We start from the raw sequence: 111,566 nt of genomic DNA, 5'->3' as shown, positions 1-111,566 counted from the left end.
GGCCATCGCCCTGCTGCTGGCGTTGCGTGTGCTCGGCCAGTCCCTGCCGCGGGAAAGGCGCGTCTGGGCGGCCTTCCTCGGCATGGGGCTGCTCAACAACGCGCTGCCTTTCGTGCTGATCGTCTGGGGGCAGCACCGGATCGCCAGCGGCCTCGCCGCGATCCTCAACGCCACGACGCCCCTATTCGGCGTGCTGGTCGCGCATGCGTTGACGCGGGACGAACGCCTGACGGTGCTGAAGGCAGGCGGCGTGGCCCTGGGATTTGCCGGCGCGGCGGTGATGATCGGACCTGGCGTGCTGGGCGGCCTCGGCGACGACATCCCGGCGCAGATCGCCTGCCTCGCCGCCGCCCTCTCCTACGCCTTCGCCGGAATCTACGGCCGCCGCTTCCGGCGCCTGGGCGTGGCGCCCCTGCCGGCCGCGGCGGGCCAGGTTTGCGCCTCGACGCTCCTGCTGCTGCCCATGATGCTGCTCATCGACCAGCCCTGGACCCTGGCACCGCCGAATGCCGCGACCTGGGGCGCCGTGCTCGGCGTAGGGCTGCTTTCCACCGCCCTCGCCTATTGGCTGTATTTCCGCATCCTGGCCACAAGCGGCGCCACGAATCTGCTGCTGGTGACCTTCCTGATCCCGGTCAGCGCCGTCCTGCTCGGCGTCTCGGTGTTGGGCGAGACCCTGCAGCCGCGACACCTGCTCGGCATGGCGCTGATCGGCGGTGGTCTCGCCTTCATTAATGGACGCCTGCCCCGCCGCCTCCTCCCCGCCAAGCCTGCCGAAGCGGGAAGGCGCTGACGCCTACGCGGCGCCAGCCCCTGGGCCCTATGCCGCGCGCCGCACCGCCGGCACGCCGCGCAGCCGCCCGCCCGGCGTTCCGCCCGGCACCGCCGCGGCAAGATCGGCCGCCTCCAGCAACTTGCTCCAATCCACGCCCGTCTCCACCCCCATGCGGTGGAACAGCCAGACCACATCCTCGGTGGCGACATTTCCGGTGGCGCCCGGCGCGAAGGGGCAGCCGCCCAGCCCGCCGGCGGCGGAATCGAAGATCCGCACCCCTGCCTCCCAGGCGGCCGACACATTGGCGAGGCCCATGCCGTAGGTGTCATGCCCGTGGAAGGCGAAGCGCTTGCCCCATGCGGCATGCGACTTCTCGAACAGGCGGCGCACCTGGTCCGGCGCGGCGTTGCCGGTCGTGTCGGCCAGCGCGATCTCCATGTCGGGGTCCAACGCGACGATCCGCTCGACCCAGCGCAACGCCGTCTCGTCCGGCACCACGCCCTCGAAGGGGCAATGGAAGACGGTGGAGAGATTGAAGCGCACCAACAGCCCGGCCGCAGTCGCTTCCTGAACGATGGCGGCGAGGTCGGCGAAGGATTCCTCCCGCGTGCGGTTGAGGTTCGCCTTGTTGTGGCTCTCGGTCGCCGACATGAAGAGGCCGAGCCGCTGCGCGCCGGAAGCCGCCGCCAGTTCGAAGCCCTTGCGGTTCGGCACCAGCACCGTGGATTCCAGCCCGGGCAACTCCAGCGCCGCCTTCAGCACCTCCCCCGTATCCGCCATCTGCGGCACGGCCCGGGGCGAGACGAAGGAGCCGATCTCCATCCGCCGGATGCCAGCGGCGTAGATGGCGCGGAGGATGGCGATCTTGGTTTCCGTCGGCACGAAGGGGCCGATGGATTGCAGCCCGTCGCGCGGAGCGACATCGCTGATCGTGGCCTGCTCGGTCATGGCATGTCCTCCTTCAGCAGCTTGCCGAAGACGTAGTCGTTATGCGCCCCCAGCGCAGGCCCCGGCCAGCGCACCATGTCGCGCGGCGGCACCCCCTCGAAGCGAAAAGGGGCGGCAGGATGCGGCACGGTGGTGCCGACCAGCGGGTCCGCGATATCCAGCATCAGGTCGCGCGCCTGGAAATGCGGATCTTCCACGCAATCCTTCATGTCGTAGAGGCGTGAGCAGGGCACCTGCACGGCCTCCAGCGCCTCCTGCGCCTCCTTGGCGGTCCGGGTGCGGGTCCATTCGGCGATGGCGGCGTCCAGCTCGGCGGCATTGGCGCAGCGGCCGGAATTGCTGGCCATGCGCGGGTCCTCGGCCAGGTCCGGGCGGCCAATCTCCAGCATCAGGCGGCGGAAGATGAGGTCGGAATTGCCCGCCACCGCCAGCCATTTCCCATCCGCGCAGGGATAGGTGTTGGTGGGGGCGGCGCTGGGCAGGGCGGCACCCATGGGCTGCCGCACGCGGCCGAGCAGCCCGTATTCCGGCAGCATCCCCTCCATGAGCGAGAAGACGGAGGAGACGAGGTCGAGATCGATCGTCGTGCCCTTGCCATCCGGCTTCCGGTCCCGCCCCCAGCAGGCGGAGACGAGGGAGAGCGCGGCATACATCCCCGCCAGGTCATCACTGATCGAGACGCCGCAGCGCGGCGGCGGCAGGTCCGTCTGGCCGGGATTGGCGGTCAGGTGGCGCAGCCCCCCCATCGCCTCGCCGATCGCCCCGAAGGCCGGCTTGTCGCGATAGGGCCCATCCTGGCCATAGCCGGAGACGCGGGCGATCACGAGGCGCGGGTTCTCGGCGCGCAGCACGTCCGGCCCCAGGCCGATGCGCTCCAGGTAGCCGGGGCGGAAGTTCTCCACCAGGGCATCCGCACGGGCGCAGAGGGCACGCACGCGGCTGCGCCCTTCCTCTGTCTTCAGGTCCAGGGTGACGGAGAGCTTGTTGCGGCCATGGATGCTGAACCACACCGCATGTCCGTTCACCCGCGCGCCCCAGTCGCGATGCGGGTCGCCCTCCGGTGGCTCCACCTTGATCACCTCGGCACCCAGGTCGGCCAGCAGCCGGGTGGCGAAGGGCGCGGCGATGTAGTGGCCCAGCTCCACCACACGAAGGCCGGAGAGCGGCAGGCGCGGGTCCTCGGGCGGCGGCTTGGGGCCATGATCGTCCGGCATGGGATCTCCTCCTGCGTCGTCGGAGGATGTTCCCCGCCGAGGCGTCCGTGGCAAGGGGGCGCCGGCCGCAACGGGTGGTTGCAGGCCGCACCGGGAGCAAGGCGCTGCGCCAGGTTCTCCCAGTAAACCTAGGTAAAAAGGTCTCCAGCATGAAGGCGCTCCCCCTCCAGCCGCGTTAGGCACATGGAGGAGCGGGAGCGATGACGGGCCTTGAGTAAGAGGGAAGAGAAAGAGCACGACGAGCTGCTGCGGCAACAGAGGACACTGGCCCGTTTTGGCGAATTGGCCCTGCAGTCGGAAGACCTGGACGAGATTCTGAACGAGGCGTGCCGCCTGGTGGGCGACACCCTCGGAACCGATCTCGCCAAGGTCGTGGAGCTGCAGGAGGACGGCGAAACCCTGCTGGTGCGGGCCGGGGTCGGCTGGAATCCCGGCATCGTCGGCCAGCTCCGGTTGAAGGCGAGCAGAGGCACCTCGGAAGGCCATGCGCTCAGTACCGGAGAGCCGGTCGTCTCCAGCGACATCAGCCAGGAGAAGCGCTTCGACTATGCGCCCTTCCTGACCGACCACGGCGTGAAGGCCATCGTCAACGTCATCATCATCGGCGCCCGGGGCCGGCCGCCCTTCGGCATCCTGCAGGTGGACAGCCGCGAACCCCGCGAGTTCACCGACGACGACATCGTCTTCCTCCGCAGCTATGCCAACCTCATCGCCGCCGCGGTGGAACGGCTGCGCGTCTTCGGCGAGATGCGGAACAGCAACCAGGAGCTGGAGCGCCGCGTGGCCGAGCGCACCCACGCGCTGACCGAGGCGAACCGCAGGCTGCGGGCCGAGGCGGCGGAGCGCGAGCGCGTCCAGGAGGCGCTCCGCTCGGCCAGCAAGATGGAAACGGTGGTCGAGCACCTGCCGGTGGGGGCCGCGCTGGTGAGCCCCACGGGGCAGATCATCCTCGCCAATCCGGAGTTCCGCCGCTTCCTGCCCGGATGCATCATCCCATCCGCCGATGCCAGGCTGGGCAGCGAGTGGCGTGCCTTCCATGCGGACGGGCAACCTATTCTGCCGCAGGAATTTCCCGCCGCCCGGGCGCTGCGCGGCGAGCTGGCCCTCAACATGGACTTCGTGCAGCGTGGCGCGGAAGGCGACCGCTGGCGCCGCGTGAGCGGCGTTCCCGTGCAAGGCGAGGACGGGCAGGTGGTGGCAGCGCTGGTGGTGATCGTCGATGTCGACGAGGAGCGGCGCTCGACGGAGCTGCAGGCCTTCCTCGCGCGGGAGGTGAACCACCGCGCCAAGAACGCGCTCGCGGTGGTGCAGGCGGCGCTGCGGCTGACGCGGGCCGATGATGTCCCGAGCTTCATTCGCGCCATCGAGGGCCGGGTGGCCGCCCTGGCGCGGGCCCAGACGCTGCTGGCCGCCGATCGCTGGTCCGGCGCCGACCTGCACACGCTGCTGCGTGGCGAGTTGTCCTCCTTCCTCGATGACCATGGCTCCGGCCTCAAGGTCGTGCTGCGTGGCAAGCGCCTCGTGCTGCCCGCGGGCGCGGCGCAGCCCTTCTCGATGGCAATCCACGAGTTGGCGACGAATGCTGTGAAATACGGTGCCCTGTCGAAGCCGACCGGGCGGCTCACCATTGAATGGCATGTCGAGCGCGCCCCCGGCGCCGTCCTGCGCTTCCGCTGGGCCGAAACCGGGGGCCCGCCGCAGGAAGGCCCCCCGACCCGGCTCGGCTTCGGCTCCCGCGTCCTGAGTGGAACCCTGCGGGATCAGCTCGGCGGCAAGGTCTCCACGGCCTGGGAGTCGACGGGGCTCGTCTGCGACATCGAGTTGCCGCTGGACCGCATCATGCGGGCGGATGCGTCGGAATTCGAAGGCGAGAGTATGGAAGGCCGGGAGGTGAAAACCGAATCAGGAACGACAGAGATGAATGAATAGCAGACTTACGCAGGCATGATCGGCTTCAGCTGCCTGGAGAGGCATCGCTGACACGTTTCGTCAGGCATGCCCCCCAGAACAAGCTCGAGAAGAACCAGGTAGGCTGCTCAAATCCCGCATCGGCGAGGAGTTCGGCCACGGCGTCCTCTGAGGCGGGAGGATCAGCTCCCTCCAGGATCTTGCCGAGCTTGGCCTGCACCTCCTCGGCTGTTGCTCCCTGCATACGCCAGCGCTCGCCCCAGGCGGCCAGGAGCAGCGGCTGGCTGGCATAGGCGTAGCGGTTCCCTGCCAGGATCAGCGGAGCGCCCGGCGCCAGGCGGCTCGCGATGGAATGCAAAAGCCGGTGCTTGGCCCCGTTCCCAGGTTGATGATGGAGCACCCCGATCAGGGTCGCGGCGTCGAATCGCACATGGGAGGGGAGGTCATCGACGTAGCCGAGATGGATGTCGGTTCGCGATGCCAGGCCCTTCTGCTCCAGCTGCGCAACCGCGATGTCCATCATTGGTCGCGACGGATCAACCGCGGTGAAGCGCCAGTTCGGCTCCAGCATGCCCGCGGAGACAATCTCCTGTGCGCCTCCTCCTGCTCCCACGACCAGGACATGCGCCGTGGTCCCGGGACCAACGGCCGCTGCGAGCATGCAGGCGGCCAGTTCATGGCATGCGTTGTATCCTGCCAGAGCAATGCGGCTCTGAGCCTGGTACTCATTGGCCCGTGTCGGGTCGAATTTCCGGGCGGCAGCGGACAACGCAGACATAGAAGCAGGTTCCTTCCCGGATCCTTTCTTTCATCTCCTGTCCAGCGGGGAAAGCCGCTGGCTGTTCACAGCCGCTTCTCGAACCAGTGATGGGCGTAAGGCTCGGCGTTGAACCGCTCCACTTCCTGGTAGTCCTCCGACCGGTAGAGCGCCTGGGCCTCTGTCAGACTGCGGTTGGTCTCCAGGCGTAGCCGTGCCAGGCCGGACTCGCGCGCCAACGCCTCCAGCCTCCGCAGCATCCGGCGCGCGATTCCGAGCCCTCTCGTATCCGAGGCCGTCCACATCCGCTTGATTTCGCCTGTGCCTTCCATTCCCAGCTTCAGCGCTCCGCAGCCGACGGGAGCGCCGTAGAGCCAAGCGACCACAAACCACCCTTTTGGCGGCGTCATCTCCTGAATGCTGGCTGAATTGCTCTGGGCCGGGTCGAAGCCCTTGTCGAAGCGTGCGGCAAGTTCCGTGAAGTATTGCGCCAGACACCATTGCGCCGCGGTGCTGCCGGGGCCTTCAACGCGCATGTCCACTGCGCCGGCGCGAAGCAGGCGCTCGACCTCGGCCATGGCGCTCACAAGTCTACCGCGCTGCGCTGAATCGAGGGGCTCCAGAAAGGACCATGCTAACTCGTTCGAAAGCACATCATAGGTCGCGCGCTCGGCAATGCCATTGGGGGTCAGGACCACGCGCCGCACCCGACCGTCACTCTTCGGCGGAGCCTCGGCCTGGACGAGGCCCTGAGCTTCAAGCGACCGCAACAGGCGGCTGAGATATCCCGAGTCGAGTTTGAGCCGCTCGCGCAGCGCACGCACGTCAGTGCCGCTGGATCCAATCTCGTGCAGCAGTCGGGCCTCGCCAAGTGGGCGGCCTCGTTGGAGGTAGCTGTTTTCAAGCGCGCCCACATGCTGCGTGACAAGGCGGTTGAAACGGCGCACGCGATCGATCTGTTGTTCATCCATCCCCTGACTTTAGTCAGAGGATTATGGTGCGCAACAATTCGCTCCCCGCGAACCCGAACCACACGTCGCTGGCAAGTTGGCAGCCACCGGATCGCTGCCCGCCATCACCAACGCCGAAGCAGCACGCCGGAGGAGGCGGCCCTCACGTCGGCCCTTATCCCCGCCGCAGCGCGACCCCCAGCCCCGCCACGCTGAGCGCAAGCCCTGCCAGGAAGACCGGCATGTGCTGATCCCCCGTCACGGCGAAGAGCCAGGCGAAGGCATAGCCGGTGACTGCCTGGGCTGCGGCATAGACTGCCGTGGACTGCGACCAGAGGCGGCCCGTGGCGGCCCCGGCGGTGGCGCGCAGGCGCCCCAGGGTCACGGCGGTGATCCCGATGCCGGAGAAGCCACAGAGAAGCGCAGCGGCAGGCACCGCCGCCGGATGTGGCAGTAGCGCGAGGCCCAGCCCCGCCACCTGCGCCACCATCCACAGCGCCATGGCCCAGCGTCCCATCCGGTCGACCACCCGCCCGCCGCTGATCGTGCCGGCCACCGCGCCCAGCCCGAACAGGGCCCAGATCAGCCCGGCCGACGCCATCCCCATGCCATGCCCGCGCACCGCGAGATCGGCGAGATAGACCATGGGCGCCGTCATGCCCGCGGCGGAGAGGCCATAGGCGAGGATCACCGCCCCCACGATGCCGGGCGGCGGCGGTACGGCCGGTCCGGCGGCCGCCGGAAGGGAGGGCGGATCGGGCCAGCGGGGATGCGCGAAGGCCCAGAGCATTGCCGCGCAGAGGCCGAACCCCAGCCAGGCGACGGCGATCCCGCCGGAGAGAAATGCCGGCAACAGGGCCGAGGCGATCACCACCCCCGCGCCGACCCCGGCGATCACGATGCCGCCCGCCCGGCCGCGCCGGCCCTCGGGCGTCACCGCCTGCACTGCGGGGCCGGCGAGGGAGATGGCAATGCCGCCGGCCACGCCGGCCAGGCCGCGCCACAAGGCCAGCCAGCCGAAGCCGAGATGCAGCGCGCAGGCGAAGAAGGAGAGCGTGGCCAGGGCCATGGCCAGGTCGAGCGACCGCCGCACTCCCAGCCGCGCCCCGGCCACGGGTGCGGCGAGAGCCCCAACCAGATGCCCCGCGAAGGTCGTGGCGCCCAGCGCCCCCGCCTCGCCGCCACCCACCCATCCGGCCGCGACCAGGGCGGGAAAGAGTGGCACATAGCCGAAGCGGGCGATCCCGATGGTCGTGCAGAGCGCTGCCGCCCCCGCCAGCGCCGGACGAAGCGTGGGAGGCATGGTGCTCATCCTAACGTTCCAGCCTCGGAGGCGGGCGGAGCCGCGAGTTCCGGATCAAGGGTGATGGTGGCGGCAAGCCCCGGCGGCTCACGCCCGGGATGAGCGTCCGCCAGCGCCAGCTCCCCCCCGTGCAGCCCCGCCACCGCCCGCACCAGCGACAGGCCGAGCCCATAGCCCGGCGTCGTGCGGGCGTTGTCGGCGCGGAAGAAGCGTTCGCCCGCGCGGGCCCGGTCGACGTCCGGAAGCCCCGGCCCCTCGTCCGCGACGGTGATCCGGAGCGCCGTCTCCGACGCCTCGGTCGAGAGCCGGATTCGCCCGCCCGGCGGCGAGAACTTCACCGCATTATCGAGCAGGTTCGCCACCGCCTGGAGCAGCAGGTCGCGGTCCCCGGTCATGGGAAGGCTCTCCGGCAGGGTGGCCTCCAGCGTGACGTCATGCGCCTCGGCAATCGCCTCGTAGAGCTCCGCCGCATCCGCCAGCACGGGAACGAGGTCAAGCCGCGTGAAGGCGGCCCGGCGGGCGCCGGCCTCGGCCTCGGTGATGCGCAGCACCGCGTGGAAGATGCGGATCATGCCGTCCAGGTCGGCGATGCCCTGCTCGATGGCGCGGCGCATCGCCTCGGCATCGCCTTCCAGCGCCTCCTCCAGCCGGCCGCGGGCGCGGGCGACCGGGGTGCGGAGGTCATGGGCGATGGCGTCCGACACGCCACGGATGCCGGCCATGAGCGTGCCGATCCGGTCGAGCATGGCATTCAGTGTGCGGCCCAGGCGATCGAACTCATCCTCCCGGTCCGAGAGCGGGACGCGCTGGGACAGGTCGCCCTGGGCGATGGCGGTGACGGTCTCGGCCGCCGGGCGCAGCCTGGCCTGGAGTGCCCGGCGGATCAGCAGGGCACCGATCAGCGCGATCAGGCAGGAGGCGCTGGTCGCCCAGCCGAGGCCGCGCGCCAGCAACTGCCGCAGCCGCAGCCGCTCCTCCACGTCGCGCCCGACCAGCAGCCGGTCGCCATTGGGCAGGTCGGCGCGATAGAGGCGGGCCTCGGTCAGCAGGCCTTCGCGCAGCAGAGGCGCGCGGAGCCAGCGCAGTGGCTCCGCCTCCGGCGCCGGGCCATCCAGCTCGTCGGGCGTGTCGTCGAGATTGCCGGCCAGCAGGCGCCCGGCGGGATCGGTCAGGCGATACAGGTCCTGGTCGTCGCCGTCCCGCGCGAGGCGGAATTCGATGGCCTCCACTACGCCGGCGCGCCCGGCCTCATTGAAGCGCTCGGTCAGGGCGAAGACGTCGGAGCGGATGGCGGAATCGGTCTGCCGGTCCAGCCCACCCGCCGTATTCCACCAGACGATGCCGGCGAAGGCGACGCCGCCCAGCAGGAACATGCCGGCGAAGAAGACGGCGAAGCGGAAGCCCGCGCTGTCCACCAGCCGGGTGACAGGCGCGCGGCGGACCTCCTCGGCGACCACGGGCTTCTAGGCCGCGTCCTCGGTCCGGATCATGTAGCCGGCGTTGCGCACCGTATGGATCAGCGGCTTGTCGAAGCCCCGGTCCAGCTTCTGCCGCAGGCGGGAGACATGGACGTCGATCACGTTGGTCTGCGGGTCGAAATGGTAGTCCCACACCTTCTCCAGCAGCATGGTGCGGGTGACCACCTGGCCGGCATGGCGCATCAGGTGCTCCAGCAGCCGGAACTCGCGCGGCTGCACGTCGATCCGCTTGCCTCCGCGGGTGACGGAGCGGGAGAGCAGGTCCAGCTCCAGGTCCGCGACGCGCAGCTTGGTCGCGGGCACCTCCGCGGCGGGGCGGCGGCCCAGCGCCTCCACCCGGGCCAGCAGTTCCGCGAAGGCGAAGGGCTTGGTGAGATAGTCGTCACCGCCCGCCTTCAGGCCGCGCACCCGCTCATCAACCGCTGACAGGGCGGTGAGGAAGAGCACGGGCGTGCGGTTGTCCTGGCCGCGCAGGGTCTCGACCAGCCGCAGCCCGTCCACGCCGCCGGGCAGCATGCGGTCCAGCACCAGCAGGTCGAAGGGCTCCCCGGCGGCGGCGAAGAGGCCGTCCCGGCCATTGTCGCGGTGCTCGACGCTGTGGCCGGCCTCGGTCAGGCCCTTGCGGACGAAGCGGGCGACCTCGGGATCGTCCTCGACCAACAGGATTCGCACGGCGCGTCCCTAACTACTGTGTTTCTGGCGGGGCCGGCCGCGGCCCTTTCCGTTCAGGGCCATAGCGTCATGGCCCAGTGCCTTGCGCAAGGTGGTGGAGCGCAAGATGGCGGGCCCTACTGTTGCACCCCGGTTCCCGCCGGGCGACGCCCGACCTGCACGTTGATGTCCTGGCTCCGCCCGTCCCGCAACAGCGTAAGCCGGATGCTCTGCCCCGGCGTCACCCCCGCCACGGTGCGGATCAGCGCGCGGGAGGTCTCGATCCGCTCGCCGTTCAGCGCCGTCACGAGATCCCCCTGGCGCAGCCCGGCGCGGGCGGCCGGGGAATTGCGCTCGACGCCCTGGATCTGCACGCCCCGCCGCCCGCGCGGGGCATCGCTGCCCACATCCTGCACCGCCACGCCCAGCCAACCGCGCTCGACCCGCCCATCCCGGCGAAGCTGCTCGATCACGCCCCGGGCCAGGTCCGAGGGGGTCGCGAAGCCGATGCCCGCGCTTGCGCCCGAGGGGGAGTAGATAGCGGTGTTGATGCCGATCACCTCGCCCGCCGTGTTGAAGAGCGGGCCGCCGGAATTGCCGGGGTTGATGGCGGCGTCGGTCTGGATGAAGTCGTCGAAGGGCCCGGCCCCGATCTCGCGCCCGCGGGCCGAGACGATGCCGGTGGTCACCGTGCCGCCCAGGCCGAAGGGATTGCCGCAGGCCAGAACCCACTGCCCCACCCGCACCGGGGTACTGCCCCAGGGCACGGCCGTCAGCGGCACGCGGGATTCGATCCGCAGCAGGGCGAGGTCGGTCAGCTCATCCGTGCCCACCACCCGCGCCGGATGCTCGCTGCCATCCTGCAGGGAGACGACGACGCGGGCCGCCGAGCCGACGACATGGTTGTTCGTCACCACATAGCCCGCCGGGTCGATGATGAAGCCGGAGCCCGCGCCCTGCACCTGCTGGCGCCCGCCCCGGCGCTCGCGGAAATAGCGCTCGAAGGGGGTGCCGCGCAGCTCCGGCGGGATCTGGGTGGATTGCTCTCCGGTGACGGCGATGTTGACCACCGCCGGCAGGACGGCCTGGGCGATATCCGCAAAATCCGGGAGCACGGTCATGCGTGGCGTCTGGGCCACCGCATCCACAGGGGTGCAGCCGGGCGCGACGGCGATGGCCGCGAGGCCGAGGAGGGCAGCGCGGCGATGCATGGGTTCGAGCATGGGGGACTTTGGCTCTCCGGCGACTCGGCGGGGGAATTTCCCCTCATAGAGAGGGAACGATGCTTGCCCGTTCAAGGCGTCATCCTTGTTGCGAGGGGTCTTCGGGCCAGGCGTGCTTCGGGTAGCGCCCGCGCATCTCCCGCCGCACCTCCCCCCAGCCGCCTTTCCAGAAGCCCGCCAGGTCCGAGGTGACGGCGATCGGCCGCCCGGCCGGGGAGAGCAGCGAAACCTGCAGCGGAATGTGCCCACCCATCAGCGGCGGCGGGGCGGCGAGGCCGAAAAGATGCTGGACGCGGGCCTCGAGCGCCGGCACCTCACGGTCGTAATCTATCCCGGCGGAGCGGCCCTCGGGCAGGTCCACCCGCGGCGGCAGATCGGCATCAAGGCGGCGGCGCAGCCCCCACGGTACCAGGGAGTGCAGGATGGCGGCGGCATCCAGCCCGCGCAGATCCGAGAGGCGCGACCGGCCGTGCAGATGGGGGGCGAGCCATTCGGCGGCGGTGGCGGCCAGGGCGGAATCCGAGACATCCGGCCAGGGCGCCCCCTCCGTCGCATGCGCCCAGCGCAGCCGCGCGCGGAGCTGGATAGCCCCCTTGGTCCAGTCCAGGTCGCGGAAGGCGCGGGCGGCGGCGGCGCGGGCCAGGGCCTCGGCCACCAGCGCCGGATCGCCATGAGGAAGGTTGGACTCCTCCAGCACCAGCGGGCCGAAGCGCAGGCGCTTGCGGGCCACCACGCTGTTGGAGCGGGCGTCGAATTCCGTCACCTCCTCCCGCACGAAACGATCGGGGAAGCGGGCTTCGAGCGTGGCCCGCTCCAGGGGGGCCGCCATGCGGATGCGAGCCTCTGTGCCCGCCAGTTCCAGCGCCGCGACGGCCAGCAGCGGAGCCTTGCGCAGCGGATCGGTGGCGGTCAGCCGCGCCCCCTGGCCGGAGGATAGGCGGAAGGCGCCTTCCATCGTGCCGCGCCTTGCCGCGATCCTGTCTGGAAAGCCGGCGGCCAGCAGGGCGGCGGGGTCGCCTTCCGGCGTGGTGCGCTCGGGGATGGAGAGGCGGCGGCGGTGAATCTGCGCGGTGCGGCGGATGCGCTGCACCGTGGCGCGGTCGGCCTCAGGATGGTCGCCGCCGCGCAGCAGGTCCAGGCGCATGTTGAGGTCGCTTGGCGCCTCGCGATTGCGGATGGGGTCACGTTCCTCCAGCAGCGCGGCGAGGTCGGCGGCCAGGGCGCCTTCCTCCGGCGTTCGCGTCTCCACCATCACCCGCGCCAACCGCGGATGGGCACCGAGGCGCGCCATGCGGCGACCGGTGGCGGTGATGCGGCCTTCCCCATCGAGTGCGTCCAGCTCCCGCAGCAGGGTGCGGGCGGCGGCGAGCGCCCCCTCCGGCGGCGGGTCGAGGAAGGGCAGGGCGCGGGGATCGGCACCCCAGGCGGCGCAGTCGAGCGCCAGGCCGGAGAGTTCGGCCTCCAGCATTTCTGGCCGGTCGGCGATCGGCAGGCCGCGATGCAGCGCCTCGCTCCAGAGGCGGATGGCGACGCCGGGCTCGGTGCGGCCGGCGCGGCCGGCCCGCTGCTCGGCGGCGGCGCGGGAGATGCGGATGGTCGCCAGGCGCGTCAACCCCGTGGCGGCATCCAGCCGCGGGGCACGGCGAAAGCCGCCATCCACGACGATGCGCACCCCCGGCACGGTCAACGAGGTTTCGGCGATGGAGGTCGCCAGCACCACCTTGCGGCGGCTGGAGGGGTTCAGCGCCTTGTCCTGCTCGGCCGGCTGCATTTCGCCGTGCAGGGGCAGGACATCGGCCTCCACCCCGCCCAACCGCTCCGCAGTGCGGCGGATCTCGCCCCAGCCGGGAAGGAAGGCCAGCACGTCGCCAGGATGCTCGCGCAGCGCGGCACGGATGGCACCGGCCATGGCTTCGGGGAGCTCACGCGGTTCCTTCAGGTCACGCGGGCGGTAATGGACAGCCACGGGATAGGCGCGCCCCGCGCTCTCGATGACCGGCGCATCCAGCAGCGTGCCGAAGCCAGCCGCATCCAGCGTCGCGGACATCGCCAGGAGCCGCAGTTCCGGCCGCAGCGCCCGCTGCAGATCCAGGCACAGGGCGAGGCCGAGATCGGTATCGAGATGCCGCTCATGCGCCTCGTCGAACAGCACCGCCGAAACGCCATCGAGGCCCGGATCGGATTGCAGGCGGCGCACCAGCAGCCCTTCTGTCACCACCTCCACCCGCGTGCGGTCGGAGACGGCGCGGTCCAGCCGGGTGGAAAGGCCCACCAGCCCTCCCGGTGCCCCCTCCCCCGCCAAATCGGCCATGCGGCGCGCGGCGGCGCGAGCGGCGACGCGGCGGGGCTCCAGAACCAGGATCTTTCCGGTGGCCCAGGGCTCGTCCAGCAGGGTCAGCGGCACGATCGTCGTCTTGCCCGCTCCGGGCGGGGCGACGAGCACGGCGTTGGAGCCCTCGCGCAGGCTGGCCAGAAGGGCGGGCAGCGCCTCGGCGACGGGAAGTTCGGGCAGTTGCATGGCGGGGCCGGTCTCGGGGCCGGGGCGCGGCTTGTCAAACGCGCGCGCCGCGCCCCAACTCCCGCCCGCACAGCGCATGAAGGACCACCCCATGCAGAAGCGCCCCCTCGGCCGCAGCGGCCTGGAGATTGCCCCCCTCGTCTTCGGCGGCAATGTCTTCGGCTGGACCGTCGACGAACCCACCAGCTTTCGCCTGCTGGACGCCTTCGTGGATGCCGGGCTGAACGCCATCGACACGGCGGATGTCTATTCCCGCTGGGTCCCGGACAACCAGGGCGGCGAATCCGAGACGATCATCGGCAACTGGCTGCGCGCCAATCCGGGCAAGCGCGGGAAGGTCCTGATCCTGACCAAGGTCGGGGGCGACATGGGCCAGGGCCACAAGGATCTTTCGGCGAAGTGGATCGAGAAGGAGGTGGAAAACTCGCTCCGCCGGCTGAACACCGATGTGATCGACCTCTACCAGTCCCACTGGCCCGATCCGAACACGCCGCATGAGGAGACGCTGCGCGCCTATGAAGCGCTGATGAAGGCTGGGAAGGTGCGGGCCATCGGCACCTCCAACTACGATGCCACGCTGCTGGCGGAATCCCTGAAGGTGGCGAAGGAGAAGGGCCTGCCGCGCTACGAGACGCTGCAGCCGCAATACAATCTCTATGACCGCGCGGATTTCGACGGACCTCTGCGAGACCTCGTCATGCGCGAGGGCATCGGCGTCATCACCTATTTCTCGCTCGCCTCCGGCTTCCTCTCTGGCAAGTACCGCTCGAAGGAGGATCTCTCAAAGAGCCAGCGCGGCAGCCGGGTGGAGAAGTATCTCGACGCCCGGGGGATGAAGATCCTGGCGGCGCTGGACGAGGTGGCGGCGCGCAACGGCGCCACCCCGGCCGAAGTGGCCCTGGCCTGGGTGATCGCGCGCGAGGGGATCACGGCCCCGATCGCCAGCGCGACGAGCCTGGAACAGCTCGCCAGCCTGGTGAAGTCCGTTCGGCTGACGCTTTCGGCCGAAGATATCGCGGCGCTGGATGCCGCCAGCGCCTGAGGCATGAGTTGCGGGGCATGGCGCTTCGGTCCTATGCCCCGCCCATGCGCGCCCTGGCCTTCCTGCTGGCGATCCTGCTCGCGCCCTTCGCCGCCAATGCGGTGGAGAGCGAGGCCGTGGAGTCGCCGCGTGCCCGGGTGACGCTGGTCGCACAGGTCGGGGCGGTGGCTCCGGGCCAGCCTTTCCGCCTCGCGCTGCGGCAGGTTCTGGCACCGGGCTGGCACACCTACTGGACCAATCCGGGCGATGCGGGGGAGGCTCCCTCGCTCGATCTCACCCTGCCAGATGGCGGGCAGGCCGAGCCGATGGCCTTCCCGGCGCCGCTGCGCATTCCCTACGGCCCGCTGGTGAATTTCGGCTATCTCGGCGAGGCGGTCTTCCCGCTGACCTTGACGCCGCCGGCCGGGCTGGAACCCGGCCGCCTCTATACCATCGAGGGCACGGCCCGCTGGCTGGTCTGCGAGCAGGTCTGCATCCCCGAGGAAGGCGCCTTCCGCCTGGACCTGCCGGTGGAGGCCGCGCCACGCCCCGATCCGGCCGTCGCCGACATTTTCCGCCAGGCCGAGGCCGCCCTTCCCCGCCCCTCCCTGTTCGCCGCAACGCTGGGCTTCGAGGGCCCGCGCGGCGCCATCGAGATCGCCGGCGCCGATCTGAAGCCGGGTGCGGTGAAGGAGGCCTTCTTCTTCCCCGAGGCGCCCGGGGTGCTGGACAACACGGCCCCACAGGCCTTCGCGCTGCGGGACGGGGCACTGGTGCTGTCGCTGACGCGTGGCACCGCGCCCCTGCCGCCGGCCATCTCCGGCGTGGTGGCGATTACCGACGCGGCTGGTGTGCGCAGCGCCTACGTCCTCTCGGCCGAGCCTGGCGCCATGCCGGCCGCCCGCGCCGGGCTGCCGCTTTGGCAGGTGGTGCTCTGGGCGGTGCTGGGTGGGCTGATCCTGAACCTGATGCCCTGCGTCTTCCCCGTGCTGGCCATGAAGGCCATGGCGCTGGCGCGGCTTTCCGGCGCCTCGCGTGCCGCCGTGCGGGGGGAGGCGCTGGCCTATGTCGGCGGGGTGGTGCTGGCCTTCCTCGCGATCGGTGGGGCGCTGGTGGCACTGCGCGCACTGGGCATGGCGGCGGGATGGGGGTTCCAGTTCACCTCGCCGGTCTTCGTGGCGGCCATGGCCTGGCTGATGCTGGCGGTGGGGCTGAACCTCTCCGGCGTCTATGCGGTGGGTGGCCCCACTATGGGTGCGGGGCGCTGGGGAAGCCTGGGCATCGGTGTCCTGGCGGTGGCCGTGGCGACGCCCTGCACCGCCCCTTTCATGGCGGCGGCGCTGGGCGCGGCCCTGGCGATGCCGCCCCTCGCCGCGCTTGCCGTGTTCGGCGCCATGGGCCTGGGCATGGCTCTGCCTCATGCCACGCTGGGCGCCTTTCCCGCACTTGCGCGCCTGTTGCCCAGGCCCGGCGCCTGGATGGAGCGGCTGCGGCAGGCCCTGGCCTTCCCCATGTATGGCGCGGCCGCCTGGCTCGCCTGGGTGGTGACGGTGCAGTCTGGGCCGGACGGGCTGGTCTGGCTGCTGGCGGGCGCGTTGTTGGTGGGCTTCGCCGGCTGGGCGCTGGGCGTCGCGCAATCCGCCGGGCGGGGGCTCCGGCTGGGGGGTGGCGTCGCCCTGGTCGCGCTGCTGGCGGCGCTGGCGTTGCTGCCGCGCGTCGATGTGGCCGCGCCCCCAGCAGCCCGGGCCGAGGTGGCCGGCGAGGCTTGGTCGGAGGCCCGGCTCGCCGCCCTCCGCGCCGAGGGCCGCCCGGTCTTCGTCAATCTCACCGCCGCCTGGTGCATCACCTGCCGCGTCAATGAGCGCGTGGCGCTGGAGGCCGAGGCCGTGCGCGCCGCATTCGCGCGCGAGGGGGTGGCGTTGCTGACAGGTGACTGGACGCGAGGCGACCCCGCCATCACCGCCCTTTTGCGCGCCCAGGGGCGGGAAGGCGTGCCGCTCTACCTCTTCTATCCCGCCCGTGGTGGCGCACCCGTGGTGCTGCCGCAGATCCTGACGGAGCGGATGGTGATCGAGGCCATTACCGATGCCCAGGAGGCCGTGCAGTCCGCGGCGTGACGCGGCGCGGCAGCGCGCTATGCTGCGCCCGCGTCCCCCCTTGGCGGAACGGTAGACGCAGGCGACTTAAAATCGCTCACCCGTTGGGGTGTGCCGGTTCGAATCCGGCAGGGGGGACCACCTCAGAATTCGCCAGAATTTTCCGCAGCTTATGCGGAATGTGCCGCAAGGCAGCGCCACGCTGCGGTACACTGCGTGCGGTACAGACTGTGGAACGCTACGGCATCTTCAGGCATTCTCGACTCCATGAAGAAGCCCCTTCGGCGCGGCAACGCGTACTTCGCTCGGTTGATCATCCCCAAGGCCCGGTGGGTTGACGTTGGGCGAGCCTACGGGACGCCTAGCGGGCAGTGCCGAGAGAGGGTCCGCACACTTAACACGAGTGATCGCGGTCAAGCCCTACAGAGGCTACCTGCCGCCATTGCAGCGCTGCGCGCCGAGGTTGACCAGAAGCTTGAAGCCGCCCGTCTACCTCGTCTCACGACGGCCTGGATGCCGCCGTGGGCCAAGCGCGCCGAGGAACAGCGCGAACGCCTGCGGCTGGCCAGCGACAAGCCCTACCTTGTGATCGATGAGGGAGACGGCGAGGTCGAGACGCTCTCAGCACGTGACGACATCCATCAGGAGGTGGTCGAAGAGTTCCGCGAGCTTGAGCGCACTGAAGGCAGCAGCGCAGCCCTCCGCTACCTCGCTATGGTGGGAGACGCGGGTCTGTCTCTGGCCGACGCCCGTGACCGATGGCTCACGGAAGTGGAGCGCGCTGGGAAGATCAAACGCCAAACTATCGAAGGCCACCGGGCAGCCATACGTCTCCTGGCTGACTTCCTACGATTGCAGGACCCCAGCCGCTTCCCAGTCTCAGAGGCCGTCATGCCGTCGGACGTCACGCGCCGTCTCGCGGGTGACTACGTCGCTTGGCGCCGCGCCACGGTCAGCGCCAAGACTGGCCGCCACGTTTCGGACGCCACGATCCACCGCGAGGTGTCGTCGTTCATGGGTCTGTGGCGCTGGGTCCGCCGCCGAGGCTTCGGTGAAGGCAACCCCTGGGACGACCAGATGGCTGGGTCCAATCGGGGCCATCGTCCAACGTCCGACGACGAGAACGACCGCAGCAAGCGCCCCTACACGACAGAGGAACTGTTGAAGCTCATTCGCGCACGCGGCGAGGACTGGGCCCCTCGGGGAGGTGGCTACGCTCCAGCCTTGTGGGATGCAGTGCGCTTGGCCCTCCTCACGGGCTGCCGCGCGAACGAGTTAGCGGGCCTCCGGGTGGGAGACTTGGTGGACGATGGCATGTCTCTTCGCGTGGGAAGCGGGAAGACCAAGAACGCCGTGCGTGTCGTGCCCCTCTGCGACTACGCTCAGAAGGTCATGGCGCGGCGTCTAGCATCCCTGGAGGACCGCTCCCCAGGCGCACCACTCTGGCCAGATCTCCCGGCCCTAGGACCTGACCCACGACGCGGGAAGACCCTCTCCCACCGCTTCGGGCAGGCCCGGGGTCGGATCATCGGCGATGATGTAATCGGGGTGGACTTCCACTCCTTCCGACGCTCCTTCGCGGCAGCCCTGCGTGACGCAATGCAGTCAGGTCAGAGTGGCATCGATCCAACGTTGATGGGCGCCCTGATGGGGCACGCCGAGCGGTCTCTGGCCCTCAAGGTGTATGCGCCCGGCGCCTTGGAGCAGAACCTGAGACGAGCCGTGTCAATCATGTGGGAACATGGATTGGTGCCCGAAGTGCGGGCTGCGCTGCTGGGGACGCAAGACCAGCGTCCTCCAGTTGTGCGGCTCGCCCCCGCTGCGCGTCCCGTCAAGCGCATGAGGCGAGCCGCCTGAGACGCGCTGCCCTGACGTCAGCCGCTAAGTAGCAACTGTGGTTCCAGGCAGGACTGGTCGCGAGCCACCGGTCGCAGCCATCTGACCAACACGCCTTGCCTGGGTTGCCGTCCGTGGGGGAGTTCTCACACGCCCCTACTCCTACCGCCGCCGCTGCGCTACCGTTCGGGACTGCATGACATTGGTGCCTGAGGAGCCCAGTATGGAGATCGCAATTGATGTGGCCGGCGCGGGAGCAGTAGCCGAGACGGCGGAACTGCGAGACTGGCTTCACGAGGCCCGTATTCGGGGCGTCGAAGATCTGCGCCAGGGGGAGAAGCTGCCCGGTCCCGGCGACCAGGGCCCCGAGTTGCTGGCGCTGCTGACAGTGATCCTGGCCGGACCGGCTGTGGTTGAACTCGTGCGCAGCATTCATCGCTATATCGAAGCAAGAACCCCAGCCGTGACGATCACAGTCAAAGCGGGAGACCGTACAGTTACTATCGACAGCCGCAATCCAGCCTCGATCGACGAACTCGTTTCCCAGGCGGAGCGTTTGGCGAAGTCCTGACATGACCTACCCAGCTGACCTGTCCTATGGCCCGGTCACGCGGGTAGTCTTATTCGGCACGAGCCGCTGCCCACGCGATGAGGTGGGACTTCCCGCTCTGCCGCAGGTCGAGCAGAACATCCTGTACCTTGCGCGCCTGTTCGCGGACCCGGATATCGTGGGCCTGCCGCGAGATAGCATCGTCGTGCTGCTGGACCGAGCGGAGGCCAGCGATGCTCTGAACGGCATCGCGGAGGCGGCTCGACAGGCCAGCGACACGCTGATTGTCTACTATGCCGGACACGGACTCTACGGCGACGCCAACTCACCACTCTACTTGGCCGTGGGCCACACAACGCGCGACAACAAGAGCTTCAACGGCGTATCAATCACCCAGGTGAAGCAGGCCATGCGCGCCTCCCGCGCGCGCAAACGGGTGCTGATCCTGGACTGCTGCTATAGCGGCCGCGCCTTCGAGGGCGGAATGTCGGAGGCTGAGGCGGAAGGGGCTCTGCGCCCGGCCATCGATGTGGAAGGCACCTATGGGATCGCGGCCGCACCTGGCGACATGAAGGCGCTAGCGCCGCCGGACGAGACCCTCACCCGCTTTACTGGCGCCTTAGTGGATGTGCTGGAGCGCGGGGTCGAGCGGGACGATCCCGTGCTGACGCTAGACCAGATTTTTCACGAGATGGAGATACGGATCGGACGCAAAGCGGACGCGCCGCTGCCCAAGCAGATCAACTGGGATCGGGCGGACCGCTTCTGCATGGCCCGAAACCGTTCATTGCACCGGCGTGGCCTGGACCGCATCTTCAAAGCGGTGGAGGGCTTACGGGAAACTGTGACGGCAGCCGGCGCGCGCCTGCAGGCTGTGGAGGCGAAGGCCAGCACGGTAGAGGAACTAGCCGCGCGTCTTGCCGCTCTAGAAGGTAGTATGGCAGAGGCGCCGGCGGGATTAACCTCGGGCGAGGATACGCGCGCCTCATCAGCGACGATGTGGGAATGGGTGAAGGTGCCCCGGGCGACCTGGGAGGAAATGCCTGCATATCCATACAAAAACAAGGTGCGGCGCTACTTTGCGGGGCGCAGAAACGCCAAGGTCGCGCTCGCGGTGAGCGCCCTTCTCACCGGGCTCGGTTCGCTCACAGCACTGCTGCCCGTCAATAGTCACATAGACGTATACACTCTCCGGACGTTGAGCTTATTGACCCTTATTGGGTCTTTGACTCTGGGCTCTACAGTATTGCTTGGCTTGCTCCAGCCCCATTACGCGCCCGATTACTCTGAACCAAGCGCTTCCTCGCCGGTCAGCGTACACGTCCGCAGAGAACTGGAGCATAATGAGGTCCTAGGCGAGGTGCTCAATCACCGCACGGCGACTGTTCTGGGCTTCGCCTTAGACGGGCCTCTAGGGTGGTTCGTCGTCTTCCTATGCGTGGTCGGAGCGATCATGGCGGGGATAGTTTTATACGATATACGTGGGAACCTGATGCCTCCAACCCCGTGATGCCGCCTCGCAGACAAGAGACCTTCTCACTTTAGTTGGATGCAAGAATCCGGTTTTTCACCCTAACTGATCGCATCGGGACAGAACGGCGAGAACTCGATCTCAGCTCAAGACACCGCCCGAGAGCTGCAGGGAAGGCAGCGCAGGACCGCCTTACAAAATCGATAACCCTTTCAGGGTTGAGATCCTGCAGAGACCTCTAACGGGTTCTCGGTGCCTCTGAGAGGCTTCTTGCTCTCAACCTGGGGAGCGATCCCGCAGACGTCGCGGAATGCCTCCACCATGGCCTCCAGAGCTTCTCCATGAGCACGAGCGGGAACGATGAGACTATCGTGAACCGGCAGACCCAGGATACCAAGCTGCCTCAGGGCTCGCACGGCCTCAGTCATGGCCTCGGCCTCCTTAGCGGCGAGATAGTGCCAAAGGAGGTCTGCCGGAGCCGCATCGAGCCGCGCCGGCAGCTCGACCGGCACAACAGACGCCGGGTCCGCAAGGCACGGATGCAAGGCCAACAGCGCCGTCTTCACGGCCTTCGGGTCATGTGCCTTCACCGTCTCTGGTGCGCCGGCAGCCCACCGCTCGACGGAACGCCCCTTGCCCAAGGTCTCCAACACCCATCGCTTCGCCACATCGCGCGGTAGCCCCTCAACATAGTAGGGATCGCCCGCCGTTTCCCCGAGCCCTGAGAGACCGCGCAAGGCCGTCAGATGCGATGCCTTCACGTCCAACTCAACGACCGGCTCGCCCTGGATTGTGAGGTCTGCCCGCTGGTGCGGCTTGAGTGTCTGGTAGGCGCCGTCCGACCCGGCTGCATACCACCGACCATGCAGATCCCACGTCCCATGAAACACCCGGCGCCATCTCGGTGGCGTGCAGCCTTCCACGATGAACGTCGCGGCGAACGCGTTCTGCTTGTCCACATCGGTGACGAGCTGCGGGAACTGTGGGTCGTCCTCTGAGGCCGCCGTCCGAGGTAGAGGGCGGTCCCGGCCCCAGCCCCAGGGTTCAAAGGGTCGCAACTCAACAGGCTTCGTCACCTTGGGCGGCGCGGAGGGCGGGACGAAGCGGAAGTCGTCTCGCACCGTCTCAGGCACGACCCCGTGTTTCACGGCGAGGTGCACCAGTTCGGCGGTGGGCCAGAACCGCGCCGCCCAGCCCTTGGAAACCATCTCGCCCACTTCCCAGCCCTCTTGAGCGAACCTCTTGCCCGAGACGCGATGGATTAGACCCAAGCTCACCAGAGCATCCATCGTGGCGGTGAAGGGCCGCGATCCGACCGGGGCCCCTGTGAAGCCCTCCTTGGCGTAGCTACGATAGACGGCCTGGGGGGCTTCGGCCTTCGCCCAGGCCTCCAGCATTGCCCCGATGATAGCTCCTACGGCGCCATGAAGCCGACGGCGTCCGGCCTCTCGACGCGCGTTCTGGCGGGCTCCTGAGCGGGCCTCATGCCCCTCTATGCGCCCCGCCAAGTCATCGATCAGCGCCAGCGCGGCGGAACTGTGTGGGGTTTGGCAAAGGCGCAGCAGCTTGGCGTCACGAAGGGCTTGGGTGGTCAGCTCATCGGGCGACTGAGGATAGAACATCCCGGGATAGGACATCCCGGCGTCCTAGCAGCAAATCGGCCGGATCACCAGAAGTGTTCCCTGATACCTCTCTCGGTGCCTGTCCCCTTGATAGACGCTTAGATGCCCTCTTAGGAGCTCTCCAGCAGTACAGCCTCTCGGCCCCTTGGTCCTTCTGCTGGGCCAACCCTGAGCCCAAGGAAGGGGATGGATAGATCCCCGAACTCTCTGCGGCCTCTGCCGGTCCAACCCTAAGCCCTGTGAGATCGCCCGGCAGCTTACCCTCTCAGGTCGCCCCATCAACGACCTGGCGAAGCCGAATGGCGGAGAGACACACTTCTCCCTCTCAAGATCGTTTCGATCTATGCCAACAGCAACGTAGTTGCGAGCGTTCTCAACTAACTCGCTCCAGCGCGCGCTTCACGGCGGTAGCGGTCCAGCGACCTCCACGCGGAGACGGCTCCCCGCCCTCGTTCAGCGCCCTCGCGATCCCGGCGAGGCTGGTCCCCTGCGCTGTCCACTCCGCGATCCGCCTGACTAAGCGGCTGGCCGTCCTATCAGCCTTCGCCTGATGCGCCTCGCTGGCGGCCTCGCGACCCCGTGCAGCGGCCTCTGGGGGTGGCAGCTGCTGCCCCTCACGCACCCCGCCTAACCTGACTCCACGAGCCTTGGCGGCGGCGAGAGCGGCCTTCGTGCGGGCGCTGATGGCACGGGCCTCCTCCTCTGCGACCAAGGCCATGATGCCGATGGTCAGCCGGTTGGCGTGGGGCATGTCGGCCGCGATGAACTCGACGCCCGCCTTCTGGAGCCCGAGGAGGAAGTAAGCGTCGCGGGCCAGCCGGTCGAGCTTCGCGATGAGCAGCGTGGCGCCGGTCTTGCGGCACCGCTCCATGGCCTCTGCCAGCTTGGGCCGATCCGCACGCTTGCCGCTCTCAACCTCGACGTAAGGTGGATCCAGGAGATGAGCGCCAGGGGTCTGAGAGATGAATGTGGAGATGGCTGCCTGCTGCGCCTCCAGACCCAGCCCAGAGCGGCCCTGGCGATCCGTCGAGACGCGGAGGTAGGGGACGAAGTCACGGGTCTGGGCACTCACGGTGCGGGGTCTCCAGGCTGAAGGCGGCCGACCCTGAGTCCACGGCCCTTCCTTGTCAACTGGCGCCATCCGTCGATGACGCGAGATGACACGACCGGCGCCGTTGCGGCAGACACCGAGATGATCCCGAGGCGCAACGCGCGCCGGGCAGAACGGCGGGACAAAGCAAGGCACCCCCAGGGGTGTTCGCGAAAGGTCGTTCCAAAAGCCGGTTAATGTGGTTGTTCTGTTGTTAGTCAGCGGCCGCCCTCTTGCACCCCGCCCCTTCCACGGACCACCGACACCGGCTCTGGGCCCCGCTAGGTCCCTCCCGGAAGCCGCCGTGGTAGCGTGGGCGCATGATCGCTCCCGACCCACGATGGCTTGAGATCCTCAAGGCTAGCGGCTGGCAGACCGCGTTCCTGTCCGTCGCTTGTTGGGTCTTCCTGGCACTGCCGAAACTAGGGCTCATGGAGCCTCTGCCCGTGCTGATGGCGTAGCTCGTCATCCTCGCGGGGCTGGTCTGCGCGTGCCTCGCTCTGGCGAGCATGGGGACTGAAGCATGGCGGGTACTCGCGTCGAGACTTGCGGCCTACAGGCAGAAGCGGAGGCACAAGAAGGAAGTCCGCGAGTACATCCCCCACATGACCTCGGAGGAGCGGAAGATCATCGGTCACTTGCTAGCCTACAACCAGAAGACCTTCCCTGCGGATGATGGCGGGGGTTACGCGGCGCCACTCCTTGCGCGTCGAATCGTGGTTACCGCTTTGCAGCCAGGGCAACGCTACGACCCGGCCCGCATCCCTATGACGGTACCGGATGACGTCTGGGACGTGCTTCAGGAAAACAGGGACGCCTTCCCCTACAGCACGCAGAAAAGCGGGGAGCCTGACCCGTGGCGTATCCCTTGGAAGGTCAAATAGGGGTCGACCAAGCTTTGCGCCTCCGCGTGTAACGCTGCGGTACACGACCATGCGGTACGTTAAGCAAGCCAAGTTTTCTTTTTCTTTCAATGAATTAATCGAGAGTCCGGCCTTGCGAGTTAGTCTCCGGCAGGGGGACCATCGCCTTGCCGACGAGGCTCGGCCTTATTGCGCCGAAGCCAAGGTTCCTGACGTCACCGAGGTGAGGCTGCCATGCACCCATCCCTCGGGCGTCACGTCGCCCACCCGGTACCAGCCGCCCGGCGCCGTGCCAAAGATGTTCAGCGCCGTCCCGCTGCGCGCCACGCGCAGCACCTCCCCGCCACCATTCGGCGAGGCCCGGACATTGCCGTTCTGGCGCATCACCAGCGTCCGTCCGGAGGGTTCACCTTCGGCGGGACTTGAGGCGGAGGCGGCGGCAGCGACCATTTCCGGCTGCCTAGGCGGCTCAGGCGCCACCTGATCGAGGATCGGCAGGCCCGTGGGAAGAGGCGGCGGCAACTGGGCTATCGGCGTGCCGCCCGCGCGCATCACCGGCCCGCCTCCGTCGAAGCAGCGCCCGACCATTTCCACATAAACGCGCGTCGCCTCGATATTCGTGCGGCCGACATGCTGCTCAATCTTCATCTCGCCCTCGGCGTCATTCACCACTGAAACGAAGGGGATGAAGACGGTGCCGCCCATCACCGTCGCCTGGCCGCAGACGGCATAGGTGTCAGCCATCGCCTGACGATAGGTCTCCACGGCACGGAAGCGCAGGGCCTCGGGATCGCGCGCGATGCCGCGCAGCCGCTCCTCCGCCGCCGTCTTGACGCGCGTCGATGCCTCGCGCTTCACCGCTTCAGCCTTGGTGGGAGCATCCTCAAAGCAACCGCCGAGTGCCAGCAGCCCGGCGAGGAGGAATTCCTTGCGCATCATCTCGTTCTACCGGGTTGTTCCGTTGGAACTGAAACGCGCAAGACCCGCGAGCCTCTGTGTCACGAAAGCGTGGCGATAACATAAGGCATTTTCCCCTCCGGCTCCGGAACGTCGCGCATCGCTTGGCGCCGCCGGGACGGGCGTGGTTCCATGGGCGCGATAGAAGGAGGAATGGACATGGCCCAGGATGGCGCACCGACGGTGCTGCTCGTCGTCGTGGACACGGTCTGCCCCTGGTGCTGGGTCGGCAAGCGGCGGCTGGATGCGGCCATGCAGATGCTGGCGGGCGAAGGCCTGCGGCTCACGCGGCAATGGCATCCGTTCCAGCTCAACCCCGACATGCCGCCGGGCGGCATGCCGCGCGCCGAATATCGCGCACGAAAGTTCGGCAGCGTTGAGCGCGGCCGCGAACTCGATGCGCGGCTCGCCGCCGAGGGTGCGAAGGATGGCCTGCGCTTCGACTTCGAGCGGATCGCGCGCAGCCCGAATTCGCTCGACAGCCATCGCCTGATCCGCCTCGCGGCCCAGCAGGGCGGAGCCGCCATGGCGGACCGCATGGTGGAGGCGATCTTCGCCGCCTATTTCGCTGAGGGACGGGACATCGGGGATGCTGCGGTGCTGGCGGAAATCGGTGATGCCGCCGGCCTGCCGCCTGGCCTCGCCGCCGCCATGCTGTCCAGTGAGGAGGGTGTCGCGGAGGTGCGGAGCGATGCCGCCCGCGCCGGCGGTCTGGGCGGCGTGCCGGCGGTAATCCTCGACCGGCAGCTGATCATCTCCGGCGCGCAGCCGGCCTCCGCCATGGCGGAGGCCATCCGCGCCAGCCTGCGAGCCACGGCCTGACAAGGGGGCTGCCCTCAGCCCACGGCCGTCACCATCCCAGCGCCATAGCCGCGAGCCGTGCCCGCTCGCCCGTGCTAAGCCGCGGCCTTGCACGGGGCGGCTCGAAGCCACGGGCCGTAAGGCGGTCCAGCAAGCGGCGATAGGCCCACATCATTATTCGGGCCGGGCGGAGCGGCCGGGAATCCGCCGCCGCCAGCGCCGCCTCGGCCTCGGCGAATCCCGCCTCGGCGCGGGCGAGCAGCCGGTGGCAGGCGTCGTGCAGATCGGGACGGGCCAGGAGCTCGGCGGCGGGTGCATCGGCACCGAGCCAGGAGAGGGGGATGTAGACGCGCTCGCGCGCCGCATCCTCGTCGATGTCGCGCAGGATGTTCACGAGCTGCAGCGTGCGCCCCAGGGCAAGGCCGAAACCCTCGGCCTCCGGCGCGCCGAAGATGCGGACCGAAAGGGCACCGACGCTGCCGGCGACGCGGCGGCAGTAAAGGTCCAGCGCCGCTTCGTCCGCCAGGCGCAGGCGGCGGGCGGAATCGGCCTCCATCCCGTCGATCATGGCGAGGCATTCGGCTTTCGGCAGGTCGAAGCGGGCGCGAGCGCGGGCCAGCTCGCGCGAGAGGGCGCAATCGGGCGCATCCAGCTTGGCCCGCCATTCGGCGAGGAAGCGGCGCTTCTCCGCCTCGGGCGCGGCGCCGTCGGCGATGTCATCCACGGCACGGCAGAAGGCATAGACCGCGTAAAGCGCACGGCGGCGCTCGCCGCGCAGGCTGGCCATGCCGCGCGCGAAGGATGAACCGGCGCGGGACACGCGGGTGCGAACCAAGGCGGTGTCCGAGGGCCCGCCCAGCGGCGCTGCGATCAGGGCGGCCAGGGCATCGGGCTTGGTCAGCGCGACGCGGGAGGCCATCGGATCCCCGGTGCGGAGCCGGGTGAGGAGGCGCCGGGCGCAGCCGATGGTGGTGGCGGATTCCAGTGCCAGGCGGCGGCTCCGCAGCAGCCGCGGCAGGGCGGCGGCGGCGTCGAGCAGGGCTTCGGTGCGGTCCAGCAGCGCGTCGAGCAGGGCGCGGCGGGGCGCGGGATCGGTGAAGACGGCCTGCTTCCCGCCTACCGCTTCCATCCAGGAGCGCGGCAGGTAGATGCGGCCGAGGGCGGCGCGGTCCTCACCCATGTCCTGCAGGTGGTTCAGAACCTGCAGGGCGATGCAGAGCGCATCGGCGGCGCGGGCGGCCTCCGGCCCCTCCCCATGGATGCGCAGCAGGAAGCGGCCGACGGGCACGGCGGAATGGGCGCAGTAATCCGCCAGCGCATCCCAATCCTCACAGCCCTCGTTGCGGGCATCACGGCGAAAGGCGGTGAGCATGCGGCGCGCCTCCTCGACACCGGCTCCGCTCTCGCGCAGGCCGGTCGCCTCGGGCACGTCCGGAAGGTCATGGGTTGCACCGTCCAGCGCGGCCTCTATGGCATCCAGGCGGCGCAGCTTTTCCGCGGGCTCCAGGTCGGCGGCATCCGCGATGTCGTCGGCCAGCCGGACAACGCGGTAGAAGGCGAGCACATGGCCGCGCACCGCCGGCGCCAACAGGCGGGAGGCGACGGGGAAGTTCTCGCTGTCCGGGCCGCGCGTCGGGGGGCCTGCGGCGATGCTCGCGCTCATGCGCCATCCGCCGCGCGATAGGCCCGGCCCTTCCACCCCGCGGGGCGGCCGAGGGCGGAGCGTGCCAGCGCCGTCCATTGGATCGCCAGTGCCACCGCGACGGTCGCGGGATGCAGCGGGATGGTCCAGGAGGGCTCCTTGGCCCGCCAGGTGATGGCGGCGCGGGTGAGATAGCCGAGGATCAGCGCGGCGCCCGCCAGCGGCGATGGCAGGAGCAGCCAGGGCAGGATATGCCCGCCGGCCAGGAGGAGGGTCCAGACCGGCAGGCCGACCGGGGTCGCCATGCCCTCGCGCGCATTCTTCAGGAAGCCGTTCCAGGCCTCGCCGAAGCCGGAATACATGCGGCATTCGGCAAGGCTGGCGCCATCCACCACCTCCGTGCGGTGGCCGGCGGCGCGGAGGATGCGGGACAGGGCCAGCCCGTCATGCAGGCGGTGCTTGAAGGCGGCATGGCCCCCGACCGCCTCATAGGCGCCGCGCTCCACCAGGATGAGCTGCCCGCAGGCGGCCGCCATGGCGGGATGCGCGGTGAAGGCGCGGCCGCCGCCGGGCAGGTAGCCCATCATCAGCAGGTTGATGGCGGGAACGGTCAGCCCTTCCCCCAGCGTTCCCATGCGCTGGCGCGGCACGCCGGTAACGAGGGCGATCCCATGGACCTCCGCATGGCCGGCCATGCGCGCCGCCGTATCCGGCGCGAGGCGCACATCGGCATCGATGAAGAGCAGATGCGTGCCTTGCGCGGCCTCGGCCAGGCGGGCGCAAGCATGCACCTTGCCGGTCCAGCCCGGTGGCAGGGGCGGTGCGTGCAGCAGGCGCAGGCGCGAATCCCCGGTGGCGCGCGCCGCGACGATTTCGGCCGTTGCGTCGCATGAGCCGTCATCCATCACCAGCACCTCCACCGCCACGCCCGTGCTGGCGAGGACGGCGTCCAGGCAAGCAGCGATGTTCGCCGCCTCGTCGCGCGCGGGGATGAGGATGGAGACGAGGGCGCCCGGCGCCGCCGTGCCGGATGCCGCCCGCAGCAGGACGAGGTTCACCGCCGCCATGCTGGCGGGGAAGGCGGCGAGCGCCAGGGCCAGCGCATCCATCATCGCGCGGCCATCCCGTTGCGTGTCCCGGTCGTCACGGGCGCATCCTAGCCGGATTTGGCGCGGCGCGCATGGCGCGGGTCGAAGCGGCGGCCGCGCAGCAAGGCGGTGATGCGGCGCCAGAGGTCGTAGATGCCGCCCATCCCCTCCGCGCCCTCGGCCAGCATTTCGAAGCGGGCGGGGTCGCGGGTGATGGCATCGAGCGTCAGGCGGTCCATCGTCTCGGTCAGGGCTGCGCGGATGCGGGCCTCGCGCGCTTCGCGGTCCAGCGCCAGCAGGTCGCGCGCCTCTAAAGGGGTACCGAAGGCCGCCAGCATCTCGGGGCGGCGTTCGGTCCAGAGCACGTAATCGAGGGCAAGCGGCAGAACCACCGCCTCGGGCGCGATCTCCGGCAGGCGCGTGACACCCGGGGCGATGGCGACGGGGCGCTCCCGCACATCCTGGAAGCGGCCCGGCGCGTTCATCCAGAGCATGGCGCGCGGCGCCGCCAGCACCTCGGCGGCGGTGCGGAGGAAAGCCACGGCCCCGCGCGGCCCCGGTTCGATTCCGAAGACGCCGAGGCGCCGCATGAAGCGGTATTTCGCCAGTGCCGCCGCTTCCATCGGGATGAAGATGTGCCGGTTGGGGAAGAGGCGCACGGGAAGCAGCATGAAGGCCACCCCATCCCACCAGGAGGGATGGTTGGCGAGGACGATCAGCGGGCGCCCGGCGGGATCCTCCGGGATGCCCCAGGGCGGCACGCGCAGCGCGCCCATGTGGCGCCGGAAGAAGCGCGAGAAGATGAGATGGAAGAAGCCGAAGAGCCGCTCATCCCGCAGGGCGAGGGGGGACGGCTCCGCCATCCCGCTACCCGGCCGCCGGGGCCAGCAGCGCATCCCGCGTGCCGGCGCGCTCCGCCGCCTCGGACATGCCGCGCCCGCCCATGTCGCGGTCCAGCGCATCGGCCGCGATCCAGCCGGACATCATCACCATTGGCATGCCGGGGCCAGGATGCGCCGCGCCACCCGCGAGATACAGTCCCTTCACGGCACGCGATCGGTTGCCCGGCTTGAAGGCGCCCATCCAGGCACCGTGGGAGGCGAGGCCGTAGATCGCGCCGTCCAGCACCCTGTAGCGGTCATGGATGTCCTGCGGCGTGAGTGCCTGCTCCACCACGATCCGCTCCTCGATATCCTCCATCCCGGCGGTGCGCTTCAGCTTGTCCAGGATCACCTGCCGGTACTGCGGCAGCATCTTCGACCAATCCTGCCCGGGGCGCAGATGCGGCGTGTGCACGAGCACATACAGCGCCTCTCCGCCATCCGGCGCGACGGAGGGGTCGGTTCCCGAGGGTGCGGCGAGATAGGCGGTGGGATCGAGCGCCGGGACGCCCTTCTTGTAGATTGCGTCGAACTCCTCCTCCGCGTCGCGGGAGAAGACGAAGTCATGATGCGCGAGATGATCGTAGCGCTTGTTCAGGCCAAGATAGAGCACGACGCCGGAGCAGGCGGGCTCGAAGCGCTTCCTCTCGTATTTCCGGCCGGTCTTGCCGCCCACCAGCTCCTTGTAGGTGCGGATGGCGTCCATGTTGGAGATCACGGCATCGAAGGGAATGGTCTCGCCCCTCGCCACCACGCCCGCGACGCGGGTGCCGTTGTCGCGCAGGTCGAGGCCCGTCACCTCCGTGCCCGGGCGCAGCTCGGCGCCGAGGCGCTCCGCCAGCTTCGCCAGCCCCTCCGCCACCGCGCGCGTGCCGCCCACGGGGTACCAGATGCCCTCGCTCGCCTGCATGTCGCCGATGCCGCAGAGCACGGCGGGGGCCAGATAGGGCGAGGAGCCGACATACTGGCAGTAATGGTCCAGCATCTGCGCCAGCCGCGAATCCGGCACATGGCCGCGGATGACCTTGGCGACGGTCTTCCCCATGCGCAGCGCCATCACATCCTTCAGCGTGTTGGACTGCATGTTCGAGCGGAAGTCGATCGTGTCTGTCAGGTCCTCGACGGACTTCCAGAAAAAAAATCCTTCGGAGATGCGGTGCAGGTTCTCGGATTCACGCTGGAAGGCGCGGTAGCCGGCGCCGTTGCCGGGCGCGAAGGCATCCATCCTCCGCGCCATCGCCTCGACATCCTCTCCGAGGTCGATGCGCGCGCCGTCCTCGAAGAAGCAGCGCCATTGCGGGTCCAGCCGGATCAGCGGCAGGTCGCGCGCCTGCTCGCGCCCAGCTTCGGCGAAGATGCGGCGCAGCACGCGGGGCACGGTGAGAATGGTCGGGCCCATGTCGAAGCGGAAGCGGCCGCCATTGCGCCCGCCTGGCGTTTGCGGCGCATCGAGATGCAGCACCGCCGCTTTGCCGCCCAGCCACTCATTCTTGTCGAACAGCGTCACCTGGTGCCCGCGCGCCTGTGCCACGCAGGCCGCCGCGAGCCCGCCCAGCCCGCCGCCGATCACCGCGACCCTGGACTTTCCTGCCGCCATGCTCAGATCCTCGTTGAGATGGGCGCACGGCCCATGTCGCGCAGCAGCAGATTGGCGCTGATCCGCGCGCCTTCGTAGATGACCGGCAGGCCGGAGCCGGGATGCGTGCCCCCGCCCACCAGATACAGGCCCTGCGTGTCGCCGAAGCGGTTGCCGGGGCGGAACATCAGCATCTGCCGCAGGTCATGCGCCAGGTTGAAGGTGGCGCCGTAGCCCACGGCGAATTCGTCCCGCCAGTCGCGCGGCGTCACCACCTTCTCATAGCGGATGCGGGACTCGATATCGGGCACGCCCAGGGTGCGCAGGCGGTTCAGCGCCAGGCAGCGGTAATGCACGGTGTCCGCCTCCGTCCATTCATGCCCATGGGTGAGGTTCGGCACCGGAACCAGCAAATAGAGGCTGGAATGACCGGGCGGCGCCATGGAAGGGTCCGTCACCACGGGGTTGTGCAGGTAGAGGGAGGGCGTGTCCGGCACCGTACCCTGCTCGATCTCGCGGATGTTGCGCTGGTAGTCCTCGGACAGCAGGACGGTGTGGTGCGCCAGATCCGGGAACTCACCCTCGACGCCAAGATAGAGCATGAAGGTGGAGCAGGAGTAGCGCGCATTCCCGATCCGCCGGTCCGACCATCTCCGGCGGATCTCGTCCGGGACCAGCCGCGGCATGGCATGGGCGAAATCGGCGTTCATCACCACCGCATCAGCCGGAAGATGGAATCCGCCGGCCTCCACCCCGGTCGCGCGGTTGCCCTTGAAGGTGATGCGCTCGACCGGCGTGTTGAGCCGGAACTCCACGCCCAGATCGGCCGCCACCCGCGCCATCGCCGTTGCCACGCTGCCGCAGCCGCCGCGTGGGTGGAACACGCCATGTTCGTATTCGAGGAAGGAAAGGATGGTGAAAAGGCTGGGGCAACGGAACGGGCTCATCCCCAGGTATTTCGACTGGAAGGAGAAGGCGAGCCGCGTGCGCGGATCATGGAAATGGCGGCGCAGATCGGCATCCACCGAGCGCCCGGGACGTAGCAGCGGCAGGGCGCGCAGCATGTCCGGCGCCATCAGGTCCGCTGCACGGCTGAAGGCGCGTTCCAGGACGGGGCGGAAGGCGGCCAGCTTGCGCCGGTTCTCCTCCATGAAGGGGCGCACCCCGGCGGCGTCGCGCGGGTCCAGCCGGGCCACCTCCGCCTCCATCCGGCCGAGGTCGGAGGTCGCCTCCAGCGTGGTGTGGCCGGCCGCGGCTTCAAAGACGAGCCGGTATTGCGGGTCGAGGCGGATCAGCTCCACCTCATCCTCCAGCCGGGCGCCGCATTCCGCGAAAACCTCCGCCAGGATGCGCGGATAGAGGAAGAAGGTCGGCCCCAGGTCGAAGCGGTAGCCGCCCGGCGCCTCCCCCGAGGTCGAGATCGTCCGGCTACGTCCGCCGACGACCCGGTCCTTCTCCAACAAAGTTACGCGCAGGCCGCGCGCGGCGAGAAGCATGGCAGATGCCAGCCCACCCGGGCCGGCCCCGATGACGACGGCATGCGGCCGTTCGGGGCGCAGTGCAGGGTGGCTGAGGGCGTTCATCGGACTCCTGCGTGGCAGCAACCAAGAGGATGTTTGGCCGGATGACGAACGCGCAAGGGTCCTTCCCGACTGCAACCGCATGCTTGCGAATGCGTGAACGGCTCAGGGAGACGCTTCAGCCTCGGCCAGCCGGGCCTCGGCACGGGGCATGAGGCGCCGCAGGAAGAAGGCGGCCTCCGCCCCGAAACCCGTGTCGGCCGCGGCGGCACGGGCCAGCCAAGCGCCCCCCAGAACCCAGCCGGCGGCATCGAGGAAGGGTACGGCGGCGGCGCCCGCCTGCTCCGCGGGCGCGGTGGTAAGTGCCTCGGCGGTCCGGGCCAGGGCGCGGGCCGGCGCCTCCAGTGCCGGATGCGCCCCCTCGGCCTCGCGGGCCAGGGCGAGGAAGGCGGGCAGCTCGCGCGGCAGCTTGCGGGCGACGAGGTCCAGCGCCTGGATACCGTTGGTGCCCTCGTAGATCGGCGTGATGCGGGCATCGCGCCAGATCTGCGCCGCCCCGCTTTCCTCGACATAGCCGGCGCCGCCATGCACCTGGATGCCGAGGCTCGCCACCTCCACCGCGCGGTCGGTGCACCAAGCCTTCACGATCGGGGTCAGCAGGGCGAGGCGCGTCTCCGCCCCCGGCTCCCCTGCCCTCGCCCGGTCGAGCGACACGGCGCAGTCCAGCGCCAGCAGCCGCGCGGCCTGGGTGACGGCGCGCATCTCGCCCAGCATGCGCGCCACGTCCGGGTAAGTGGCGATCGGCTGGCCGCCCTGCACGCGCCCCGCCGCATAGGCCTCGGCCACCATGGTGGCGCGGGCGCATTGGCCGACGCCCTCCACCCCCACCGCCAGCCGCGCAGCATTCATCATGGCGAACATGGCTGGCAGCCCGCGATGCAGCTCGCCGACCAGCTCGGCCTCGGCTTCCTCGAAGATCATGGTGCAGGTGGGGGAGGCGTGGATGCCCGGCTTGTGTTCGATCCCTCCGCAGCGAACGCCGTTGCGGCGGCCATCCGGCAGGAATTTCGGGCAGGCGAAAAGACTGATTCCGCGCGATCCGGCCGGCGCATCCGGCAGGCGCGCGAGGACGAGGTGGAGCGTGTTCTCCGCGATGTCGTTCTCGCCCCAGGTGATGAAGATCTTCTGGCCGCTGATGCGATAGCCCTCACCGTCCGGCACGGCCCGGGTGCGGACGGTGGAAAGGTCGCTTCCCGCCTGCGGCTCGGTCAGGCACATGGTGCCGTTCCAGGCAGCGGAAATCAGCGGCGGCAGGAAGCGCGCGGCCTGGTCGGGCGTCGCGTGATGCGCCAGCAGCTCAACGGCGCCGGCAGTCAGAAGCGGCATCAGCGTGAAGGCCATGTCGGCGGAGGAAGCCAACTCGAGCACCGCGGCCCACATGGCATGGGGCAGGCCCTGACCTCCATGCGCGGCGGGAGCGGCAACACCCTGCCAACCCGCCTCCCGCCATTCGGCCAGCAGGCCGGCGTAATGCGGCGGGGTGCGGACGCGGCCATTCTCCAGCACGCAGCCGGCGCGGTCCGCCTCCATGCGGCCGGGCGCGATCCGCTCCTCGGCGAAGCGCGCCGCCTCCTCCAGAACCGCCGCCACATCCCCGGCCGCCAGCGGTGCGCCGAGGCGCTCCGACAGGCCTGGCAGGTCGTGCAGCCTGGTCAGCGCGAAGGAGAGGGTGCCGGCCGCGTCCATCATGCCGCGACATCCCTCGCCTGCGCGCCATCGCCCGCGGCCCAGCCGGGCAGGGCCGCCATCCGCGCGGGATCGTCCAGCGCCGCCGCAACGGCGCGGCCCAGCACCGGGCCGAACTTGAAGCCATGGCCGGAGAATCCGCTCATCACCACGCAACGGTCGGACAGCGGCTCGACGACGAAGCGCTCCTGCGCCTCCACGTCGTAGTAGCAGGCGCGGGCCTCCACCACGCGATAGGCTTCCGCATTCCGCAGCCGCGGCAGCGCGAGGGCGAGGATTCCATCCCGCTCCTCGGCGGAGGCCTCGCGCCGGTCATCCGCATCGCCTGTGCAGGAGAAACGGTGGTCGCCGATCTTCAGCCCGGTGCCGGCGACCGGCGGCACGGCGTAGAAGCCGCCCTCCTCCGACAGGTCCAGCACCATGGGCGCGTGCGCCCAGGCCTTACGGTGCTCCGGCGGCGGCTCGAGATAGACGAGGATCTGGCGCGATGGCACGACGCGCGCGGCCAGCTCCGGCAGCAGCCGCGGCGCCCAGGGCCCGGCGGCGACCACCAGGTGCTCGCCGCCGATCCGTGTGCCGTCGGAAAGCTGCAGCGCCGCGCGGGCCGGGTCGATGCCGGTGGCCCGGGCGCGGAGGAAGCGCACCCCGCGCGCTTCCAGATGGCGTGACAGGGCGGCGACGATCCGCCGCGCCATCAGCACGCCGCCCCGCGGCGCCAGGAAGGCATCGGACAGGCCTTCGGCGCGCAGCCAGGGGAATCGCGTGGCCAGACGGTCCGGCGACAGGTCCTCGATCTGGTGCTGGTCGTCCCGCAGGGCTCGGCGGCTGGTGGCGAACCAGTCCGCCTCGGGCACGGTGCCTCCGGCCAGGGCCAGCACGCCCGTCTCAGCATAGGGCCGTTCCCCGATAGCCTCGAAAACGGCATCCCAGGCTTCATAGGCCTCGTCGACCATCCGCATGTAGCCGGTGGCGACGCCATAGGCGTGGCGGATGAGGCGGTGGTCGTCCACCGAGGCACCGCGCGGATTGGGGCGCTCGTCCTGCTCCACCACCGTCACGCCATGGCCGGCCGATGCCAGGGCCCAGGCGGTGGAAAGGCCCATGATCCCGGCCCCGAGGACAAGTGCATTTCCCATGCGCCCATCCTGCCCGCGGACGGAGCCGGGCGAAACCCGGCTCCGATGCGGTTCAGCGGCGGGCGTTGGGCTTGCGGGCGGTGCCACCCCGGGCCGGAGCCTTGCGTGGCGCGCTACGTGGCGTCGGGTTCTTGGCAGGTGCCTTGGCGGCCGTCGCGCGGCTGCGGGCCGGCGCCTTTGTGGCGCGCGGCTTGGTCGCTGCCTTGCGAAGGGGGGCCTTCGCCGTGGTGCCGCGCGCGGGTGCAGGCTTCGTCGCCGCCCGACGGGCGGCCGCCTGACGGGTGGTTGGATTTGCAGCGGTGCGGCGCGCCGCCGGCTTGGTCGCAGCCTTCCGTGGGGTGGCAGTCCGCGTGGGCTTCGCCCGCGTGGCTGGCTTCGCCGCTGTCCGCGATGCCGCACTGCGCGTGCTGGCGGCACTGCGCGTGCTGGCGGCCTTGCGCGCGGTGGTGCCCGTTGCGGCGCGCCGGGTCGTCGCCTTCGTCGCAGCGGTCCTGGTAGAGGGCTTCGCGCTGGCCGTCTTGCGGGACGAGGCGCGCTTCGCGGTGGCGGGCGCGGCCTTGCGTGTCACGGCCGTCCTGCTGGCAGCGGCACGCTTCGCGGGCGCCTTCCGGCTGGCCGAGGTCACGCGCGTCCTGGCCGCAGCCGAATTGCGCGTGGTGGAGGCCGTCGTCTTCTTCGCCGCCGTCGCGGGTTGAGCCGCAGGCTTGCGCGCCCCTGTCGTGCTGCGCCTGGTGGTGGACGCCGGCGTCGTGGCGCTCCGCGTCGCCGCACTGCGCTTCGTGGCCGGCCGCGCTGCGTCGCGCGCCTTCGCCGTCTTGCGTGCGACATCAGCCGGCTGGCGGGAGAACTGCTTGCCCTCGGCAGTGTCGCGCCGCTTGCGCGCCGTGCTGCGCGCGTATTCGGAATCGCTCAGCACATCACGCGCCTTGCGCGGCAGGTAGCGCTCGCCGGTCTTGCCGCTTGCGCGGCCAGACTTCGTGCCCCACTCCTCCTTCGTCCATTGCGAAAGATGGTTGTCCTCACTCTTCCCGTCGACATAGCCGCCGCCGGCCTTCTTGTACTCCGCGACCGCGAGCTGCGCCTTGCGCGCCGACCATTCACCCGCATCGCCGCCCTTCGTGCCGCGCCTGATGCGTGCCTTCAACCTGTTCCAGAGCTTCGTATCCGTCTTGCGTGCCGTGCCGGATGCCATGTCGCAATCCTCCGTCCTTCGCGAGCCAACGCCCCGCGAATCCCGAAGGTTGCCGGTTGCATCACGTTACAGGCAGCAGCGACACGCGCCCTGTCATTAATTCGCCGGGTGCGAGATGCCGCATGTCGCCCAGCCGGGCGAAGCCCGGCCGGTTCACCACATCCGGCACATGGCTCACTGGTTCCACGCAGATCACCGGCGCACCATGCGGCGCGAAGACCTGCAGATTGCGCGACCACGCCTCCTCCGCGCGCAAGGTGAAGGCGGCTTCACCCAGGCTCAGCCGCGCCTGGCCATCCCAGCCGGTGTAATGCGTGTCCAGCCCGGAATAGGCATCCTCTCCGCCATCCACGCCGCGCGAGGGAACGGTTGCCACAGGCAGGTTGCGGTCGTCCCGCGCCAGCGTCCCCGTCGCGTGAAAGGACAGCGTCGTGCCGGCGGGGCGCGCGAAGAAGGGATGCCAGCCGGTGCCAAAGGGCATGTTCTCCGTACCCCGGTTCCTCACCGTGAGCGCGAGCGAAAAGGCCTCGTCCAGCACCACCTCCAGCCGCGCTGCGTAGCGATAAGGTGCCTCGTCGATCTCCTGCACCAGCACTGCGCGATCGGGCGCAGCGCCTTCCACGCGCCACGAATGCTCGCGCGAGATCCCGTGCAGTGCCGTACGCTCCACCGCGCGGTTGCAGGGGAAGTGATGCACGCCGCCAGGATAGGGCAGACGGCCCTCGTCCAGGCGGTTGCTCCAGGGCAGCATCAGGAAGGCGCCGGCCCAGTAGTCGTTGGGATCGGCGCCCGTCGGCAGCGGCAGCAGCACGTCCTGCCCCGCATGGGCGAGCATGGCCAGCGCCCCGCCCCGCTCCGGCAGCAGCGCGGCGCGCCATGCCCCTCCTGCGATTTCCAGCACGGCGCTCAGTCCAGCGAGAACTGATCCTTCGGTGAGGGCGCTTCGCGCGTGTAGTCCATGGCGGTGTAGCTGCCCCCCTGGTAGCGCTCCGTCACCGGATTGCCGGAAACCTTTTCGCCCACCTTCTCACGGTACGGCTCGGCGGAATCCTGCGGCTCCCAGCCGATGCGGTCGCGATGATCCTTGCCCCAGTAGGTGTCGGGATTGTTCGAGGCGCCCCAGACCACCGCATGGCCGATCCGCGGCGCGGTGAGGAACTTCTCCGCCGCGCGCGCCAGGTCATCATAGGACAGCCAGGTGGAGAGCATCCGCCGCTCCGCCGGCTCGGGGAAGGCGGAGCCGATACGGAGGTTCAGGTTCTCCACCCCGTGCTTGTCCCAGTACATCCGCCCCATCAGCTCCCCATAGGCCTTGGAGAGGCCGTAGAAAGTGTCGGGACGGAAGGCGCAATCGGCGTCGAGCAACTCCCCGTTGCCGGCCGGCCGCTCATGGAAGCCGATGGCATGGTTGCTGCTGGCGAAGAGCACCCGCGCCTTCTCGCGCCGTGCCGCCTCATACACGTGGTACAGGCCGCGGATATTGGGGCCCAGCACCACCTCGAACGGGTGCTCCGTGCTGATGCCGCCGAAATGCAGGATGGCCTGGCAGCCTTCGGCGAGGCGCAGGATGGTGGGGCCATCGTTCAGGTCGGCCTTGGTGAAGGCCGCCCCCTTGGGCAAGTCGTCCGGGAAGGGCGCGATGTCGGTCAGTCGCAGGGTCCATCCTGCGGCCCCCAGGGCACGCGACAGCACGCGTCCGAGCGCGCCGGATGCCCCGGTCAGCAGGACGGGGCGGTCCTTGGCAGCGTTCATGGCATCCTTCTCCGTGTCGTCACGGGTGCATGGTGGCGTGGGCCGGCCTCGGCGTGAAGCCACTCCCGGCCCTTGGCGGCTCGCCTAGCCGCCGTAGCCGAGCGCGAGCCGGGGGATGGTGAGGGAGACCGCGGGCCAATAGGTGGTCAATGCCAGCGCCACCAGGATAGCCGCATAGAAGGGAACGATGGTCTTCATGACATGCTCGATCGGGATGCGCCCGATGGCGCATCCGACAAAGAGAACGGCGCCTACCGGTGGCGTCGTCAGCCCCAGGCCGAGATTCATCATCATCACCATGCCGAACTGCACCGGGTCCATGCCAATGGAAGTGACAACGGGCAGGAAGATCGGGGTGGTGATCAGGATCAGGGGCGCCATGTCCATCACGCAGCCCAGCAGCAGCAGGGCCACGTTGATCATCAGCAGAATGACGATGGGATTGTCGCTGATGGACAGCATTGCCTGGGTCAGCAGGTCGGCGAACTGGTACAGCGCGAGGAGATAGGCGAAGGCGCTGGCGGTGCCAACCAGCAGCATGACGATGGCCGTGGTGCGGACCGAGGCCGCGACCGAGACCTTGAAGCTCTCCCAGCTCAGCCCGCGATAGACGATCAATGTCACCAGCAGCGCCCAGATTGCGCCGAAGGCCGCGCTCTCCGTCACGGTGAACACGCCGGACAGCACGCCGCCCAGGATGATCACCGCCGTCACCATGCCAGGCAGCGCATCCAGGAAGCTCCAGGCCAGGGCCCGGAACCCCGCCCAGGGCTCGGCGGGATAGCCGCGCTTCACCGCGATGATATAGGCCGTGACGCCGAGGCAGAGGCACATCAGCACGCCCGGCACGATGCCCGCGAGGAACAGAGCGGAAACCGAAATACCGCCTCCCGCCGCGAGCGAGTAGATGATCATGTTGTGGCTGGGCGGGATCATGATCCCCGCGATGGAGGAGGTGGCGGTGACTGCCACCGCATAATCCGTGTCGTAGCCCTTCTGCTTCATCGCCGGGATCAGCAGCGTGCCGACCGCGGAGGCATCCGCCACGGCCGAGCCCGAGATCCCGCCGAACAGCATGGAGGAGGCGACGTCGACAACACCCAGGCCACCGCGCATCCAACCAACGAAGCCGGATGCGACGTTGATCAGGCGCCGTGCGATGCCACCATGCATCATGATCTCGCCGGCGAAGATGAAGAAGGGGATGGCAAGCAGCGAGAAGATGCTCATCCCCGCCGTCATCTGCTGGAAGGCGACGGCAGGATTGATGTCTTCCCACAGGAAGCCGGCGACTGCGGCAACGCCGAGGGTGAAGGCCACCGGCAGCCCGGTGACGATCCCCGCAATAAAAATCGCGAAGATCAGGATCAAACCGGTTTCCAAGGAGTCTACTCCAGGGTGACGATGGTGGCGTCGGGCTGCCGTGCGCCGGTCAGGTCGCGTACCACCTGCTCGGCGGCGAAAAGGGCGATCAAGATGCCGCCGACGATCAGCGGCACATAGGTCCAGCCCTGGCGGATCCCCAGCAGCGGGATGCGGATGGCCCAGGCCGTCTCGACCAGCTCCCAGGAGTAGAAGGCCATAGCTAGGCCGAAGAGGCCCACCACGGCATCGGAGAGGATCGTCGCCACGCGCTTCGCCCGCGGCGGCAGTGCATCCCGAAAGCCAATCACCGAGAGATGGAAGCGCTCTCGCACCCCGACCGCCGCGACCGGCAGCGAGATGGAAAGGACGATCAGCACCGCCGTCCGCTCCACCCAGGTGGGCGTGTCGTTCAGCACGTAACGGCCGAACACCATCCACCCCGTGATGGCCACCAGGAAGACGAGCGCCGCCCCGGCCACGACGATGACAAACCGGGACAGCGTGTCGAACACGCGGGAGACGGCGTCCATCTGCGCGGCCTGCCTCAGCGTGCTTCGCGGATTCGTCTTACGAGCTCCGCCATCCGCGGCTCGCTGGCATACTTGGTGTAGAGCGGCTCCATCAGCCGGGACCAGGGCGCACGATCCGTGATCTCGATAACCTGCGCGCCACCTGCGACGACCTTATCCCGGCTGGTCCGCTCACGCTCCGCCCACAGCTCTCGCTGATAGGTCGCGCTCTCGCGGGCAGCCGTCCGCAGCAGCTCGCGGTCCGCCGCGTTCAGGCGCTGCCAGCGCTGGCGGGAGACCGCCAGGATTTCTGGCACGTTGGAATGCTCCGTGGTGGTGAAGTAGCGCGCCACCTCGAAGTGCCGTGTGCTCTCATAGGACGGCCAGTTGTTCTCGGCCGCATCGATCACACCGGACTGGAGGGAGGTGTAGACTTCCCCGAAGGGCAGCGGCGTCGCATTGGCGCCGAGGGCCCGCATGATGTCGATCCACAGATCCGAGGTCTGCACGCGCACCTTCAGGCCGCGCATGTCCTCGGGTGTGCGGATGGGGCGGCGCGCGTACATGCTGCGCGCACCCGCGTCATACCAGGCCAGCACCACGAAGCCGGCTTTCGCCAGGTCCTCGCCCACCGCGTCGCCGATCGGACCATCCACCACGGCATGCTGATGCGCCACGTCGCGGAAGATGAAGGGCAGCGTGAAAACCTGGGTCGAGGGGACGATGTTGTTCAGCCCGCTCATGTTGAATTCGGCGAAGTCGATGCTGCCGATCCGCATCTGCTGAATCGCCTCGTCCTGCTGGCCGAGCTGCGCGGAGTGAAAGGTGCGCATGCGGATGCGGTTGTTGGTCCGCTGCGCCACGAGTTCCGTGAAGCGATCCATTCCGCGTGAAACGGGATAGTCCGGCGGATGGATGTTCCAGCCCCGCCACTCCTGCGCCTGACTGGGGGTGGACACCCATGGCAACGCGGCGAGCACGGCCGCCGTCGCGATGCGGGCGATGCGTCGGAACATCAAACGTCCTCCGGATGGGGCATATAACCTCTTGGTTACCTGACAGCCTGGAATGTGCCGCTCGCTCCTGTCAATCTCCGCACCTCAGGCCCCGTGACCGAAATCGGTGCCGCCACAGCCATTGCCGCTCACATTGCGGACGGGTTCCTGGCGGAGCATCCTGTCGGAATGCAGACCATCGACGACGCCGCCCGCGCACTGGCGGCTGGCACCACCACATCCACACAACTCGTTGAGGAGGCGCTCTCCCGCGTCCTCGACCCCTCCGGGGAAGGCGGACGCGCCTTCGTGGCGGTCCAGGCCGAGGCCGCTCGCGCCGCCGCCGGCGCCATGGATTCCCTTCGCCGCGCCAATCGCGCGCCCAGCCCCTATGCGGGCATCCCGATCAGCATCAAGGACCTGTTCGACCAGGCGGGCGTCACCACCACCGCCGGCTCCATCGCCCGCAAGGATGCCACTCCCGCCAACACCACGGCCACGGCCATCGCGCGGCTCGAGCGCGCCGGCTTCGTCGTGCTCGGCCGCACCAACATGGTGGAATTCGCCTTCTCCGGCACGGGGCTGAACCCGCATTACGACACGCCGCGTTCACCCTATGACCGCGCCACGGGCCGCGTGCCCGGCGGCTCCTCCTCCGGCGCCGCCGTGGCGGTCGCGGATGGGATGGGCTTCGGCGCCATCGGCTCCGACACCGGCGGCTCCTGCCGGGTGCCGGCCGCGCTCTGCGGCATCACCGGCTATAAGCCCACAGCCTCCCGCGTGCCGCTGACCGGCGCCTTCCCGCTCTCCACCACGCTGGACAGCATCGGGCCGCTCGCCCCGAGCGTCGCCTGCTGCGCCACGTTGGATGCGGTGATGGCCGGCGCCGAGGACGCCACCCCGCCCGTCGCCGCCCCGCTCGAAGGGCTGCGCCTCGGCCTGCCGAGCGCCACCTATCTGTTCGACGGCCTAGCCCAGCCCGTCATCGCGGCCTTCGACATTGCGCTGCGCCGCCTGGAAGCAGCCGGCGCGAAGCTCATCGACGTCGCCCTGCCCGAGATCGCGGAAATCCCTGCCGCCAACGCCACCGGTGGCTTCGCGGCGGCGGAATCCTGGGCGCTGCACCGGGAGCTGATCGGCCGCGCACGCGACCGCTACGACCCGCTGATCCTCGCCCGCATCGAGCGCGGCGCGAGCATGACGGCAGCCGATTTCATCACCCTGATGGCCGAGCGCGCGCGGATCATCGCGGCCATCGCCCCGCGCACCGCCCATTTCGATGCCATCATCGCGCCGACCTGCCCGCTGACGCCCCCCGCCATCGCCGAGCTGGCGGCGGCGGATGACTTCAACCGCATCAACATGCTGCTGCTGCGGAACACGGCGGTGGGGAACTTCCTGGACCGCTGCTCGATCAGCCTGCCGTGCCAGGCAGAAGACGAGGCGCCTGTCGGGCTGATGCTGACGGGGGAGCATGGCGGCGACACGCGGCTGCTGGCGGTGGCGCGTGCGGTCGAAGGCGTGCTTCGAGCGAAGTGAAGGAAGGACGGGGGAGTGAACTCCCCCGGTCCCCCTCCTCCCGACGATAAAAGGAAGAGGGGGGGCTAGGAGAGTTCCTTCCCCAACCTTCAGGTTCCGGGCGCGGCCAGATAGGCGACGATATCCCGGCGGTCTGCCTCGTTCGTCACGCGAATGGGCTGGCGCGTGCCGCGCACCTTGCCCTGCGGGTTCGCGAGGAACTCGTTCAGCTCCTCCACGCTCCAGGTGATGCCGGAGGCCTTAAGCGCGGGGGAGTAGTTGAACCCCTCCACGCTGGCAGCCGGCCGACCCACCACGCCCTGCAGATGCGGGCCGCCGCCATTCCGGGTGGAAGCCACCTGATGGCAGCTCGCGCATTGCCGCTGAAACAATGTCCGGCCCTTGGCGGGGTCGGCCGCATCCTGCGCGAAGGCTGGCATCGCAAGAGCCGCCAGGGCGGCGGCGAGTACAAGGCGCATCACATCAACCCTTATCACGACCCCAGGCGGGTCTTGGACATCGGCAGGCTGCGGATGCGCTCACCCGTCAGCGCCGCCACGGCATTCGCAACCGCAGGCGGCACGCCGGGCACGCCCGGCTCGCCGATGCCGCCCAGCGCAGCGCCGCTTTCCACCACGCGAACGTGGATTCGTGGCATGCGAACCAAAGAAAGGATCGGATAGGTGTCGAAGTTGCGCTGCTGCGGCTCCCCGCCCTCATAAGTGACCTCCTCCAGCAGGGAGGAGGAAAGGCCGATGGCTGCGGCGGACTGCACCTGCGCCTCGATGATCGCCGGGTTCACCGCCCGGCCCGGGTCGATCGCCACCCAGATGTCATGCACACGGATCTCGCCATCGGCGATCGAGACCTCGGCTATGGTCGCGACCTCCGAGCCGAAGGGCGAGGCCATGGCAACGCCCCTCGCGCGACGCACGCCATCCACCTCGAAAGGCCCGCGCTTCCAGCCGCCCGACATCTCCGCCACCGCGCGCAGCAGCGTCGCCTGGCGCGGCTTGTCGCCCAGCATGGCCAACCGCATCTCATACGGGTCCCGCCCGCCCGCGATTGCCATCTCGTCGAGGAAGGACTCGTAGAAGAAGTCGTTCATCGAGTGGCCGACGGAGCGCCAGAAGGAGATGATCGGCGCCTGCGGAATCTTCACGCAATCCACGCGCTTCGCGGCGATGGAATAGGGCTTGCCGGCGATGCCCTCGACCATTGAGGAATCCACCGGCCGGTCCGGCGTGAAGTAACGGCCGATGGGGCCCTCGCCCATGGCGGCGGCATGAAGCGCGACCGGCATGCCATTCGCGTCCAGCCCGCCTTTGAAGCGTGCGAAGCCGATGGGGCGGAGCCCGTCCCGCAGGAACTCCTCCTCCCGCGTCCAGAGCACCTTCACCGGGCGGTTCACGGCCTTGGACAGCAGGATCGCCTGCGGGAAGGGCGCCGAAGCCTCATAGAGGAAGTGCCGGCCGAAGAAGCCGCCCAGGATGGGCGAATGGATCTTCACCTTGTCCTGTGCGAGTCCGGCGACCTTCGCGGCGACGGCCTGGAACATCTCGGGCGCCTGGTTCGGCACCCACAGGTCCAGCGTGCCGTCCTCGTTGAAGCGCGCGATGGCGGAGGGCGGCTCGATCTGGGCATGCGCCAGATAGGGCGCGTCATACTCCGCCTCGATCGTCTTGGCGGCGCCCGCGAAGGCGGCGGCCAGATCGCCACTCTCCTCCGCCGGCGCACCGGCTCCCTTCTCCGCGCGCAGCTTCGCCAGCATACCGGCCGAGGAGAAGTCGGCCGGCAGGGCGCGGGCGTGCTGCCCCTCCGTCCAGGTCACCTGCAGCGCCTCCACGGCCTTGCGGGCGCGCCACCAGCTATCGGCCAGCACGGCCACGGCACCGGGCAGCTTCTGGATGGAATGCACGCCGGGCATGCCGCGCACCTCGGCCTCATTGGCCAGGGTGCCGGGTTCCTGGCCGAGCCGCGGCGCATGGGTCACGGCCGCCTGCAGCATGTTCTCGACCTTCAGGTCGATCGCGTATTGCGCGCGGCCCGTGGACTTGTCCCGCGCATCCAGCCGCGGGACGGGCTTGCCGATCCAGCGGAAACTCGCGGGATCGCGCTGCGCCGCCACCTCGCTCGGCTGCAGCTTCATCGCGTCCGCCACCAGCTCCGCATAGGTCAGGGAGCGGTTGGAGGCGCGGTGCAGGACCTTGCCGGGCTCGGTGGTCAGCTCCGCTTCGGGCGCGTTCAGCCGCGCGGCGGCGGCGCGGACGAGCATGTTGCGGGTGGTGGCGCCCAGCTGGCGCATCGTGCCGTAGCTGGACCGCACGGAAAGACTGCCGCCCGTCAGCCGCCGGCCATTGACCACCATGTAGTCCGCACCGGGCGGTGCGCAGTCCACGATGAAATTCGCCGGATCGACGTCCAGTTCCTCGCCGACGATCTGTGCCATGGCGGTGGCGACGCCCTGCCCGCCCTCCACGAAGGGAGAGAGCAGCCGCACCTTTCCGTCCTGCCGGATCTCGAGGAAGGCGGCCACCTGCGTGCCGGGGCGCGGCGCAGCGGCGGCCAGCCCCTCGCCCTGCGCCTGCGCGGCGCGGCCCTTCACCATGACGCCCAGCAGCAGCGCGCCGGCGCCCACGCCGAACAAGCCGCGGCGGGAAAGGTTAGCGACGCCCGTCTCGGGGATCGTCACTTCGGCGGCCGGGCTGCCCAGGAGGGCATCGGTGCCGGGATTGATCATGCCGTCCATGCTCCGCGTCTCCCGTTCAGGCTGTCGCGGCCTGCCGCACAGCGGCGGCAATGGCGTTGTAGGTGCCGCAGCGGCAGAGATTGGTCATCGCGGCGGTGATGTCCTCCTCGCTCGGCTTGGGCGTCTGCTTCAGCAGCGCCGTCGCGGCCATCACCTGGCCGGACTGGCAGTAGCCGCATTGTGCCACCTGGTTCGAAACCCAGGCCTCGACCACCTTGGCGCCCACGGGATCCCGCTCCACCGCCTCGATGGTCGTCACCTGCGCGCCGACCACGCTTTCGGCAGGGGTGACGCAGGCCCGGGTGGCGGTGCCATCGACCAGCACCGTGCAGGCCCCGCACTGGGCAATGCCGCAGCCATACTTGGTGCCCGTCATGCCCAGCGTGTCGCGCAGCACCCAGAGGAGCGGGGTGTCGCCTTCCGTCTCTACTTGCCGGGTCTCGCCATTGATCGTGAGTTCCAGCATCCTCGCCTCCGCTCGCGCCCGGACCGGGCGTCGGCGGAAACTACCCTGCGACCCGTCGCTCCGCGCATACACGTCTGCGTGGACACATCTTTGTTTCCAAATGCAAATATATGCAAACGGCCCGCCCCTTGCGGGAGGCGGGCCGTTCAGAACTGTGCAGAACGCAGAAAGGCGGGCGAGTGCCGGATCAGCGGCCGGTCATGATCCGCCCGACAAGCTCCTTCACCGTCGGGATGAACCCGTTCGAGTAGAAGGGATCCTGCGCAAAGCGGGGCGCGTTGTGCCCGGCGAACATCAGATTGTGCTCCGGATCGCCGCCATGGCCGATGTCCTGCAGCGTCTTCTGGATGCAGAAGCTGCGCGGATCGGCCTTCTTGCCGTTGGAGTGATCGTCCGTGTGCTGCGCCCAGTTGGAGAAGCGGCACTGGGAGAGGCAGCCCATGCAAGCCACCTGGTCCGCCAGGATCTGCCGACTGGTCTCGGGCGTCACGAAGATCAGCGTGTCGTCGGGGGTGCGGAGCGCCTCGGTATGGCCCTCGTTCTCCCACTGCTTCACATGCTGCAGGTCACCCGGCACTAGATAGACGGACCGCTTGCGCGGACCGACGCCGTATTGCGCCGAATGCTCGCCGATCGGCTCGGCCGTGTAGGCCACTTGTCGATGGCTCCGCCCCTCCAGCTCACGCAGGAAGTCGTTGCGCACCGCGCTGCTGTAGAAGCCGGTGGGGGAGAAGTTCTGCAGGCTTACATCGCCAGGCTTCAGCGTCAGCAGGCGCTGCTTCCAGGCATCCGGGATCGGGCTCTCGCGCGTCAGCAGCGGGCGCGTGCCGAACTGGAAGGCGATCGGACCCAGCTCGGGATTGTCGATCCAATCCTCCCACTCCTCGAGCCACCACACGCCGCCGGCCATGATGATGGGCACCTCGCCCAGGCCGAACTCGCGCATCTGCTGGCGCAGCTTCAGCACGCGGGCATAGGGCGCCTCCGGCTTGCGGGGGTCCTCGGAGTTGGACAGGCCGTTATGGCCGCCAGCCAGCCAGGGATCCTCGTAGACCACGCCGCCCAGCCACTCGCTGGCCTTGGAATAGGCGCGCTTCCACAGCGCGCTGAAGGCGCGGGCGGAGGAAACGATGGGATAGATGTGGACGCGGTATTCCCGCGCGATGTCGGCCAGGCGGTAGGGCATGCCGGCACCGCAGGTGATGCCATGGATCAGGCCCTTGGCCCCTTCCAGCATCCCACGCGCCACGCGCTCCGCCCCGCCCATCTCCCACAGGATGTTGGCATGGACCCGGCCACGGCCATTGGACCGCTCATGCGCCTCGCGCGCCTGCGCGATGCCGCCGGCGATGCCATAGGCCACCAGCTCCTCGTGGCGCTCGCGCCGCGTCTTGCCGTGGTACTCCTGCGGAATGATCCGCCCCTGGGCGTCGTAGCTGTCGGCATTCACGGCGGAGAAGGTGCCAACGCCACCCTCTGCGGCCCAATTGCCGCTGGACGCACCATTGGTGGCGGAGACGCCCTTGCCGCCCTCGACGAGGGGGAGGACCTCGGCACCGCCCATGCGAATGGTGTTGATCGCCTTCAAGGCCAGTCTCTTCCCTGGAACAGGACGGTCACCGGACCGTCTCTCGGGGCCGCATATGGTCCGGGCCAGGGAAATGGAACAGTCCCCGGCCCGGCCTTTACTTCGAATTCACGCTGCCGCGGAACGCGGCACCGCGTCTTCAGTCGTCGCGGCGCGGACGGCGCGGGCGATCGTTCCGGTCACCACGGTCGCTCCGTTCGCGGCGCTCGCCGTTGTCCTCACCCTCGGCGCGCGGGCGCTTGGCGCCCACCTCCTCGGTCATGTCGGCGCCGGTCTGCTGGTTCACCACCCGCATGGACAGCTTCACCTTGCCGCGATCATCGAAGCCGATGACCTTCACCTTCACCTTGTCGCCCACCGAGACGACGTCGGCGGTGCGGTTCACGCGGTCCTGCCCGAGCTCGCTGATGTGGACGAGCCCGTCCTTGGCACCAAGGAAGTTCACGAAGGCGCCGAAGTCGGCGACCTTCACGACGGTGCCGTTGTAGATCGCGCCCACCTCGGCCTCTGCCGTGATGCCACGGATGCGGTCGATCGCGGCCTGGGTCGCCTCGGTGCTGCTCGACGCGATCTTGATCGTGCCGTCATCCTCGATGTCGATCTTCGTGCCGGTCTGCTCGACGATCTCGCGGATCACCTTGCCGCCCGTCCCGATGACTTCGCGGATCTTGTCCTTCGGCACCTGGATCACGGTGATGCGCGGGGCGGTCGCGGCCACCTCGCCGCGAGAGCCGGAAAGGCCCTTCGCCATCTCGCCCAGGATGTGGATGCGGCCATCCTTCGCCTGCTCGAGCGCGATCTTCATGATCTCGAAGGTGATGGACGTGATCTTGATGTCCATCTGCAGGGCGGTGATGCCCTGCTCCGACCCGGCCACCTTGAAGTCCATGTCGCCGAGGTGATCCTCGTCGCCCAGGATGTCGGACAGGACCGCGAAGCCCTTGTCTTCCTTGATCAGGCCCATGGCGATGCCGGCGCAGGGGCGCACCAGCGGCACGCCGGCGTCCATCAGCGACAGCGAGGTGCCGCAGACGGTCGCCATGGAGGAGGAGCCATTGGACTCCGTGATCTCCGACACGACGCGGATCGTGTAGGGGAACTTGTCCTTCTCCGGCAGCAGCGGGTGGATGGCGCGCCAGGCAAGCTTGCCATGGCCGATCTCACGACGGCCCGGGGAGCCCATGCGGCCCGTCTCACCCACCGAGTAGGGCGGGAAGTTGTAGTGCAGCATAAAGTCCTCCCGGTACTCGCCGGGGAGGGCGTCGATGATCTGCTCGTCCTGGCCGGTGCCCAGGGTCGCGACGCAGAAGGCCTGCGTCTCGCCACGGGTGAACAGGGAAGAGCCATGGGCGCGCGGCAGGATGCCGACCTCGGACACGATCGGGCGCACGGTCTTGGTGTCGCGGCCGTCGATGCGGATGCCGGTGTCGAGGATGGTGTTGCGGACGACATCCGCCTCCAGCCCCTTCATGAAGCCCTTGGCAGTGGCGGGGTCGATGCCCTCGGCCTCCAGCTTCTCGGCGATCGCCTTCTTCACCGCGCCAACCTTGGCGTAGCGGGACTGCTTGACCGTCTCCTTATAGGCCTCGGTCATATCGGCGGTGCCGAGCTCGGCGATGCGGGCCTTCAGCGCCTTGTCGGCCTCGGAGACCTCGGCCAGCGGCCAGGGCTCCTTGGCGGCGCGCTCGGCCAGCTCGATGATGCCCTGGATGACCGGCTGGAAAGCCTTGTGGCCGAACTCCACGGCGCCGAGCATCACGGCCTCGGACAGCTCCTTGGCCTCGGACTCCACCATCAGCACGCCCTCGGCCGTGCCGGCGACGAAGAGGTCGAGCTCGCTCGTCTTCACCTGGTCCAGCGTCGGGTTGAGGATGTACTCACCCGCCGCATAGCCGACGCGCGCGCCAGCAATCGGGCCGAAGAAGGGGATGCCCGAGATGGTCAGGGCGGCGGAGCAGCCGACCATGGCGACCACATCGGGATTGTTCTCGAGGTCATGCGACAGCACGGTCGCGACGACCTGAACCTCGTTCCGGAAGCCCTCTGGGAAGAGGGGGCGGATCGGGCGGTCGATCAGGCGGGAGACGAGGGTCTCGTTCTCGGAGGGACGGCCCTCGCGCTTGAAGAAGCCGCCCGGGATCTTGCCGGCCGCGAAGGCCTTCTCCTGGTAGTTCACCGTGAGGGGGAAGAAGTCCTGCCCCGGCTTCACGTTGCGGGCACCGACCACGGTGCAGAGCACGATGGTGTCGCCCAGCCGCGCCATCACGGCCCCATCGGCCTGACGGGCGATCTTGCCCGTCTCGAGGGTCAGCGTCTTGCCGCCCCACTCGATGTCCTTGCGGTAGTAGTTGTCGAACATGCGTGCGTCCTGTCGGCCCCACGAGGCCGGATTGCCTGCGGGGCGGTGTTGCGACACGGATGGGATGAAGGGTCTCTGCGCCCCCCAAGCCCCACTGTCTCCGGGCTTGGATGCCCGGCGTCTCGGGCGGCATGGTATCCGCACGCGTTACCGCGAGGCGGCCTCGGTGCGCGTTCCCGCGCAACGGGGATCCATGTGGCCGGAAACGCCGCGGCGCGGCCGTTCCTGTCAGCCCACCGCATACGCGGAGGGCGGGCGGAACCCTTCGGTCCCGCCCGGCGGGCCGCTGTATGGCCGGTTCCCACCACAAAGGCCAGGGAAATCACGCCTCTGGCGTCCCGGGGCCAAGCCATGCGGGACAAGCCGGGGCCCGGGTTGCAAATCCGTCATCTTACCCCCACCTCTCGGTGGCCAACGCTGGTTCGGACCGCTTTCATCGCCCGGAAGGGCGACCGGGCCCGTCTCTACGCCGGTACCTGGCTCCTCGTGGCGCCGGCCCGCGGGGGCAACCCCCTTCGAAAGATGCGCGATCGATGCCGACTGGAACCGTGAAGTGGTTTAATGCGACCAAGGGCTACGGCTTCATCCAGCCGGATGACGGGTCCAACGACGTGTTCGTCCACATCTCGGACGTTACCCGCGCGGGGCTGCGCGGCCTGAATGAGGGCGACAAGCTTTCCTTTGAGGTCCAGAAGGACCCGCGCGGCAAGATGTCCGCTTCCAACCTCCAAATGGGGTGAGACCCGGAAGGGTTTCGGCAGGGGGCGGATCGCTGCCCCAAGCCTGATGACTGGGGCGTCGCGGGCCACAGGCCTGCCGGCGCCCTTGTCACATCGGGGTCACATCGGGGCCTTCACCGGCCCTTCATCCAAGGTGGACCATATCCCAGGTCCGCCCATCGCGATCGTGAAGCGACAGCCTGACGCGTCGGCACGATCATCACCGCGGCCAATCCGTTCTCCCGCCTGGAACCAGGCTGGACCGCCGGCCAAAAACCGCCCTGGCGGCGCTGCATGCGCCGCCAGGGCCAATGTAAAGAAGAAATCATGCAGACTATCACCACGCCCGATAAGGGCATTCAGCGCCTGCCGACTCCCAGCCCCGTTCCCGTGGGCACACTGAGCGAGGCCGAGATCCGGCAGATCATCCGCGACACGCTCGGCTAAGGCCGAACAGCGGTTCACCGTGAAGGGCGGCGGCAGGGGATCCCTGCTACCGCCCATAGGTGCCGATGAGGCACCCCTTCGCCAGCACCCCATGACGCAGCGCCGCTCGGACGGTGTTCCGCCCGGGGACCCCCGACAGCCCTCCCGGCCATGCCCCAAGGGCGAAAAGCTGGAAGGCATAGCGGTGGGGCCCATGACCGGGTGGCGGATCCGGCGGCAGCCAGCCAGTCTGGAAATACGAATTCCGCCCCATGCCCAGCCCGGGCAGCCCCGGCCTTCCCGGCCCGGGCAGGTCCCCCGCCGCCAGCATGCCGTTCCCAGGCGGCAGGCGCGTCACGACGGCATGGACCAGCGGCCGGGGCGTCGGGCTGTCGGCATCCTCCACCACCAGCACCAGGCTCGCGGTCCCGGCGGGCACGCCCTGCCAGGACAAAGGCGGGGAAAGCCCTGGCCCGTCCGCCGTGTGCAGGGCGGGAATGGGACCGCCCTGCTCGAAGGCAGGGCTGGAGATTTCGATCAGCGCCGGTACGTTGACGCCCGCGAAGAGCAGGGCATTGATCCCCGGCCGCATCCCCGCCAGGGCGCGGCCGAGGCCGGAAGGCAGGTGCTGCAGCATGGGGCCTCCATCGGGTCTTCCCCGAAGGGACGCGGTTGGAGCCGCCGGGTTGCGGCGCCGGCCGCGATATCCGATCCATGTCCCATGCCCGACACCCACCGCTTCGGCGACGATACCCTCACCGCCACGGTCTCGGCCGATGGCGCGGAGCTGCATTCGATCCGCGATGCGGCGGGCAGGGAGTGGCTCTGGCAGGCCGGGCCGGAATGGCCGCGCCGGGCGCCCATCCTGTTCCCCATCGTCGGCCGCCTGCCGGGCGACACGCTCCACCATGCTGGCCAAGCCCACCGCCTGACTCAGCACGGCTTCGCCCGCGACGGCCGCTTTGGCTGGACCAGCCGCGATGCCGCCTCCTGCGCCCTTCACCTGTCGGATGATGCGGCCACGCGCGAAGCCTTCCCCTTCGCCTTCTCCCTTGCCGTGAACTGGACGGTGCGGGACGGCACGCTCGCCTGCACCGTCACCGTTTCCAATCCGGGTGACAGCCCCCTGCCCTTCAGCCTGGGGGCTCATCCGGCCTTCGCCTGGCCGCTCCCCGGTTCGGCATCCCCGCTGGGCCACCGCCTGTCCTTCCCCGGGCTCGAGGCGACCAGCCTGTCCGCCCGGCGCCTGACCGGCGGGCTGCTGGATGCGGCTGAGAGCATCCCCCTTATGGACGGCACCCTCCCCCTGCACCCGGATCTCTTTGCGGCGGATGCGATCGTCCTGCCGGGCTTTCCCGGGCGCCGTCTCCACTACGCGGCGCCCGACGGTGCGGCACTGGAGATGGAATGGGAGGGCTATGGCGATCTTGGCCTCTGGTCGAAGCCGGGCGCTCCCTTTCTTTGCCTGGAGCCCTGGTGCGGCACGGCGGCGCCGCTGGGTTGGAACGGCGATTTCCTGGAGAAGCCGGGAGTCAGCATCCTGGCGCCGGGAGCGGTGCGGGAATTTCGCTGGATGGTGAAGATTTCGGCGCCATAGGCCCCCGGGGCGCTGCCCCTGGACCCCGCCGGGGGGCGGGCGCGCCCCCCGGACCCTGCGAGGGTTTAGATGGGGGGCATGGGGGCCGCGGTTTCGCTGCGCATCGGCAGGTTGCCCCAGCCGCGCTCGTATTGGGGCGGGATCGCAAGGCGGTCTGTGCGCCCCAGCGCCTCGGCGGCATGGGTCGGCCAATACGGGTCGCGCAGCATGGCTCGGGCCAGCAACACCATGTCAGCGCGGCCTTCAGCCACGATGGACTGCGCCAGCTCAGGCGTTTCGATCAGCCCCACGGCCGCCACCGGAATGCCGGCGCCGCGCACCGCTTCCGCCCCCGGCACCTGGTAGCCCGGGCCGAGCGGGATCTGCTGCCGGTTCGTGATCCCGCCCGAGGAAACATCGACGAGGTCCACGCCCAGCGGCGCCACCTGACGGGCAAGCTCCACGCTTTCAGCGGTGGTCCAGCCGCCCTCGGCCCAATCCGTGTGGCTGATGCGCAGGAGCAGCGGAACATCCGCCGGCACGGCATCGCGAACGGCCGCCACCGTCTCGCGCACCAGCCGCGTCCGGCCCTCGAACCCGCCGCCCCAGGAATCGGCCCGCGTGTTCGACAGCGGCGAGAGGAACTGGTGCAGCAGGTAGCCATGGGCAGCATGCACCTCCACCACGCGGTAACCCACGCGTACGGCCCGCCGCGCGGCGGCGACGAAGGCGGTGATGGTGTCGGCGATCTCCGATTCGGCCATGGCGCGCGGAGCCAGCATCCCGTCCATCGCCAGGTCCGAGGGGCCGATCGTCTCCCAGCCCGGTTCGGCAGCGCCATGGACCCAGGGGGGATTGCGGCTGGCCTTGCGCCCAGCATGGGCGAGTTGGATTCCCGGCACCGCTCCGGCCGCTGCGATGGCGCTGGCCAGCCGCGCATGGCCGGGCACCTGCGCTTCCTCCCAAAGACCAAGGTCGCCGGGTGTGATGCGCCCTTCGGCGGTTACGGCCGTGGCTTCGGTGAGGACCAGGGCAGCGCCGCCGAGCGCCCGTTGGAGGAGATGGGCGAGATGCCAATCGGTCGGGCGCCCATCAGGCCCGCAGCAATATTGGCACATGGGCGCAAGCCCAATGCGGTTGCGCAGCGTAACGCCGCGCAGTGTCAACGGATCGAAAAGGTCGGGCAAAGGGGCCGCTCCGGCATCTGGGTCGATGCCAGTTAAGCCCGCCCGCCCGCCGCTTGAAGCCCCGCCCTGCCGAAGCAGGGCGGGGGGGGGGCGCATCAAATGCGGAATTCCTCGCGCTTGCGGCCCGAGGCTTCCATCGCCGAAAGCCATTTCGGCATCCGGCCGCGCCCACTCCAGGTTTCGCCATTCGGCCCCCTGAAACGGGCGGCGACGGAACCGCCGGCATCGCGCCGGGTGCGGCGGGTGGAGGATTGGGCCTGCGAACCGCCCGAAATCAGCTTCTCGAATTCCAGCCCGAGTTCGGCGGCCTTGCCCCGGAACTCCTCGATCAGTGCGGCACGCGCCTCATCCTGCTTTTCCGCACGCTTCGCCTCGGCGGCCTGGATCAGGGCGGTCAGTTCCTGCGCACTCATGGAATCGAGGTCGAAAGTCGCTTTGCGCGATGTGTCGGCCATGGTTGCAATCTCCCAAAAAGGGGCTTCCGATCAGGGGGTCGAAATGCCGCATTCACGGTGCGAATCGCCGGATGCGGAAACGCTGTAATCCATATCGGGGCTGCGGACATAATGTCGATGGCTTACCGCCGCATTTGCACAGAATGACAGACCGCAATTTCCCACGCAAAACATTTCGGCACAGAACCTAACGCAGCGGCCGCGGTTATCTCGCGGCGGCGCCCAATGCGGAAATGAGCGGTCCCGGTGCAAATGGTGGCAGCCGCCCCAGCCGGTTTTCAATCACCGTGACAATCACCGGATCGCCCGGTGCGCGGGGCAGCAGCCGTCCAGCAGGATCAGCCGAATAGGCTGTCAGCGTCACGGCATCCGCGACATTCCCGCCCACTGCCTCCACCGCCCCTGCGTTGATGCGGAGCACGATGTCGCAATGCATCGGCCGGAACTTCCCCATCTCAGCCAGGCGGTTCCGCCAGGAGGCGAGCGGATGGCGCGAGCGGTCAGCGCAGACCAGGTCACCCGGCGCCGGCGCATAGGTCGTCGGATCATGCGGCAGGAAGGGCGCCCGGTCCGGAAATTCGAGCGCATCCCGCAGGATCGCGTCGAGATAGAAGGAATGGGAGGCGGAGGCGTGGAATTCCCGCTCATCCACCCCCGCCCCCCGCATGACATAGGAGACGAAGGCGGCCGACCAGGCCGGTTCCGACCAGACGCCCGCTCCCGCATCCCCCGCCAGCCGCGCCGACCAGCGTCCACGATTGCGGGCGATGGCAGCCCCGGCCTCCGCCTCGGGCACGGCGCGCCAATAGGCCAGGACCCGCGGGAAGGCCTCCGTGCCGCCTTCGGTGCCGGCCGGGAGCGCCGGCAACCCTGGGCCGGCCAGCAGCCGTCCCCATTCTACCCATTCAGCCTCGGCGATCCGCAAGATCCGCTTCCGCACGGAAGACGGATAGGCGATCGGCGCCTCCCGCACGGGCGGGGGCGCCGCGCAGCCCGCCGCCGCCAGCAGAAGGAGAAGCGCCGCAAGGCGATGCCTCAAGCCGTGACCCCGCCCACCGACAGCGCCACCTCATCCGGTGACAGCACGGCCAGGAGAAGAGCGGCCTGGCCAAGCGCATCGGCCTGATCGCCCTGCGCCGGCAGCACCTCCAACCGATCGGCATGGTTGCGCAGGCGCGAGGAAAGAAGGTCCAGGCAGGCGGCCATCACCGCCCTGGCATGGGAAAGCATCGAGGCATCGACGGCCATCCGGCCCGTCTCGGCCACCATCTCTACCGCCCGCAGCCCCCGCAGCACAGCGGCAAGGGCAGGCGTGGACGGATTCGGCTCGGCGGCCACGCCAGGAAGGGCCGGCCCTTCCGGCCGAAGAGTAAGCACAGCGCGCTGCAGCGCCTCCTGCACCCAGGGCTCCGGCACCAGAGTCGCGGCGCGGGCCAGGGCGACGATCGCCGCCCCATGGTCGCGCAGCCCAGCCCCGAACACGCCTTCCGGCGAAGCGGCGGCCACGAGCTGGCCGAGGAGCTGCCGCAGCCGCCGCCGGTCGCGCGGCAGGCCGCCGGCGCGCCATACGGCGTCCAGCGCGACAACCAACGGCGCCAGCTCCGCGACGGGCAGCGGGGCCGCATCCTCTTCGGGCAGCGCGGCCAGTTGCCGGTCCAGCCAGTCCCGCAGCCGCGCCAGCCGCTCGCGCGGAATGGGATGGGCAAAGGCTGGCGCGTTCAGCAGTACCGAGGCCACGGCGGCCATCGGCGCGCCCGGCCCGGCCTGCCCCAGGTCCCGGCCGCCCAGCACGTCGGGCGTCCGCAACAGGCGCAGTGCGGCCTCGGGTGTGCCGGGCGCGACGCCGCGCGCCAGCAGCCGGTCCTCCCGCAGCACGGCCGTGCCGCCGCGCGCGAGGTTCGGCACCGTGTGCCGCAGCACCACCCAATGCGGCGCTCCTGCCCGGGTCTGGGCGTGGATGTTGAACACCCCCTCCCCCGCCCGGGGGCGGATGTGCAGGGCGATCGCATCCTCCTCCGGCCCGGCCTGCCAGAGATGGAAGGAATCCGTCGCGCCCTCGGCCAGGAGCTCATCCTCGGCGAAGGGCCCGGCAGGGCGGCGGTGCTGGCCGCCGGTCCGGCCGACCGACACCTCGGTGAAGGGCCTGGCATGATCGGAAAGCGCATCCACCGCCGTGGTCAGGCGCAAGGCGGAAAGGCCGGACTTCGGCCCGGCGCGGAGCCTGACGGTCAGGCGGAGGAGCGGATCGGTCGCGGAGACGCGGTACTCGTAGCGGATGGTGCCGGCGACCAGCTTCAGCCCGGGCACCGGGCTCAGCCGCAGCGTGCTCTCGTGCCACATCAGCGCGCCCGCACCCTCGGGCTGCACGCCCTGGGCGGTCACCGCCTCCTCGACATCCAGCGTGCGGGCACGCAGCGAGAGGCGCCCCAGCAGCCCGGGCATCCCGCCCTCCAGCCGAAGCCGCACCATGTTGCCGCTGTGCAGCACGTCGCTATCGCGCGTGTCGCCGCGCAGCCGCTGCCGCAGCACGCCATCGGCCAGATCGCCGGTGAACTCGTGCCAGGGGGTGAGGACGCGGATGTCGCGCGGATCGGCGCGCAGAATCTGCACGCGGCCCTCGGCGGCGGCCAGGGCGCCGCGCGCCGGCGGGCCGGCCTCCTCTCCCATGGCAGTTACGAAACCCAGCACGGCATCGGCCAGGCCAGGATCGGCCGCGCGTAGGGCGGGGATCGCCATCGCCTCGGCCGCAAGCACGTTGTCCGCCGTCAGCAGCGGGGCGCCGTGGGCCTCGCTCCGCGCCAACCCGGCGAGCCTCTGCCCATCGACCCGTACCTCGCGCAGCATCCGGCGCAGCGTGGCCAGGAGACGGTCGCGCTCGGTCGTGTGCAGCAGGTCAGGCATGGAATCGCAGATCCGGCGTCCTTCGGAGAAGGCCGAATGATAGAACGGTTCACCCCGGCGCGATATCGCCGGAGGGCGACATTCCGCCCGTCCGGCCCCCGCTGCTCCCTGCGGCTCCGCTCACGGCGAGCGGCGGCCGATATGCGGCCTCAATCCGTCAGCCGCACCCCGGTCGCCCGCGCGATCTCTCCCCAGCGCGCGCTCTCCTGCTTGATGAAGCGCGCCATGGCGGCCGGATCGCGGTCCTCGAGGGTGAAGCCCGCTGCCGTGACACCGCGGCGCACTGCCTCATCCTTCTGGGCGTTGACCAGGGCCCTGGCGATCCGGTCCACCGCCGCATCCGGCGTGGCGCGCGGCGCGAACAGGGCGTTCCATACCGGCAGCACGAAGCCGGGCACGCCGGCCTGATCGAAGCTCGGCACCTCCGGCAGAAGCGGGTCGCGGCCGGGGCCGGTGACGGCCAGCGCGACCACCTTGCCCTCCTGGATCAGCGGCAGGGCGGAGCCGGTGGCGGCCACCATCACATCCACCCGGCCTGCCGCGATTTCCAGCAGCGCCTGGGGCGCGCCGCGATAAGGGATGTGCTGCGCCTTGAGCCCCGCCTGCGCGGTGAGCCCGGCCATGAACAGGTGGCTGGCCGAGCCGGCGCCGACGCTGCCGTAATTGACCTCCTGCGCCTTCGCATGGGCGATGAAGCCAGGAAGATCCTTCGCCAACCCCGGCCGCGCCACCAGCACCTGCATCGAGACGCCGAGGAAGCCAACCGGGCGAAAATCCTTGTCCGGATCGAAAGGCAGCCTGTCGGTCAGGTGCTTGGTGATCGAGATCGGGCCGTTATTGCCGACGAAGAGCGTGTTCCCGTCCGGCGCGGCGCGTGCCACGGCCTCGGCCGCCACGATCCCGCCGGCGCCAACGCGGTTGTCCACCACCACGGCCTGGCCCAGCGGCCCGGCAATGGCCTGGCCATAAAGCCGCGCGAGCGTGTCGGGCGTGGTGCCGGCAGGGAAGCCGACGACGATGCGGAGCGGCGCCGATTGCGCCCGTGCGCCGCGCGCCGCCAGGGCCAGCGCCGCCGGCAGGCCCAGGACCAGCCTCCGGCCAGGTCCCGTCCGGCCAGGCCCATTCGATCCGCTCATGTCGTCTCCACCCCCAGAGGTCCACGGTAAACGGGACCTTGCTGGCGAATTATCCGCGAGCGGGTTCCTGGGCAAGCGGGCCCAGGAAGGGCCGGGACAGGATCGCTACTTGACCTCCTCGTCCGGCATGACGCCGAAGAATTCGGTGCGGCGCAGCCAGCCGCGATGCTCGCCCACCTGCACCTCGCACCAGGACTCGCTCGCCGCGCAGAGCCGGATGCGGCCGAGCACGCCGGGCTTCAGCCGGGCGACGACATTCGCCGATTCCTCCGGACGACGCCGCAGCACGCGCTCCTGCCCCGTCACCACGAAGGTGCGGCGGCCGGTGAGGTTGGACTGGTGCACCCAGCCTTCCGTGCCATCCATGTCGCGGATCCGACGCCACAGCTCGAACTCCCGCACGATCTCCACGGGCAGCTCGCGGCGCTGATAGGTCCATTCGATCGGGTAACGGGTGCCGGGACCGGCCCGCATGTTCACCTCATCCGCCCGCAGCGCGGCAAAGCGCGGCAGGGGAAGGCTGGTAACCGGCCCGATCTTCTGCTCCTCCTCGCGCGGCGGCGGAGGGGCCGGCTGTGGAGCAGGCGCCGCGCCGGCGGCAGCTCCTGCTGCGGCACCCGCCGCCCCGGCCGCGGCACCAGCGGCGCGGCGGCGGTTGGGCTGGGTCTGCTGCGGGGTGACGGTGCGCGGCGGTGTCGCCTGGCCCTCGCGCCGCGCTGTCGGGCGCGGGCGGGACGAAGCTGGCTGGCTCTCCCGGGGCCGCGCGGCAGGGGCCGGCTGAGGGCTAGCCGCCTGGGGCCCGGCCGGTGCCGTGGTGGCACGCGGGGCGGGTGCCGGACGCGGGGCCACGGGCCTTGCTGGCGCCGTGTCCCGGCGCGGCGCGGCCGGGGCAGCAGCAGAGGGCGCGGCTGCCGGGGCAGGGCTGGCCGGCGCGCCATTGCGCTGGACAGGGACGGGTGGCGGCAGGCTGCCGGCCGTTTGGGTTCGGCCGGCCTGGGGAAGCAGCACCAGCAGTGTCAGGATAGGAAGAAGTCGTCTCATCTGCGGCCGATCACGCGCGAAAGCCCCCGGTCCGGTCAAGGCCGCCCAGCCATCAAAGCGACAGGACCTGGCCGTTGCCGACGGCTTCGAGGAAAGTGACCACGCCCGCCACCTCCACCCCATCGGCCAGTTCGGGGGGCGCGATGCCTTCGGCACGCATCCCCGCCTCGCAGGCGATGCGGCGCAGGCCCAGTTCTTCCGCCGCCTCCCACAAGGTCGCGATGCCCGCGACGCCGCATGAGGCCAGATGCGCCTCCCGTGGATCGGCGGGCAGCGGAGCGTCCCGGCGGAACAGGGCCAGCCCCGCATTGGTGGCGAAAAGCGCGACCGGCCGGCCGATCGCAGCGGCGGCGGTGGCGAGCACCAGCGCGTAATGCGCCGGTTCATGCCCCGCGCCGCGCAGGAGGATGCCGAGCGGGTTCATCCCCCGATGCCGCAGAGCGCGCAGGCCGGGTCGCGCTTCAGCCGGATGGTGCGGAAGCGCGTGTCCAGCGCATCCCAGAGCAGCAGGCGCCCCGAGAGGGATTCGCCGATACCCAGGATCTCCTTCAGCACCTCCGTCGCCTGCAGCGTGCCCATCACCCCGGTGACGGCGCCGAGCACCCCCGCCTCCCCGCAGGAGGGCACGAGGCCTGGCGGCGGCGGCTCCGGATGCAGGCAGCGATGGCAGGGATGCGGCGCGCCGAGATGCGACTTATAGGTGGAAAGCTGCCCCTCGAAGCGTAGCACCGCCGCTGAGACCAGCGGCCGGCCCAAGCGATGGCAGCAATCGCCTACCAGGAAGCGGGTGGGGAAGTTGTCGGTGCCGTCGCAGACGATGTCGTAGCGGGGGATGAGGTCCCGCGCGGCGGCTTCATCCAGGCGCCGGAAATGCGGTTCCACCTTCGTCAGCGGGTTCAGGGCGCGCAGGGTCGTCGCGATGCTTTCCACCTTGGGCTGGCCGATGCGATCGGTGGTGTGCGCGACCTGCCGCTGGAGGTTGGAGAGTTCGAGCGTGTCATGGTCGATCAGCCCGATCGTCCCGACCCCCGCGCCCGCGAGATAGAGCGCCAGCGGCGAACCCAGGCCACCCGCGCCCACCACCAGCACCCGCGCCTGGCGCAGCCGCGCCTGGCCGATGGCGCCCACCTCTCCGAGGAGGATGTGGCGGGAATAGCGATGGAGCTCGTCCTCGGTGAAGTCGAGCTCGGGCAGGGTGTCAGGGATGGGGGGCGGACCGTCCATGGAGGGGATGTCGTCGGTCCCGGGCCGCGGCACAAGCCGCCGGGGCGTCAGCCCGTTCCGGTGCTGCCGAAGCCCCCTGCCCCGCGCCGGGTATCGCCCAGCTCCGCCACCTCCTCGAACACCGCCCGCGTGACCGGGGCCAGCACCGCCTGGGCGATGCGCATCCCGCGTTCCACCGTGAAGGGCTCCGTCCCGGCGTTCAGCACGATGACCTGCACCTCGCCCCGGTAATCCTCGTCGATCGTGCCGGGGGCGTTCGGCAGGACGATCCCGTGCTTCAGCGCAAGGCCGGAGCGCGGGCGGATCTGCCACTCATGCCCGGCGGGCAGTGCCACGCGCAGACCGGTGGGCACCAGGGCGCGGCCGTTGGGCAGAATGGTGAGAGGCTCCGTCACCGCCGCCAGGAGGTCCATCGCGGCGGCGCCCGCCGTCGCATAGCCCGGCAGGGGCAGGTCCGCCGCATGGGGCAGGCGGACGACCTGGATCGTCCCGATCATGCCTCAGCTTCCGTCGCGGGCAAGGCCAGCGTTTCCGCCACCCGGTCGGCCAGCCGCGCGGCCACCTCGGCCTTGGGCAGGCGCGGCCAGTCCTCCACCCCGCCCTTCGTCACGAGATGCACTGTGTTCTCCGCGCCGCCCATGGCATCGCCCGAGACGTCATTCGCCACGATCCAGTCGCAGCCCTTGCGGGCCAGCTTCGCCTGGGCGTGCTCGATCACCCGCTCCGTCTCGGCCGCGAAGCCCACCACCAGCCGCGGGCGGCGCGGGTGGCGGGAAAGGGTGGCCAGGATGTCCGGGTTCGGCACCAGCGCCAAAGGCGGGGCGGCTTGGTCGGCGCCCTTCTTCATCTTCTGGCGCGCGACATCGGCCGGGCGCCAATCGGCGACGGCGGCGGCGAAGATGGCGGCATCGGCGGGCAGCGCCGCTTCGCAGGCCGCGAGCATCTCCCGCGCCGTCTCCACATGCGCGACCTCCACGCCGGGCGGATCCGGCAGGGCTACGGGGCCGGAGACCAGCGTCACCCGCGCGCCCAGCGCCGCCAGCGCCGCCGCGATGGCATGGCCCTGCTTCCCGGAGGAGCGGTTGGCGATGTAGCGCACCGGATCCAGCGGCTCATGCGTCGGGCCGGAGGAGACGAGGACATGGCGCCCGCCCAGCGGCAGGGCGCCCGGGACTGTGCCCCGCAGGGCATGCGGCGCCGGCCCGGAAACCGGCGCGGTGGAGGCGGAGAAGGTCGAGGGCGCGGTCTCGCCGGGCCCCGCATGGTGGTCCACGGGCTGCGGCGCGCCGTCGCTGAAGCTGGAGGGGCTGGCCATCCGCCGTGCGGGCGGCGGCTGGCCCTCCTGCTCGGCAATCGCCGCATCCAGCGCATCCTCCAGCGCCGCATTGGGAGCGCCATGCTCAGGGTCGGACAGGATGGCGACGATGGCGGCGAAGATGGCAGGCGGTTCGGACAGGCGGCCGGTGCCGCTCTCCGCCTCGGCCATCAGCCCATCATCAGGTCCGATGAAATTCACCCCGCGCGCCATGAGGGTCGCGACATTCGCCCCGGTGGCGGGATGGGACCACATGGTCGGGTTCATCGCGGGGGCGACCAGCACCGGCCCGTCCCAGGCCAGCAGCACGGCACCCGCCAGGTCATCCGCGAGCCCTGCCGCCATGCGGGCCAGCCGGTCGGCCGAGGCGGGGGCGACGACCACCAGGTCCGTCTCCCGCGCCAGCCGGATATGGCCGCGCTCCGCCTCCTCCGGCAGGGACCAGAGCGCCTGCGCCAGGGGCCGGCCGGTGATGGCCTGCAGCGCATGGGGCGTGACGAATTTCGCCCCGCCCTCGGTCAGCAGCCCGGTGACGGCCACGCCCGCCTTGCCGAGCAGCCGCGCCAGCTCCAGCGCCTTGTAGGCGGCGACGGAGCCGGAAACGATGAGGAGGACGCGCTTGCCGGTCATGGATTAAGCCCGCGGATATTGGGGTCGAAGGCGACGGCGGTGTTTGCGTCGAACCAGGCGGAGGCATTGCTCTGGCCCGCGCTGCCCAGCGCCGGATGGCGGCCGAGGCCCGGGATGTAGATCTGGTCGATCAGCAGGTGCGGCGTCTCGGGCGCGATGATACGCCGCTCGCCCCCGCCCTCGGCCGTGAGGCCTGGGCCGGCATGGGCCGCGAGCAGGATGCCGGGCCTGATGTGCACCCGTACGATCACGTCGGCATCCGTCCACTCCTCTGGCAGGGCAAGTTGCCTCCGCGCCATCTCCACCAGCCCGACCCCGGCCTGCCGCGCGCGGGAGAGGAGGAGGAACATACGGTTCTCCTCCATCCACCAGGGGGAGTTGAGCAGGGGCAGCAGGTGCTCCGCGCCCCGCGCGCCCTTCTTCCCGAAGCGCGCCGCGGCGAAGCGGTACATCACGTTGTCCTCGGCCAGGGTCAGCCGCCGCTTCACCATCAGCCCGCCATTGCGCGCGAAGACGCCGCGGGGATTGCGCTTCAGCGGATCCGGATTGGGGTCCGGGATCTTCGACCAGCCGCTTATCCGGCGATCGTACTGGTAGCCCTCGGCCTCCATGTGGAGATAGCTGTTCGCCCACCACCGCTCATTCGCCGCCGCCATGGACATGCGGCTTCTACAGCCGCCAGCCCGAATGGATGGCGACGATGCCGCCGGAGAGGTTGCGGTAGGACACCTGCTCGAGCCCTGCCTTGCGGAACATGCCCGCCAATTCCTCCTGGTCGGGCATCATGCGGATGCTTTCGGCGAGGTAGCGGTAGGATTCGGAATCCTTCGCCACCCTCGCGCCGATGGCCGGCAGCGCCTTGAAGCTCCAGGCGTCATAGAGTGGATCGAGCGCCGCGACCTGCAGGCGGGAGAATTCCAGCACCAGCATCTTCCCGCCCGGCCGCAGCACCCGCCGCGCCTCCCGCAGCACCGCCAGCTTGTCGGTGCAGTTGCGCAGGCCGAAGGCCATGGAGACGCGCTCCACCGAGCGATCCGGAAAGGGGAGGCGCTCCGCGTCGCAGCAGACGAAATCGAGGCCGGCAGCCAGCCCGCGCCCGAGCGCCCGCCCCTGCCCCACGCTGAGCATGGAATGGTTGATGTCGGCCAGGATCACCCGGCTTGCCCCGCGCTCCTTCGCCTGGAAGCCGATGTCGCCAGTGCCGGCCGCCAGATCCAGCAGCGTGTCGCGCGGGCCGGCGCCGATGGCGTTGACGAAGATGCGCTTCCAGACCCGGTGCAGGCCCAGCGACATCAGGTCGTTCATCACGTCGTATTTCGGCGCCACACTGTCGAAGACCTGCCGCACCAGCCCCGCCTTCTGGTCGCGGGCGACGGGGGTGAAGCCGAAATCGATCGTGTCGTTCATCTTATCGGTCTGGGACATGGGCGGCAGGATAGGCGCCGGGGCGGGGCGCGTCACGACCATCGGCTCAGTCGCCGAGCGCCGCCCCGTCGCGCCGCGGATCGGCCGCACCCTCCCAGCCGCCCGGCACGCGGCGGATCAGCTGCAGCCCCGTGTTCATCTCGCCCACCCGCGGCTTGTGGCCCATGGCCGTGAGCGCATCGGCGAGCCCGGCGGCCGGCGTCCCGGCCTCCAGCTCCTCCGCACCATTCTGCGCGCCGATCCGGGGGCGGGCCGTAGCGCGGTGGGCATTCGCCCTCCAGGCCAGCACCTCGACCACGGCGACAGTGACCGAATCGACGATCCGCGCGCCGCCGCCCGCGCCCACCACCAACTCCGGCGTGCCGTCGGCGCCCAGCACGATGGTGGGGGCCATGGTGGTCACCGGGCGCTTGCCGCCCTGCAGCCGGTTGAAGGCGGGCGCCTCCGGCGGGCCGGGATCGGCGGCGAAGTTGGTCAGGCCGTTGTTCAACACAATGCCGCCGGCCAGCCGCTCGGCGCCGAAGTTCAGGTTGTTCGTGGTGGTGAAGGCGATGGCGTTCCCCGCCGCATCCACGATCGAGACATGGGAAGTGCCCGCCAGCGCCAGCGGGTCCGAGGGTGTCGGCAGCGCGCCGTGCCGTTCCAGCGGATTTCCGGCCCGCACCTCCTCCATTGCCCGGCCCGGCCGCACCGCCCCGGCGCGCTCCGCCAGACAGGCCGGCGCCACCAGCTGCCGGGTGGGCACGGGCACCATGTCCGGATCGCCCAGCCAGCGGCGGCGGTCGGCCAGGGCAAGGCGGCTTGCCTCCAGGATCAGATGCGCGGCCTCGACCGAACCCGGTGCCATGCCGGCTATGCCCAGCCGCTCCAGCATCCCGAGTTGCTGCTGCACAGCCACGCCGCCGGATGAGGGCGGGGCGGCGGAGCAGACCTGGCGCCCGAAGGCCGCGCTGCACACGGGATCGCGCCGCTTCGCCTCATAGGAGGCGAGGTCCTCGGCGGTCATCCAGCCTGGAACGGGCTCGCGCGCCACGGCATCCAGAACCGCGCGGCCGAGCCGCCCCCGGTGAAGCGCATCCGGTCCGGCCTTGGCGATCTGGCGCAGGGCTGCCGCCTGGGCGGGGTTGCGGACCACCGTGCCCTCCGGCAGGGGCTTTCCGTCGGCGCCGAAGAAAACGGCGTGAATCTCCGCGTCCCGCGCCAGCTCGACGGGACGGGTGGAGAGCACCCGGTGCAGCACGGGCGAAATCGGCGCTCCCAATTCCGCCGCGCGGATCGCCGGGGCGAACAGGTCCCGCCAGGGCAGCTTGCCGTGATCCGCATGGACCAGGGCCAGCATCCGCAACGTGCCCGGGACGCCCGCGGACCGGCCCGAGCGCGCCACCGTGGCCGCGCCCACCCGCGTGCCATCCGCCCCCTCGACCAACCGGGACGTCGCGGCAGCCGGGGCGGAGGCGATGCCCTCATAGCCGCCGATCCGGCGCGTCGCGGCATCCCAATGGACCAGCAGCGCGCCGCCGAGCAGGCCCGTCGCATGCGGCTCCACCACCGAGAGCACAGCCTGCGCCGCCACCGCCGCATCGGCCGCCGAGCCGCCCGCGCGCAGCATGTCCAGCCCGGCCTGCGCGGCCAGGGGATGCGCGGCGGCCACCATATGGCGCGTGGCGCGGGCCGGCCCATCGGCCGCCTGAGACAGATTCGGCGCGGCCGCCAGCAGCACGGCGAGGGCGAAAACAGGTCTCAGGCGCATGAAGCGTCTCCGGTGGGGCGTGGACGAAAGCCACTTCCCGGCATCATATCCGCACCATGCCCGAATTGCCCGAGGTGGAAACCGTGATGCGCGGCCTGTCCGCCGTGCTCACCGGCCGCACCATCGCCCGCGCAGAAACCCGCCGCGCCGGGTTGCGCTGGCCCTTCCCGGAAAACCTGGCGGAGCGCCTCGCCGGCCGCCGCGTGGAAGGATTCCGCCGGCGCGGCAAATACATGCTGATGCGGCTCTCCGAGGGAGAATCCGCCCTCATCCATCTCGGCATGTCGGGCCGCATGGTGGCCCACCCGCCGGGCGAGCCGCCGCAGCCGCGCCTTGGCCCCCAGGGCAAGTACTCGGATGCACGGGGCGCCGGCGACGGCACGCAGCATGAGCATCTGGTGATGGAAACCGAGGATGGTTGGCGCGTGGGATTCCAGGACCCGCGCCGCTTCGGCGCCGTGGACCTGGTGCCGACCGCGGCGGAGGATTCCCACAAGCTCCTGGTCGGGCTCGGCCCGGAACCGCTGGAGGATGGCTTCACCCCGGCCGTGCTCTCCGCCGCGCTGCGCGGCAAGAACACGCCCATCAAGGCCGCGCTTCTGGACCAGGGCGTGGTGGCGGGCCTGGGCAACATCTATGTCGCCGAGGCGCTTTTCCGTGCCGGCATCTCGCCCCGCCGCCTGGCCGGCACCGTGCCCGGCGCGCGCGCCGCGCGGCTCGTGCCCGCGATCAAGGCCGTGCTCTCCGCCGCCATCCAGGCCGGCGGCTCCACTCTGCGCGATTATGTGCGCAGCGACGGAGAGCTGGGCGGCTTTCAGGACCAGTTCGAGGTCTATGACCGCTTTGGCCAGCCCTGCCCCAAATGCCCCGGCCCGCCCGCCTGCACCGGGGTGGCACGGATCGTCCAGGCGGGGCGCAGCAGCTTCTTCTGCCCCCGCACGCAGCGTTAGCTAGAGCATTTTCCGTTCACATGCGTTCACTTCAAATGCTCCGGCACTTTGTCTGAAGAGCAGATTCACGCTTACGGGCGATCCCGCCCTGCAGCGATCTGCTCTAGGCGCCCAGCTCCGCCGCGGTGAAGTGCCAGCCGCGCCCGCCGGAAGGCGGCTCCACCCAGAGCGGAAGCGCGTTGGGGGTGCGGACATTCGCCTCCAAACCTGCCGCCTGGCGAAAGGCACGCCACAGCGCCCCATGGGCCACCACCAGCACCGGGCCGGGATTGGCGGTCGCGCGGTTGATCGCGGCCACGGCACGCTCGCGTAGATGAGCGAAGGGCTCCGCGCCCTCGGGCGTCATGGTCCCGGCGATCCAATCGTCGAACCAGCCCGACATCTGCTGCCCCTCCTGCACGCCGAAGGCCACCTCCTGCAGCTCAGGGTCGAGATTCACCGGCAGTTGCAGCCGAGCCGCCACGATCTCGGCGGTGACGCGCGCCCGGCTCAGCGTGCTGGAATGGATAGAGCGGATCCCCTTCCCCACCAGCGCCGCGGCAGCGCGCTCGGCCTGGGCGATGCCCACGGGGTTGAGCGGAATGTCGACCTGGCCCTGCGAAAGCATGCGGGCGTTCCAGTCGGTCTCGCCGTGGCGGAGGAACCAGAAGGGGACGGGGTTAGGGTCGTTCATTCAGAGAAAAAGCCCGGGGGGAGGTATCCCCCCGGACCCCCTTCTATTTTTGGGGTTTAGCGTTGGTGCGCCAATGAGGCTGGCGCGCCCACAAACTCGAAGAAAAGATGAGGGGTTCGGGGAGAATTCCTTCTCCCCGGCCTTTTCCTCAGGCCGCCAGCCCCTCCTGCTCCAGCGCCCGCTTCACCGCCGGCCGCGCCAGCATCGCCTTGAGATGCGCATCCAGCTTCGGCGGCAGCGTCTGGCCGACCCGGCGCACATGCCAGTACTCGACGAAGAACAGCGCGGCATCGGCCACGGAATAGCCCTGCGGCAGGATCCAGGTGTCGCCAGCCCAGATCTTCTCCACCAAGCCGAAGAACTTCGCGGCATTGGCCTGGGCCTGCTCCACCACCTTCGGATAGTCCTCCTCGCGCAGGGAGTAGACGTTCGGGCGGAACTGGCGGGTAAAGGCGTGCGGGTGGACGGTGCCGGTGATGTAGTCCAGCGCCTCGAGCGCGCGGGCCTGGCCCAGCGGGTCCTTCGGCAGCAGCCCCGCCTCGGGATTGGCGGCGCCGAGATACATCGCGATGGCCGGGAACTCGGTCAGCGCGCGGCTGCCATCGCCGAGATCCAGCGCCGGCACCTTCGACTTGGGGTTCACCGCCATATACTCCGGCTTCGTCTGCGCCTGCTCCTTCAGCGCGACGAGGGACAGCTCATAGGGCTTCCCGATCTCCTCGAGGATGATGTGAATGCCAACCGAGCAGGCACCGGGGGCGTAGTAGAGCTTCATGCGGGTTTCCTCAGCGTCACGTCAGGCGCGGCGCGAGGGTGGCCGGAATCGGCGCCCGTTTAAAGGGGGCGGGCCGGGGTTTCCACCCGGTCAGAGCATCTCCGGCCGGAAGCGCCGCCGGAGGTTCAGCGAGTCCCCCGCCACCATGAATTGGCCTTCGCCGCGGTAATGGATCGTCCGCGGGTATTTCGGCGATTTCGGCGCATGCGCCTTCACCACCTCCAGCACGAAGAGGCTGTATTTCCGCACCAGCGCCGTATCGACCACGCGGCATTCAAGATTGGCGAAGCATTCGGCGATCAGCGGCGCCTTCACCTGCTCGCCTTCCCGTGCCGTCAAGCCAAAGCGTCCGAACTTGTCGACCTCGGCGCCCGAGCAGTTGCCGATGCCCACCGCCACCTCCGCCAGATCGACGGTCGGGATGTTGATCACGCATTCCCGGCTGCGCCGGATCATCTCGCGGCTGTGGTTATGCTCCCAGATATAGCAGCCGATGAGCGAGGGGGTGAATTCCATCACCATGTGCCAGCCCATGGTCATGATGTTCGCCTGCCCCTTCCAGGCGGAGCTGACCAGCACGATGGGCCCGGGCTCCATGAAGCGCCGGACCTGGCCGACGGGAAAATCCTGCTTGCGGATGGGCTTCACGCCGCGCTCCTTCGGATCAGGGGACGCGGCGTGAACGGATGGGCAGCGCGGGCGATGCGCGGAACGGTCAGGCGGCGAGCGGCTGCGTTCCGCGCAGCGCAGCAGCCTGCAGCCCGGCAAAGGCGGCCACCACCAGGGCCTGGGCCAGCACGAAAGCCGCGCCCAACGCATTCGGCGCCACCCATCCGAGGGCCAGGATCGCCACGCTATCCACGGCCCAGAGTGCGTTAATTGCGATCACCGCCAGCACCATGGCGCGGGAGGGTGCCGCGCGCAGGCCGAGCCAGCCGACGAAGGCGGCATAGGGCAGCAGCACCGCACCCGCCCCGCGCAGCAACCCGGGCGGCAGATGGGTGAGGCCGGAGAGCGAGCCGGCGGCCAGCAGCATCAGCGCGCCGGTGGCGCCGCTCGCCACCGCGTCCAGCAGCAGGGCGCGGCGAAGGAAGGGGGTGGCGTTCATGGAATGGGTTCCTGCGCATCCGGCGGAATTGCCGGCGCGCCGAAACTGGGCCACGGCGGCGCAGCGGGTCGATGACCTCGGAGGTCATGGAGACGCGGCGCCCCCGCCCGCTAACCTGCCATCATGAGCACCCGCATGGCCCCGATCGGCGACCACCTTCGCGCATGGCGCCAGCGCCGGCGCATGAGCCAGATGGACCTGGCGCTGGAGGCCGAGATTTCCACCCGCCACCTGAGTTGCCTGGAAACGGGCCGCGCCATGCCGAGCCGGTCCATGGTGCTGCGCCTGGCCGAGTTCCTCGACGTGCCGCTGCGCGAGCGCAACCTGTGGCTCACCGCCGCCGGCTTCGCCCCCGCCTATCCCGAGCGCGCCCTGGACGATCCGGCGATGCGTCCGGCGCGGGCGGCGATGGAGGCGGTGCTGGCCGCCCATGCGCCCAACCCGGCCCTGGCCGTGGACCGGCGCTGGAACCTTGTTTCCGCCAATGCCTCGGTGGGCGCGCTGATCGCGGGGGCCGATGCCGCGCTGCTGGCACCACCGCTCAACGTGCTGCGGCTGGTGCTGCATCCGGGAGGGCTGGCACCGCGCATCGTGGATCTGGCGGCACTGAAGGGGCATCTGCTCGCCCGGCTGGCGCGGCAGGCGACGATTTCAGACGATGCGGCGCTGGCCGAGCTGCTGCGCGAATTGCGCGACTACCCCGCGCCGCCGGGCGGTGCCGAGGATCCGGAGGCGTTGGCCCTGCCCTTCAGGATCCGCCAGGGCGAGGCGGTGCTGTCCTTCCTCACCACCACCATGGTCTTCGGCACGGCGCATGAGGTCGCGCTGTCCGAGCTGACGGTGGAGACCTTCTTCCCGATGGACGAGGCGACGCGGGAGGCCCTGCGCCGCCTCCCGTCGGGCTAGTTGGGCAGCCTAGTTGAACAGCGTGGAGACCGAGGACTCTTCGCTGATGCGGCGCATCGCCTCGGCCAGCAGCGGCGCGATGGTCAGCTGCTTGATGTTGGAGGAGACACGCACGGCCTCGGTGGCCTGGATGCTGTCCGTGGTGATCATGTGCTGGATCGGCGCGGCGCCGATGCGCGCCACGGCGCCGCCCGAGAACACGCCATGGGTCACATAGACGCTGGCGGAGCGCGCGCCGTTCTTCAGCAGCGCCTCGGCAGCGTTGCAAAGCGTGCCGCCCGAATCGACGATGTCGTCCACCAGGATGCAGTCGCGGCCGGACACGTCGCCGATCACGTTCATCACCTCGGAGACACCGGCACGGGGGCGGCGCTTGTCGATGATGGCGAGGTCCGTGTGCAGCCGCGTCGCGATGGCGCGGGCGCGGACCACGCCGCCGACATCGGGCGACACCACCATCAGGTCGCGGCCCTTGAACCGCTCCTGGATGTCGCGCGCGAACAGGGGCGCGGCGAAGAGGTTATCCACGGGGATGTCGAAGAAGCCCTGGATCTGGCCGGCATGCAGGTCCAGCGTCAGCACGCGGTCGGCGCCGGCCTGGGTGATCAGGTTCGCCACCAGCTTGGCCGAGATCGGCGTACGGGGGCCGGACTTACGATCCTGCCGGGCATAGCCGAAATAGGGGACCACGGCGGTGATGCGGCGGGCCGAGGAGCGGCGCAGCGCATCGAGCGTGATCAGCAGCTCCATCAGGTTGTCATTCGCCGGATAGCTCGTGGACTGGATCACGAACACATCCTCGCCGCGGATGTTCTCCTGGATCTCGACGAAGATCTCGAGGTCGGCGAAGCGACGGACCGAGGCCTGGGTGAGCGGCAGGTTGAGGGCCGCGGCGACCGCCTCGGCAAGGGGGCGGTTGCTGTTACAGGCGAGGATCTTCATCCGCGTGACTTCTCCGGGCGCGCCGCTTGCGAGTTCCAGGCTGGGGCGGCGTGGGGCGCCGGGGGATTAGCAACCGGAAGCGACCAAGTCCATGGCAGGGCCGCCTTACGCAGGACGCATGCCACGAACAGGGGTCAGCACGAGGAAGTTACCGTGCGCCGGCCGGGGCGGCGCGCCCTGCGGGAAGGGCTGTTGGTGCGGCACCGGTGCCGGGGGCAGCCCCTGTTGCGGCGGCTGGCGTGGCATTCGGCGGCGCCACGCCTTCGGGCGCCGGCCGCCGGGCCGCGGCCTCACCGAGCCCGCCGGCATTGGCGATGATATCGCGCACCGCCACCGCCGCCTCCTCCGCCACGACATAGGCGACATCGCCCCAGAGGCCGTTCAGGCTGCCCGTGGGAACCTCGTTGAGCTGGACCGCGCGGCCGAGGTCGTGCCCATCCCGCCGGCTGACGGTCCAGACGATCTCCACCCGCTGCTTGCCCCCGGGCGCCGGGGCCATCGTGACCTCGCCTGAGGCGGCGAAGGCCGCGCCATCGGCACTGTCCTGCACCACCAGCCCCTTGGTCGAGAGGAAGTCGCGCAGCCGCAGGCCGAGCGCCTGGTTGCCGTCGCCCGGCGCGCCCTTCACCCCGGTGAAGCGCACCCGTGGCGGGCCGCCGTCGCCGTTGAAGGCCACGGTTTCGGCAGCGCGGCGCGCGGCCTCGCCCCGGGTGAGCAGGCCAGCCACGACCGGCGCATCCCGGCTGGCCACCTGGCGCAGCAGGGCGGCCTCGGACTGGCTCCAGTCCCGCACCGGCACGGAGGCGCCGCGCGCCTGGCCGAGCACCTTTCCATCCGCATCCACCACCGCGTAGCCGGGCACCACACCCGTTCCCTCGCGGTCCGCGGTGATCTGGAGGCGCCAGTCCAGCGGCGTCGGCGGGCCGGCCACAGCGGGCACCTCGGCGGCTTCAAGCGCATCGGCCACGGCCACCGCGAAATCGGCCGAGGCAGCGTCCCCCAGCAGCGCCGCGGTCGGCGCCGGCACGGCGATGCGATAGGCAGGCGGCGCCGCCAGGCGGCGGCCTTCCGCTCCCGGATTGCCACGGAAGGGCTGCGGCAACGGACCACAGGCCGCCAGCAGCGTCAGCGGCAGCAGGATCAGGACAAGGAAGCGCGGCACCGGTTCAGCCGATCACGCAGGAGGCGACCAGGGTCAGGAACATCAGCGCCAGGAACATGAGGATGTAATGCATGGGCGGCGCCCTTATCCACGGCCCGGCGCCTCGGCGCCAGGGCAGTTCACCCGGGCACCGTTCACATGGGTGTCCTCACGGGAGTCACATGGGTGTCCTCACGGGAGCGCCCTCCTGGGCACCGTTCACGTGGGCAGGGCGATGGCGGAGAGCTGGTGCCCGATCGGCCCGCCGCCCTCCAGGGTGCGGCGGCGATGGGAGAAGAAGCGGGCCTCGTCCACCAGCGTATCGTCCGGCAGGGCCTCGGCGGCCACCCCAGCGGCCTGCAGGCGGGCGAGGATCAGCCCGGCCATGTCGAACTGCCAGTGGCCCGGCCGCCGGCCGGCGGCGAGGAAGCGCTCGCCCTCCGGGTCGCTGGCCAGCAGGGCCTCGCGCAAGTCCGGCCCCACCTCGTAGCTCGTCTGGCGGATGCAGGGGCCAAGGGCCGCGGAAATGCCGCCACGCGTCGCACCCAGCCCCTCCATTGCCTTGATCGTCGCCTCCAGCACCCCGCCCAGGGCACCGCGCCATCCCGCATGGCAAGCGCCGATCACCCCGGCCTGCGCGTCGGCAAAGAGCACGGGGCCGCAATCCGCGGTGATGATGCCGAGGGTCACGCCCGGGCTGCTCGTCACGATGGCATCGGCGCGCGGCCCCTCCCCGGCCGGGATCGGCATGTCGGTCACCACCACCTCGGTTCCATGCACCTGATGCACGCCGGAGAGGGAACCGGGGGTCCGCCCCAGGGCCTGCATGGCCCGCCCGCGGTTCTCCATCACGGATTCCCGCTCATCCGCGCTGGAAAGCGAGCAGTTGAGGCTGGCGAAGCGCCCGGTGGAGACGCCGCCGCGCCGGGTGAAGAAGCCGTGCGGCGTGCCGCGCAGCGAAAGAGCGGTGAGGAATTCGGCCTTGTCGAGATCGAGGATCATGCCGTTTCGAAACCAGGAGGGGTTGCAAGGGTCGGGTGGCAAAGAACGAGAGCTTTAAACAGGCGGCCCATGGCCTCGGGCGCGGTCAGCCGCGTCGCGGCTTCCAGGTGGCGGGCGCCGCGACCGGGATCCGAGGCCGCCAGCGCCGCCGCGCGGCTGTGCAGGCCGAGGCGCAGCAGGAACACGCCCTGGGGCAGCGGCCCATGGGTGGCGGCACCGGCGGCACGCGCGGCCTCCGCCAGGGCGCCGAAATCAACATGGGCCGTGAGATCGGCCGCGCCAGGGTCCGAGAGCGGATTGGCCGCCTGGCGGTTGCGGATGGCCTGCAGGCTGTCGCCGGGCCCACTTTCGGCGGGGCCGTAATCGATGAACAGCGCCGCCCCGCCCTGGGCCGCCAGCCGCGCCCCCAGGGCCGCCGAAATGGCACGGGCCGGCTCGTTAACCTCGCGGATCTCGCCCTCCTCCCCCGCATCCGGCAGCGGGGCGTCCGGGGCGGGCCGTTCCACGAAGCGGTCATGCTCGACGAAGCGCTCCACCCAGGCGCCGCCGCGCCGCAGGAACTGCCGGATCGGCAGGGCATCCAGGAACTCGTTCGCGAGCAGGATCAGCGGGCCATCCGGCAGGCCGGCCAAGTCCTCATGCCATTCCGCCTCCGGCAAGCGGGCGCGCTGGGCCTCGCGCAACAGCGGGGAGGTTTCGATCAGGTGCAGCCGGGCGGCCTGGGCAAAATCCGGCGCCATGGCGCGTGCGGCGCGGAGGGCATCGGCCATCAGCGTGCCCCGCCCCGGCCCGGCCTCGGCCAGGATCACCGGATCGGGGCGACCCATCAGCTGCCAGGTGACCGCGGCCCACAGACCGAGGCATTCGCCGAAGGCCTGAGTGATCTCCGGCGCGGTGGTGAAGTCGCCCCCGGCGCCGAATGGGTCGCGAGATGCGTAATAGGCTGCGTTCGCACGTCCCATGAAGGCGTCAAGGCGCTCAGGGGATGTGCTCACGCGGCAGAAGTCTCGGCCACGCGCCTGCTACGCGCCATCAGCCAGATCCCCACCAGCACCATCGGGATCGAGAGAAGCTGCCCCATGGTCGCCCCGGCGAAGAGGAAGCCGAGCTGCGCGTCGGGCTGGCGGAAGAACTCGCCAATGATCCGCGCCACGCCATAGCCCGCCAGGAAGGCGCCCGAGGTGAAGCCGGGCCGCGCACGGAGGCTTGGCGTGCGGATGATCCATTGCAGGATGACGAGGAGGATCAGCCCCTCCATCGCCGCCTGATAGAGCTGCGAGGGATGCCGCGGCTCCGGGCCGGCATTGGGGAAGACCATCCCCCAGGGCACATCCGTGGTGCGCCCCCACAGCTCCCCGTTGATGAAGTTGGCGATGCGCCCGAGACCGAGGCCAACCGGGACCACGCTCGTGATCCGGTCGGAGAACAGGAGGAGGGGGATCCGGTTGCGGTGGGTGAACCAAGCCAGCGCCAGGATCACCCCCGCCGCGCCGCCATGGAAGGACATGCCGCCATGCCAGAGATAGGCGATCTCCCAGGGCGCGTTCCAGATGATGTCGGGCCGGTAGAACAGCACATAGCCCAGCCGGCCGCCGAGGATGACGCCCAGCGTCGCCCAGGTGACGAAATCGTCCACTTGTTCCTGCGTGCCGGCGGCGGGGGCTCGCAGCACGAGACGGCGCGCCACCTGCCAGGCGATGACGATGCCGGCGATATAGGCCAGCGCGTACCAGCGCACGACGAAGGGCCCGATGGCGATGGCCACCGGATCGAAGGCGGGAAAAACGAGCGCCGGGATCATTTGTGCATTCCCTCGCCCATCCTATCGCGGGGCTCACGGGCCCCGTCTGGGGCGCTGGGACCGCTGATCGCCGCCACGCCACATAGGAGGCCACACAGGAGGAAGGTGACGGGGTTGGCGCCTTGGCGGCCGGCGCCGCCGGTGGGGAAGTGCATGCGCGGCCTTTGCAGCGTTCGGAGGCGCGGGCGGATATAGGGCGGATCGTCCCGGGCGGGAAATGCCGGGCCGGTGAGGCACGGCGGCGGAAAAGCACCCCGGGGGCTACGCCCGGCGGGCCCGCAGGACCATGTTGGTGGGACGATTCGACTGGAGGCGAGCATGCAGGAAGGTGGGCAGGGTTCTTCGGGTCCCCAGGGGGGATCCCAGGGCAGCGGCTCCTCGGGGGGCTCCCAGGGCGGCTCGGCCGGCGGCCCCTTCGGCTTCGGCGGTTTCGGACAGGGTGGCTTCGGCGCCGGCCGCGGGAAGTTCTTCGACGACTTGGCCGGTGTCGCTGGCGGCGCCTTTTCGGTGCTCGCCGGGGCCCGGGCGGAGATCGAGAGTGCCGTCCAGGCCCAGGTGGAGGCGCTGACCGTGCGCTTAAACCTGGTGAAGCGTGAGGAGCTGGACGCGGCGCTCGAAGTCGCCCGCCGTGCGCGTGAGGAGGCGGAATCCCTGGCCGCCCGTGTGGCCGCGCTGGAGGCGCGGATGGATGCCATGCCCCCCGCCACGCCCTTCGAGGCCGGCGCCGGCAGCGGCCCCTCCACCCCCATGGGCACCACCGGGACCGTGCCGGAGGGCGGATCGCCGGGCGTCACTCAGCCGCGCGTCACTCAGCCGGGCGTCACCGAGCCGGGCGTTACCCAGGGCGAATAGGCATCCAGGACACAGCGCGGCGTAGATGACACGCCGCGCCTGGATGCATGAAGCCTTCGGCCTTGCCGGTGCGTTCGGCATCGCAGTATCAACCTGTTGGGGCTGACCCGGCCGATTCGATACCAGACTCGGGGGCTGCCCGTCTCGGGATAGGAGGTGACGCCATGTCAGCCACCCTCGCTGCCGACCGGGACAGGGCTGCCAATCCGCTCGACGTCGTCGAGCAGATCGTGGCAGCCAACGAATGGGCCTTCGACCGGCGCTCCGATGGAGAAATCGCCGCCGAGGCTCCCGGCAAATGGTGCGACTACGGACTGCACTTCGCTTGGTCTAACGAAATCAGCGCCATGCACTTCACCTGCGCCTTCGACATGAAGGTGCCGGCCACCGCCCGCGCCAAGCTGCACGAACTGCTCGCCCTGGCGAATGAGAAGCTCTGGATCGGCCATTTCGGGCTGGAGGGCGAGGAAGGCATCCCCGTCTTCCGGCATGCCGTCCTGCTGCGCGGCGCCCGCGCCGCCAGCGTCGAGAGCCTCGAGGACATGGTGGACATTGCCATCACCGAGTGCGAGCGCTTCTTCCCCGCCTTCCAGTTCGTTCTCTGGGGCGGCAAGCCACCCGCCGAGGCGCTGGCGGCGGCCATGCTGGACTGCGTCGGCGAAGCCTGAAACCTTGCGCACCCCCGCCGCCTTGGCGGGGGTCGTGCCAAGTGTCGAGGGAGCGCCCATGTCCGCTGAAATTCTGCCGCCCGTGCTGCTGGTCGGATGCGGCAAGATGGGGGGTGCGCTTCTCTCCGGCTGGCTCGAGCGCGGCCTCTCCCGCGCCGTGGTGGTCGAGCCGCACCTTCCCTCCACCGAAGCCTTCGCTCACGAAGTCGTCACTGGCCGCTTGGAGGTGGTGCCGGACGACGAATCCATCCCGCCGGGCTTCACGCCCCAGGCGGTGGTCCTCGCCGTCAAGCCACAGCAGGTCGAGGCTGCCCTTCCCGCCTATCGCCGCTTCGCACAGGGCGGCGCGCTTTTCGTCTCGATCATGGCGGGCAAGACCATCTCCGGGCTGGACGGTATGCTGGGCGGCGCCGCGGTGGTGCGCGCCATGCCCAACACGCCCGCCGCCATCGGCCAGGGCTTCACCGTCGCCTGCGCCGGCCGCAGCGTCTCCGCCGACCAGCAGGCGCTGGCCGACCGTCTTCTCACCGCGACCGGGGAGGTCGCCTGGGTGGATGCGGAAAGCCTGATCGACCCGGTCACCGCAATTTCCGGTGGCGGTCCCGCCTATGTGTTCCTGTTGGCCGAGCTGCTGGAGAAGGCGGCGCTGGAGCAGGGCGTGCCACCCGACCTGGCCCGCCGCATGGCCCGCGCCACCGTCACCGGCTCGGGTGCGCTGCTCGGGCGCAGCACGGAAGATGCGGCGGTGCTGCGCAAGAACGTCACCTCCCCCAAGGGCACGACGGAGCAGGCCCTGGCCGTGCTGATGGCCGAAAGGGCCTGGCCCTCCCTCGTCTCCCAGGCCATCGACGCCGCCACGAAGCGATCCCGCGAACTGGCGGTTTAGCAACCCCCGATCCTTCGGCCGGGGCCGAAGCACCGACCAGGGCAAACGGGGCATCCGGCACGCCTCTGGCATGGCGGATGGACGAATGCGCGGCGGGTCGGGTTTCTATGGATGGCGAGTGGTCTGGGCGGCCTTCACCGTGGCCGTTTTCGGCTGGGGCTTCGGCTTTTACGGCCCGCCCGTGTTCTTGCAGACGGTGCATGAGCAACGCGGCTGGTCGGTCGGCCTCGTCTCGGCGGCGGTCACGGTCCATTTCCTGATCGGCGCCGTGGTGGTGGCGCGGCTAGCGGCGCTGCACGCCCGGTTCGGGCTGGTAGCGGTGACGCGGGCTGGTGCCCTCGCCTCCGCCTTCGGTGCGTTGCTCTGGGCCCTGGCCGATTCGCCGCTCCTCCTTTTCGCCGCCACTCTGCTGACCGGGCCGGGCTGGGCGGCCACTGGCGCGGCGGCAATCAATGCGATGGTCTCGCCCTGGTTCATCCGGCGCCGGCCGGCGGCGCTCTCGGCCGCCTTCAACGGCGCCAGCATCGGCGGCATCCTCCTCCCGCCCATCTGGGTCGGCCTCATCGCCGCGCTGGGCTTTCCCGGGGCGGCGGTCGTGGTCGGCACGGTGATGGCGGGCAGCGTCTGGCTGCTCGCCGGGCGGGTGCTCGGGCGCAGCCCGGCGGGGATGGGGCAGGCGCCGGATGGCGGCGCGGCGGAGGCGGCCAGCGCCCCACGGGCGGCGGCACCACCCCTTGCCTCGCCCTGGCGGGAGCGGCGCTTCGTCACCCTGGTGCTGCTCGCCTCCCTCACCCTCTTCGCCCAGGTGGGGGTGATCGCGCATCTCTTCTCCCTGATGGTGCCGGTGCTGGGGACGCAGGTCGCCGGCTTGGCGGCCGGGCTGCTCACTGCATCCGCGATCATCGGGCGGACCATCATGGGCCGGCTGATGCGCCCCGGCGCCGATCGCCGTACCCTCGCGGCAGGGGGAATCGCGGTGCAGATTCTGGGCATCCTCCTCCTCATGCTGGCAGGCGGTGAGGTCTGGGGGCTGCTGCTCGGGATCGTGCTGCTCGGCTCCGGCGTGGGCAACGCCACTTCCCTGCCGCCGCTGATCACCCAGGCGGATTTCGCGCCGGAGGACACGGCGCGGGTCGTGGCGCTGGTCACGGCCTGCGGGCAGGCGAGCTACGCCTTCGCTCCGCTCGTCTTCGGGCTGCTGCGGGAGGCGGGGGGCGCGGCGCCGATGTTCCTCGCGGTCGCGCTGGTTCAGGGCGGCGCGATCGCGGCGGCTCTCGCCGGATGCGAACGGGGCAGGTCGCGTGGTTGATCCGCATGAAGGATGGGCCATCTTGCAGGGTAATGGACATGCGCGACGCCCCCTCCCCAGCCCTATTCGACGCCTTCTGGCGCGTCGTGGCCCAGCATGGCTGGCATGGCACCACCTTCGCCCGCATAGCGGCCGAAAGCGGCGAGAGCCTGAGCGACCTGCGCGGGCGCTACCCCACCCCGGTTGCGCTGCTGCGTGCCCATGCCCGCGCCGTGGATCAGGCGGTGCTGGAGGGCACGGTACCCGGCCAATCCGGCTTCGGCAGCGCGCGGGACCGGGTCTTCGACCTGATGATGCGCCGCTTCGACGCCTTGGCCCCGCATCGCGAGGGCATCCTGCGCATGCAGCGGGACCTGCGGCGCGATCCGCTTTCCGCCCTGCTCCTCTCCCCCATCCTGATGGCCTCGATGGCCTGGACGCTGGAAGGCGCGGGCGTTTCCACCGCGGGGCTCGCCGGCGGGCTGCGCGTGCAGGGCCTCACCGGCGTGTGGATTTCCGTCGCCCGCGCCTGGGAGGATGACGAGAGCGTCGACCTCGGCCCGACCATGGCCGCGCTGGACCGCGCTCTCGACCGCGCCGAGAGGGTCGCCCGCACCCTGCGCCTGGCGGAGGATGAGCCGCAGCCGCCTGGCCCGGTGGAGGGCGCCGATTCCCGGCCGTCGGACGTGGTCGACCCGCCGCTGGCGGATACCGGGATCATGATGGCCGATGCCTCGGCCCCGGCCGGGCAGGACGGCGGGCCGGAGCCCCTGCCGCCGGCCGTGCCCTCGCCGGGCGTGCCTACCCCACCTGGTGCACTCGATCCCGAGGATGCAGGTGAACCGCCCACGCCCAAGCGGCCGCGCACGATCGGCGACGTCGGCGACCTACCCATCGCCTGAGCTCGGCAGGGCAGTCCCCCGCCGGCCCCGCTCAGCCGATCGCGGCCAGCATGCGCGTGAGTTCCTCGGGCGCCGTCACCATGGCGTCGTGCCCGGTGCGGATCTCCTGCCAGTTCCAGCCGCGCTGCTTGCGCACCCATTGGCGCGAAGCCTCAAGGGCCGGATAGATCGGGTCGACGCAGGCAATGTAGGTGCAGGGCCTGCCATTGCCGACCGGGTTCCGGATCGGCAGCGGGCTTTCATAGGTGCCAGCCGGATGCGGAACCAGCCGGCGCGCCACCCAGGCGGCATCGGCACTGCCTTCCGGAATGCCGAAGGCGGTGGCCGGCGGCGCCGGGATGGCCACGCCGCCCCCCTGCTCCTGGATCAGCTTGCGCCGGGCCGCGACGACCTCCGCCGGCAGGTTCCCGAAGGGGCTCTGCCCGCCTTCCAGCATCAGCGCATCGAGGTAGACAAGGTGCCGGATACGGTCCGGGATACGGTCGGCGGCGCCGGAGATACCGCTGCCGCCGAAGGAATGGCCGACCAGGATGATGTCGTTCAGCTCCTCCGCCTCGATCATGTTTACGAGATCGGTAACGAAGGTCTCGAGGGTGATGTCGCGGGAGAGCAGATGCTTGCGCTCGCCCAGGCCAGTTTGGGTCGGGGTGAAGACGCGGTGGCCCTGGGCGCGCAGCCGGTCGGCCACTCGCGACCAGCACCAGCCGCCATGCCAGGCGCCATGCAGCAGCACATAGGTCTTTCCGGCGGTCGGCGTCTGGCCCGGCGCCTGGGCCGCCGCCGGGCTGAGCATGGCGGGGACGGCGGGGGCCGTGGCAGCGGCGGTCATGAGGATACGGCGACGCATCGTGGCGCTCTCCATTCTTGTGTTTCCCGCCTCAATCCTAGCAACGGGCCCTCCGCCGCGCGAAGGGGCGCTGGATCCGACGCGGAAGCGTCACCATCCTTGCAGCCTGTGGTCAGGTAACGTCAGGATGGCCACAATCCACAAAGGAGGATGCAATGTCCGACCGCCCCACCCTTCCGCCGGAGATGGACCCCATGCGCCTCCTGTCCGAGATGAGATTGCCGATGCTGGATGTGGAGGCGCTGGCCGCCGCCCAGCGGCGCAACCTGGAAGCCTTGTCGGCGGCCAATCGCGTCGCGCTCGAGGGTGCGCAGGCCATCGCCCGCCGCCACATGGAAATCCTGCAGCAATCCATGACCGAGATGACGGATGCAGTGCGCAGCGCCGCCACCGGCTCCGATCCGCAGGACCGCGCCGTGAAGCAGGCCGAGATGGTGAAGTCCGCCTATGAGCGGGCCGTCGGCAACATGAAGGAGCTGGCGGACCTCATCCAGAAGTCGAATGCCGAGGCGCTGACGGTGCTGAACCGGCGCTTCTCCGAGGCGATGGACGAGGTCCGCACCATGGTCGAGAAGAAGTCGGGCTGAGGGCTCGCGCCGGGGCTCCGGCCGTCCTCAGCGGGGCGGCGGGTCCCCCGGCGGAACCTCCGGCGCATCATCAAGCCGCGCCCCGTCCAGCAGGGCATCACGCTGCGCCTTCGCCGCCTCGTCCTTCGCCCGCTCCGCCCTGGTCCGGCCATGGGCGGCGCGGTTCGTCGCGGCCTTCGCCTCCGCGGCGGCGCGGTCCCGGGCCTTCCGGGCCCGGTTCAGGTTGACGATCTCGGCCATCCCTCCAGGATAACGCCGGGGATTCATCGGAGCCATCCATGCAGATCGAGTTGACCGCCGCCGATGGCCACCGCCTTTCGGCCTGGCGCACCGGCCCTGCCGATGCGAAGCGCGCCCTGGTGGTGGTGCAGGAGATCTTCGGGGTGAACCCCCATATGAAGCGGCTTTCGGACCATCTCGGCAGTCTCGGCTGGGCCGTGATCACACCTGCGCTGTTCGATCGTGCCGAGCGCGGCGTGGAGCTTGGCTATGAGGCCGAGGACCGCGAGCGCGGCATGGCGTTGCGCAAGCAGGTCGCCGACGATGCGGTGATGTTGGACATCGAGGCGGCGGCGAAGGCCCTGCCGGCCGGCGCGGCCCGGGCCATCATCGGTTATTGCTGGGGCGGTACCATCGCCTGGTGGGGCGCGACCCGCTCGCACAGCTTCAGGACGGCGGTCGGCTATTACGGCGGCGGCATCGCAGGCACCCGCACCGAGACGCCGAACTGCCCCGTGCAGCTCCATTTCGGCGCGGAGGACAAGGGTATTCCTCTCTCTGATGTCGAGCTGGTGCGGCAGGCGCAACCAAAAGTGGAGATCCATGTCTATCCGGGTGCGGGACATGGCTTCGCCTGCGAGGACCGGGCGAGCTACAATCCCGCCGCCACCGCATTGGCCGAGGAGAGGGCACTCGCCTTCCTGTCGGCCCATCTGGGCTGAGAAGGCGACATCATGACCCGACCGCTGATCGCCATCGGCATCTTCCTCCTGATGCTGACGGGGATCCCCTATTTCTGGCCCGAGGGCTTCTCGGAGCCGCCGCTGCTGATGGTCCTGTTCCTCACCATCGCGGCGGTCGCGGCGCTGGTGATCGGGCGCCGGCGGCGGGCGCGCGGCTGGGGAACCAGCTCCAGCGCCTGATCACGGCCGGGTGCGGCCTAGACGTAGGACGTCCGGGATATTGACAGACGTCTTACGATAGGGCGAGGCTGAAGCGTCACACGCAACGAGAACAGGAAACGTCCGTGCGCCTCCACGCCATTCCGCGCCGCGGGCTTGCCGTGCTCGCCGCCCTCCCCTTCCTTGCGGGCCGCAGCAGGGCCCAGCCGGCCACGGCCCCGATGCCCGATGGCCCTATCACCATCGTGGTTCCCTATACGGCCGGCACGGGGCCCGACATTCTCGCCCGCCTGGCCAGCCCCTATCTCCAGCCACGCCTCGGCCAGCCGGTGGTGGTGGACAACCGCGCGGGCGCCAGCGGGTTGATCGGCACCCAGGCCGTGGCACGGGCAGCACCGGACGGGCGCATGCTGATGATGCAGCCCAATACCTTCGTCATGAATGCCAGCCTCTTCCAGCAGGTTCCCTATGACCCGGTGAAGGGCTTCGCGCCCATCGCCCTGCTGACGCGCGGCGACCTGGCGCTGGTGGTGAACCCGGACGTGCCGGCGCGGGACGCCCGCGCCTTCGCGGAACTCGCCCGCGCCCGCCCCACCGTGGTCGACTACGCCTCCCCCGGCAACGGCACGCCGCAGCATCTCGGCATGGCGCTCTTCGCCATGACCGCGAAGGTGGAGCTGACCCATATTCCCTATCGCGGCTCGGCGCCGGCCATCCAGGACCTGCTGGGCAAGCGCGTGGCGGCGATGTTCCTGCCCGTGCACACCGCCCTGCCCCTGGTCCAGGCCGGACAGATCCGGATGCTGGCGGTGGGCAGCGAGACGCGCGCCGCTTCCGCCCCCGATGTCCCGACCCTGGCGGAGGCTGGCTTCCCCGGCGTGCAGGCCGATCTCTGGTATGGGCTTCTCGGCCCGGCCGGCCTGCCGGAGCCGCTGGTGCGCAGGCTGAACGCCGAGCTCAACACCTGGCTGGCCGAGCCCGCCACCGCTGAGGCGCTGAAGGCTCAGGGCATGACGCCCACTCCCACCACGCCGGAAGCCTTCGGCCAGCTCGTGGCGCGGGACTATGCGCGCTGGGCGACGGTGATCCGTGAGGCGAAGATCACCGCGGGCTAGTCCAGGGCTTCGGGTTGCCAAGGCTTCAGGTTGCCAAGGCTTTAGGCTGGCAAGGCTTCAGGCTGGCAAGGCTTCAGGCTGGCAAGGCTTCAGGCTGGCAAGGCTTCAGGCTGGCAAGGCTTCAGGCTGGAAGAGCGGAGCGATTTCCTGCATTGGATGCGTCTCCGCACGAGGATCCGCCGCTGAGCGACCAGGCCACCATCCCGGGCCCCGAACCCGTGCCGGCGACCTCCCTGCCTGAGGCGCTGGCCAGCCTTTATGCGCGCCCTGGCTTCAAGCTGCGCCGCGCGCATCAGATTTCGCTTTCGGTCTTCGCCGAGGAATGCCGGGCCTTCGAGGTGACGACGACCCAGTACGGCATCCTGGTGGCGCTGCGGGAGCGGCCGGGAATGGACCAGATCGGCGTGGCCCAGGCGCTGGGGCTGGACCGCTCCACCACCGGCATGGTCGTAGGGCTGCTGGAGGCGCGGGACCTGCTGCGGCGAAGCCGGCACGAGACCGACCGGCGCCGGCGCGTCCTCACCCTCACCCCACAGGGCGAGGCGTTGCTCGAAGCCATCGGCCCCGCTGCCGAGCGCGCGCGCCGCCGGCTGCTGGAGCCGCTTTCGGCGGATCAGGCTCGGGCCCTGGGCGCCTTGCTCGACACGCTGCTGCAGCACCACGACATGCGGGTGCGTGTGCCGCTGATGCGGACGGAAGGCTGATCGGCCCAGGCCAAGGCGGGGGCTGAAGCCCCCTTATTCTGCAGCTGCTGGGCGTCGCCGCAGGCGGGTCACATAGGCAAAGCGATCCGCCGGATGGAGGCTGAGGCTCACCGCCAGCGGTGCGCCTGCGGGATCCAGGTAGCGGCGTAGGATCGCCAGCGCGTGGCTGCCCGCCTCCGCCTGCAAGGCCTGGGCGACCGGCCCCGCGGGAATGCCGGCGGCGCGAAGCTCCTGCCGCACTTCCTCGATCGGGCGCCCCGAAGCCTCGGCCACCGCGATCGCGACCAGACTGCGGCAGCTGCCGTCTCGCAGACGGCGCGCCAGGTCCGGCGGCGCCGAATCCGCATCCGCATAGATATCCGTCCAGCAGAGTGGCGGCCCCTCCCCGGTGGGCGGCACGCGCAGGCTCTGGGCATGCAGCCAGCGGCTGCCGGGCCGCAAGCCGAATTGCGCAGCCAGCGTGTCATCCGCCACCACCTCACGCACATGCAGCACGCGGCGGGTGGCCTCGGCCGCATATTGCAGCAGATCGTCGACCCCATTCAGCGACTGGAAATAGGCGCCCGGTCGGCCCTCCGGCTGCGCTGCTGTCACGCGCGTGCCGTCGCGACGGCGGCGGGAGACGAGACCCAGCTCCTCCAGGCGCAGTAAGGCCGAGCGCACGGTGGCGCGGCTCACCCCGCGCTCGGCGGAGAGTTCCAGCTCGGTCGGCAGGCGGCTGCCCACGGGGTGGATGCCCCGGGCGATCTCTCCCGCGATCTCACGGGCCAGGGCGGCGTAGCGGGGCGAGGATGGGGAGTGGGACATGGAAGACCGCCAGGGTAGGCACCGCACACGCGTTGACAAGGCGGGGCAAGCGGCGCAATTGGTTCGTACCATGTAAATAAATCCGAACCATTGGGAGAGATCCATGCCTGCCACGCGCCGTTCCCTCCTGGCTGCAGTATCGCTCCTATCCGCCGTCGGGGCGCCCGCCGTCCTGGCTCAGGGCGCCTATCCGGACCGCCCGGTCCGGCTGATCCTGCCCTTCGCCGCAGGCGGCCCAACCGACACGCTCGGCCGTGTCTTCGCCGAGGCACTGGGCAAGCAGATGAATGCCCGCGTGCTGGTGGAGAACCGCACCGGCGCCGGATCGAGCATCGGGGCCGATGTCGTCGCGAAAGCGCCGAAGGACGGCTACACGCTGCTGTTCAACAACCTCTCTCACTCCATCAATCCGTCGCTCTACCGCCGCATGCCCTTCGATACGCTGGGGGATTTCGCGCCGGTCAGCACGCTGATGGAAGGGCCGGTGGTGCTGCTGGTGCGCGCGGATTCACCTTTCCGCTCCCTGCGCGAGCTGATCGAGGCCGTGCGCGCGCGGCCGGACCACTATGACTACGGTTCTGCCGGCAACGGCTCGGCGGCGCATGTTTCGCAGGTGCAGATCCTGTCGCTGACGAAGACGCGCATGAACCACATCGTCTATCGCGGCGTAGCCCCGGCGATGACCGACCTGATCTCGGGCACGCTGACGCTGGTGAACGACACCTCCACCACCGCGCTGGGCAGCATCCGCGGCGGCATGGTGCGCCCACTCGCGATCACCTCCGCCGAGCGCGTGCCCTTCCTGCCGGACCTGCCGACGGTGCGCGAAAGCGGCATCCCAGAACTGGCCGATTTCCGGATGTCGACCTGGAACATGCTGCTCGCCCCCGCCGGCACGCCGCAGCCCATCCTCGGTCGGCTGCATGACGAGACGGCGCGCGTGCTGGCCGATCCCGCCTTCGTCACGAAGCTGGCGGAACTCGGCAACGTGCCGATGCCGCGGACCGACCAGGCCGGCGCCCGCAGCTTCCTCGCCGCCGAGGTCGATCGCTGGCGCGGCGTGATGCAGGCCGCCGGCGTGCAGCCCGAATAAAGCCCAGATCGAACGACCGCCCCGGAGCCCGCATGCCCAGCACCCCGCTCGATTCCCTCCTGTTCCGCGACATGTTCGGTACGGCCGCCATGCGCGCCGTCTTCGCCGACGAAGCCCTCGTCGGCCGCTACCTGGAGGTGGAGGTGGCGCTTGCCCGCGCCGAGGCGCGCTGCGGCGTCATTCCGCCCGAGGCCGCCGATGCCATTGCCCGCGCGGCGGATGGAATCGCGATCGACTGGGAGCGGATGCGGCGCGAGACGGAGAATGTCGGCTATCCGATCCTCGCGCTCGTGCACCAGTTGGCGGAGGCAGCCGGCGAAGCCGGACGCTACGTCCATTGGGGCGCGACGACGCAGGACATCATGGACACGGCCAATGTCCTCCAGCTCCGCGCCGCGCTGGATCTGGTGGCGGCGGATATCGAGGCGCTGCGCGGCATCCTGGCCGCGCTGGCCGCAAAGCACCGCGACACGCCCATGGCCGGGCGCACTCATCTGCAGCAGGCCCTGCCCATCACCTTTGGCTACAAGGTCGCCATCTGGCTCTCCGCCATGGACCGCCATGCGGAGCGGCTGGAGCAATTGCGCCCGCGCGCGCTGATGGGGCAGTTCGCCGGCGCCGCCGGCACCCTCGCCTCCCTCGGCGAGGATGGGTTCCGCGTGCAGCAGGCCTTCTGCGAGGAGTTGGGCCTGCACCAGCCGCCGATCACCTGGCATGTCGCGCGCGATGGGCTGGTGGAGGCGGTGTCCTTCCTTGGCCTGGTCACCGGCAGCCTCGCGAAGATCGCGACCGACATGATGCTGATGATGTCGAGCGAGTTCGGCGGCGAGGTGATGGAGCCCTTCGTGAAAGGGCGCGGCGCTTCCTCCACCATGCCGCAGAAGCGCAACCCGATTTCCTCGGAGCTGATGCTGGCGACGGCAAAGGCGGTGCGGCAGCAGGTGGCGCTGATGCTGGACGGCATGGTGCAGGATTTCGAGCGCGCGACCGGCCCCTGGCACCTGGAATGGCTGGCCCTGCCGGAGAGCTTCATCCTCGCCGCCGGCTGCCTGGAGCAGGCGAAATTCGCCCTCTCCGGCCTCACTGTCGATGCCGCGCGGATGCGCTCCAATCTCGACATGACCGGCGGGCTGATCGTGGCGGAGGCGGTGATGATGGCCGCGGCCCCCGCGCTCGGCCGCCAACATGCGCATGACGTGGTCTATGACGCATGCCGCGCGGCGATCACTTCGGGGCGCACGCTCGCCGAGGCGCTGATCGAAGTGCCGGAGGTAGTGGAGGCGCTTGGCGGGCGCGAGGGCGTCGAGGCACGCTGCGATCCGGCGAATTACCTCGGGCTCGCGCCGCGGATGGTAGACCGGGTGCTCGCAGGGCGCTGAAAGCAAAAGGGCTGGGGAAAAGAAATCCTCCCCGGCCTTTCTTCCTCAGGCCGCCTTCAGCACCCGCCCAGCCACCGCATCCAGCTTCGCCACCAGCGCTGGGTCCCGCTTCTCCGGCGGCGTGACGATCGCGGAATCCAGCGCGCGGTCGCAACCGGAGGGGCAGAGGCCGCGCGGCTTGCCGAGCGCCGGCACCACGGTGCGCACCAGTTCCTTGGCGCGGTCGGCATTCTCGGTCATCACCTTCACCACGGCGTCGACGGTGACGTGGTCATGATCCGGGTGCCAGCAGTCGTAATCGGTGACCATGGCGACGGTCGCGTAGCAAAGCTCCGCCTCCCGGGCGAGCTTCGCCTCGGGCATGTTCGTCATGCCGATCACGTCGCAGCCCCAGGCGCGATACAGCTCGCTCTCGGCCTTGGTGGAGAATTGCGGCCCCTCCATCACGAGATAGGTGCCGCCCCGCTTGTACTTCAGCTTGATCGCTCGCGCCGCATCCTCCAGCGCGTCGCCGAGGCGCGGGCAGAGCGGATGCGCCATGGAGACATGCGCGACGCAGCCCGTCTCGAAGAAGGACTTCTTGCGTGCGAAGGTGCGGTCGATGAACTGATCGACGATGACGAAGGTGCCGGGCGGCAGGTCCGCATTCAGGCTGCCAACGGCGGAGAGGGAGAGGATTTCCGTGCAGCCGGCGCGCTTCATCGCATCGATATTCGCGCGGTAGTTCAACTCGCTCGGCGGCACGCGATGGCCGCGGCCGTGGCGCGGCAGGAAGACACAGGAAACGCCGGCGAGCGTGCCGAAGAGCAACTCGTCCGACACCTCGCCCCAGGGGCTCTCCACCCGCTGCCAGCGGCGGTTCTCGAGCCCATCGATGTCGTACAGGCCGGAACCGCCAATGAGGCCAATGACGGGGGTGATCTGGTCGGGCATGTCAGGCTCCGCTAAAGGGAACAGGATAGGCGGCGGGGGCGGCCCGCTCTAGCGGAGGGCGGCAGACTGCACCAGGGCCGCCGGGAATGCGGCAACTCGGGGTTGCGTGAGTCAACCTCAAATTGTCATGCTCCGTTATACATCCGCGCGGAGCAGGTAATGGGGTGTCGGGCATGACGTCTGTACCACGGTCCGCCGATGAGGCGGAGCGGCTGGTCGATGTGGCCGACATCTCCTCCGACGAGGCGACGGAGGAACTGCTGGGCGCCTTCATGCGCCTGGCGGGCGATCTCGTCGGCGCACCCATCTCGGGCGTTTCGCTGGTCGGCAAAGACGAGCAGTCCTTCCTGGCCATCCGAGGGCTGAACGCGGCGCCCGTGCCGCGCGATTCGTCCTTTTGCGCCCATGCGATCCTCGAGCCGGACCAGGTGATGGTGGTGCCGGATCTCCAGGCGGACCCGCGCTTCAGTGCCAATCCCCTGGTCGTGGGCGACTCTAATCTGCGCTTCTATGCCGGCGCCCCGCTGCGGGGCACGCGCGGCCATGCGGTGGGCACACTTTGCGTGCTGGACCGGGAACCGCGGACCCTCTCCCCCGCGGTGGTGGAGCGGCTGCAGGACCTGGCGCGCGGCGTCTCTGCGGCGCTCTCGCTCCGCCATGCCGTCCGGGAGATGCACCGGCTGGCGCGGACGGATCCGCTGACCGGCGCCGGGAACCGCAAGGCGATGGAGGAGGCGCTGGCCGCTGCCGACCCGAACGGGCTCGGCATCCTCATGCTCGATCTGGATGGCTTCAAGCCGATCAACGATACCTATGGCCATTCCGGCGGCGACAAGGCGCTGGTCGAGGTTGCCCGCCGGCTGCGTGAGGCGGTGCGCAGCAAGGACATGGTGATCCGGCTGGGCGGCGACGAATTCATGGTGCTGGTGCTGGGCGTGGAGCAGCCCGAGGCCGGGCTGGGCCTCGCCACGCGCCTCCACGCGTCCCTGGCGGATACGTTCATCCTGAACGGTTCCCCGGTTCCGCTGCGCGTCTCGATCGGCTTCGCCGCCGGCCCCTGGCACGCCCGGGACGCACTGGCCCTGGTGGAACGGGCCGATGCGGCGCTTTACGCCGCGAAGCGCGCCGGGCGCGGCATCACCCGCTCGGCCAGCGCCACGCCGGGCGGCGAGGCAGTGGGCCGCGGGAGGTTGGAGGAGAAGCTGTGTGAAGCCTTCGCGCCGGGCGGCAAGGTTCCCTTTCACCTCGTCTTTCAGCCGATTATCGATCTTAAGACCTGCGAATTCGTCTCGGCCGAGGCGCTGCTGCGCTGGAGGACGGATACCGGCCTCTCCCTGCAGCCAGCCGATGTGCTGCCGGTGATCGAGGGCATGGGCTATTCGGGCGCGCTCGACCGCTGGGTGCTCCGCGAGGCCTGCGGGCTGATTGCCTCGGGGCACGCGCCCTGGACCGTGTCGGTCAATGCCTCGGCCAGTACCTTCGGCATGCCGGGCTTCGATGCCCAGGTCGCGCAAATCCTGCAGGAATTCGGCGTCGCGGGCGAAAGGCTGATGATCGAGATGGTCGAAGGCGCGCTGGCTGGGGATGCGGATGCCGCGCGCGCCAACATGCTGGGCCTGGCGCAGATCGGCGTGCGCGTGGTGCTGGATGACTTCGGCGGCGGCCACAGCACCCTCGCCCGGGTGCGCGAATACCCCTTCACCGCGATCAAGATCGACCGCTCGCTGGTGACGGATTGCGCGCGCGACGCCCAGGGCACGGCGCTCATGGAAGCGGTGGCCGGCATGGCCGAGGCCTTCTCGATCCCCGCCGTCGCGGAGGGGGTGGAGCATGCAGCCCAGCTGCAGGTGCTGGCCCGGCTCGGCGTGGACCGGGCCCAGGGCTTCTTCCTCTCGCGCGCCGTGGCCTGGGACGCGCTCGCGGAAGCCGGGGCGGACGCCATCGAGCGTGCGCGCGGCGCGCTTGGGCAGCACATCGACGCCTAGTGCCACTCCGTTTGGCCCCGCGGCGGGCTTACTTCCGGGCGACAATCATTGAATGCGGCCCCTGGAGGGGCCGGGCGGAGACCTCCCCAAAGCCGGCCTCCCTTGCCCAGCCGATGCATTCGGCCACCGTGTAGTCGAAGCCATCCGGCGTCTCGATCAGCATGTTGAGGCTCATGAGCAGGCCGAAGGCATTCTCGCGCCGCGCGTCATCGATCATTGCGTCATAAACGATGAGGGCGCCGCCCGGTGGAAGGGCCTGGTAGGCCTTTCGCATCAGCATGCGCTTCTCCTTCATTCCCCAGTCATGGAGGATGTGGCCCATGATCAGCACCTCGGCCTCGGGCAGCGGCCCGGACAGGAAGTCCCCCGGCGCGAAGCGGATGCGGGACGACAGCCCGGCCTCCGCGACATAACGTTCGAAGACGGGCTGCACCGGGGGCAGATCGAAGCCGCAGCCCTCGAGATGCGGGTGGATGCGCGCCACCTCCACGACGAGCGCCCCCTGTGCGCAGCCGATATCGGCGAAGCTGCGGACGTCCTGCCAGGGAAAGGCCGCCGCGATGGCGCGCGCATTCGGCAGGCTCACGCCGCTCATGGCGCGCAGGAAGACCTCGAGGGTGGTGGGGTCGGCATAGATGGCGGCGAAGGGATCGGGGCCGTCGTCGCGCGCCTCGTTCTGCGGCCGCCCGCTCCGCAGCGCCTCGGTGAGGCGGCCCCAGAAGGGATAGAGACGGCTGTTCGCCATCTCCAGCAGCCCGCCGATATAGTCCGGGCTGGCGCGGTCGAGGTAGAGCGCCGTCTCCGGCGTGTTCGTGTAACGGCCTTCCGCGTCCCGCCGCAGCATGCCGAGGGCGACCAGCGCATCCAGGAAATCCGATGCACCGCGCCCGTGCAGCCCAAGCCGGGCGACCAGTTCGGATGCCGGCATCGGGCCGTGGCGTGCAAGTTCGGTGAAGAGGCCGAGTTCCACTGCCGTGAGAAGCGCCTTGGAGCCCCAGAAGGCCATGCCGAGCTGGAGGATGGCGGCGGGCGAAGCCGGTGCCTCGGCATCGCGGCTGGAAACTTCGGTGGCGGAGCGCATGATCGTCCTGTCCTCATCCGTGTCGGAGGGGCCGGCCGCCTGGATGGCGAGAGCGCAGCGAGGACGAGGGTGTGGTCGGGGCAGCCAGCGTCTCGCCGCCCGCGAGGCTGTCCCCTCGTATTTCCACAGTATCCCGCGTTCGGTCGTGTCCCGCAACGATAACGAGCCCTGAAGCAGGGACCCTGAAAGCAGGAAGGCCCCGCCCCGGGAAACCGGGACGGGGCCTTGGCCCGTGGGGCGGCCCGCAGGCCGCCGGTCAGTGCAGGTCGGACCAGACCTTGCGCTTCACCGCATAAGCGAGGCCGGCGAGGATGGTCAGGAAGATGATCATCCGCACGCCCATGGCGCGGCGCTGCTCCAACTCCGGCTCCGCCGCCCAGGCGAGGAAGGTGGCGATATCGGTCGCCATCTGGTCCACCGTGGCGTTGGTGCCGTCAACATAGGTCACCTGGCCATCCGTGTTCAGCGGCGGCGCCATGGCGATCTGATGGCCGGGAAAGTACTTGTTGTAGTGCATCCCCTCCGCGATGGTGATTCCTTCCGGCGGGTCGGAATAGCCAACCAGCAAGGCATGGAGGTAGTCCGCTCCACCCTCGCGCGCCTTCACCATCACAGACAGGTCAGGCGGCAGGGCACCATTGTTGGCGGCACGGGCCGCCGCGTCATTGGCGAAGGGCCGGCGGAAATGGTCCGAGGGGCGCGCCGGCCGCTCGAACATCTCGCCATTGTCGTTCGGCCCGTCCTGCACCTGGAACTGCGAAGCCAAAGCCTGCACCTGGGCCGGGGTCAGCCCGATCCCGGTCAGGTGGCGGTAGGAGAGATGCCGCATGGAATGGCAGGCGGCGCACACCTCCTTATAGACCTGGAAGCCGCGCTGGGCGGAGGCACGATCAAAGGTCCCGAAGATCCCGTCGAAGGAGAAGTCCGTGTTCGGGATCTTGATCACGTCGTGGCCGCTCTCGGGCCCACCCTCGGCCGCACGGGCACCCTGATCGAAGGCGACCGGTGCCAGGGCGAGGACGGCCGCGACGGCGGCCGCCTTCAGGGTCGGAACGAAACGGCGCATCACGCCTTCTCCATCGGCTTGGCGGTTGCGCCGGCAGGCAGGGGCCCACCGCCCCTCCGGGACAGCACCGCGTGGGCGATGCTCTCGGGCAGCGGCAGGGGACGCTCGAACTTCGACAGGAACGGCAGGATCACCAGGAAATAGGCGAAATAATAGGCCGTGCTGATCTGGGCGATCAGGATGTAGGGCTGCTCGGCCGGCTTGCCGCCCACATAACCCAGCACGAAGAAGTTCACCGTCCAGAGCAGGAACAGCCACCTGGTGATCGGGCGGAAGCGCATGGAACGCACCGGCGAGCTGTCCAGCCAGGGCAGGAAGAACAGGATCACCAACGCGCCGCCCATCAGCACCACGCCGCCCAGCTTGTCCGGGACCGCACGGAGGATCGCGTAGAAGGGCAGGAAGTACCACTCGGGCACGATATGCGCGGGCGTCACCAGCGGGTTGGCGGGAATGTAGTTGTCCGGGTGGCCCAGGTAGTTCGGCATGAAGAACACCAGGACCGCATAGACGATCAGGAACACGACGATGCCGAAGCTGTCCTTCATCGTGTAGTACGGGTGGAAGGGGATCGTGTCCTGCTTGGTCTTCGGCTCGATGCCCAGCGGGTTGTTGCTGCCCGTGATGTGCAGCGCGACCACGTGGAGGAAGGTCACGCCCACGATCACGAAGGGCAGGAGGTAGTGGAGCGAGAAGAAGCGATTGAGGGTGGGATTGTCCACCGAGAAGCCGCCCCACAGCCAGGTAACGATGCTCTGTCCCACCACCGGCAGGGCGGAGAACAGGTTGGTGATGACGGTGGCGCCCCAGAAGGACATCTGGCCCCAGGGCAGCACGTAGCCCATGAAGGCGGTTGCCATCATCAGGATGAACAGCACTACGCCCAGCATCCACAGCAGCTCGCGCGGCGACTTGTAGGAGCCGTAATGCAGTGATCGCCACATGTGGATGTAGGTGACGATGAAGAACATGCTGGCGCCGTTGGCGTGCGCGTAGCGCAGCAACCAGCCGTAGTTCACGTCGCGCATGATGCGCTCGACGCTGTCGAAGGCCAGCATGGTGTGGGCGGCATACTGCATGGAGAGGACCACGCCCGTCGCGATCATGATCGCGAGGGTGACCATCGCCAGCGCGCCGAAGTTCCAGAAGTAGTTGAAGTTCCGGGGCGTCGGAAAGCTGCCGTACTCCAGCTGGATCATCGAGATGACCGGCATGCGCTGGTCGATCCAGCGTAGGAGCGGATTCGCCACCTTTGAATCGTGCAGGCGGCGGACGTCATTATGTTCGTTGGTTTCGTGGTGGCTGTCGGCCATGTCCTGCGCTCCTCAGCCGACCCGGACGCGGGTGTCGGAGGTAAAGGAATAATCGGGAAGGGCGAGGTTCAGCGGGGCCGGGCCCCGGCGGACGCGGCCGGACGTATCGTAATGGCTGCCATGGCAGGGGCAGAACCACCCGCCGTAGTCGCCGCGCGCATCGGTCGGCTTCTGGCCCAGCGGAACGCAGCCGAGATGGGTGCAGATGCCGATCACGATCAGCCACTCATCCTTGCCCGGCTTCACGCGGGACTGGTCCGTGGCCGGGTCGGGCAGCTCGCCGACCGGGACGGCGCGGGCCTCCTGGATCTCCTGCGGGGTGCGGCGGCGCACGAAGACCGGCTTGCCGCGCCACATCACCGTCACGGCCTGGCCGACGGCGATCGGGCCCAACTCCACATCGGTGCTGGCCAGCGCCAGCACGTCCTGGCTGGGGTTCATAGAGTGGATGAAGGGCCAAGCCATCACGCCCACGCCCACCGCGGTGAAGGCGCCGGTGGCCAGCTTCAGGAAGTCCCGGCGGACCGGCCCTTCCCCATGCGCCGGGTCGGCATGATGGGGGCCGGGTTCGGCGGGGCTCGTCTTCGGTGGGGAAGCCAGCACATCGGCCATTCGATCGCTCGTCCTGTTCTCCGGCCCCCTCCCGCGCGCCGGGCGAGGCCGTTGTGTCGTCCCCCGAGGGCCCGGGTTGCGGCCGGGCGCGCGGGTTGGTCTGCGAAGTCATTGGCCGGGCAGGCGCGGGGACGCGGTGCCAGACCGGTTGCGCGGCCATATAACGGTCCGGAACGTGGGGTGGCAACGGCGCCCCATGCGCTGCAACACCCCGATTGGCGCGAATGACACACAGCCCCACCAGCGACCTGCCGGCCGATGCCACCCATCCCGGCCATCACCCCCTCGCCGGCGCGGCCCGCGGCTGGTTCGAGGGACTGCGGGACCGGCTCTGCGCCGTCTTCGAGACGATCGAGGACGAGGGCATCACGGGCCCCCATGCCGCCCTGCCTCCGGGCCGCTTCGTCCGCACCGCATGGGACCGGCCGGAGGGCGGCGGCGGCGTGATGTCGGTCATGAAGGGGCGGGTCTTCGAGAAGGTGGGGGTCAATGTCTCCACGGTGTGGGGCGAATTCAGCCCGGATTTCCGCAAGCAGATCCCGGGGGCGGAGGAGGATCCACGCTTCCTGGCCACCGGCGTGTCGCTGGTGGCTCATATGCGCTCACCCCGCGTGCCGGCCGCCCATTTGAACACGCGCTTCATCACCACGCGCCGCAACTGGTTCGGCGGCGGGGGCGACATCACCCCCATGACCCCCGATTCGCCCGAGGCTCAGGCGGATGCCGCCGATTTCCACGCGGCCTTCCGCACCGCCTGCGACCGGCACGACCCAGCCTACTACCCCCGCTTCAAAACCTGGTGCGACGAGTACTTCTTCCTTCCCCACCGCGGGGAGCCCCGCGGGCTGGGCGGCATCTTCTATGACTGGCTCGGGCGGGACGACCCCGATGCCACCCGCTTGCCAGACCATTTCGCCTTCACCCGGGACGTGGGCGAGGCCTTCCTGGCGGCCTATCCGGCCATCATCCGCCGCCGGATGCACGAGCCCTGGACGGCGGCGGAGCGCGAGCACCAGCTCATCCGCCGCGGCCGCTACGTCGAGTTCAACCTGCTGCATGACCGCGGCACGCTGTTCGGCCTGCGCACCGGCGGGAATGTGGAGGCGATCCTGATGTCCATGCCGCCCGAGGTTCGCTGGCCCTGAGGGCTGGCCGCCAGGGCGCGGGGCTGGCTAGGCTGGGGGCAAGCATCAAGCATCGAGGAGCCTCCATGATCGCACGCCGCCCCCTTCTCGGGGCAGGGCTCGCCCTTCCCTTCATCCACCCGGCCGCCGCCCAGGGCGCCTGGCCGAGCAGGACGGTCCGGATCGTCGTCCCCTATCCGCCCGCCGGCTCGACGGACGTGCTGACGCGAATCCTGGCCGAGCGGCTGCAGCAGCAGCTTGGCCAAACCTTCGTGATCGAGAACCGCGCCGGCGCCGGTGGCAATATCGGGATGGATGCGGTCGCGAAGGCCGAGAATGACGGCTACACGATTGGCTCCGCGACGATCGGCCATTTCTCGATAAACCAGTATCTCTACTCGCGCATGTCCTTCGACAGCGACAAGGACTTCGCGCCTATCTCGCTGACCTGGGAACTGCCCAATGCCTTCGTCGTCAGCAGCCAGCACGTGCCTGCCAAGACGCTTCAGGAATTCATCGCCTGGGCGAAGCAGAAGCGGGGCGGGCTGAGTTTCGGCAGCCCCGGCGTGGGGACCACGCCGCATCTCTCGGGCGCGCTGTTCAATGCGAGGGCGGGGCTGACGGCCGATCACGTCCCGTTCCGGGGGGCGGCCCAGACCATTCCGGCCATGTTGTCCGGCGACGTGACCTTCGCGCTCGACAACCTCTCCTCCTATGTGCCGGTCATCCAGGAGGGGCGGATGCGGGCGCTGGCCGTGACCAGCCCGGAGCGCGTGCCCAGCCTGCCTGACGTGCCGACCATGGCGGAGGCCGGGATCCCTGACTTCGTGGTCACCTCCTGGGCTGCCTTTGTCTTCCCGGCCGGCACGCCACGCCCCATCGTGGACAAGCTGAATGCCGCGATGAAGGTGGTCGCGGCCGATGAGTCGGTGCAGCGCCGCTTCCAGCAGATAGGCGCCAAGGCATTGTGGTCCACACCCGAGGCAGTGACCGAGCGCAGCCACAAGGAAAGGCCGATGTGGCAGGAAGCCGTGCGGATCAGCGGCGCACGGGCGGATTAGCGCCGGTGGGGGCGCAAGCCCCCGCCGCCGCCCTCAATCCAGCAGGCGCATGATTTCGTTGCTGGCGAGCACCACGAAGAGCGCGGTGGCCAGCAGGAGCAACCCGTTGCTCACCCAGCCGCTGCGCCATTCCGCCGGGGTCCGGCGGGAATTCAGCAGCCAGATCAGGGTCAGCGCCAGGAAGGGCATGAAGAAGGCGCCCAGTGCGCCGAACGCCACCACCAGCGCGAAGGGCCGGTCGAGGAACAGCAGGGCAATCGGCGGGAAGGTCAGCCAGAAAAGATAGGCCTTGAAGGCCCAGCTCCGCTCCAGCTCCTGCTCTTTTGGATCCCGGCCGCGCAGCCGGGCCACAAAATCGGCGAAGAGCAGGCTGACGCCATGCCAGACACCGAGGATCGAGGAGAAGGTGGTGGCGGCGAAGCCGACCAGGAACATGTTGGCGACGAAGGCGCCGAGGCGCTCCCGCAGCACGCCGTCGAAGTCGAGCAGCCCGCGGTCGCCACCCTGGAGGGCGATGTTCGTGTTGTACAGCAGCTCGGCGCCCACGATCATCATAGAGATGACAAAGATGCCGGTGGTGATGTAGCCGATGCGATTGTCGAAGCGCATCATCGGGATCCAGCCCGGCGTGCGCCATCCCTTGGCATTCACCCAGTAGCCATAGGAGGCAAGGGTGATGGTGCCGCCCACCCCGCCGATCAGCCCGAGCGTGTAGATGGCCGCCCCTTCCGGCAGGGTCGGCACCAGCCCGCCAAGCGCCGCGCCAATATTCGGCGCCACCAGCACGGCCAGCGACACCACCGTGACGAACATCAGCGCGATGAAGAATTTCATCACCTGCTCGAACAGCGCGTAGCGGTTGAAGGCGACGAAGATGAAGCCCAGCACCCCGGCGAGGATCGCCCAGGCGTGCAGGTTCATGACCGGGAACAGGGCCGCAAGCGCCAATCCGGTCGAGGACATGGCGGTGGCGCCGTACACATAGCCCCAGATCACCACGTAGATGAGGAAATAGACCGAGGTCCAACGCCCCAACTCGCGCCAGCCTTCGAAGATCGTTCGGCCGGTGGCAAGATGCCAGCGCCCCACCGCCTCCGACATGGCGATCTTGAGAATGCAGCCGAGCACCGCCGCCCACATGAGCGCATAGCCGAAGCGGTTACCCGCAATGAGCGTGGCCACCAGGTCCCCCGCACCGACGCCCGTGACCGCCACCACGATCCCCGGTCCCACCAGGCGCCATCGGGCCATGCCCTGAGGCGGTCCGGCCGGTTCGGCGGGTGCAACGGTTTCAGCGGCTGTGGACAAGCTGGTTTTTCCTCAATTCGCTTGATGAAACCGGGCTAGTCCCCAGGGTGTGACGAGGCAACAATTGCCCCATCTGCAGGTTACACTTCGTTCATGTGGAATGGGCCGCCGTAACAGCAGGGCGCCTTTTCGCGACATGTCGCGCGGCGCGGACGCCGAAGCGGCCCCGGAACGCGTCCGGGGCCGCCCGCGTCAGTAACCCGTGCGATCGCCCTTCAGTTCAGGATCATGGGTGTGGTGGCTGTCCCGCTCGCCGCCGCCACCCGAAACCTGACTCTTGCTGCTGTTGGTCGCCGGGCCCGGCACGGTCTTGCCCTTTTCCCGATGCGCACTGCCATGGCCGCCGCCCTGATGGCTGCTCCCCGGCCCGCCTTCGGAGCGATCCGTGTCGGCATTTCCTTTTGGCATGGTTCAACGATCCTGCTGGTAACCCTGGTGGTGGGTGTTGATGCCGGTGCTGCCCGTCTGGCCCTGCTGTCCCGGATCGTATTTGGCGCGGTTGGCCGCGGTGTTCTTGGCTTCCTTCGGGTTCACCTCGCCCTGGCCGGGCGTGTTGCCGCCATGCGGCGCTTGGTTGGCGGGTGGAACCGGCGGCATGTGAGCCTTCGACATGGCGGACCTCCTCTTCATCCGTGGGAGCGAGGTTAACGCCCCGGCGGCAAGGGATGTTTCCCCCCGGCGTTGCCCTTCCGCCCTTCCTCGCCCTATCTCCCGCCCATGCCGCAGGACCTGACGACCCCCGCCGGACGCCGGGCCGCCCTGGTGAACAGCTTCCTCGTAGACCACGCGATCCTGCGCCAGGGCTGGCGCAACTGGGGCGTCGTGGTTCCAGGGCGGCTCTACCGCTCCAACCACCCCTCCCCCTGGCAGCTGCGCGACGCAGCCCGGCGCGTTGGGCTGAAGACCGTGATCAACCTGCGCGGCGAACGCGTGGATTGCGGCTCCGACGCCCTCTCCCGCGCCGAGGCGGCACGTCTGGGACTCGCCCATGTCGACGCCCCCTTCGAAAGTCGCGGCGCCCCGCACCGGGACCGGATCCTGCGGCTGGCCGGCATCTTCGCGGAAATGGCCGAACCCGCCCTGCTCCACTGCAAATCGGGCGCCGACCGCACGGGGCTGGCGGCGGGTGTCTTCCTGCTGCTGGAAGGCGGCACGAGCGAGGCGGCGCTGGGTCAGCTCCATTGGCGGCATGGCCATGTCAGCGCCTCCCGCACCGGAATCCTGGACGCCTTCTTCCGGCTCTATGCGCGCCAGGCGGAAGGACGGCTGCCCTTCCTCGACTGGGTCCGGGACGAATATGACGAGGCAGGACTGCGGGCGGCATTCCAGAGCCAGGCCTGGGCGGACCGGCTGGTGGATGGGGTGCTGCGGCGGGAGTGAAAAGGAGAAGGCCGGGGGAGGTATCCCCCCGGCCGCCTTCTATTCTTGCGGGGTTGGGCTGAGGCGCTGGGCGGACTCTGCGCGCGTGATTTCCACGATCACGGCCAAGGCGGCCTGGCCGATGGCGCGAAACGACGCCGAACCCGGATGCAGCATGGTGTCGCCGGCTTCCAGCCGTACGCCATCAGTTTCGAGCGTCCCTTGGCCGCAGAAGATCGCCACGCCCGCGGCTCCGCAGCGCAGCGGATGCGACGCGGCGATGCTCCGGACGGCGACCCGCGCCTCAAAGGCCTCGCGGTCGGCGATCACGTTGAAGGCTCGCGCCGGGCCAGCCGCCGGCCGGTAATGGGTGGGCACGTCGCCGGGAAAGCTGGCGGGCACCCAGGGCTGGCAGGACAGAGGCCCGCGGCCCTCCAGCGTCAGCGTGGCACCCGGTCCCTCGATCAGGGTGAAGATCCGGTCGCAGCCGGGGAAATGCGAGAAGGCGGCTTCACCCGCCAGATCCGCGATCCCGATCTGCCAGCCGAATGCCGCCTCCGTCCGCTCATCAGTGACCAGCTCGCGGGTTACGCCAAGGCCGTTCGGCCAAGGGCGCGGCTGCAGGTCGCCGGCCCGGATGATGACGCTGGCCGGCACCATTCCCGTTTTCCCCATCCTTCAGCAATCCAATCTAGGCGACGGCGAAGGCCTGCGCCCGCACCAGCGCGGCGTAAAGCCCGCCCCGCGCCAGCAACTCGCCATGGGTGCCGGATTCCGCGACCCGGCCACCCTCCATCACCACGATCAGATCCGCATCCCGCACTGTGGACAGGCGATGCGCCACCACCAGCGTGGTGCGCCCCGCGCGCAACTTGGCGAGGGCCGCCTGCACCGCCGCCTCGCTGCCGGTGTCCAGCGCGCTCGTCGCCTCGTCCAGCAACAGCACGCGCGGATTGCGCAGCAGCGCGCGGGCGAGAGAAATGCGCTGCCGCTGCCCGCCCGAAAGCCGCGCGCCGCCGGGGCCGAGCACCGTGTCATAGCCCTGCGGCAAGGCAGCGATGAAGTCATGCGCGGCCGCGGCGCGGGCGGCGTCCTCCACCTCGGCGGCGGTGGCGTTGGGGCGGCCGCAGGCGATATTGGCGTAGGCCGTGTCGTCGAACACCGTCGCGTCCTGGCCGACATAGGCGATGGCGTCGCGCAGGCTCTCCAGCGAGACATCCCGCACATCCACACCGTCCAGCGTCACGTGGCCCGATGTTGCATCATAGAGGCGCGGTACTAGGGCCAGGGCGGTGGATTTGCCGGCGCCGGAGGGGCCAACCAGCGCAACGGTGCGGCCGGGCTCGGCTACGAAGGTCACGCCATGCAGCGCGCTGCGATCCTCCTCATAGGAGAAGTGCACGTCCTCGAAGGCGATGCGTCCCTTGCCGGCAGGCAGCGCGGGCGCGCCGGGCGGGCTGGTGATTCGCCGGGGCGCATCGATCACGGCATTCACCCGCGCCAGCCCGGCCAGGCCTTCCTGCAGGGCGGCATTCAGGCTGCCCAGCGCACGCACCGGGCGCGCCGCGATCAGCAGGGCGGCGACGAAGCCGGTGAACTCGCCCACCGTCCCCTCCCCCTGGGACACGCGCCAGCCGACGAGCGCGAGGATCGCGGCAACCGCCACGCCGCCGATCGCCTCCAGCATCGGGTCCAGGCTCGCGCGGGTGCGCGCGATGGAAAGAAGGCTGGCGCGGAGATGGGCGAAGAGGCGGGCGGCGCGGGATTCCTCCGCCTCCTCCAGCCGGTAGCTGCGCACCACGCGGGCGGCGGCGAAGCTTTCCGTCAGAGCGGCGGCAGCCTCGCCGACGCGTTCCTGCATGCCGCCCGAGGCGCGACGGATGCGCTTGCCCAGTCGCAGGATCGGCACCACAGCCACCGGATAGAGCAGCGCCGCGACCAGCGACATCTTCCAGTCCAGCCACACCATCGAGGCAACCAGCCCGACCACGGTCAGTACGTCGGCGACAGCGTTGATCGCCTTGGTCAGCGCCTCGCGGATGGCGGCGGCATCAGCGGTGAAGCGGGCGGCATGGCGGGCGGGAGCATCGCGCGACACCATGGCGAAATCGGCACGGGTCAGCGCGCGGAACAGGCGGTTCTGCAGCCCCTCGATCACCCGCAGCACGGTGGATTGAATGGAGACGGCCTGGCCGTATTGGGCCAGTGCCTTGGCGGTGGTCAGCAGGATGATGGCGGGCGGGATGAACCAGACCACGCGCTGGTCATTGGCCGTGAACAGGTCGAAAGCCTGCTGGATCACCACCGGATAGAGGGCGGTGAGCGCGGCGACCAGGCCGGTGCAGAGAAGCGCGACGAAGATGCGGCGGGGATGGTGCCGCACTTCCTCATGCCAGAGCCGGGCGATGAGGGCGCGCGTCGCATCCGGGTCGATGCGCCGTTTCTGGGCTGGAGAGGCCATGGGCGGGGCGGTTACAGCACCGCCCCCGCCACGGCCAGGGGGCAGGCCCCCTTCAGGCCCGCCTCAGGCCCTGCGGCGTGCCGCGTCCACGCTCCATGGGCCCGCGCCCGCAAAGACGAGATAGAGGAAGATGAAGCAGTAAAGGATGGAGGCGTCGCCGTTGTTCAACGTGGGGTAGAGGTTCCGCGGCGCGTGGAACATCCAATAGGCCACGGCCATTTCGCCCGCGAGAATGAACGCTACCGGGCGGGTGAAGGCGCCGACCAGCAGCAGCAGCCCGCCCACCAGCTCCAGGATGGCGCCGATCCAGAAGAGGGACATCACCGGCGGCAGGCCAGAAGCGGGCGGGGCGGGGAAGCCAAAGAGCTTTTGCGTGCCATGCAGCAGGAAAATCAGCGCCGCGACGATCCGCAGCACGGACAGCATGCGTGGCGCCCAGACGGCCAGATTGGATGACATAGCGGGGCAGAGCCTCCGATTCGGGTGTGAACAAGCCGTAACCTGTGACATCACCGCTTCGGAAGCGCATTCCCATGAATGTCGCTCATCAACATCGCCAATCGTGTCCGGCAGGCCACCACATCCGCCGTGCAGCCGCCATCCAGCCACCAGCGCCGCGTCTCCGCCAACAGGCGGCCCATCTCCGGCCCGGGCTTCACTCCCATTTCCAGAGCATCCCGGCCCTGGAGCGGAAAAACCGGGCGCGGCAGCGCGGCCAGTCGCTCCCGGAAGTGGGCCCAGGCCGCATCACCCGGCCCCTGCCAGCCCCAGGCGCGGTTCACCGCCTGCCGAAGCCAAGCGGCATCCAGCAGGCGCTCCGGCAGTTGCTCGGCCAGCAGCCGCCGCAACGTGTCGTCGTCCGGCCCGCCTTCGGCGATGGCGGGCTGCAACGGCAACAGGTCGTGCCCGGCGCGGTATCGGGCGACGAGCCGCTGCACCTCGTCATTCGATGCCTTGAGGCGCCGGGCGGCTTCGGCGCTGCCATGGGTCAGCAGGGCATCGAAGCGCAGCATCGGGTCGGGCGGGGCGCCGATCACGGCGAGGGCGCGCAGAGGGCGCGAGGCGCCGAGCGAGGCCGGGCCCAGAATGGCGGGCAGCACCCCCGTCTCCTCCATCAGCGCCACCGCCTCCGCCGGCTCGGGCGCGGCGAGGAGCCTCTTCAACTCCATCCAGATCCGCTCCACCGACAAGCGGGACAGGCTGCCCACCGCCTCCCGGATCGCCGCCACCGCTGCCGGGTCCGGCTCGCCGCGCCCGTAGCGGGCATGGAAGCGGAAATAGCGCAGAGCGCGGAGATGGTCCTCGGCCAGCCGGGTTGCCGGGTCGCCCACGAAGCGCACGCGGCCGGCCTCCAGATCCGCCCGCCCGCCGAAGTAATCCCAGAGCTCGCCCCTGGCCGAGAGCGACAGGGCATTCATGGTGAAGTCGCGCCGGGCGGCGTCCTCGCGCCAGTCGGTGGTCCATTCCACCACGGCGTGGCGGCCATCGGTCAGCACGTCGCGGCGCAGGCTGGTCACCTCCACGGGCTCACCGCGCAGCACGGCGGTGACGGTGCCATGGGCCAGGCCGGTCTCATGCACGCGCAGCCCGGCGGCGGCCAGCCGGGCGGCGATTTCCTCCGGCGGGAAGGGCGCCGCGACATCCACATCGGCCACGGGGCGGCCAGCCAGCGCATCGCGCACCGCACCGCCCACGGCCCGGGCGCCCGGCAGCGCGGCCAGCACGGCGGCGGGGGCGGGATCGGCGAGGAAGCCGGGTGGGTCGATCCGGGCGATGGGCGGATCGTTCATCGGCGCGGCGCGCCCTCATGCGGCGGCGGGGGCGCCGGGGTATCGGCCACCGGCGGCCAGGGCGCCGTTGGCCGGGTGGGCGCGACATGGCCGGGCACGATGCCGCTTTCCGTGACGCGCGGGGGGATATAGGCGGCGTTCGGGTCCATCCCGCGCGACAGCCCGTACCAGATCGCCCCGCCGATCGAGAGGGCCAGACCCACCAGGGCTAGGGCGATCACATGCGTCCCCACCGCCTGGCCAGGGTTCAGGCGGAGCCAGATCGCATAGAGGGCGAAGGGCGACAGGAAGAGGATCGCCTCGGCGAGATAGGGCATCGAAGGAGTTATGGCGTTCCGCGGGCGTGGCGGGTAGGCCGCACCCACCGCTTCGGGCGATGGGATGCCCACCGCCCCCACGGGCTTCAGTCCCGCAGCGCCAGCGCCAGGCTGCGCAGCATTGAGGCTGTGGCGCCCCAAATCGTCTGCGTCTCATGCGGCCAGAGCCAGAAATGGCGCATCCGCCCACCGAACTCGCGGCTGCGCCGTTCCGGCCCGGCCGGGTCCAGCAGGCGGGAGAGTGGGTATTCGAACACCTCGGCCACCTCCGCCGGCGCCGGGGTAAGGGCGACGGGCGGGTCCAGCAGGGCGACCACCGGGATCACGTGGAAGCCCGTTCCGGTGACCAGCGCGGGCAGTCGGCCCGCGATTCGCGGCAGGCGGGGGTCGAGTCCCACCTCCTCGGCCGCCTCGCGCAGGGCCGCGGCCTCCGGCGTCTCGCCCGGCTCCATACGACCGCCCGGGAAGGCCACCTGCCCCGCATGGGAAGAAAGGGTGGCGGCACGGAGGGTCAGGAGAACCGTGGGCGCCGGGTGCAGCAGGATCGGCACCAGAACCGCGGAGCGGCGCGCCCCCTCGGCCGGCGCGTCGCCCGAGGCGTCGCGGAGAAGGCGGGCGGGATCAGAAAGGCGTTCCTCGATCTCCGCAGGGCTGAGGCTCGGCGGGAGAAGGGCGGGAAGGCTGTCGGTCAAACCATGGTGCTCACGCCGCTTCGTCGTCGAATTCCTCGATGAGGTCCGTATCGGCCGGGCTGTCGTCGATGACGAAGAAGCAGCCCTGGCTCCAGACTCCCATCACCTCGCGCCCATCCATCGTCTCGGGCTGGGCCAGAGCGACGAGCTCATAAAAGACCGGGCGGCTGATCCGGGCCTCGAGGCCGGGACGGACCGTGATGTAGGGGCGTGGCTCGCGCGTCACGGGGTCGACCGCCACCCGAATGGGGTGCTGCTCATCGGCCGTGACCATTTCGTCCAGATTGGTCCGGAAGGTCAGGCACTGCCGGGCCTGGCGCCGGGAGGGTGCGCCGTTTTCGCAGCCGCCTTCCCCGCAGCAATGGCCCCAGTTCAGCTCCACCGCGACGAAGGGCGCATCCTCCACCTCGATCCGGCCACGCTCGACGGGGGTTTCCAGCCAGTAGCTGCCATCCGTTTCCCGCTTCAGAACCGAGGCGAAGAGGCAGACCAGCTCCTTCCGGCCGATCGGGCTGCCCTGGTAGTACCAGGTGCCGTCTCGCGCGATCCGCATGTGGAAGTCGCCGCAGATCGTGCGCGGCTGGCGCGCCAGGGCGCCGGCAACGGTCGGCGCGGACGCCTTCGCGCCGCCCGTAACATCATGCATCCCCAGCGCCATGTGACTTTCTCCGCGCCATCTAAGGGCCCTACCCTCGCCATCCACACCTCACGCCTCCATCTGTTCATGGACAGCGGGGTCAGGTGTTACCCGCGAGCAATATGGAAAGGGGCCACGCATGGTTGAAGTGCCCAGCGTCACGGAACCGACAGTTGATGCGGAGAAGTTGCTCGGCGAGGCCGAGGCGCTCTCCGCCCGGCTCGCCCGTGTGCGGGCCGCGGTCGGCCGGGTGATCCTGGGCCAGGAGGAGGTGGTGGAGCAGGCGCTCGTCACCCTCCTGGCCGGCGGGCACATGCTGTTGGTGGGCGTTCCCGGCCTCGGCAAGACCAAGCTGGTCGAGACGCTGGGCACGGTGATGGGCCTCGATGCCCGCCGCGTGCAGTTCACTCCGGACCTCATGCCCTCCGATATCCTGGGCTCCGAGGTGCTGGAGGAGGGTGAGGGCGGACGCCGGGCCTTCCGCTTTCTGCGCGGCCCGGTCTTCTGCCAGCTGCTGATGGCCGACGAGATCAACCGCGCCTCCCCCCGCACCCAGTCCGCCCTGCTGCAGGCCATGCAGGAGCGGCGCGTGGCGGTCGGCGGCGAGGTGCTGGACCTGCCCGCCCCCTTCCATGTTCTGGCGACGCAGAACCCGATCGAGCAGGAGGGCACCTACCCCCTGCCCGAGGCGCAGCTCGACCGTTTCCTGCTGGAAATCGAGATCGGCTACCCCGACGAGGCCGCCGAGCGCGCCATGCTCCTGGCGACCACCGGCGCCAGCGAGGCGAAGCCGGAGGCCGCCCTGCGCGCCAATGAGCTGATCGCGGCCCAGAACCTCATCCGCCGCCTGCCCGTGGGCGAGGCGGTGCTGGACGCCATCCTGCGCCTGGTGCGCGGCGCGCGACCCGATACGGCGACCCTGCCGGCGGTGAAGGAGCACCTGTCCTGGGGCCCCGGCCCCCGCGCCGCCCAGGCGCTGATGCTGGCCACCCGGGCGCGGGCGGTGCTGGACGGGCGGCTTTCACCCAGCGTGGAGGATGTGATTGCCCTGGCCGAGCCGATCCTGCGCCACCGCATGGCGCTCGGCTTTGCCGCCCGCGCCGACGGCATCAAGCTGACCGAGGTCATCGGCGCGCTGAAGGCCGATCTTGCCTAAGACGCTGTCCGAAGCCGCGCTCCCGCTCCGCGCCGAGGCCGCCGCGGCGAGCCTGCCGCCGCTGGTTGTGGCCGCGGAGCGCGTGGCGGCCACGGTGATGCAGGGCGTGCATGGCCGCCGCCGCTCCGGTCAGGGCGACGCCTTCTGGCAGTTCCGCCCCTACCTGCCCGGTGACGACGCCGCGCGGGTGGACTGGCGGCAGAGCGCCAAGTCCGACCGCCTGTACCTGCGCGAGACGGAGTGGGAATCCGCCCAGACCGTCGCACTCTGGCGCGATTCCGCCCCGGGCATGGACTGGTCCGGTGCCGCCTCCCGCCCCACCAAGCGTGCGCGGGCGGACCTGTTGCTGCTGGCGCTGTCCTCGCTCCTGCTGCGCGGCGGGGAACGGGTGCGGCTGCTGGGCGGAGGGCGCGGCCTGTCCGGCCGGGGCGCCCTGCCCGAGCTGGCGATGCGACTTGAAGGGCAATCCGGCCCGCCACGCGACGAAACCCTGCCGCGCTATGTGAGGGCCGTGCTGTTCGGCGACTTCCTGGCGCCGCTGCCAGAGCTGCGCGCGACGCTGGCGCCGCTGGCTGCCGCCGGCGTGCGGGGAACGCTGGTGGAGTTGCTCGATCCGGCGGAGGAGACGCTCCCTTACGGCGGACGGGTGCGCTTCGAGCCGCTGGACGGCACGGATGCGGCCCTGGTGCCGCGGGTGGAAGGCATCCGCGGCCTGTATGAGGAACGCCTGGCCGCGCATCGCGATGGGCTTTCGGCGCTGGCCGGCTCGCTCGGCTTCCGCCTGTTGTCGCACCGCACCGACCATCCGCCCGAAGCCGCGTTGATGGCCTTGTGGCAGGCGCTGGCGCCACAGGGAGCCCGGTGATGCGCGGAGATCCGGTCCGTGCCGTTTCGATGGGGGCGCATCGCTGATGGGCGCCCTTTCCTTCGCCGCGCCCTGGCTGCTGGTGGCGCTCGCCGCCCTGCCGGCGCTGTACTGGCTGCTGCGCGTCACGCCGCCGACGCCGCGCCGGCAATCCTTCCCCCCCGCCCGCTTCCTGCGCGAATTGCCGGCGGTGGAGGAGACCCCCGCCCGCACGCCCTGGTGGCTGCTGCTGCTGCGCCTCCTCGCCGCCGCGCTGATCGTGCTCGGCCTGGCACGGCCGGTCTGGAACGCGGCACTGAGGGACTCCGAGGATTCGCCGCTCCTCGTCGTGGTCGATGACGGCTGGGCCTCGGCGTCCGACTGGCCGGACCGCATGGCGGCGGCCGGGGCGGCACTGGACGCGGCTTCGCGCGCCGGGCGCCGCGTGGCCCTGCTGGCGACCGCGCCGGGCGTGACCGGCGACGCCCCCCGTCCCACCGGCTGGATGCCGGCCGAAGAGGCCCGCTCCCGCCTCGCCGCGCTGCGGCCGCATCCCTGGACGCCGGATCGCCCGGCGGCCCTGGCTGCGCTGGAATCCTGGCGGAACGAGGATTTCGCCAGCCTCTATGTCACCGACGGGCTGGCGCATGGTGAGGATGGTGGGTCGGCGCTGATGCGTGCCCTGGCCGCGGTGGGGCCGCTGCAGGTGGCGCGCGGCACGCCCGGCGGCGCCCGCGTGCTGCTGCCGCCCTGGGCGGAGGCGGACCGGCTGATGCTCGGCCTTCGCCGCGCGCCGGGCGGGCCGGCGGGCGAGGCGGCCGTGCTGGCCCTCACCCCGGATGGCCGCGCTCTGGGCCGGGCGGTGCTGCCACTCCCGGCGGGGGCCACGGAGGCCGAGGCGGCGCTGGAACTGCCCGTGGAAATCCGCAACAGCATCACCCAGCTGGCCCTGGAGGGGGACGTGCCCGGCGCCTCCGGCGTCGTGCTGCTGGATGAGCGCTTCCGCCGCCGACCCGTGGGCCTGCTGGCCGCGCAGGAGGCCTCCGACACGCCGCTGACCGGCGCGCTCTACTACCTGGACCGCGCCCTTTCCCCCACCGCCGAGATCCGGCGCGGCACGTTGGAGCAGCTGCTCTCGCGTCGCCTTGCCGTTCTGGTGCTGGCCGACCGCCCGCTGGCCGAAGGGGCCGAGACGGAGGCGGTGACGCGCTTCGTGGAGGGAGGCGGGCTGCTGCTGCGCTTCGCCGGCCCGCGCCTGGCCGAGAAGGGTGACTCCCTTCTGCCCGTACCCCTGCGCGCCGGGGAGCGCGCGCTGGGCAGCGCCCTGTCCTGGGAACGGCCGCAGACCCTGGCCTCCTTCCCCGAGGGCAGCCCCTTTGCCGGGCTGACCCCGCCCGCGGAGGTGACCGTTTCCACCCAGGTGCTGGCCGAGCCGGTGCCGCGGCTTGCGGAGCGGAGCTGGGCACGCCTTTCGGATGGAACACCTCTGGTCACCTTCGAGAACCGCGGCGCCGGGCGGATCGTGCTGTTCCACGTCACGGCCAATGCGGACTGGTCGAACCTGCCGCTTTCAGGCCTCTACATCGATATGCTGCGGCGGATCGTCGCGCTGTCCTCCGGCGTCGCGGGAAGCGAGGGCGAAGCGCCGCTCGCGCCGCTCGAGACGCTGGACGGCTTCGGCCGCCTCGGCGCCCCGCCGCCAGCGGCCGGGCCGATCCTCGCCGCGCAGCTCGATGCCACCCAGCCCGGCCCGCGCCATCCGCCCGGCTGGTATGGCACGCCGGGTGAAGGCGCGGAGCGCCGCGCCCTCAACCTCTCCGCCCATCTGCCGGCCCTGCGCGCGGCGGCACCCGCGCCCTCTGGCGCGCGGGAGACGCGGATCGGCGGCGTGCCGGCGGAACGCGACCTCGGGCCCTGGCTGCTGGCGGCGGCGCTGCTTCTGCTGGCGGCGGACCTGCTGCTGTCACTCCAGAGCCGCGGCCTCGGGATGCGGACGCGCGCGGCGGCTGTGGCGCTGGCGCTGCTGCTGCCAGGCGCTGCCTGGGCCCAGGGAAGCGCACAGGGAAGCGCACAAGAGAATGCCCAGGAGGGCGCGGCGGCGCTCGCCACGCGGCTGGCCTATGTCGTGACGGGCGACACGCAGACCGACGAGGTCTCGCGCCAGGGTCTGGTGGGCCTGTCCGAATATGTGAACCGCCGCACCGCCGCCGGGCTGGCCGAGCCCGTCGCGCTGCGCCCGGGGCGGGACGACCTCTCCTTCTATCCCCTGCTCTACTGGGTGGTGCTGCCCGACGCGCCCGCCCCCGATCCCGCCGCCGCGGAGGCGCTCAACACCTTCATGCGGAACGGCGGCATCATCGTCTTCGACACGCGCAACGAAGGATCGGGCGAGGGCGTCTCGCTCGGCGCCGATGCCGCGCTGCGGCGGCTGACGCGCAACCTGCAGGTGCCGCCCCTCGCGCCCGTCGCCGAGGACCATGTGTTGAAGCGCGCCTTCTACCTGCTGCCCGATCTTCCCGGGCGCTATGCCGGCGGGCCGGTCTGGGTGGCGCGCGACACGGACCGGGCGAATGACAGCGTCAGCCCCGTCATCATCGGCGGGCATGACTGGGCCTCGGCCTGGGCCGTCGATGCGCGCGGGAACAACCCCTATGCCGTCATGCCCGGCGGTACGCGGCAGCGGACGCTGGCCTACCGCTTCGGCGTCAACCTCGTGATCTACGCGCTAACCGGCAACTACAAGGGTGACCAGGTGCATGTGCCGGCCATCCTGGAGCGGCTCGGCAATTGAGGATGGGGAACTGATGGTCCGATCCCTCACCTCCATCGATCTCGCACCCATCCTGCCGCACTGGTTGCTGGCGGCGCTGGCCGTCATCGCCGTGCTGGCGCTGGTGCCGGCGATCTGGCGGCGCGCGCGCGGTGCCTGGTGGCGCGCGCTCGCCTTCCTGCTGATCCTCGGCGCCATCGCCAATCCGCGGCTGGTGCAGCAGACGCGTGAGATGCGGCCGGACGTCGCGCTGCTGGCGGTGGACAACAGCGCCTCCACCACCGTCGCCGGGCGCGAGGCCGCGATCGCCGCGGCGCGGGCGCAGATCGAGGCACGCGCCGGGCGCCTGCCGGATCTGGAGTTGCGCACCGTCACGGCGGAGGAAGGCGGCAGTCAGGGCACGCGCCTCTTCACCGCCATTGAGCGCGGGCTGTCCGACATCCCGCGCGCGCGGCTGGCCGGCATCATCGCGCTGAGCGACGGCCAGGTGCATGACGTGCCGCAGAACTTCGCCACGGATGCGCCTCTGCACCTGCTGCTGCCGGGTCGCGCGGGCGAGGTGGACCGGCGCCTCCGTATCATCGAGGCACCCGGCTTCGGCATTGTCGGCCGCAGCGTGGAGCTGCGGGTGGCGGTGGAGGATCTCGGCATCGCGGCGAATGCCGCGAACAGCCCGGTGCGCCTCTCCATCCGCCGCGATGGCGGCGCGCCGCTCAGCGAAAGCGTGGTGCCGGGCCGCGAGCACCGCATCACCCTGCCCATCGAGCGCGGCGGCCCGAGCGTCATCGAGATCACCGCCGAGGAACGGCCAGGCGAGGTGAGCACGCTGAACAACAGCGCCATCGTCACCGTGAACGGCGTGCGGGACCGGCTGCGCGTGCTGCTGGTCTCGGGCGAGCCCCATGCGGGTGAGCGCACCTGGCGCCGACTGCTGAAGGCCGATCCCAATGTCGACCTCGTGCATTTCACCATCCTGCGCCCGCCCGAGAAGGACGACCTGACGCCGCTGAACGAGCTGGCGCTGATCGCCTTCCCGGTGCGGGAGCTCTTCCAGCAGAAGCTGCGCGAATTCGACCTGATCGTCTTCGACCGCTTCTCCAACCGCGGCATCCTGCCGCCGCAATACCTGCGCAACATCGCCGAGCATGTGCGCCAGGGCGGCGCGCTGCTGATGTCGGTGGGGCCGGAATTCACCGGCGCCTCCTCCCTCGCCAACACGCCGCTCGGCGCCGTGCTGCCGGCGCGCCCGCTGCCCGGCAACCAGGCGCTGCTGGAAAGCGCCTTCCGCGCGCAGGTGAGCGAGACCGGTCTGCGCCACCCGGTGACGGAGGGGCTGACGGGCGCCAACGGGAATGCCGCGGCCCAGGCGAGCTGGGGCCGCTGGTACCGCATGTTGCGCGCCGAGCCGCGAAGCGGCGCCAATGTCATGAACGGCCCCGATGGCAATCCCCTGCTGCTGCTGGACCGGGTGGGCGAGGGCCGGGTGGCGCTGCTGCTGTCGGACCAGATCTGGCTCTGGTCGCGCGGGCATGATGGCGGCGGGCCGCAGGCGGAGCTGCTGCGCCGCATCGCGCACTGGCTAATGCGGGAGCCGGAGCTGGAGGAGGAGGA

At 70.0% G+C, this 111,566-nt stretch carries 105 protein-coding genes and 1 tRNA gene (2 of these 106 only partly in view); 36 read left to right on the top strand and 70 right to left on the bottom strand.

Annotation, left to right across the window (positions count from 1 at the left end; genetic code table 11):
- A protein-coding gene (locus GSE44_RS01790) for a DMT family transporter (RefSeq protein WP_235924496.1) crosses the window boundary here: on the top strand, nt 1–793 show its 3' portion. 155 nt of this gene lie to the left of the window's left edge; 793 of the gene's 948 nt are visible here — the last part of the coding sequence; its start codon lies off the left edge, out of view; the stop codon is at nt 791–793.
- Nucleotides 794–820: 27 nt separating this feature from the next.
- On the opposite strand, the gene GSE44_RS01785 is transcribed toward GSE44_RS01790, so the two are convergent.
- Together GSE44_RS01785 and GSE44_RS01780 are read right to left on the bottom strand one after the other, a co-directional pair.
- Nucleotides 821–1,723 (bottom strand): hydroxymethylglutaryl-CoA lyase, encoded by a 903-nt coding sequence (locus GSE44_RS01785; protein ID WP_159346628.1) that lies wholly within the window; start codon nt 1,721–1,723, stop codon nt 821–823.
- The gene (locus tag GSE44_RS01780) at nt 1,720–2,937 is read right to left on the bottom strand and encodes a CaiB/BaiF CoA transferase family protein (RefSeq protein ID WP_159346626.1); all 1,218 of its coding nucleotides are present in this window, start codon (nt 2,935–2,937) and stop codon (nt 1,720–1,722) included. Before GSE44_RS01780 ends, GSE44_RS01785 begins: the two co-directional genes overlap by 4 nt.
- A 210-nt stretch (nt 2,938–3,147) precedes the next feature.
- Between GSE44_RS01780 and GSE44_RS01775 the strand changes: the two genes are divergently transcribed.
- A complete protein-coding gene (locus tag GSE44_RS01775; RefSeq protein WP_159346625.1) occupies nt 3,148–4,866 on the top strand; it encodes an HWE histidine kinase domain-containing protein in 1,719 nt (572 codons plus the stop codon).
- A 25-nt stretch (nt 4,867–4,891) separates the two neighbouring features.
- Here GSE44_RS01775 and GSE44_RS01770 read toward each other — a convergent pair whose 3' ends face one another.
- The 7 genes from GSE44_RS01770 to hrpB form a co-directional block, all read right to left on the bottom strand.
- Nucleotides 4,892–5,506, bottom strand: a complete 615-nt coding sequence (locus GSE44_RS01770; protein ID WP_268893615.1) for a class I SAM-dependent methyltransferase — start codon at nt 5,504–5,506, stop codon at nt 4,892–4,894.
- 182 nt (nt 5,507–5,688) lie between these two features.
- A complete protein-coding gene (locus tag GSE44_RS01765; protein WP_159346621.1) occupies nt 5,689–6,573 on the bottom strand; it encodes a bifunctional helix-turn-helix transcriptional regulator/GNAT family N-acetyltransferase in 885 nt (294 codons plus the stop codon).
- A 154-nt stretch (nt 6,574–6,727) separates the two neighbouring features.
- Nucleotides 6,728–7,855 carry a YbfB/YjiJ family MFS transporter gene (locus tag GSE44_RS01760; RefSeq protein WP_159346619.1) on the bottom strand — a complete coding sequence of 376 codons (1,128 nt, stop codon included), beginning with the start codon at nt 7,853–7,855 and terminating at the stop codon, nt 6,728–6,730.
- A gap of 5 nt (nt 7,856–7,860) precedes the next feature.
- Nucleotides 7,861–9,312, bottom strand: coding sequence for a sensor histidine kinase (locus GSE44_RS01755; protein WP_235924494.1), 1,452 nt, complete (start codon nt 9,310–9,312; stop codon nt 7,861–7,863).
- A gap of 6 nt (nt 9,313–9,318) precedes the next feature.
- The gene (locus GSE44_RS01750) at nt 9,319–10,005 is read right to left on the bottom strand and encodes a winged helix-turn-helix domain-containing protein (RefSeq protein WP_159346617.1); all 687 of its coding nucleotides are present in this window, start codon (nt 10,003–10,005) and stop codon (nt 9,319–9,321) included.
- A 116-nt stretch (nt 10,006–10,121) separates the two neighbouring features.
- The gene (locus GSE44_RS01745; protein WP_159346615.1) at nt 10,122–11,207 is read right to left on the bottom strand and encodes a trypsin-like peptidase domain-containing protein; all 1,086 of its coding nucleotides are present in this window, start codon (nt 11,205–11,207) and stop codon (nt 10,122–10,124) included.
- A 79-nt stretch (nt 11,208–11,286) separates the two neighbouring features.
- Nucleotides 11,287–13,725: an ATP-dependent helicase HrpB gene (hrpB, locus tag GSE44_RS01740; protein WP_159346613.1), complete on the bottom strand. Its 2,439-nt coding sequence runs from the start codon at nt 13,723–13,725 to the stop codon at nt 11,287–11,289.
- A gap of 91 nt (nt 13,726–13,816) precedes the next feature.
- Between hrpB and GSE44_RS01735 the strand changes: the two genes are divergently transcribed.
- The 6 genes from GSE44_RS01735 to GSE44_RS01710 all read left to right on the top strand — a co-directional run bounded on the left by GSE44_RS01735 (nt 13,817) and on the right by GSE44_RS01710 (nt 20,738).
- Nucleotides 13,817–14,767: an aldo/keto reductase gene (locus tag GSE44_RS01735; protein ID WP_159346611.1), complete on the top strand. Its 951-nt coding sequence runs from the start codon at nt 13,817–13,819 to the stop codon at nt 14,765–14,767.
- A gap of 17 nt (nt 14,768–14,784) precedes the next feature.
- Nucleotides 14,785–16,863: a protein-disulfide reductase DsbD family protein gene (locus GSE44_RS01730; RefSeq protein WP_159346609.1), complete on the top strand. Its 2,079-nt coding sequence runs from the start codon at nt 14,785–14,787 to the stop codon at nt 16,861–16,863.
- 34 nt (nt 16,864–16,897) lie between these two features.
- Nucleotides 16,898–16,983, top strand: a tRNA-Leu gene (locus GSE44_RS01725).
- A gap of 126 nt (nt 16,984–17,109) precedes the next feature.
- Nucleotides 17,110–18,699, top strand: a complete 1,590-nt coding sequence (locus GSE44_RS01720; protein WP_159346607.1) for a tyrosine-type recombinase/integrase — start codon at nt 17,110–17,112, stop codon at nt 18,697–18,699.
- A gap of 202 nt (nt 18,700–18,901) precedes the next feature.
- Nucleotides 18,902–19,249 (top strand): effector-associated constant component EACC1, encoded by a 348-nt coding sequence (locus GSE44_RS01715; protein ID WP_159346605.1) that lies wholly within the window; start codon nt 18,902–18,904, stop codon nt 19,247–19,249.
- 1 nt (nt 19,250) lies between these two features.
- Complete coding sequence (locus tag GSE44_RS01710; RefSeq protein WP_159346604.1) at nt 19,251–20,738, top strand: caspase family protein; 1,488 nt, start codon at nt 19,251–19,253, stop codon at nt 20,736–20,738.
- A 173-nt stretch (nt 20,739–20,911) separates the two neighbouring features.
- Here the strand turns inward: GSE44_RS01710 and GSE44_RS01705 are convergent, their stop codons facing one another.
- The 3 genes from GSE44_RS01705 to GSE44_RS01690 all read right to left on the bottom strand — a co-directional run bounded on the left by GSE44_RS01705 (nt 20,912) and on the right by GSE44_RS01690 (nt 25,213).
- The gene (locus tag GSE44_RS01705) at nt 20,912–22,336 is read right to left on the bottom strand and encodes a hypothetical protein (RefSeq protein ID WP_159346602.1); all 1,425 of its coding nucleotides are present in this window, start codon (nt 22,334–22,336) and stop codon (nt 20,912–20,914) included.
- Nucleotides 22,337–22,694: 358 nt separating this feature from the next.
- Nucleotides 22,695–23,393 (bottom strand): recombinase family protein, encoded by a 699-nt coding sequence (locus GSE44_RS01700; protein ID WP_235924493.1) that lies wholly within the window; start codon nt 23,391–23,393, stop codon nt 22,695–22,697.
- 1,067 nt (nt 23,394–24,460) lie between these two features.
- Complete coding sequence (locus GSE44_RS01690) at nt 24,461–25,213, bottom strand: SH3 domain-containing protein (protein ID WP_159346596.1); 753 nt, start codon at nt 25,211–25,213, stop codon at nt 24,461–24,463.
- Between the two features lie 177 nt (nt 25,214–25,390).
- On the opposite strand from GSE44_RS01690, the gene GSE44_RS01685 reads away from it, so the two are divergent.
- Complete coding sequence (locus GSE44_RS01685; RefSeq protein WP_159346594.1) at nt 25,391–26,053, top strand: DsbA family oxidoreductase; 663 nt, start codon at nt 25,391–25,393, stop codon at nt 26,051–26,053.
- A gap of 28 nt (nt 26,054–26,081) precedes the next feature.
- Here the strand turns inward: GSE44_RS01685 and GSE44_RS01680 are convergent, their stop codons facing one another.
- The 7 genes from GSE44_RS01680 to GSE44_RS01650 form a co-directional block, all read right to left on the bottom strand.
- Nucleotides 26,082–27,695, bottom strand: coding sequence for a squalene/phytoene synthase family protein (locus tag GSE44_RS01680; protein WP_159346592.1), 1,614 nt, complete (start codon nt 27,693–27,695; stop codon nt 26,082–26,084).
- A complete protein-coding gene (locus GSE44_RS01675) occupies nt 27,692–28,786 on the bottom strand; it encodes a glycosyltransferase family 2 protein (RefSeq protein WP_159346590.1) in 1,095 nt (364 codons plus the stop codon). Before GSE44_RS01675 ends, GSE44_RS01680 begins: the two co-directional genes overlap by 4 nt.
- 44 nt (nt 28,787–28,830) lie before the next feature.
- A complete protein-coding gene (locus GSE44_RS01670) occupies nt 28,831–29,625 on the bottom strand; it encodes a lysophospholipid acyltransferase family protein (RefSeq protein WP_201305880.1) in 795 nt (264 codons plus the stop codon).
- A gap of 4 nt (nt 29,626–29,629) precedes the next feature.
- Nucleotides 29,630–31,240: a phytoene desaturase family protein gene (locus tag GSE44_RS01665; RefSeq protein ID WP_159346589.1), complete on the bottom strand. Its 1,611-nt coding sequence runs from the start codon at nt 31,238–31,240 to the stop codon at nt 29,630–29,632.
- A 2-nt stretch (nt 31,241–31,242) separates the two neighbouring features.
- Nucleotides 31,243–32,802: a phytoene desaturase family protein gene (crtI, locus tag GSE44_RS01660; RefSeq protein ID WP_159346587.1), complete on the bottom strand. Its 1,560-nt coding sequence runs from the start codon at nt 32,800–32,802 to the stop codon at nt 31,243–31,245.
- A 102-nt stretch (nt 32,803–32,904) separates the two neighbouring features.
- A complete protein-coding gene (locus GSE44_RS01655) occupies nt 32,905–34,488 on the bottom strand; it encodes an acyl-CoA dehydrogenase family protein (RefSeq protein WP_159346586.1) in 1,584 nt (527 codons plus the stop codon).
- The gene (locus GSE44_RS01650; protein WP_159346584.1) at nt 34,485–35,621 is read right to left on the bottom strand and encodes an FAD-dependent oxidoreductase; all 1,137 of its coding nucleotides are present in this window, start codon (nt 35,619–35,621) and stop codon (nt 34,485–34,487) included. Before GSE44_RS01650 ends, GSE44_RS01655 begins: the two co-directional genes overlap by 4 nt.
- A gap of 299 nt (nt 35,622–35,920) precedes the next feature.
- On the opposite strand from GSE44_RS01650, the gene GSE44_RS01645 reads away from it, so the two are divergent.
- Nucleotides 35,921–36,316, top strand: a complete 396-nt coding sequence (locus tag GSE44_RS01645) for a hypothetical protein (protein WP_159346582.1) — start codon at nt 35,921–35,923, stop codon at nt 36,314–36,316.
- Nucleotides 36,317–36,325: 9 nt separating this feature from the next.
- Entirely contained in the window at nt 36,326–36,562 is a 237-nt protein-coding gene (locus tag GSE44_RS01640; RefSeq protein ID WP_159346580.1) for a hypothetical protein, read from the top strand.
- Nucleotides 36,563–36,874: 312 nt separating this feature from the next.
- Here GSE44_RS01640 and GSE44_RS01635 read toward each other — a convergent pair whose 3' ends face one another.
- The 5 genes from GSE44_RS01635 to GSE44_RS01615 form a co-directional block, all read right to left on the bottom strand.
- The gene (locus GSE44_RS01635) at nt 36,875–37,714 is read right to left on the bottom strand and encodes an aldose epimerase family protein (RefSeq protein ID WP_235924492.1); all 840 of its coding nucleotides are present in this window, start codon (nt 37,712–37,714) and stop codon (nt 36,875–36,877) included.
- A 5-nt stretch (nt 37,715–37,719) separates the two neighbouring features.
- Complete coding sequence (locus tag GSE44_RS01630) at nt 37,720–38,565, bottom strand: NAD-dependent epimerase/dehydratase family protein (RefSeq protein WP_159346578.1); 846 nt, start codon at nt 38,563–38,565, stop codon at nt 37,720–37,722.
- Nucleotides 38,566–38,649: 84 nt separating this feature from the next.
- On the bottom strand, nt 38,650–39,936 hold the full coding sequence (locus tag GSE44_RS01625; protein WP_235924491.1) for a TRAP transporter large permease: 1,287 nt from the start codon (nt 39,934–39,936) through the stop codon (nt 38,650–38,652).
- Nucleotides 39,937–39,953: 17 nt separating this feature from the next.
- Complete coding sequence (locus GSE44_RS01620) at nt 39,954–40,460, bottom strand: TRAP transporter small permease (RefSeq protein WP_159346574.1); 507 nt, start codon at nt 40,458–40,460, stop codon at nt 39,954–39,956.
- Between the two features lie 14 nt (nt 40,461–40,474).
- Nucleotides 40,475–41,455, bottom strand: a complete 981-nt coding sequence (locus GSE44_RS01615; RefSeq protein WP_159346572.1) for a TRAP transporter substrate-binding protein — start codon at nt 41,453–41,455, stop codon at nt 40,475–40,477.
- A 168-nt stretch (nt 41,456–41,623) separates the two neighbouring features.
- On the opposite strand from GSE44_RS01615, the gene GSE44_RS01610 reads away from it, so the two are divergent.
- Nucleotides 41,624–42,973 carry an amidase gene (locus GSE44_RS01610; RefSeq protein ID WP_159346569.1) on the top strand — a complete coding sequence of 450 codons (1,350 nt, stop codon included), beginning with the start codon at nt 41,624–41,626 and terminating at the stop codon, nt 42,971–42,973.
- An 89-nt stretch (nt 42,974–43,062) separates the two neighbouring features.
- Here GSE44_RS01610 and GSE44_RS01605 read toward each other — a convergent pair whose 3' ends face one another.
- From GSE44_RS01605 to pnp, 5 genes are all read right to left on the bottom strand, one after another.
- Nucleotides 43,063–43,431 (bottom strand): c-type cytochrome, encoded by a 369-nt coding sequence (locus GSE44_RS01605; RefSeq protein ID WP_159346567.1) that lies wholly within the window; start codon nt 43,429–43,431, stop codon nt 43,063–43,065.
- Nucleotides 43,432–43,445: 14 nt separating this feature from the next.
- Nucleotides 43,446–45,701 (bottom strand): xanthine dehydrogenase family protein molybdopterin-binding subunit, encoded by a 2,256-nt coding sequence (locus tag GSE44_RS01600; RefSeq protein ID WP_201305879.1) that lies wholly within the window; start codon nt 45,699–45,701, stop codon nt 43,446–43,448.
- 16 nt (nt 45,702–45,717) lie between these two features.
- The gene (locus tag GSE44_RS01595; protein ID WP_201305878.1) at nt 45,718–46,167 is read right to left on the bottom strand and encodes a (2Fe-2S)-binding protein; all 450 of its coding nucleotides are present in this window, start codon (nt 46,165–46,167) and stop codon (nt 45,718–45,720) included.
- A 187-nt stretch (nt 46,168–46,354) separates the two neighbouring features.
- Entirely contained in the window at nt 46,355–47,755 is a 1,401-nt protein-coding gene (locus tag GSE44_RS01590) for an NAD(P)H-dependent flavin oxidoreductase (RefSeq protein ID WP_159346566.1), read from the bottom strand.
- A 139-nt stretch (nt 47,756–47,894) separates the two neighbouring features.
- Nucleotides 47,895–50,114 carry a polyribonucleotide nucleotidyltransferase gene (gene pnp, locus GSE44_RS01585; RefSeq protein WP_159346564.1) on the bottom strand — a complete coding sequence of 740 codons (2,220 nt, stop codon included), beginning with the start codon at nt 50,112–50,114 and terminating at the stop codon, nt 47,895–47,897.
- A gap of 533 nt (nt 50,115–50,647) precedes the next feature.
- Between pnp and GSE44_RS01580 the strand changes: the two genes are divergently transcribed.
- Nucleotides 50,648–50,854, top strand: a complete 207-nt coding sequence (locus GSE44_RS01580) for a cold-shock protein (RefSeq protein WP_159346562.1) — start codon at nt 50,648–50,650, stop codon at nt 50,852–50,854.
- A 472-nt stretch (nt 50,855–51,326) separates the two neighbouring features.
- Here GSE44_RS01580 and GSE44_RS01575 read toward each other — a convergent pair whose 3' ends face one another.
- Nucleotides 51,327–51,896: a YbhB/YbcL family Raf kinase inhibitor-like protein gene (locus tag GSE44_RS01575; protein WP_159346560.1), complete on the bottom strand. Its 570-nt coding sequence runs from the start codon at nt 51,894–51,896 to the stop codon at nt 51,327–51,329.
- Nucleotides 51,897–51,980: 84 nt separating this feature from the next.
- On the opposite strand from GSE44_RS01575, the gene GSE44_RS01570 reads away from it, so the two are divergent.
- Nucleotides 51,981–52,856: an aldose 1-epimerase family protein gene (locus tag GSE44_RS01570; protein WP_159346558.1), complete on the top strand. Its 876-nt coding sequence runs from the start codon at nt 51,981–51,983 to the stop codon at nt 52,854–52,856.
- Nucleotides 52,857–52,921: 65 nt separating this feature from the next.
- Here GSE44_RS01570 and GSE44_RS01565 read toward each other — a convergent pair whose 3' ends face one another.
- The 13 genes from GSE44_RS01565 to GSE44_RS01505 form a co-directional block, all read right to left on the bottom strand.
- Entirely contained in the window at nt 52,922–54,022 is a 1,101-nt protein-coding gene (locus tag GSE44_RS01565; protein ID WP_159346556.1) for an NADH:flavin oxidoreductase/NADH oxidase, read from the bottom strand.
- Nucleotides 54,023–54,117: 95 nt separating this feature from the next.
- Nucleotides 54,118–54,477 (bottom strand): H-NS histone family protein, encoded by a 360-nt coding sequence (locus tag GSE44_RS01560; protein ID WP_159346554.1) that lies wholly within the window; start codon nt 54,475–54,477, stop codon nt 54,118–54,120.
- Nucleotides 54,478–54,682: 205 nt separating this feature from the next.
- A complete protein-coding gene (locus tag GSE44_RS01555; protein ID WP_159346553.1) occupies nt 54,683–55,516 on the bottom strand; it encodes a DUF2272 domain-containing protein in 834 nt (277 codons plus the stop codon).
- On the bottom strand, nt 55,513–57,378 hold the full coding sequence (locus tag GSE44_RS01550) for a hypothetical protein (RefSeq protein WP_159346551.1): 1,866 nt from the start codon (nt 57,376–57,378) through the stop codon (nt 55,513–55,515). The genes GSE44_RS01555 and GSE44_RS01550 overlap by 4 nt, the downstream gene beginning before the upstream one ends.
- A 149-nt stretch (nt 57,379–57,527) precedes the next feature.
- Nucleotides 57,528–58,514, bottom strand: a complete 987-nt coding sequence (locus GSE44_RS01545) for a Bug family tripartite tricarboxylate transporter substrate binding protein (protein WP_159346549.1) — start codon at nt 58,512–58,514, stop codon at nt 57,528–57,530.
- Between the two features lie 105 nt (nt 58,515–58,619).
- The gene (locus GSE44_RS25490; RefSeq protein ID WP_235924490.1) at nt 58,620–59,363 is read right to left on the bottom strand and encodes an SH3 domain-containing protein; all 744 of its coding nucleotides are present in this window, start codon (nt 59,361–59,363) and stop codon (nt 58,620–58,622) included.
- Between the two features lie 244 nt (nt 59,364–59,607).
- Nucleotides 59,608–59,979 carry a DsrE family protein gene (locus tag GSE44_RS01535; protein WP_159346547.1) on the bottom strand — a complete coding sequence of 124 codons (372 nt, stop codon included), beginning with the start codon at nt 59,977–59,979 and terminating at the stop codon, nt 59,608–59,610.
- Nucleotides 59,976–60,779: a HesA/MoeB/ThiF family protein gene (locus GSE44_RS01530; RefSeq protein ID WP_159346545.1), complete on the bottom strand. Its 804-nt coding sequence runs from the start codon at nt 60,777–60,779 to the stop codon at nt 59,976–59,978. The genes GSE44_RS01535 and GSE44_RS01530 overlap by 4 nt, the downstream gene beginning before the upstream one ends.
- Nucleotides 60,780–60,826: 47 nt before the next feature.
- Nucleotides 60,827–61,276, bottom strand: a complete 450-nt coding sequence (dut, locus tag GSE44_RS01525) for a dUTP diphosphatase (RefSeq protein WP_159346543.1) — start codon at nt 61,274–61,276, stop codon at nt 60,827–60,829.
- Nucleotides 61,273–62,724 (bottom strand): bifunctional phosphopantothenoylcysteine decarboxylase/phosphopantothenate synthase, encoded by a 1,452-nt coding sequence (locus GSE44_RS01520; RefSeq protein ID WP_159346541.1) that lies wholly within the window; start codon nt 62,722–62,724, stop codon nt 61,273–61,275. The genes dut and GSE44_RS01520 overlap by 4 nt, the downstream gene beginning before the upstream one ends.
- The gene (locus GSE44_RS01515; RefSeq protein WP_159346539.1) at nt 62,721–63,380 is read right to left on the bottom strand and encodes a hypothetical protein; all 660 of its coding nucleotides are present in this window, start codon (nt 63,378–63,380) and stop codon (nt 62,721–62,723) included. Before GSE44_RS01515 ends, GSE44_RS01520 begins: the two co-directional genes overlap by 4 nt.
- A 13-nt stretch (nt 63,381–63,393) precedes the next feature.
- Nucleotides 63,394–64,131, bottom strand: a complete 738-nt coding sequence (locus tag GSE44_RS01510; RefSeq protein WP_159346853.1) for a class I SAM-dependent methyltransferase — start codon at nt 64,129–64,131, stop codon at nt 63,394–63,396.
- A 64-nt stretch (nt 64,132–64,195) separates the two neighbouring features.
- Nucleotides 64,196–65,899, bottom strand: a complete 1,704-nt coding sequence (locus tag GSE44_RS01505) for a gamma-glutamyltransferase family protein (RefSeq protein ID WP_159346537.1) — start codon at nt 65,897–65,899, stop codon at nt 64,196–64,198.
- Between the two features lie 56 nt (nt 65,900–65,955).
- Here GSE44_RS01505 and mutM point away from each other — a divergent pair, with 56 nt between their 5' ends.
- Complete coding sequence (mutM, locus tag GSE44_RS01500) at nt 65,956–66,849, top strand: bifunctional DNA-formamidopyrimidine glycosylase/DNA-(apurinic or apyrimidinic site) lyase (RefSeq protein WP_159346535.1); 894 nt, start codon at nt 65,956–65,958, stop codon at nt 66,847–66,849.
- A 103-nt stretch (nt 66,850–66,952) separates the two neighbouring features.
- Here mutM and GSE44_RS01495 read toward each other — a convergent pair whose 3' ends face one another.
- From GSE44_RS01495 to GSE44_RS01480, 4 genes are all read right to left on the bottom strand, one after another.
- A complete protein-coding gene (locus tag GSE44_RS01495) occupies nt 66,953–67,522 on the bottom strand; it encodes a histidine phosphatase family protein (protein ID WP_159346533.1) in 570 nt (189 codons plus the stop codon).
- A gap of 148 nt (nt 67,523–67,670) precedes the next feature.
- Entirely contained in the window at nt 67,671–68,297 is a 627-nt protein-coding gene (locus tag GSE44_RS01490) for a glutathione S-transferase family protein (RefSeq protein ID WP_159346531.1), read from the bottom strand.
- Nucleotides 68,298–68,387: 90 nt separating this feature from the next.
- Nucleotides 68,388–68,945 carry a flavin reductase family protein gene (locus GSE44_RS01485; RefSeq protein ID WP_159346529.1) on the bottom strand — a complete coding sequence of 186 codons (558 nt, stop codon included), beginning with the start codon at nt 68,943–68,945 and terminating at the stop codon, nt 68,388–68,390.
- A gap of 67 nt (nt 68,946–69,012) precedes the next feature.
- Nucleotides 69,013–69,405: a hypothetical protein gene (locus GSE44_RS01480; protein ID WP_159346527.1), complete on the bottom strand. Its 393-nt coding sequence runs from the start codon at nt 69,403–69,405 to the stop codon at nt 69,013–69,015.
- Nucleotides 69,406–69,540: 135 nt separating this feature from the next.
- Between GSE44_RS01480 and GSE44_RS01475 the strand changes: the two genes are divergently transcribed.
- A complete protein-coding gene (locus GSE44_RS01475; protein ID WP_235924489.1) occupies nt 69,541–70,311 on the top strand; it encodes a helix-turn-helix domain-containing protein in 771 nt (256 codons plus the stop codon).
- Nucleotides 70,312–70,320: 9 nt separating this feature from the next.
- Here the strand turns inward: GSE44_RS01475 and GSE44_RS01470 are convergent, their stop codons facing one another.
- From GSE44_RS01470 to lgt, 5 genes are all read right to left on the bottom strand, one after another.
- The gene (locus GSE44_RS01470) at nt 70,321–71,253 is read right to left on the bottom strand and encodes a ribose-phosphate pyrophosphokinase (protein WP_159346523.1); all 933 of its coding nucleotides are present in this window, start codon (nt 71,251–71,253) and stop codon (nt 70,321–70,323) included.
- A gap of 148 nt (nt 71,254–71,401) precedes the next feature.
- Complete coding sequence (locus GSE44_RS01465) at nt 71,402–72,415, bottom strand: hypothetical protein (RefSeq protein ID WP_159346521.1); 1,014 nt, start codon at nt 72,413–72,415, stop codon at nt 71,402–71,404.
- Between the two features lie 198 nt (nt 72,416–72,613).
- A complete protein-coding gene (pgeF, locus tag GSE44_RS01460) occupies nt 72,614–73,396 on the bottom strand; it encodes a peptidoglycan editing factor PgeF (RefSeq protein ID WP_159346519.1) in 783 nt (260 codons plus the stop codon).
- Nucleotides 73,393–74,358, bottom strand: a complete 966-nt coding sequence (locus tag GSE44_RS01455) for a class I SAM-dependent methyltransferase (RefSeq protein ID WP_159346517.1) — start codon at nt 74,356–74,358, stop codon at nt 73,393–73,395. The genes pgeF and GSE44_RS01455 overlap by 4 nt, the downstream gene beginning before the upstream one ends.
- A 29-nt stretch (nt 74,359–74,387) precedes the next feature.
- Nucleotides 74,388–75,197: a prolipoprotein diacylglyceryl transferase gene (gene lgt, locus GSE44_RS01450; RefSeq protein ID WP_159346515.1), complete on the bottom strand. Its 810-nt coding sequence runs from the start codon at nt 75,195–75,197 to the stop codon at nt 74,388–74,390.
- A gap of 318 nt (nt 75,198–75,515) precedes the next feature.
- Between lgt and GSE44_RS01445 the strand changes: the two genes are divergently transcribed.
- From GSE44_RS01445 to GSE44_RS01425, 5 genes are all read left to right on the top strand, one after another.
- Nucleotides 75,516–76,049 carry an accessory factor UbiK family protein gene (locus tag GSE44_RS01445; RefSeq protein WP_201305877.1) on the top strand — a complete coding sequence of 178 codons (534 nt, stop codon included), beginning with the start codon at nt 75,516–75,518 and terminating at the stop codon, nt 76,047–76,049.
- Between the two features lie 164 nt (nt 76,050–76,213).
- Nucleotides 76,214–76,717, top strand: coding sequence for a type III secretion system chaperone family protein (locus GSE44_RS01440; protein ID WP_159346513.1), 504 nt, complete (start codon nt 76,214–76,216; stop codon nt 76,715–76,717).
- 58 nt (nt 76,718–76,775) lie between these two features.
- A complete protein-coding gene (gene proC / locus GSE44_RS01435) occupies nt 76,776–77,603 on the top strand; it encodes a pyrroline-5-carboxylate reductase (protein ID WP_159346511.1) in 828 nt (275 codons plus the stop codon).
- A gap of 70 nt (nt 77,604–77,673) precedes the next feature.
- Complete coding sequence (locus tag GSE44_RS01430) at nt 77,674–78,912, top strand: MFS transporter (protein ID WP_201305876.1); 1,239 nt, start codon at nt 77,674–77,676, stop codon at nt 78,910–78,912.
- 38 nt (nt 78,913–78,950) lie between these two features.
- Nucleotides 78,951–79,793, top strand: coding sequence for an ICP22 family protein (locus GSE44_RS01425; protein WP_201305875.1), 843 nt, complete (start codon nt 78,951–78,953; stop codon nt 79,791–79,793).
- 31 nt (nt 79,794–79,824) lie between these two features.
- Here the strand turns inward: GSE44_RS01425 and GSE44_RS01420 are convergent, their stop codons facing one another.
- A complete protein-coding gene (locus GSE44_RS01420) occupies nt 79,825–80,640 on the bottom strand; it encodes an alpha/beta fold hydrolase (protein WP_201305874.1) in 816 nt (271 codons plus the stop codon).
- A gap of 155 nt (nt 80,641–80,795) precedes the next feature.
- Here GSE44_RS01420 and GSE44_RS01415 point away from each other — a divergent pair, with 155 nt between their 5' ends.
- On the top strand, nt 80,796–81,227 hold the full coding sequence (locus tag GSE44_RS01415; RefSeq protein WP_159346509.1) for a phasin family protein: 432 nt from the start codon (nt 80,796–80,798) through the stop codon (nt 81,225–81,227).
- A gap of 27 nt (nt 81,228–81,254) precedes the next feature.
- Here the strand turns inward: GSE44_RS01415 and GSE44_RS01410 are convergent, their stop codons facing one another.
- Nucleotides 81,255–81,494 carry a DUF4169 family protein gene (locus tag GSE44_RS01410; RefSeq protein WP_328799049.1) on the bottom strand — a complete coding sequence of 80 codons (240 nt, stop codon included), beginning with the start codon at nt 81,492–81,494 and terminating at the stop codon, nt 81,255–81,257.
- A gap of 11 nt (nt 81,495–81,505) precedes the next feature.
- Here GSE44_RS01410 and GSE44_RS01405 point away from each other — a divergent pair, with 11 nt between their 5' ends.
- The 4 genes from GSE44_RS01405 (at nt 81,506) to GSE44_RS01390 (ending at nt 84,167) form a co-directional block, all read left to right on the top strand.
- Nucleotides 81,506–82,168, top strand: a complete 663-nt coding sequence (locus GSE44_RS01405; protein ID WP_159346507.1) for a dienelactone hydrolase family protein — start codon at nt 81,506–81,508, stop codon at nt 82,166–82,168.
- 12 nt (nt 82,169–82,180) lie between these two features.
- Nucleotides 82,181–82,369, top strand: a complete 189-nt coding sequence (locus tag GSE44_RS01400; RefSeq protein WP_159346505.1) for a hypothetical protein — start codon at nt 82,181–82,183, stop codon at nt 82,367–82,369.
- A gap of 104 nt (nt 82,370–82,473) precedes the next feature.
- Nucleotides 82,474–83,463, top strand: coding sequence for a Bug family tripartite tricarboxylate transporter substrate binding protein (locus tag GSE44_RS01395; RefSeq protein WP_201305873.1), 990 nt, complete (start codon nt 82,474–82,476; stop codon nt 83,461–83,463).
- A 152-nt stretch (nt 83,464–83,615) separates the two neighbouring features.
- The gene (locus tag GSE44_RS01390; protein ID WP_159346504.1) at nt 83,616–84,167 is read left to right on the top strand and encodes a MarR family winged helix-turn-helix transcriptional regulator; all 552 of its coding nucleotides are present in this window, start codon (nt 83,616–83,618) and stop codon (nt 84,165–84,167) included.
- A 33-nt stretch (nt 84,168–84,200) separates the two neighbouring features.
- Here the strand turns inward: GSE44_RS01390 and GSE44_RS01385 are convergent, their stop codons facing one another.
- A complete protein-coding gene (locus GSE44_RS01385; RefSeq protein WP_159346501.1) occupies nt 84,201–84,974 on the bottom strand; it encodes a GntR family transcriptional regulator in 774 nt (257 codons plus the stop codon).
- A 103-nt stretch (nt 84,975–85,077) separates the two neighbouring features.
- Here GSE44_RS01385 and GSE44_RS01380 point away from each other — a divergent pair, with 103 nt between their 5' ends.
- A complete protein-coding gene (locus tag GSE44_RS01380; protein ID WP_159346499.1) occupies nt 85,078–86,067 on the top strand; it encodes a Bug family tripartite tricarboxylate transporter substrate binding protein in 990 nt (329 codons plus the stop codon).
- Nucleotides 86,068–86,099: 32 nt separating this feature from the next.
- The gene (locus GSE44_RS01375) at nt 86,100–87,446 is read left to right on the top strand and encodes a class-II fumarase/aspartase family protein (protein ID WP_159346497.1); all 1,347 of its coding nucleotides are present in this window, start codon (nt 86,100–86,102) and stop codon (nt 87,444–87,446) included.
- A 45-nt stretch (nt 87,447–87,491) separates the two neighbouring features.
- Here GSE44_RS01375 and GSE44_RS01370 read toward each other — a convergent pair whose 3' ends face one another.
- Nucleotides 87,492–88,379 carry an S-methyl-5'-thioadenosine phosphorylase gene (locus tag GSE44_RS01370; protein ID WP_159346495.1) on the bottom strand — a complete coding sequence of 296 codons (888 nt, stop codon included), beginning with the start codon at nt 88,377–88,379 and terminating at the stop codon, nt 87,492–87,494.
- A 173-nt stretch (nt 88,380–88,552) separates the two neighbouring features.
- Here GSE44_RS01370 and GSE44_RS01365 point away from each other — a divergent pair, with 173 nt between their 5' ends.
- Nucleotides 88,553–90,364 carry a putative bifunctional diguanylate cyclase/phosphodiesterase gene (locus GSE44_RS01365; RefSeq protein WP_159346493.1) on the top strand — a complete coding sequence of 604 codons (1,812 nt, stop codon included), beginning with the start codon at nt 88,553–88,555 and terminating at the stop codon, nt 90,362–90,364.
- Nucleotides 90,365–90,392: 28 nt separating this feature from the next.
- On the opposite strand, the gene GSE44_RS01360 is transcribed toward GSE44_RS01365, so the two are convergent.
- The 4 genes from GSE44_RS01360 to petA form a co-directional block, all read right to left on the bottom strand.
- Nucleotides 90,393–91,445, bottom strand: coding sequence for a methyltransferase (locus GSE44_RS01360; protein ID WP_159346491.1), 1,053 nt, complete (start codon nt 91,443–91,445; stop codon nt 90,393–90,395).
- Nucleotides 91,446–91,701: 256 nt separating this feature from the next.
- Nucleotides 91,702–92,511 carry a cytochrome c1 gene (locus GSE44_RS01355; RefSeq protein ID WP_159346489.1) on the bottom strand — a complete coding sequence of 270 codons (810 nt, stop codon included), beginning with the start codon at nt 92,509–92,511 and terminating at the stop codon, nt 91,702–91,704.
- Nucleotides 92,511–93,824, bottom strand: a complete 1,314-nt coding sequence (locus tag GSE44_RS01350) for a cytochrome b (protein ID WP_159346488.1) — start codon at nt 93,822–93,824, stop codon at nt 92,511–92,513. Before GSE44_RS01350 ends, GSE44_RS01355 begins: the two co-directional genes overlap by 1 nt.
- 12 nt (nt 93,825–93,836) lie before the next feature.
- Nucleotides 93,837–94,436, bottom strand: a complete 600-nt coding sequence (petA, locus tag GSE44_RS01345) for a ubiquinol-cytochrome c reductase iron-sulfur subunit (RefSeq protein WP_159346486.1) — start codon at nt 94,434–94,436, stop codon at nt 93,837–93,839.
- A gap of 224 nt (nt 94,437–94,660) precedes the next feature.
- Between petA and hemF the strand changes: the two genes are divergently transcribed.
- The gene (gene hemF, locus GSE44_RS01340) at nt 94,661–95,581 is read left to right on the top strand and encodes an oxygen-dependent coproporphyrinogen oxidase (RefSeq protein ID WP_159346484.1); all 921 of its coding nucleotides are present in this window, start codon (nt 94,661–94,663) and stop codon (nt 95,579–95,581) included.
- A gap of 65 nt (nt 95,582–95,646) precedes the next feature.
- Nucleotides 95,647–96,621: a Bug family tripartite tricarboxylate transporter substrate binding protein gene (locus GSE44_RS01335; protein WP_159346482.1), complete on the top strand. Its 975-nt coding sequence runs from the start codon at nt 95,647–95,649 to the stop codon at nt 96,619–96,621.
- Between the two features lie 33 nt (nt 96,622–96,654).
- On the opposite strand, the gene GSE44_RS01330 is transcribed toward GSE44_RS01335, so the two are convergent.
- From GSE44_RS01330 to GSE44_RS01320, 3 genes are all read right to left on the bottom strand, one after another.
- Entirely contained in the window at nt 96,655–97,872 is a 1,218-nt protein-coding gene (locus GSE44_RS01330) for an Nramp family divalent metal transporter (RefSeq protein WP_159346480.1), read from the bottom strand.
- Between the two features lie 249 nt (nt 97,873–98,121).
- Complete coding sequence (locus tag GSE44_RS01325; protein ID WP_159346478.1) at nt 98,122–98,337, bottom strand: hypothetical protein; 216 nt, start codon at nt 98,335–98,337, stop codon at nt 98,122–98,124.
- A gap of 3 nt (nt 98,338–98,340) precedes the next feature.
- On the bottom strand, nt 98,341–98,541 hold the full coding sequence (locus GSE44_RS01320; RefSeq protein WP_159346476.1) for a hypothetical protein: 201 nt from the start codon (nt 98,539–98,541) through the stop codon (nt 98,341–98,343).
- 105 nt (nt 98,542–98,646) lie between these two features.
- Here GSE44_RS01320 and GSE44_RS01315 point away from each other — a divergent pair, with 105 nt between their 5' ends.
- A complete protein-coding gene (locus tag GSE44_RS01315) occupies nt 98,647–99,309 on the top strand; it encodes a tyrosine-protein phosphatase (protein ID WP_159346841.1) in 663 nt (220 codons plus the stop codon).
- A gap of 39 nt (nt 99,310–99,348) precedes the next feature.
- On the opposite strand, the gene GSE44_RS01310 is transcribed toward GSE44_RS01315, so the two are convergent.
- The 7 genes from GSE44_RS01310 to GSE44_RS01280 all read right to left on the bottom strand — a co-directional run bounded on the left by GSE44_RS01310 (nt 99,349) and on the right by GSE44_RS01280 (nt 105,206).
- The gene (locus GSE44_RS01310; protein WP_159346474.1) at nt 99,349–99,963 is read right to left on the bottom strand and encodes a HutD/Ves family protein; all 615 of its coding nucleotides are present in this window, start codon (nt 99,961–99,963) and stop codon (nt 99,349–99,351) included.
- 16 nt (nt 99,964–99,979) lie between these two features.
- Entirely contained in the window at nt 99,980–101,749 is a 1,770-nt protein-coding gene (locus tag GSE44_RS01305) for an ABC transporter ATP-binding protein (RefSeq protein ID WP_159346472.1), read from the bottom strand.
- Nucleotides 101,750–101,812: 63 nt separating this feature from the next.
- Nucleotides 101,813–102,208, bottom strand: coding sequence for a DoxX family protein (locus tag GSE44_RS01300; protein WP_159346470.1), 396 nt, complete (start codon nt 102,206–102,208; stop codon nt 101,813–101,815).
- A 50-nt stretch (nt 102,209–102,258) separates the two neighbouring features.
- Entirely contained in the window at nt 102,259–103,539 is a 1,281-nt protein-coding gene (locus GSE44_RS01295) for a CCA tRNA nucleotidyltransferase (RefSeq protein ID WP_159346468.1), read from the bottom strand.
- Nucleotides 103,536–103,856 (bottom strand): hypothetical protein, encoded by a 321-nt coding sequence (locus tag GSE44_RS01290; RefSeq protein WP_159346466.1) that lies wholly within the window; start codon nt 103,854–103,856, stop codon nt 103,536–103,538. Before GSE44_RS01290 ends, GSE44_RS01295 begins: the two co-directional genes overlap by 4 nt.
- An 86-nt stretch (nt 103,857–103,942) precedes the next feature.
- Nucleotides 103,943–104,548: a CoA pyrophosphatase gene (locus GSE44_RS01285; protein WP_159346464.1), complete on the bottom strand. Its 606-nt coding sequence runs from the start codon at nt 104,546–104,548 to the stop codon at nt 103,943–103,945.
- A gap of 10 nt (nt 104,549–104,558) precedes the next feature.
- On the bottom strand, nt 104,559–105,206 hold the full coding sequence (locus GSE44_RS01280; RefSeq protein ID WP_235924488.1) for a DUF1285 domain-containing protein: 648 nt from the start codon (nt 105,204–105,206) through the stop codon (nt 104,559–104,561).
- Between the two features lie 118 nt (nt 105,207–105,324).
- Here GSE44_RS01280 and GSE44_RS01275 point away from each other — a divergent pair, with 118 nt between their 5' ends.
- The 4 genes in view from GSE44_RS01275 to GSE44_RS01260 are tightly spaced (at most 46 nt apart) and all read left to right on the top strand, a layout consistent with a single transcriptional unit that may run on beyond the window.
- Nucleotides 105,325–106,341 carry an AAA family ATPase gene (locus GSE44_RS01275; RefSeq protein WP_159346463.1) on the top strand — a complete coding sequence of 339 codons (1,017 nt, stop codon included), beginning with the start codon at nt 105,325–105,327 and terminating at the stop codon, nt 106,339–106,341.
- Nucleotides 106,334–107,206, top strand: a complete 873-nt coding sequence (locus GSE44_RS01270; RefSeq protein ID WP_235924487.1) for a DUF58 domain-containing protein — start codon at nt 106,334–106,336, stop codon at nt 107,204–107,206. The genes GSE44_RS01275 and GSE44_RS01270 overlap by 8 nt, the downstream gene beginning before the upstream one ends.
- Before the next feature lie 46 nt (nt 107,207–107,252).
- Nucleotides 107,253–109,976 (top strand): DUF4159 domain-containing protein, encoded by a 2,724-nt coding sequence (locus GSE44_RS01265; RefSeq protein WP_159346461.1) that lies wholly within the window; start codon nt 107,253–107,255, stop codon nt 109,974–109,976.
- A 13-nt stretch (nt 109,977–109,989) separates the two neighbouring features.
- Nucleotides 109,990–111,566: the 5' portion of a hypothetical protein gene (locus tag GSE44_RS01260; protein ID WP_159346459.1), read on the top strand. The gene runs 511 nt beyond the window's last position; only the first 1,577 of its 2,088 coding nucleotides appear in the window; it begins with the start codon at nt 109,990–109,992; the stop codon falls past the right edge of the window.

This window comes from Muricoccus harenae, from assembly GCF_009848505.1.
Classification (GTDB): domain Bacteria; phylum Pseudomonadota; class Alphaproteobacteria; order Acetobacterales; family Acetobacteraceae; genus Roseomonas; species Roseomonas harenae.
The sequence above is the reverse complement of the archived record's forward strand: the minus strand, read 5'-3'. Positions and strand labels throughout refer to the sequence as shown.

Bases quoted from the DNA above. Each gene is read 5' to 3' on its own strand.
- GSE44_RS01615 (WP_159346572.1), bottom strand. From the start codon at position 41,455: ATGTTCCGACGCATCGCCCGCATCGCGACGGCGGCCGTGCTCGCCGCG.
- GSE44_RS01680 (WP_159346592.1), bottom strand. From the start codon at position 27,695: ATGAGCGCGAGCATCGCCGCAGGCCCCCCGACGCGCGGCCCGGACAGC.
- GSE44_RS01280 (WP_235924488.1), bottom strand. From the start codon at position 105,206: ATGGCGCTGGGGATGCATGATGTTACGGGCGGCGCGAAGGCGTCCGCG.
- GSE44_RS01715 (WP_159346605.1), top strand. From the start codon at position 18,902: ATGGAGATCGCAATTGATGTGGCCGGCGCGGGAGCAGTAGCCGAGACG.
- pnp (WP_159346564.1), bottom strand. From the start codon at position 50,114: ATGTTCGACAACTACTACCGCAAGGACATCGAGTGGGGCGGCAAGACG.
- GSE44_RS01305 (WP_159346472.1), bottom strand. From the start codon at position 101,749: ATGGCCTCTCCAGCCCAGAAACGGCGCATCGACCCGGATGCGACGCGC.
- GSE44_RS01335 (WP_159346482.1), top strand. From the start codon at position 95,647: ATGATCGCACGCCGCCCCCTTCTCGGGGCAGGGCTCGCCCTTCCCTTC.
- proC (WP_159346511.1), top strand. From the start codon at position 76,776: ATGTCCGCTGAAATTCTGCCGCCCGTGCTGCTGGTCGGATGCGGCAAG.
- GSE44_RS01275 (WP_159346463.1), top strand. From the start codon at position 105,325: ATGGTTGAAGTGCCCAGCGTCACGGAACCGACAGTTGATGCGGAGAAG.
- petA (WP_159346486.1), bottom strand. From the start codon at position 94,436: ATGGCCGATGTGCTGGCTTCCCCACCGAAGACGAGCCCCGCCGAACCC.
- hemF (WP_159346484.1), top strand. From the start codon at position 94,661: ATGACACACAGCCCCACCAGCGACCTGCCGGCCGATGCCACCCATCCC.
- GSE44_RS01760 (WP_159346619.1), bottom strand. From the start codon at position 7,855: ATGCCTCCCACGCTTCGTCCGGCGCTGGCGGGGGCGGCAGCGCTCTGC.
- GSE44_RS01665 (WP_159346589.1), bottom strand. From the start codon at position 31,240: ATGGCGGCAGGAAAGTCCAGGGTCGCGGTGATCGGCGGCGGGCTGGGC.
- GSE44_RS01415 (WP_159346509.1), top strand. From the start codon at position 80,796: ATGTCCGACCGCCCCACCCTTCCGCCGGAGATGGACCCCATGCGCCTC.
- GSE44_RS01310 (WP_159346474.1), bottom strand. From the start codon at position 99,963: ATGGGGAAAACGGGAATGGTGCCGGCCAGCGTCATCATCCGGGCCGGC.
- GSE44_RS01785 (WP_159346628.1), bottom strand. From the start codon at position 1,723: ATGACCGAGCAGGCCACGATCAGCGATGTCGCTCCGCGCGACGGGCTG.
- GSE44_RS01505 (WP_159346537.1), bottom strand. From the start codon at position 65,899: ATGCGCCTGAGACCTGTTTTCGCCCTCGCCGTGCTGCTGGCGGCCGCG.
- GSE44_RS01315 (WP_159346841.1), top strand. From the start codon at position 98,647: ATGCCGCAGGACCTGACGACCCCCGCCGGACGCCGGGCCGCCCTGGTG.
- GSE44_RS01570 (WP_159346558.1), top strand. From the start codon at position 51,981: ATGCCCGACACCCACCGCTTCGGCGACGATACCCTCACCGCCACGGTC.
- GSE44_RS01650 (WP_159346584.1), bottom strand. From the start codon at position 35,621: ATGGGAAATGCACTTGTCCTCGGGGCCGGGATCATGGGCCTTTCCACC.
- GSE44_RS01375 (WP_159346497.1), top strand. From the start codon at position 86,100: ATGCCCAGCACCCCGCTCGATTCCCTCCTGTTCCGCGACATGTTCGGT.
- GSE44_RS01290 (WP_159346466.1), bottom strand. From the start codon at position 103,856: ATGCCCTATCTCGCCGAGGCGATCCTCTTCCTGTCGCCCTTCGCCCTC.
- GSE44_RS01550 (WP_159346551.1), bottom strand. From the start codon at position 57,378: ATGCCTGACCTGCTGCACACGACCGAGCGCGACCGTCTCCTGGCCACG.
- GSE44_RS01630 (WP_159346578.1), bottom strand. From the start codon at position 38,565: ATGAACGCTGCCAAGGACCGCCCCGTCCTGCTGACCGGGGCATCCGGC.
- GSE44_RS01685 (WP_159346594.1), top strand. From the start codon at position 25,391: ATGGCCCAGGATGGCGCACCGACGGTGCTGCTCGTCGTCGTGGACACG.
- GSE44_RS01560 (WP_159346554.1), bottom strand. From the start codon at position 54,477: ATGGCCGACACATCGCGCAAAGCGACTTTCGACCTCGATTCCATGAGT.
- GSE44_RS01320 (WP_159346476.1), bottom strand. From the start codon at position 98,541: ATGTCGAAGGCTCACATGCCGCCGGTTCCACCCGCCAACCAAGCGCCG.
- GSE44_RS01705 (WP_159346602.1), bottom strand. From the start codon at position 22,336: ATGTCCTATCCCGGGATGTTCTATCCTCAGTCGCCCGATGAGCTGACC.
- GSE44_RS01510 (WP_159346853.1), bottom strand. From the start codon at position 64,131: ATGAACGACACGATCGATTTCGGCTTCACCCCCGTCGCCCGCGACCAG.
- GSE44_RS01495 (WP_159346533.1), bottom strand. From the start codon at position 67,522: ATGAACGACCCTAACCCCGTCCCCTTCTGGTTCCTCCGCCACGGCGAG.
- GSE44_RS01745 (WP_159346615.1), bottom strand. From the start codon at position 11,207: ATGCTCGAACCCATGCATCGCCGCGCTGCCCTCCTCGGCCTCGCGGCC.
- GSE44_RS01535 (WP_159346547.1), bottom strand. From the start codon at position 59,979: ATGAACCCGCTCGGCATCCTCCTGCGCGGCGCGGGGCATGAACCGGCG.
- GSE44_RS01580 (WP_159346562.1), top strand. From the start codon at position 50,648: ATGCCGACTGGAACCGTGAAGTGGTTTAATGCGACCAAGGGCTACGGC.
- GSE44_RS01670 (WP_201305880.1), bottom strand. From the start codon at position 29,625: ATGGCGGAGCCGTCCCCCCTCGCCCTGCGGGATGAGCGGCTCTTCGGC.
- GSE44_RS01300 (WP_159346470.1), bottom strand. From the start codon at position 102,208: ATGTCATCCAATCTGGCCGTCTGGGCGCCACGCATGCTGTCCGTGCTG.
- GSE44_RS01385 (WP_159346501.1), bottom strand. From the start codon at position 84,974: ATGTCCCACTCCCCATCCTCGCCCCGCTACGCCGCCCTGGCCCGTGAG.
- GSE44_RS01425 (WP_201305875.1), top strand. From the start codon at position 78,951: ATGCGCGACGCCCCCTCCCCAGCCCTATTCGACGCCTTCTGGCGCGTC.
- GSE44_RS01520 (WP_159346541.1), bottom strand. From the start codon at position 62,724: ATGACCGGCAAGCGCGTCCTCCTCATCGTTTCCGGCTCCGTCGCCGCC.
- GSE44_RS01325 (WP_159346478.1), bottom strand. From the start codon at position 98,337: ATGCCAAAAGGAAATGCCGACACGGATCGCTCCGAAGGCGGGCCGGGG.
- GSE44_RS01295 (WP_159346468.1), bottom strand. From the start codon at position 103,539: ATGAACGATCCGCCCATCGCCCGGATCGACCCACCCGGCTTCCTCGCC.
- GSE44_RS01545 (WP_159346549.1), bottom strand. From the start codon at position 58,514: ATGAGCGGATCGAATGGGCCTGGCCGGACGGGACCTGGCCGGAGGCTG.
- GSE44_RS01455 (WP_159346517.1), bottom strand. From the start codon at position 74,358: ATGGGACGTGCGAACGCAGCCTATTACGCATCTCGCGACCCATTCGGC.
- GSE44_RS01490 (WP_159346531.1), bottom strand. From the start codon at position 68,297: ATGAAGCTCTACTACGCCCCCGGTGCCTGCTCGGTTGGCATTCACATC.
- lgt (WP_159346515.1), bottom strand. From the start codon at position 75,197: ATGATCCCGGCGCTCGTTTTTCCCGCCTTCGATCCGGTGGCCATCGCC.
- GSE44_RS01360 (WP_159346491.1), bottom strand. From the start codon at position 91,445: ATGCGCTCCGCCACCGAAGTTTCCAGCCGCGATGCCGAGGCACCGGCT.
- GSE44_RS01690 (WP_159346596.1), bottom strand. From the start codon at position 25,213: ATGATGCGCAAGGAATTCCTCCTCGCCGGGCTGCTGGCACTCGGCGGT.
- GSE44_RS01475 (WP_235924489.1), top strand. From the start codon at position 69,541: ATGGCCCCGATCGGCGACCACCTTCGCGCATGGCGCCAGCGCCGGCGC.
- GSE44_RS01730 (WP_159346609.1), top strand. From the start codon at position 14,785: ATGGCGCTTCGGTCCTATGCCCCGCCCATGCGCGCCCTGGCCTTCCTG.
- GSE44_RS01595 (WP_201305878.1), bottom strand. From the start codon at position 46,167: ATGCTGGAACTCACGATCAATGGCGAGACCCGGCAAGTAGAGACGGAA.
- GSE44_RS01655 (WP_159346586.1), bottom strand. From the start codon at position 34,488: ATGATGGACGCGGCCGGCACCCTCTCCTTCGCGCTGACCAGGCTGCAC.
- GSE44_RS01400 (WP_159346505.1), top strand. From the start codon at position 82,181: ATGACCCGACCGCTGATCGCCATCGGCATCTTCCTCCTGATGCTGACG.
- GSE44_RS01380 (WP_159346499.1), top strand. From the start codon at position 85,078: ATGCCTGCCACGCGCCGTTCCCTCCTGGCTGCAGTATCGCTCCTATCC.
- GSE44_RS01480 (WP_159346527.1), bottom strand. From the start codon at position 69,405: ATGAACGCCACCCCCTTCCTTCGCCGCGCCCTGCTGCTGGACGCGGTG.
- GSE44_RS01420 (WP_201305874.1), bottom strand. From the start codon at position 80,640: ATGCGTCGCCGTATCCTCATGACCGCCGCTGCCACGGCCCCCGCCGTC.
- GSE44_RS01440 (WP_159346513.1), top strand. From the start codon at position 76,214: ATGTCAGCCACCCTCGCTGCCGACCGGGACAGGGCTGCCAATCCGCTC.
- pgeF (WP_159346519.1), bottom strand. From the start codon at position 73,396: ATGATCCTCGATCTCGACAAGGCCGAATTCCTCACCGCTCTTTCGCTG.
- GSE44_RS01575 (WP_159346560.1), bottom strand. From the start codon at position 51,896: ATGCTGCAGCACCTGCCTTCCGGCCTCGGCCGCGCCCTGGCGGGGATG.
- GSE44_RS01765 (WP_159346621.1), bottom strand. From the start codon at position 6,573: ATGGATGAACAACAGATCGATCGCGTGCGCCGTTTCAACCGCCTTGTC.
- hrpB (WP_159346613.1), bottom strand. From the start codon at position 13,725: ATGCAACTGCCCGAACTTCCCGTCGCCGAGGCGCTGCCCGCCCTTCTG.
- GSE44_RS01355 (WP_159346489.1), bottom strand. From the start codon at position 92,511: ATGCGCCGTTTCGTTCCGACCCTGAAGGCGGCCGCCGTCGCGGCCGTC.
- GSE44_RS01365 (WP_159346493.1), top strand. From the start codon at position 88,553: ATGACGTCTGTACCACGGTCCGCCGATGAGGCGGAGCGGCTGGTCGAT.
- GSE44_RS01780 (WP_159346626.1), bottom strand. From the start codon at position 2,937: ATGCCGGACGATCATGGCCCCAAGCCGCCGCCCGAGGACCCGCGCCTG.
- GSE44_RS01610 (WP_159346569.1), top strand. From the start codon at position 41,624: ATGCAGACCATCGACGACGCCGCCCGCGCACTGGCGGCTGGCACCACC.
- dut (WP_159346543.1), bottom strand. From the start codon at position 61,276: ATGATCGGGACGATCCAGGTCGTCCGCCTGCCCCATGCGGCGGACCTG.
- GSE44_RS01330 (WP_159346480.1), bottom strand. From the start codon at position 97,872: ATGGCCCGATGGCGCCTGGTGGGACCGGGGATCGTGGTGGCGGTCACG.
- GSE44_RS01265 (WP_159346461.1), top strand. From the start codon at position 107,253: ATGGGCGCCCTTTCCTTCGCCGCGCCCTGGCTGCTGGTGGCGCTCGCC.
- GSE44_RS01710 (WP_159346604.1), top strand. From the start codon at position 19,251: ATGACCTACCCAGCTGACCTGTCCTATGGCCCGGTCACGCGGGTAGTC.
- GSE44_RS01430 (WP_201305876.1), top strand. From the start codon at position 77,674: ATGGCGGATGGACGAATGCGCGGCGGGTCGGGTTTCTATGGATGGCGA.
- GSE44_RS01600 (WP_201305879.1), bottom strand. From the start codon at position 45,701: ATGGACGGCATGATCAATCCCGGCACCGATGCCCTCCTGGGCAGCCCG.
- GSE44_RS01515 (WP_159346539.1), bottom strand. From the start codon at position 63,380: ATGGCGGCGGCGAATGAGCGGTGGTGGGCGAACAGCTATCTCCACATG.
- crtI (WP_159346587.1), bottom strand. From the start codon at position 32,802: ATGAACGCCCTCAGCCACCCTGCACTGCGCCCCGAACGGCCGCATGCC.
- GSE44_RS01620 (WP_159346574.1), bottom strand. From the start codon at position 40,460: ATGGACGCCGTCTCCCGCGTGTTCGACACGCTGTCCCGGTTTGTCATC.
- GSE44_RS01675 (WP_159346590.1), bottom strand. From the start codon at position 28,786: ATGATGGATGCGCTGGCCCTGGCGCTCGCCGCCTTCCCCGCCAGCATG.
- GSE44_RS01605 (WP_159346567.1), bottom strand. From the start codon at position 43,431: ATGCGCCTTGTACTCGCCGCCGCCCTGGCGGCTCTTGCGATGCCAGCC.
- GSE44_RS01470 (WP_159346523.1), bottom strand. From the start codon at position 71,253: ATGAAGATCCTCGCCTGTAACAGCAACCGCCCCCTTGCCGAGGCGGTC.
- GSE44_RS01770 (WP_268893615.1), bottom strand. From the start codon at position 5,506: ATGCTCGCAGCGGCCGTTGGTCCCGGGACCACGGCGCATGTCCTGGTC.
- GSE44_RS01530 (WP_159346545.1), bottom strand. From the start codon at position 60,779: ATGGACGGTCCGCCCCCCATCCCTGACACCCTGCCCGAGCTCGACTTC.
- mutM (WP_159346535.1), top strand. From the start codon at position 65,956: ATGCCCGAATTGCCCGAGGTGGAAACCGTGATGCGCGGCCTGTCCGCC.
- GSE44_RS01410 (WP_328799049.1), bottom strand. From the start codon at position 81,494: ATGAATCCCCGGCGTTATCCTGGAGGGATGGCCGAGATCGTCAACCTG.
- GSE44_RS01350 (WP_159346488.1), bottom strand. From the start codon at position 93,824: ATGGCCGACAGCCACCACGAAACCAACGAACATAATGACGTCCGCCGC.
- GSE44_RS01370 (WP_159346495.1), bottom strand. From the start codon at position 88,379: ATGCCCGACCAGATCACCCCCGTCATTGGCCTCATTGGCGGTTCCGGC.
- GSE44_RS01405 (WP_159346507.1), top strand. From the start codon at position 81,506: ATGCAGATCGAGTTGACCGCCGCCGATGGCCACCGCCTTTCGGCCTGG.
- GSE44_RS01735 (WP_159346611.1), top strand. From the start codon at position 13,817: ATGCAGAAGCGCCCCCTCGGCCGCAGCGGCCTGGAGATTGCCCCCCTC.
- GSE44_RS01445 (WP_201305877.1), top strand. From the start codon at position 75,516: ATGCAGGAAGGTGGGCAGGGTTCTTCGGGTCCCCAGGGGGGATCCCAG.
- GSE44_RS01720 (WP_159346607.1), top strand. From the start codon at position 17,110: ATGAAGAAGCCCCTTCGGCGCGGCAACGCGTACTTCGCTCGGTTGATC.